We start from the raw sequence: 112319 nt of genomic DNA on the forward strand, positions 1-112319 counted from the left end.
GGGTGACCTGGCGGCGGCCGAGGCGTGGGTCCGCGATGTCTCCGACGCGGTGACGTACCTGAACGAGTACGGCCGGCTCACGCGGGCGCGGCTGATGATCCGCCGCGGCGAGGACGCCCAGGAGCTGCTCGATCGGCTGCAGGCGGATGCCGACGGCCGGCGCGCGGGCAGTCTGCTGGAGATCGGCGTCCTGCGGGCACTCGCCCACCAGGTCCGCGGCGACCGGGCGGCGGCTCTCGATGTACTGCGCCGGACACTGGCCGCGGCGCCGGAGCCCAGCCAGTACAGACGCCTGTTCCTCGACGAAGGTCTCACGCTTCCGCAGGCCGAAGAGGCTCCGGTCGAACCGCTGACCGAGCGGGAGCTCGACGTCCTGCGCCTCCTCGACACCGAGCTGACCGGTCCGGAGATCGCGCGCCGGCTCTACGTGTCCCTGAACACCCTGCGCACGCACACGAAACGCATCTTCACCAAGCTCGGCGCGACCAACCGCTCGGGCGCCGTACGCCGGGCGCGCGAACGCGGCCTGCTCTAGCCGTCACCAGGTGAATCACCACATCTGGTGACGCCGGCCCACCAGCTCGCGACCTACGGTCCGAACATCCGTAGAAACACCGCGAGCAGGGGGAGTTCGGACATGACCATCACCACCACCACGCTGACCCGGGCCGCCGGCGCCGCCGCGGCCGCCGCCGGGCTGATCTTCATCGGGGTCCAGATCGGGCACCCGCACCTGGACCTCACCTCGATCGTCACGACCGAACTCGCCGTCCGGAACACGCTGAAGCTCCTGATGGCGGCGCTGGCGCTGGCCGGGATCACCGGTCTGTACCTCAGCCAGATCCGCCGGAACGGGCTCCTCGGGCTGATCGGGTACGTCGTGCTCGCCTTCGGCTACCTGTCGATCCTCTGCACGACCTTCGTGTCGGGGTATGTCCTGCCGTCGATCGCGGACACGAGCCCGGGCTATGTGCGAGACGTCCTCGAGGCGGCCTCCGGCGGTCGTCCGGCCGGCGACATCGGCGCGCTGGGGACCGTCCTGCGCGTGCAGGGATTCGCCTATCTCGCCGGTGGCCTGCTGCTCGGGATCGCGCTGTTCCGCGCCCGGGTGCTCGCGCGCTGGGCGACTGTCCTGCTGGCTGTCGGCGGGCTGGTCTCGGCCGCGCTCGCGGTGATGCCGGACGCGTTCTACCGGCTGCTGGCCTTCCCGAACGGCATCGCGATGATCGCCCTCGGGTACTCGCTGTGGCGCACGACGACCGCGGCGCGGCAGCCGGTCGCGGTGACGCGATGAGCGGGTACGCCGGGACGCGGGCGCGATCGGACGTCTGGATCCCGCTCGCGCTGGTGCTGCTCACGGTCGTGCCGCTGGTCTCCGGGACGCTCCGCCTGGTGGAGATCGCCGGCGGGCCGGTCGTGATGCCGGACAACCCGCGCGTGGACGCCTCGCCCGCGCCCGTGGTCGTGCATGTCGCCGGCGCGGCGGTGTACGCGGTGATCGGCGCGTTCCAGTTCTCGCGCCGCGTACGCCGTACGCACATCGGCTGGCACCGGCGGGCCGGACGGGTGCTCGTCGTGGCCGGGCTGCTCGTCGCCGGCTCCGGGTTGTGGATGACGCTGTTCTACTCCGGCGCACCAGGCGGCACGCTGCTGTGGTCCGTGCGGTTGCTGGTGGCGAGCGCGATGGGGGCCTCGATCGTTCTGGGCTTCGCCGCGATCCGCCGGCGCGAGATCGCCGTCCACCGGGCCTGGATGATGCGGGCGTACGCGCTGGGGCTGGGCGCCGGGACGCAGGTGTTCACCCAAGGCGTCGGGCAGGCCCTGTTCGGGACCGGCGAGCTGAGCACCGCGATCTCCGTCAGCGCCGGCTGGGCGGTCAACGTCGCGATCGCCGAATGGCTCATCCGGAGGCGGCGTTGACCGTGTACGAACTGCGCGTCGCCGGCCGGCTCGACCCGCGCTGGTCCGGCTGGTTCGCCGACCTCACCCTCCTCCCCGGCCCCGACGGCACCACCACCCTCCGCGGCCCGATCGCCGACCAGTCCGAACTGCACGGCCTCCTCGCCCGCATCCGTGACCTCGGCCTACCCCTGATTTCTGTCGTACCTGTCGACTGAGCGGGCGGTACGGCGTGGCGGGGTGCCGGGCAGAGCAGCGGTTTGCAGAATGACCTGGATGAGGGTTTCTGATCGGGCTGCGGTCTCGCGGTGGTGGCACGGGCTGATCGCGGTCGTGATCCTCGCCTCGCTGACGCTGCAACTGGTGCTGATCTTCACCGGCGGCGCGGACGCGAACTCCGGTGAGAGCGGCACGGAGATCGGGCTGGGGACGCGGCTGTGGCGGTTGTTCAGCTTCTTCACCATCCAGAGCAACCTGATCGTGCTCGCGGTCGCGATCGGTCTGGTCCTGCGGCCCGCGCGGGACGGCTCGGTCTGGCGGGTGGTTCGTCTCGACTCGCTGCTCGGGATCGTCATCACCGGCCTGGTCTTCGACATCGTCCTGTCCCAGCAGGTGCACCTCACCGGCGGCGCGCTGGTCGCGACGATCGGCCTGCACTACATCTCCCCGTGGGCCACCCTCCTCGCCTGGCTCGTCCTCGGCCCGCGCCCCCGCCTGACCTGGCAGACGGTCGGGTACGCGTTCGTCTGGCCGATCGCCTGGCTCGTCTACATCTTCACGCAGGGCGCCTTCACCGACTGGTACCCGTACCCGTTCCTCGACGTCACCGACCTCGGCCTGCCCACCGCGCTCCGCAACGCCGGCTTCGTCCTCGTTCTCGGGCTGGCCCTGGCCGCCGGGTTCAAGACCCTCGACCGCAAACTCCCGACCCGGAACTAGCCGGTCTCACACGAGTTGGGTGCGCGGTTGTTGGGCGGGACCGATAGTCTCGGGCGCCATGAGCATGAGTGTCGCCATTGCGGTGATTACCTTCAGGCGACCTGCTCTGTTGCGGGGGTTGTTGACGAGTTTGCAGGCGCAGGAGCTGCCCGCGGACGGGGATTACGCGATCCGGATCGTCGTGGTGGACAACGACGCGGAGGGGTCGGCCGCGCAGGTGCTGGCCGAGTTCGCGGACGGTACGCCGTACCCGGTCGAGTCCGTGGTGGAACCGGAGCCGGGAATCCCCTTCGCCCGGGAGCGCTCCGTCGAGCTCTGCTGGAACGACGACGCGCTGATCTTCGTCGACGACGACGAGGTCGCCCCGCCCGGCTGGCTGCGGACGCTGCTGGAGGCCTGGGAGTCCACCGGCGCCGACGTCGTCACCGGCCCGGTGAAAGGCAACCTCCCGCCCGGCGCCCCGCCCTGGAACCACTACAGCGACGTCCACGACTCCACCGGCCGGCACACCACCGGCGAGGAGCTCCGCAAGGCGTACACGAACAACACACTGGTCAGTCGGCGCGTCTACCACGCGGTCACCCCGGGCTTCCACCCCGCGTTCCGCTACACCGGCTCCAGCGACCTGCACTTCTTCCTCCGCGTCCACCGCGCCGGGTTCCGGATCGTCTGGTGCGAGGAGGCCTGCATCAGCGAGGAGGTCCCGGTCGGCCGCACCACGCTGCGCTGGCTGGTCCGGCGTGCCTTCCGCTCCGGCAGCGGGGACACGATCAGCCGCCTGCTGATCCGCCCGGGCGCGATCAGCTACGTCCTGGTGCTGGCCTATGCTTCGGCCCGGGTGATCTCGGCGATCGGGTTCGCCCTCGCCGGGCTGCTGCTCGGCCGGAAGACGCACCTGCTGAAGGCAGTCCGCCGGTTCTTCTCGGGCGTCGGTAGTCTCGCCGGGATAGTAGGGATCAACCATGACGAGTACCGGGAACGGCACGGTTCGGCCGACGGTGGCGGAGCTGTGCGCGGCGATCTGGACGGTGGAGAACGAGCTGGATCTGCTCGGGTGGCGGATCCGGGGGACGCATCCCTGGCCGATCATCCGGATGCGCGTCTTCCATGAGCTGACCCGCCGCGCCGGGATCCACGGCGCGTCCCACCCGGTCCGGCGGACGGCGTCCGGCAAGGCCGCGCTGGTCGGGAGGCACGTCGCCGGGATCGTCACCCGGACGCCGTTCCCCGGCCGGTACGACGCGCTCGTCGTACCGCACCCGCGGAAACCGAACGGTGTCGAGATCTACACCGCTGAACTCCGGGCCGCGCTCGGCGACCGCGCGTTGATCCTGGACTCCGGGATCAACGGCACCCCGCTGCCGGGCAGCAAGAACCTGGACTTCTTCACCTCCGCCGCCGGCGCGATCCACCACCGGACCGCCGACGACCGCGGCATCGCGGACGCACTCGAGAAACTCACCGGTGTCCGGGTCCCGGTCGGCGGCCTGCTGGCCCGCGAGGTCCCGAAGCACGCCCGGCTGCGGGCGCTGTACCGCGCGCTGCTCAGGAAGCACCGGATCCGGACCGTCTATCTCGTCGTCGCGTACTTCCACCAGCACATCGTTGGCGCCGCCCGCGATCTCGGGATCCGCGTCGTCGAGCTGCAGCACGGCGCGATCAGCCCGTTCCACCTCGGGTACAGCTACCCGGGCCGGCCGGTCGTCGCGGACCAGCCGGACGAGCTGTGGTGCTTCGGGTCGTACTGGACCGACGTCGCGGACCTGCCCGCCGGGATGCGGACCGAGGTGATGGGCGCGCCGTTCCTGCCGCCGCCCGGCCCGAAGGACCCGTGCCGCGCGGTGTTCCTCTCGCAGGGCACGATCGGCGCCGAGCTGGTGAAGGTCGCCGACGCCGTCGCCAAGGAACACCCGGACCTGGAGGTCCTCTACCGCCCGCACCCGAGCGAGCGGGCCGAGGACTACGCGATCCCTCCCGGCGTGCGCCTCTCCACCGGAGGCAGCACCCTCGATTTGCTGACCTCCACGACGTACCAGGTCGGGGTGTCCACCACCGCCCTGTTCGAGGGCATGGCGCTCGGCTGCCGTACGGCGGTCGCGGACCTCCCGGGGCACGAGTACCTGGACCCGGCGATCGCCCAGGGACATGCGCTGCTCATGCGGGACCCGGCGGAGCTGGTCAAGGCCCCGATCTGTCCCGACCCCGCGGCGTACTACGCCCCGAGCGACCTCGCGCGGCTCCTGACCAGCTGACCAGGCTGACCGGTCACGGCTCGCGGCCGAGGAGCCCGAGCAGGCGGTCCTGCAGCGGGGCGTCCGGCGGCACCGGGACCTCGGCGCCGTACACCTCGATGCCCTCGCCGAACGCGCCCGGCGTCCGGTACTGCGCCATCAGCTCCGGCGGGATCGCGACCGCAGTCGCCCAGAGCCGCTCGATGTCGACCGGGTCCATCGTCTCGTCCTGCTCGGTGGCACGCGCCAGGTCCCAGCCGTGCAGGACGAGGTCGTCGGACACCACCTGGTCGATGTGCTGTTCGGTCGTCAGCCGCCCGCCGGGCGTGTCGGTCTCGGTCAGCGCGGCGACGGGGTCGTCGAGGACGTCCTCGATCGCGGCCCGTGCCTCCTGGAACGCGGTCAGCGGGTCGTCGGCCGGCTCGAGCTTCCGGGCGACCGGCGTCAGCATGATCGCGTGCATCGTGACGACGTGCTCGACCACGTCCCGCGCGGTCCATTTCGCGCACGGTGACTGGTTCCCCCACTGGTCCGGCTGCACCGCCGCGACCTTCCGCTCGAAGGCCTCCGCCCGCCGCCGGTACCGCTCCGCGATCTCACCCATCTCCGCATGGTCCCGCGCCCCCACACACCAGGGGAAGCCCCTCGGAGTGGATGTCGGTGGCGGGTTCTAGCGTCTGGGGTATGCGGACGGTGGAGCTGGGGCGGACGGGGTTGCGGGTCAGCGAGTTGGGGTTGGGGCTGGCCTCGATCGGGGGGATGTTCGCGCCGGTGCCGCAGGCGCAGGCGGTGGCGACGATCGACCGGGCCTGGGAGCTGGGCGTGCGGCTGTTCGACACCGCCCCGGTGTACGGGTACGGGCTGTCCGAGCAGCGCGCCGGGCTCGCGCTGCGCGGGCGGCCGCGGGGCGAGTTCGTGCTGTGCAGCAAGGTGGGGCGGCTGATCGAGCCGGGCGGCCCGGATCTGCAGCCGATCTGGGCGGAGCCGCCGGCCGGGATGGGCCCGCGGCTGGACTACTCCTACGGCGCGACGATCCGGTCGTTCGAGGCGAGCCTGGAGCGGATGGGGATCGACCGGATCGACGTCCTGCACGTCCACGACCCGGAGCTGGACTTCGCCGCCGCGTCGACCGAGACCTTCCGGGCGCTCGCCGAGCTGCGCGGCCGCGGCACGATCCGGGCGATCTCGCTCGGCGTGAACCATGCCGACGTCGCGGCCCGCTTCCTGCGCGACACCGACGGCGGCCCGGACGTCGTGCTGCTCGCCGGGCGGTACACGTTGCTCGACCAGTCCGGCGCCGACGAGCTGCTGCCGCTGTGCGAGAAGTTCGGCATCTCCGTGCTCGCCGCGGGAGTGTTCCACGGCGGCGTGCTCGCCGACACCGCGAACGGTATCCCCGACGGGTACGAACGCGTCCCGCGGGACGTGCTGCGGCGCATCGGCGTACTGCGTGAGCTCTGCGCCGCGTACGACGTACCGCTGCTGGCCGCCGCGGCGCAGTTCCCGCTGGCGCATCCCGCCGTACCGGCCGTGGTGGTGGGGGCGCGGAGCCCGCGGGAGATCGCCGAGGTGGCGGCGTGGCTCGAATACGAACTGCCTGAAGCGTTCTGGGGAGCACTAAGGTCAGCGCTATGAGGTACATGCTGCTGCACAAGACCAACGACAGCCTGGAGGCCGGCAACCCGCCGGATCCGGAGATTCTCGAGCGGGCCGACGCGGTCCTCGAGGAGATGCGTCAGGCCGGGGTGCTGGTGCTCGGCGAGGGCCTGATGCCGAGCTCGCGCGGCGCGCGGGTCACGTTCCCGATGCCGGGCCAGCCGCGGGTGATCGACGGGCCGTTCGCCGAGACCAAGGAGCTCGTCGCGGGCGTGTCGATCATCCGCGTCGACAGCAAGGAGGAAGCCGTCCAGTGGGCCCTCCGCTTCGCCGAGGCCGACCCGTACACCCCGATCGACATCCTGGAGATCGCCGGTTAGAGCTTCAGGTGTTGGCGAATTACGCGGCGCTGACGCCCTCCTCGGCGGCGACCAGCGAGTCGATCGCCGCGAAGAACCGCGCGATACCGGGCAGGTTCGCGCCCTTCTCGCGGGACGCGGCGAAGTCCTCCGGCGTGGCCCAGTCGACGATGTCCAGCCACTGGTTGTCGGGGAGCTGCACGAGGCGCGCACCCAGGAACCCGGCGCGGTCGGCCTCGAAGTCCTCCAGCATGTCGGCCCGTGCGGCGAGCAGCTCCTCGGTGCGCTCGGGCAGGACGCGGAAACGGGTCAGTTCGACGGTCGACATCGGACAGGTCCTCTCAGGTGATGTTGGTCGCCGCCCAGCCGGCGATGTCTTCGTGGCGGATGGCCGCGGCCATCAGGTCGGGAAACTTGTCCGGGGTGCAGGCGAACGCCGGGACGCCGAGCTCCGCCAGCGCGGCCGCGTTCTCGGCGTCGTACGACGGTGTGCCCGAGTCCGCGAGCGCGAGCAGGGCAACCACCTGTACGCCGGACTCCACCAAGGAACGCACCCGCCGCAGCATCTCTTCCCGGATCCCGCCCTCGTAGAGGTCCGAGATCAGCACGAGCACGGTCTCGGCCGGTTTCGTGACCAGCTCCTCGCAGTACGCGAGCGCGCGGTTGATGTCCGTCCCGCCGCCCAGCTGGGTCCCGAACAGGACGTCGACCGGGTCGTCCAGCTGGTCGGTCAGGTCCACCACCGCGGTGTCGAACACGACCAGCGAGGTCCGCAGCGTCCGGATCGACCCGAGCACCGCGCCGAACAACGACGCGTACACGACGGACTCCGCCATCGACCCCGACTGGTCGATCGCCAGCACGATGTCCCGCTGCACGCTGTGGTTGCGCCGCGCGTACCCGACCAGGCGGTCCGGCACGATCGTGCCGAGCGCCGGCGAGAAGTGCTTGAGGTTCGCCCGGATCGTCCGGTCCCAGTCGATGTCCGCGTGCCGCGGCCGCGCTGTCCGGCCGGCCCGGTCGAGCGCGCCGGTCACCGCGGCCCGCGTCCGCTCGGCGAGTCGCGCCTCGAGCTCGGCGACCACCCGGCCGACCACGTCCCGCGCGGTCTGCTTGGTCTCCTCCGGCATCACCTCGTTGAGCGCGAGCAACGTGGACACCAGGTGGACGTCGGGCTCGACCGCGCCCAGCAGCTCCGGCTCCATCAGCATCCGCGTGATGCCGAGCCGCTCGACCGCGTCCCGCTGCATGACCTGGACGACGGTGCTCGGGAAGTACTGCCGGATGTCGCCCAGCCATCGAGCGACCCGAGGCGCGGACGACCCCAGCCCGGCCGACCGTTGCGGCCCCGACTCGCCCTCGCCGGCGTCGTACAGCGCGGCCAGTGCCGCGTCGACCGACCGGTCCGCGCCCGCCAGCGTCGTACCGGTCTCTTCCTCCGCCTCGCCGCCGAGCACGAGTCGCCACCGGCGGAGCCGTTCGTCAGTCATGAGACCCCCAGCAGTCGGGCCACCACCGGCAGCGCGGTCGCGGCCAGCTCGGCGTCGAGGTCGTCGTCATCGGCAACGAATGCCGCCGCCGGGTCACTGAGGACGCGGGCCCGCGCGCCGATCGACCGACGCTCCGGCGCCGCGAACGTGCCGAACGTCCGTCGCAGCAGCGGCAGCACCTCGACGAACGCGTCGTCCGGGATCCCCGCCAGCCACCCGTCCACCATCGCGAGCAGCCGCTCGTCGTGGACCAGCAGCAACCCGCCGCCGGCCAGGAAACCCTCGACGTACCCGGCCGCGTCCGCCGTCGGCGTGCCGGGTGACAGCGAGCGGCCCAGGCGCAGCGCGACCTCGTGATCCGGTAACCGCGACGTGTCCAGCATCAACCGCGTCAGCCGGCCCCGGATCAGCGGCGGCACCGAGGCCCGATCACTCAAGCCCTGCAAGGTGTTCAGCCACTCCGCGCGGACGTCCTCGGCCAGCAGCATCGTCGCGTCCTGCACGCCGTCGATCAGCTCCTGTACGGCGGCCGCCGCCTCCGGGTCCAGCCCGTGCACGGTCCGGGCGAGACCGGCGCACACCCGCGACACCATGCGGCCCGCGACCGCGGCCAGCCCGGCGGTGTCGGTGCCGCGGACATCGCCGTACCGCGAGGCTCGGGCGAGCGCGGGCAGCGCCGCCATCAGATGCCCGACATCGGCATCGGCCGCCGCCCGGGTGTCGATGCCCCGCAGCAGCGGCGGCAGGGCCTCCGCGAGGTCGGCGAGCAGCGACTTCTCCAGCGCGGCGGTGACATCGGCCAGCGTCGGCGAGTCCGCGTCCTTCAGCATCACGGACGTCGCGGCGCCGAGCACCGTCGTCCCGTGCGCGCCGGCCGCGACCAGCTCGACCTCCAGGCCGGGATCCCACGCCAGTCGCCACATCTCCCGGAACGTGCCCTGCGCCCGCCGCTCGTCGGTGGCCGGCACGCCCCAGTGCACGCCGAGGATCCGCAGCCGGTGCAGGAGCCTGGACTTGTCCAGGTCGTTCGGCTTGCGCAGGTCGAGCTCGATCACGCGCTCGTTCGGATCCCGCTTCATCCGCAACCGGCGCGCCTGCGCCGCCAGGTCCGCCGCCACCGGTGCCTGCGGCGTCTCTCCCGGGACCGATCCGAGTAGCTCCCCGACTACGGCTTCGCGCGTCACCAGGTCCAGCAGTACGTCGTTCCCGCCGCAGAGCACCGCGCGCGTCGCCTCGGTGACCTCGCTCAGCCCGGCGAGCGGACGCTCCCGCATCGCCGCCAACGTGTCGGCGAGCCGGACCGCCTCGATCACGTGCGCGCTGGACACGGGCAGGTCCTCGTTGCGCAGGACTTCGGCCACCTTGGCGAGCCAGCGGGTGGTGATCTGGTCGGGCGCGGTGAACAGGTGGTGGTACCAGCCGGGCGAGGTGATGCCGGCGCCGTACCCGCTCGCCGCCGCCAGCCGGCCGTGCGTCCACGGCACCCAGGTGCAGGCGATCTTCCGCTTCGGCAGACCTTTCAGGATCCGCTGGTCATGTGTTGCCGGCGGCAACGGAAGCTCGAGCGCCGGGACGTGCCAGGCGCCGCAGACCACCGCGATCCGCTCGAAACCGTCCCGGATCGCCTTGCGCAGCACGGTCCGCATGTACGCCTCACGCTGCGCTTCCCGGCCGGCCGCTTGCTCACCGTGGCGGAGTTCGCGCATCGCGTCGGCGATCACCGTGAACGGTTCGGCGCCGCCGCGTCGCGACTCGATCACGTCGTCCCACCAGCGTTCCGGGTCGTCGTACCCACCCGCCTCGGCCAGCGTCGCCAACGGGTCCATCGACACCGACCGCCCGCCCGAGGAGCCGAACTGCTGGGCCGCGGGCAGGTCGCAGAACCGCACCGGGACCCCGGCCGCCAGCCCGTACCTGATCGCCTGCCACTCCGGGCTGAACACCGCGAACGGCCAGAACGCGGCCCGCGTCGAGTCGTCCACCGCGTAGGCCAGCAGCGCGACCGGCGGCTCCATCTCCTCCGACGCCGCCAGCTCGACGATCTTGTCGGCCTCCGGCGGTCCCTCGATCAGCACGATGTCGGGCCGCAGCCCGGCCAGCGCGGCCGCCACCGCCCGCGCCGACCCCGGACCGTGATGCCGGATCCCGAGCAGGTGAACGGTCATCCGGAAATCTCTCGGCAGGCCCGGTAGAAGGGCGCCCAGTCGTCGCGTTCGCGGACGACGGTCTCGAGGTACTCCGACCACACGACGCGGTCCGCGGACGGGTCCTTGACGACCGCGCCGAGGATGCCGCCGGCCACGTCGGTCGGACGCAGCACGCCGTCGCCGAAATGCGCCGCGAGGGCCAGGCCGCCGGTGACGACGCTGATCGCCTCGGCGGTGGAGAGCGTGCCGGACGGGGACTTCACCGCGGTCCGGCCGTCCTCGGTGCGGCCGGAGCGCAGCTCGCGGAAGATCGTCACCACCCGGCGGATCTCCTCCAGCGCGTCGTCCGGCTGCGGCAGCTCGAGCGCGGAGCCGAGCTGCGCGACCCGGCGGGAGACGATCTCCACCTCGTCGTCGGCGGAATCGGGCAGCGGCAGGACGACGGTGTTGAACCGCCGGCGGAGCGCGCTGGACAGTTCGTTGACGCCCTTGTCGCGATCGTTGGCGGTGGCAATGACGTTGAAACCCTTCCGGGCCTGCACCTCGGTGGCGAGCTCGGCGATCGGCAGCGCCTTCTCGGACAGGATCGTGATCAGCGCGTCCTGGACGTCGGACGGCATCCTGGTCAGCTCCTCGATCCGGGCGATCTTCGCCTCGGCCATCGCGCGCTGCACCGGACTCGGCACGAGCGCCGCCTCGCTGGGACCCTGGGCGATCAGCTGCGCATAGTTCCAGCCGTAGCGGATCGCTTCCTCCGCGGCGCCCGCGGTGCCCTGCACGAGCAGCGTCGAGTCACCGCTGATCGCGGCCGCCAGGTGCTCGCTGACCCACGTCTTCGCCGTTCCCGGTACGCCGAGCAGCAGCAGCGCACGATCCGTCGCGAGGGTGGCGACCGCGACCTCGACCAGCCGGCGCGGGCCGACGTACTTGGGTGAGATCTCGGTGTCACCGGCCTTCCCGCCGAGCAGGTACGTGACGACGGCGGCCGGTGACAGCTGCCACGCGGGCGGTCGCAGGCGATCGTCCGTCGCTCGCAACGCTTGCAGCTCGGCGGCGTACTCGACCTCCGCGTGCGGGCGCAGTACTTCGTTCATGTGAGCTCCTCGTACATCTCGCGGCGGAAGGTCAGGGTCTCGACCAGGCGGCGAAGCCAGGTGTCTTCCTCGCCGGTCGGTTCGCGGGTGATCGGATGGTCGAGTACGTCGGGCGGCACCGCGCGGGCGGTGATGCTGGCGAGCCGGGCCCAGGCGCGGTTGGTGCCGACCTTGGCGAGCTGGTCGAGGATCATCCGTCCGAGCGGGGCCGGCCACGGGACCGGCAGGCCGCCCACCAACTCGGCGACGTCGACGGACTTCCGCAGCACGTCGATCGCGTTCGCCCACTCGTGCGGTGGCAGCAGACGAAGCAGCTCGGCCGGACCGCGGCTGCCGAGGTCGGCGTTCGCCAGCAGCAGTTCCCGCGCCCACTCAGCGGCTCGCCCGGCCTTGTCGTCCGGCTCCGAACCGGCGCCGACGACGCCTTCGCGGATCGCCGCCTCCGCCCAGCCTGCCTGCAACACCCCGGGCGCACATGCCTCGACCGGTGTCTGCAGCCAGGCGATGTCCATCGCCACCAAGGGTGTGTTGGCAACGATCTGCTGGAACCACCAGGCCCGCTTGCCGACACCTTCCGGGTTCTGCGAGTCGAGACCGTCGCGTTCCATCGACTGCGTCAGCCTGCGCGGCAGGTCGACCGCGAGCACGCCCTGGGTCGGGGTCAGGTGTGAGTGCAGTCGCTCGGCCATCCGGACGCCGTACTGCGATCCCGGCAGCCGGGCGAGCAGTCGCGCGGCCACCCGGCGTACCTCGCGGGAGCGGTCGTCGAGCGCGGATTCCAGGAACTCCTCGTCCGGCAGCGCGAGGTTGTCGGCGAACAAGCCGAGAAAGTCGGCGCGGGTACCGGCGGACTCGGCCGGCCAGACCTCGACCAGCGCCGCACGGGCGGCGGCCGGATCCTGGCTGCGGGCGGCGCGCAGCCAGGTGCGCCGCTGGATCGCGTTCCCGTGCGTCCACAACTCCAGGTCGTTGCTCTCAGCAACCGCTGCGTGCAGGAACCGCCATTCGGGGTTGAGATCGGCGAGCCACCGCGCGCGACGCCCGGCCGCGGCGATGACGAGCGGACGGTACTCGGCGCGGTTGCGCGCGTAGTCGGCCAGCGCGGGCAGGTGTTCGGGCGGGACACCCCATCCGTTGGCGTCCGCGGCCCGCAGCCACTCGCCCAGCGCGGACGTCTGGAATCCGCCGAGCATCGCAGCGAGTCGCCGCACCGCCCCCGGTCGCGGCAACGGCCGGTCCTCGCCAGGCGCGGCCGGCAAAGGCTCGAGACCGCGCAGCGGTGTGCGGCCGGCGCGCTTGTACACGGTCGCGAGCGCGGCCGCGTCGAGCAGGTTGCCGTCGCCGAGCCGCTCCCGGATGTGGTCCGGCAGCTCCTCGAAGTGCACCGGCCGGCGGTCGGTGCCCAGCAACGCCGAACTGACCAGGCCGTCCCAGCCCTTCATGCCCTCACCACCTGCTCGTCGCTCGTCACAGGACCACCGGCCGGTCGTCACGCCAGCAGGTCATCGGCCGCAGACCGGCACGGTTCCATTCGCCGGCCACCGTGACCGGGTCGCCCGCGGACACGGCCAGCAGTTTCATCGGGTCCCAGCCCGGCAGCAGCTCCAGCCCGTCACCGTCGGCGTCGACGAGCGCCCACCCGTCGCCGTACGGCGCTGGGCGGACATCCCGCAGTACCAGCGGCCAGCGTTCGTTCCACGGGTCGGCGGCGAGCGACTCGACGTACGACGCCAACCCCTGGCGGACCGTGAGACCGGCGGGACGCGACGCCGGCCGGCGCGGATCGGTCTGGGTCAGGAGTGCGCGCATCGGCAAAGCTCCTGGATAGAACGAGAGCGCGCCCGGGACGTACTCGCCGGGGCGGGCCGGCAGCGGGTCCAGCGGACGCCCGGCGGCAGCGAAGGTCAGGATCAGCCCGATCCGTCCTGTCGTTGCCCCACGCAACCACACACGCCGGACCGTGAGCCGCTCGTCCGGCTCGATCACGCGACCGAGTATCAGCCAGTCGTCCTCGACCTTCTCGCCGTCGGCGAGCACGCGCGCGGTCTCGGTCGTCCAGCCGATGCGGCTCTGCACGGTGTCGGCGAGCGACGGCGGGAGCTCCGCGAGGCGACCGTGCGCGGCGACGACGAGGTGGATGAGGGACAGCTCCTCGAGCAGCTCACCGGGCCAGCCGTGACCGCGGCCGATGGCGCCCGCTGCCCGGCGTACCGCTCCTGCCACTCCCGGCGCCTGTGCGTCGACCATGCGGGCCGCGAGGCGGCTCAGCTCGGCATACGCCCGCTGGTCGAAGCCGCCGAGGCCCTGCCGGACCTGATCGTCCAGCCAGCCGGCCAGCTCCGCCAGCCCCGCCGACACGCGGTCGGCCCGCCGAGCCGCCCGCTCCTGCGCCGCGACCGGGTCGGCGACCTCTCCCGGCTTCCGCTCCGGCCGCTCCGCGCGCTGGTCGACCCAGGTCTTCACCCACTCCGGCTCGTCCGCGGCCGGCACCTCGCCTTTCGCCCACAGCAACAGCAGCCCGAGCGCGTGCTTGCAGGGGAACTTCCGCGACGGGCAAGAACACTTGTACGCCGGGCCGCCCAGGTCCACGCCCGTCTGGTAGGGCTGCTTCCCACTCCCCTGGCACAACCCCCAGACCGCACGATCCGTAGCCCCCGCACCCGACCACTTCTCGCCCCGAGCCAACCCCTGCCCGGCCTTCACCGACGCGGCATCAGGCGCGAGCCCCACCACCTGCTCCACGTCCCACAACCCCACACCCGCTCCTCACCCGACGCCGTACCCCGAAGCATGCCACCCCGCTCCGACAGCACCCGACCGTGGCCGGTCAGCCGAAGGGTTGGCGGTGGTGGGCGTCCTCGGGGTAGCCGTTGCCCGCGGCGGGCGCGTGGGTGGGCGGGAAGGTCTGGTGTGCGGCCTCGCGACCGGGTGGCGCGGCCGGCGGGTGCGGGGTGCTGGAGAGGTTGTCGCGGATGGTGCCGAGCAGGCGGTGCTCGACGGCTTCGAGCTCGGCGATCCGGGCGCGGATCTCCGCTTCCTCCGAGCGCGCCTCGGCCAGCAACTGGTCCGCCTCGGTCCGCGCGGTCGTCCGCAGCTGGTCAGCCTCCGTACGCGCGGTCGTCCGCAGCTGATCGGCCTCGGTACGCGCGGTTTCGCGGAGGTGGTCGGCGGTGCGCTGGCTGGCGCTGAGAACGCTGAGCTCGTACCGGCGGAGTTCGTCGACGAGTTCACCGGCCGGGCGCTGGGAGTCGAGAATCGCCGCCGCGGGCTGCGGGATGTCGGCGTCGGGGAGGCTGTCCTCGAGCGCCGCGATCTGCTGGTCCACCCGGGTGAACAGGTCCGCGACGTCGGTGCGCATCTGCCGGATCGTGTGCGCGGCAGCCTGCACGCGCTCACTGGCCTCCCGCTCGCGTTCACGCGCCGTCCGCTCCGCCGACGTGATCACGTCCAGCGCGACGACGGCGGCACGCTCGGCCGGATCGTCGGAGGTTTCCCGGTACGCCGTGGCGCCGGCCTCGGCGCCCTCGTCGTCGGTCCGCATCGCGACCGTCTGCCGCAGCGGGACCTCGCGGATGAACAGCACCGCGAGCAGGCTGACCGCAGCGGCGCCGGCGGCGATCACGAAGATCCGCCCGGTGGCATCGCCGTACGCGTGCCGCACGATCTCCTGGACCGGGCCCGGCAACGCGTTCACGTCCAGCAGGCTGCCCGAGCCACCGGAGGCCGCGGCCGGGCCGAGGTCGCGCAGGTGCTCGGTGATCAGGTCGGTCACCCGGGTGGCGAGGATCGCGCCGAGCACGGACACCCCGACGGCACCACCGAGGCTGCGGAAGAACGTCACCGACGCGCTCGCCGCCCCGACCTCGCTGACGTCCACCGTGTTCTGCACCGCGAGCACCAGGTTCTGCATGGTCATGCCCATCCCGATGCCCATGGCAAGCATCCCGAGCCCGACGTACCAGTACGGCGACGTGTGGTCGATCGTGCCGAGCAGCCCGAGACCCGCGGTCAGGAACAGCGCGCCGATCACCAGGTACCGCTTCCACTTCCCGAAGCGGGTGATCAGCTGCCCCGACCCGACCGACCCGAGGAACGACCCGAACATCATCGGGATCGTCAGCAGCCCTGCCTCGGTCGCGCTGTAGCCGCGGGCCACCTGGAAGTACTGCCCGAGGAACACCGCGCTGCCGAACATCCCCATCCCGACCGCCACGCTCGCGACGATCGCCAGCGCGGTCGTCCGCTCCCGGACCACGCGCATCGGCACCAGCGGCTCGGCGGCACGGGTCTCGACCACAACGGCCAGGATCGCGAGCACCGCCGTACCGCCCAGGTACGCGCCGGTCTGCCACGACCACCACGCGAAGTGCTCACCCGCGAACGAGACCCAGATCAGCGGCAGGCTGGCCGCGCCCGCGATCAGCACCGCGCCGAGGTAGTCCAGCTTGATCCTGCGCTTCAGCACCGGCAGGCGCAGGAACCGCTGCAGGACGATCAGTGACACGACGGCGAGCGGCACGCACACGTAGAAGCACCAGCGCCAGCCGAGCCACGAGGTGTCGACGATGACCCCGCCGACGAGCGGGCCGCTGACGGTCGCGAGCGCCATCACCGCGCCCATGTACCCGGAGTACCGGCCGCGGCTGCGCGGCGGGATCGCCGCCCCGACGATCGCCTGCGCGAGTGCCATCAGACCGCCCATCGCGATCCCCTGCAGCACCCGCGACCCGATCAGGAACGGCACGTTGTGCGCGGCGCCGGCCAGCATCGAGCCGATCACGAACAGGATGATCGCGAGCTGCACGAGCAGCTTCTTGCTCATCAGGTCGGACAGCTTGCCCCACACCGGCGTGGACACTGTCATCGCGAGCAGGCTGGCGGTGACCACCCAGGTGTACTGCGTCTGGGTGCCTTCGAGGTCGGCGATGATCGTCGGCAGCGCGTTGCTGACGATCGTCGAGCTGAGCACCGCGGTGAACAGCGCGGCGAGCAGCCCGGCGAGGATCTCGAGGATCTCGCGGTGCGAGAGTTCCGGGTCACCGGCCGCGACCGGCGGCGCTCCGGCGGCGTCGTCGGCAGTGTCATCGGTGTCGTCGGCGGCGTACCGCGAGCGGTACCGGGTCGGTGTGGCGGCAGGGGTGGCCGGCGGGGTCTGGGTGGCAGACATCAGCTTCCGTTTCGTACGGCGGGAACGCTACGACCGGGGGCAGCGACGTGCGCTGTCCCCGAGGCGGAAACGGCTGACTTGGGGTCCTCACCCAGCCCGGTATTTGGTTGCGACTACCAACTTTAATCCCGCACCGTCAGCGACCGTTCACCGGGAGCCACCAGATGTTCTGTGATTAATTATGAGACGGACCCTCCTCGGAACGCGATTTCCGACGTACGATCCGGTGCTTGTTGAGTAATCAACACCCGACCTCCGGCGGTGCTGTCAGGGCCCGCCGGAGGTCACCCGAAGGCAGCCACCAGCACATCGAGGCACTCGGGCGACCGGCCCGCCGCGGTCAGCAGGTTCCCCGGGGCCGTTCTGGGCGGATCCAGCAGCCCCATCCACAAAGCGCCGTCAGCCGCTTCACAAGCCGTCCCGTACACGACGGTCCACGCAGGCGAGCCGGTGGACATCTCCACGACCGCCGCCTCGAAGTCCTCGATGGGCCGCCCGATCAGCGGCTCGAACCCGGCCTCCCGGCAGGCCGTCACGAGGTGGTCCCGCAGCCACGGGTCGTCGGGCAACCGCAGCGGCAAGCCGGCCAGGTCGATCAGCTTGACGCCGCCGTCCGCGCGGTACGCCGTGGGCACCAGCACCGAGAGTGGATCGCGCCAGAGCTCGATCTCCTGCAGATCCGCCGCAGCTGTCTCCCCGCGGACGAAGGCCACATCCAGCTCCCCCGAACGCAGCGCGGTCAGGTGCTCGGCCGTCGACCCGGAGCTGAGCTGGATCTCGAGGTCCGGCGTGTGCGCGCGGAGGGCTGAGAGACCCCGCTCGAGGCGGTCACGCAGGCCGGGCGCTGTGCCGACGCGCAGTACGCCGGAGCGGCCGGACGCGAGTTCGGCGGCGACCTCGGACGCTCGGTCGGCGGCGGACAGCACGGACCGCGCCTCGCGCAACATCCGCTCGCCGTCGCCGGTGAGCCGGACGTGGCGGGACGAGCGGTCGAGGAGTTGCAGGCCCAGTTCGCGTTCGAGCCGCGCGACCTGCTGACTGACGGCCGGCTGGACGATGTTCAGGCGCTCGGCGGCGCGTCCGAAGTGCAGCTCCTCGGCGACGGTGACGAAGTACCGCAGCTGCCGCAGCTCCATCGGCCACCTCCGGCGATCACGATCCCTTATCGCTGCACAGCGTAACTGCGTCTGGGTCGGCGGCCGCCGCTCTCGTTGACTGGTGGACATGAGGATCGGACTGTGGATCGACGAAGAAGGCAAGGCCATCGACGAGATCGGCGCCGCCGCGAAGGCCGCCGAGGACGCCGGGATCGACCGGGTCTGGTTCAGCCAGCGACTCGGGTGGGACGCGCTGACGCTGATCGCGGGCGTCGCGCCGTACACCTCGAGGATCGGGTACGCCGTCGGCGTCGTACCGGTATACCCGCGGCATCCGCTCGCGCTGGCGGCCCAGGCGCTCAGCGTGCAGGCGCTGATCGGCAACCGCCTGACGCTCGGCGTCGGCTCGAGCCACCCACACATGGTGGAAGGCATGCTCGGGCTGTCGATGGACCGCCCGGCGGCGTACGTCCGCGAGTACGTCGAGGCGCTCGGGCCGCTGCTCGCCGGTGAACCCACCGACTACGAGGGCGAACGGCTGACCGCCCGCGGGCAGCTGGACATCGCCGGCGCCGAGGCCCCCGAGCTGATCCTGGCCGCGCTCGGCCCGCGGATGCTGAAGACCGCCGGCGAGCTGACCGCCGGTACGACGACCAGCTGGGCAGGCCCCGAGGTGATCGAGAGCTTCGTCCGCCCCACGATCGACCGTGCGGCCGCCGCGGTGGGGCGCCCGGCACCGCAGGTGGTCGCGGGTGTCTGCGTCGCGGTCACGGACGACCCGGGCGCGACGCGGCAATGGATCCGCGAGCGGTTCGGTGCCGCCGGTGACATGCCGGCGTACCGCGCTGTCCTGGACCGTGGCGGCAAGGCGGGCCCCGAGGACACCGCGGTTCTCGGCGACGAGGAGACCGTGGCCAAGGAGCTGAAGCGCTTCGAGGACGCGGGGACGACGGAGTTCCTCGTCTGCCCGGTCGGGACGGATGCCGAGGTGGAGCGGACGACCCGCTTCGCCCTCGACTACGCGGCGGTGCAGCAGTAGCCGCTGCCGTTCGCCGCGCACAGCGGCGGCACGGTCACGCCGGAGAAGTGCTCGATGCGGTGGACCAGCGGTGCCACCAGTTCGCCGTCGACGACGGTGAACCGTACGTCGGAGTGGCGCGCAAGAACTCCGGTGAGGGCCAGGTCGGCGACGGCTCGCGCGGTGTCGAACGGGAACTCGATCATCGGGCGAGGGCGGTCGAGGGCGATCTGGCGCCATTGCGGGGGCGAGGTCGGGTGCAGCAGCACCGTCGCCGACCTCTCGTTCAGCGTTCGCCACAAGGGCTCCCAGGACGGATCGCCCGGGTACTGCCCGCCGGCGTTGCTGAGCAGGACGACCCCGTCGGCCTGCAGGACGTCGTACGCGTAGTCGGCCTCGGCCACCGCGCCCTCGACGTCCGGCAGCGGCAGGCTGGCGTAGAACCCGAACCGTCCTGGATGGTCGCGCGCCAGCTCGGCCGCGGCCTCGTTCATCCGGCGGGCCAGGACCTGCGCGCGGAAGTCGTCGCCGAAGTGGACCCCGGGCGACGGGACCGACAGGACCGCCTTCTCGGTGCCGGACGCGTCCATCGTCGCCAGGTGCTGCCGGACCGACCACTCCGGCCAGCGGGACATCCCGTCCGGCCGGAGGTGGCCGGCCCGCTCCGCCGCCGCGACGTACTCCGGCGGCAGGAAGTGGGCGTGCCGATCGATCACGCGACCGGATGCAGCAGGTCGTCGAGGCCGACCCGGCGCAGGAACTCCGCGCGGATCCGGTCGGCCACCGCGTTCACCACGATCGCCCCGTCGTCGGACGGGTCGTAGCTGACCCGGAAGGGACGCCTGCCCCTCTCGGTGTCGACGACCCGGGCGATCAGCTTCGCGACCTCGGCGACGTCCGACCACTCCGGCTCGAGCTCGGCGAGGCGCTGACCGACCTGGTCCATCAGTCCGGCGTACTTCGTCTCGTACGCCGCGACCACGTCGGCGTCGGCCGGCGTACCGCTGTGCAGGAAGTGGTTGGTGCCGTGGGTGAACGCACCCGGTACGACGATCGTCGTCTCGATCCCGAACCGGGCCAGCTCCAGCGCGTAGCTCTGCGCCATCGCGTCCATCCCGGCCTTCGCCGCGAAGTACGGCGCGAGGTACGGCGGCGTGCCGCCCCGGGTGCTTGAGCTGCCGACCCACACGACCAGGCCGTCGCGTCGCTCGCGCAGCACCGGCAGTGCGGCGCGGTTCAGCCGCTGGCTGCCGACGACGTTGGTGTCGTAGAGGTCGAGCAGTTGCTCCGGCGTGAAGGCCTCGGCCGGCCCGGTGACCATATGGCCGGCGTTGTGGATCAGTACGTCGAGCCGCCCCTGCTCGCTGACGACGGTCCGGACGGCCTGTTGGGCCGACTCGTCCGAGCTGACGTCCAGCTCGACGGGCCGCAGATTGCCGCTGTACTGCTTGGCGTCCGCCGCGGCGGACGCGTTGCGGCCGGCGAGGTCCCGCATCCCGGCGTACACCGTGTGGCCCGCGTCGGCGAGGGCCCGGGCGGTCAGCGCCCCGAAACCGCTGGACGCGCCGCTGATCAGAACCGTCTTGCTCATGCTGCCGATCCTCCGTTGGCGTAGATGACCTGGCCGTTGATCCAGCGCGCCGGGCCGGCCAGGAAGGCGATGATCTCGGCGATGTCCTCGGGTTGCCCGAGCCGCTCGAGCGGCGACTCGGCGGTGATCCGGTCGATCAGTTCCTGCGGCTTGCCGTTCAGGAACAGCGGCGTCGCGGTCGGGCCGGGGGCGACCGCGTTGACGGTGACGTTCCGGCCGCGCAGCTCGCGGGCCAGGATCAGCGTGATCGCCTCGACGCCGCCCTTGCTCGCGGCGTACGCCGAGTACGCCGGGCGCGCGAGCAACGTCAGCGAGCTGCTGATGTTGACGATCGCGCCGCCGTCCCGGACCCGCCGGGCGGCCTGCTGGTCGACCACGAAAGTGCCGCGCAGGTTGGTGCGGACGACCTGGTCGAAGACGTCCAGGTCGAGCTCGGCCAGCGGCGCCAGCGGCATGATCCCGGCCGCGTTGACGACCACGTCGACGCCGCCGAACTCCGCCTCGGCCCGGTCGAAGAGTGCGCTCACCGCGGTCTCCTCGGCCACGTCGGCCTGGACCGCGATCGCCCGCCCGCCGGCCTGCTCGACCTCCTTGACGGTCTGCTCGGCACCGGCCCGGCTGCCGCCGTACCCGATCACCACGGCGAAGCCGTCGCGACCGAGCCGGATCGCGGCCTCGCGGCCGATCCCGCTCGACGCGCCGGTCACGATCGCCACTCGTTCAGTCATCGTTCCTGCTCCTGATCTCGATGTCGTGTGCTGCTGACATCTAGATCGTGCGCCGCCGGATGGATCAAATCCAACGAATCAAAACGATGCGAAGATCAATTCTGTTGATCCAGGTCGCGACCGAGTTCGGTGCCGGGCGGCTGGTTCAGGTGGCTGCCCACCAGGCCGAGCAGGGCGCGCAGCGCGGCGGTCGGTTTCCGCCGCTTCAACGTCGCCATGTAGAGCGACCACTGGAACGTCTCGTCCGCGATCGGCACGGCCCGCAGCGCTTCGACCCCGGCCACGGCGTACCCCGGAAGGATGCCGAGGCCGACCCCGTGCGACAGGAACTGCACGCCGTTCTCGATCCCGATCGCCTCGACGACCACGCGGCGCTCGATCCCGGCGGCCTCGAACTTCTGGTCGATCAGCGTCCGGGTCCCGAAACCGGGCGGGAAGTCCACGAACGCCTCGTCGGCCAGGTCGGCCACCCGCACCGAGCGCCGCCGGGCCAGCCGATGCCCGACCGGGACCGCGAGCACCTGCGGAACCCGGAGCAGCTCCCACGCGGTCAGCTCGCGCGGCACACTGCCGTCCGCGACGCCCAGGAAGCCGACGTCGATATCGCCGTTCCGGAGCCCGACGATCACGCCGGCGGATCCCTCCGGCTCGACCCGCAACTGCAGCTCGACGTTCGGATGCCTTCGGCGGAACTCACCCGCGGCCGCCGGCAGGTCGATCAGTCCGAGCCCCGGCAGCAGTCCGACCCGCACACGCCCGCGCATCCCGGCACCCAGCTCGTCGACGACGTCCCGGGCGCCCTGGACCGCGTCGAGCACGGCGAGCGCCTCGGGGAGCAACGCCGTACCGGCCTCGGTCAGCACCACGCGCTGCGCGTTGCGCTCGAACAGCGTGACCTTCAGATCCTTCTCCAGCGCGGAGATCGCGGCGCTGACCGCGCTCTGCACCACGTGCAGCCGGCGGGCGGCCAGCGTGAAGCTCCGCTCGTGCGCCACCGCCACGAAGTACTCCAGCTGCCGCAGTTCCACGAGCGCAGTGTGTCAAAAGATCCGCCCGGGCTCCGACGTACCCACGAGAGAGAGGATGGACGGATGGATCTCCAGGACCAGGTGCAACGGCGGATCGACGAGCTGGCCGGGACCGAGCTCGGCCTGCAGGTCGCGGCGTACCGGCAGGGCGAGCTGGTCGTCGACGCGGTCGCCGGCGACGGCGTGACGCCGGAGACCCTGTACTTCGCGGCATCCACCGGAAAGGGCGCGTCCGCAACCGTCGCCAACGTGCTGGTGGACCGCGGCGTCCTCGACTACGACCGGCCGATCGTCGGGATCTGGCCGGAGTTCGGCGCGCACGGGAAGGACAAGGCGACGCTGCGGCATGTGCTGACGCACTCGGTCGGCCTGCCCGCGCTACCGCGCGGAACGACCCGGAAAACGCTGTCTGACCAGGCGGACCGACTCGCGGCCGCCGCGCCCTGGTGGGAGCCGGGGACGAAGATGACCTATCACGCCGAGACGTTCGGCGTCCTGGTCGGCGAGATCGTCCGGCGGGCGACCGGCCGGACGATCTCCGCGGTCCTGCGGGACCTCCTGACCCCGCTCGGCATCGAGGAAAACGTGTTCTTCGCCCTGCCCGGCAACCAGCGGCACCGGCTCGCGCAGCTGGTGGAACCCGAAGGCGCGGAGGAGACGTTCGCGACGCTGGCCGGGATGTTCGAGAAGATCGTCCCGCGCGCGATGCAGCCGCGGGCCGCCGTGCTGAACCAGCCCGGGCAGCTCGCGATCGAGGACGCGTCCAGCGGGATCCTGACCGCCCGCGGGATCGCCAAGCTGTACGCCGCCCTGATCGGCGAGGTCGACGGAGAGCGACTGGTCCGGCCGGAATCGGTGCCCGTGATCACCGGACCGGCGCTGGTCGCGCAGGACGAACTGCTCGGCAATCCGGCGACCCTGGCGCTCGGCTACGCGGTCGGCCGGTTGGGGTCGAGCGCGGACGAGAGCCCGGCGACCATCGGCTGGCCGGGCATGGGTGGCAGCGTCGCCTGGGCGGACACCCGCTCAGGCGTCACGTTCGCGTTGACCCGGACGCTGTTCGACCCGAGCGGGTCGGCGTCCGCGGTAGAGATCGGTAACCTGGTTGCGAAAACTCTTTGCTGAAAACCCTTACGGGTAAGGGGTTTCAGCTTCAGGACTCGCGGACCTGATGCTGGTCGATCCAGACGAGATGGCCGTGGTGACTGACGAGAACCTCGTCGGTCCCGGCCGTCCCGGTCCGGCGGCCCAGCTCCTGGCCCGCGATCCAGCGTCCGCCGATGCGGATCTGTACGGCGATCGGCCGCGCCGGTGAGGGGGCTACGGGCATGGCACCTGCTTCGTGACAGGGGCGGATGATGGAGGAGAGTGTGAGGGGCTGGTTGCTCAGCCAAGCGCAAGCCTACAACCGCAAGATGACAGACCGTTAGCGGTAACTCGAATTCGTCAAGGAGCCCCGTTGGCCAGGCCCATCTTCGTCGTGCAGCTGCACGACGCGCGGCGCTTGCACTACGACGTACGGCTCGAGGTGGACGGCGTGCTCAAATCCTGGGCGGTGCCGCGGGGGCCGTCGCTGGACCCGATCGTGAAGCGGCTGGCGGTGTTCACGTCCGACCACGACCTCGAGTACGCCTCGTACGAGGGTGTGCATCGCGACGCGCAGTACGGCAGCGGCGCGGTGATCGTCTGGGACGCCGGCGTCTACACGAACCTGACCCGCGACGCCCGGCAGCAACTCGTCGACCCGGCCGAGGCGATCGAACGCGGACACTTGAAGGTGCAACTGCACGGCGTCAAGCTCAACGGGGCCTGGGCATTCACCCGCACCGGCGGCGACTGGCTGCTGGTGAAGGTGAAGGACGCCGACGCCGACCCGGATCTCGACCTGACCGTCACCGAGCCCCGATCGGTGCTCAGCGGCCTGACCATCGAGGAGATGGCGGCCTCCTGATCACCAGCCGTCGATGTGCAGGACGTCGTCGAGCGGCTGCCGGGCCGCGGGCTTGAAACCGGTCCCGATCGAGTACGCCGTCGGAATCAGCACCGTCTGCCGGATCTCCTCGGGCAGACCGAGCAGCTCCGACACCTCCTGCTCGTAGGTCAGGTGCAGCGTGGTCCACGCCGTACCGAGGCCGCGTGCCCGCGCGGCGAGCATGTAACTCCAGGCCGACGGCAGGATCGAGCCCCACAGCCCGGCCTGGTTCCCGGCCGGGAGCTTCCGCACCTCCAGGCAGGGAATGACGAGCACGGGCACCTGCCCCATCCGCTCGCCGAGGTAGGCCACGCTGTCACCGACCCGGCGCTGGACCGGCCCGCGCTCGGGGTCGTCGGCGTGCAGCTTCCCCGCCGCGCCCGGTCCGGCCAGATACTGCTCGACCGAACGCCGGTAGTACTCGCCGACCGCGGCGCGCTTCTCGGCGTCGGTGATCACCAGCCAGTGCCACGTCTGCCGGTTGCTGCCCGACGGTGCCTGCAACGCGATCTCGATGCACTCCCGGATCAGCTCCATCGGCACCGGCCGCTCGAGGTCGAGCCGCTTGCGGACGGTACGGGTCGTGGTGAGCAGCTCGTCGGGGTTCAGATCGAGTGTGTAGGTCACGCCGGACAGTGTGTCAGCAGACGTAGGTGCTGTTGGGGTGGACCTTCTCGCAGTACCGGACGTGCAGGTGGTTGTCATGGGCCGGCCACTGCTGCGTCAGGCCCTCGCTGATCAGGGTCGGGTCGTTGAACCAGATGTACTTCACGTGCCCCGGCGCCGCGGCGCGGACGGCCTGGATCAGCTGGCGGGTGGCGGCCCGGTCGTACGTCGTGGACTCCCAGGTGATCCGGCCCGCGGTGCACTGGCCGTTGTCGGTGCGGATCGGCCAGATGTCGATGTCCATGCCGTTGTCGTGGCTGGCGTGGCCGGGAATGTCCCCGCCGTGCTCGAAGCCCGCATCGCCGTACGGGACCTTGCCCTGGCCCGTGGACGCGAACGAGCGCGCCGCGGCTTCCAGTTGCGCTGTCGGCGCGGCGGCGGCCCAGTTCGCCGCCGTACCGTTGCCGTCCGGGTCCTGGTCGCACAGGTTCGCGCTGAAGTCCGGGTAGTCGTAGTGCCAGGCCAGGTTCCGCCAGGTGATCGGGCCGACGATGCCGTCCGCGCCGATGCCCGCGTGCGACTGGAACGCCACGACCGCGTCGCGGACCGCCGTACTGAAGACGCCGTCGACCGGGAGGCTGAGGCGGCGCTTGGCGTTCAGCTCGACCTGCAGCGCCTTCACCGCGGCGTTGTTGTCGCCGGAGCGGATCGTCGGCGTCAACGCTCCCCACGTCTGCGGTCCGACGATCCCGTCGACACCCAGACCCTTGGCGCTCTGGAACGCCTTCGCGGCGCTGACGGTGGTCGCGCCGAACACGCCGTCCGCGTCGACGGACTGCCCGGCGTACTGCAGCAGGAACTGGATCGCCTGGACGTCGGCGCCGCGGTTGCCGCTGCTCTGGGTCGGGAAGAAGGCGTTGGCGTAGGCCTGCGCGGACGCCGGCACCAGCGCGGTCAGCAGCAGAACGGTCAGGGCGAGCAGAGCACGTCGCATGAGTCCCTCCGGGGCGGATGAGGTAACTGACTAACGCTCATCCGCCACCATCGGGCAGTTTGTTGCGAACCGCAAGGGCTCACTCGAACGGAGTCGGGTCCCCGGAGCCCACCCGGACCACCTCGGGGACGTCGTCGGAGAAGTCGACGACGGTGGTCGGCTCGGTCCCCGCCTCACCCTCGATGACCGCGTCGATCTGGTTGTCGAGCTCTTCCTTGATCTCCCAGCCCTGCGTCATCGGCTCCTCGTGGCCGGGCAGCAGCAAGGTGCTGGAGACCAGCGGTTCGCCGAGCTCGGCGACCAGCGCCTGGGTGACCACGTGGTCCGGGATCCGCACGCCGACGGTCTTCTTCTTCGGGTGCAGCAGCCGGCGCGGCACCTCCTTGGTGGCCGGCAGGATGAACGTGTAGCTGCCCGGCGTGGCTGCCTTGATCGAGCGGAACACCGCGTTGCTGATGTGCACGAACTGACCGAGCTGCGCGAAGTTCTCGCAGACCAGGGTGAAGTGGTGCCGGTCGTCCAGGTGCCGGATCGTGCGGATCCGGTCGATCCCGTCCCGGTTGCCCAGCTGACAGCCGAGCGCGTAGCAGGAGTCGGTCGGGTACGCGATCAGCCCGTCCTCGCGCAGCAGGTCCACCACCTGCCCGATCGACCGCCGCTGAGGATTCTCCGGGTGGATGTCGAAATACCTGGCCATGACGGCCGAGCCTACTGCGCGGCCTACCGGGCGAGGCCGATCGGTACGGCGGTCACCACCAGGTTGTCCTCGTACCCGCCGCGGGAAGCGTCGTACGCGCCGGTGCAGGTGATCAGCACGAGCCGGTGGCCGACGGTCTGGTCGAAGGCCCCGCTCTTCGTCGCGAGCGCGTCCTTCCGCACGGACGCGATCGAGACGACCCGGTACGACGCCGTGTGGCCGGAGCCCCGCAGTACGACCACCTCACCGCGTCGTACCTCGAGCAGCCGGGCGAAGAACCCGAGCCCCTCGGACTTGCTGTCGACGTGCCCCGCCAGCACCACCGAGCCGAACGGATCGCCCGCCTGCGCGCCGCCGTCCCACCAGCCGACGTGCCGCGCGGTCGGCACCTGGAGCCGGCCGTCGACCGTTGTCGCCGGGAGAACGGCCGCGTCCGCGCCGCCGGGCAAGACGATCCGTTGCGGCACGAAGCGGATCCGCTGACTCGGGGCCGGCGTGCCGATCCGTCCCGGCGGCGCCGTCAGCGGCGTGGTCGGCTCGGCCACAGAGGGCGGACGGCCGATCGTGAGGCTGAACGTGGTCGTGGGGGCAGGCGTCGCGCTGCCCGCCCCGGCCGCACAACCGGCCAGGGCGAGGCAGCACAACGTCGTACACAGCAGCTCACGCTTCAGCGGCGGACCACCTTCCGGCCGGTGACGACAGCCACCCCGAGAGCGGCCAGGAACACCACGACCCACAGACCGGCCTGGCCGGCGGGGCTCTGCGCCTGGTCGAGCCCCGCCGCCTGTCCTCCGGTTCCGGTGTTCACCACACCCGGCTTGTCCGACCCGGCCGCCGGAACCTTGATGGTGCCGAGCGCGACGGTCATCGTCTTCTGCGCGGGCGCGCCGATCGCGAACACCCGGGTCAGGTACCCGGCCTGCACCGGCAGGTCGAGCGGACCGAGAACGACCGGCGACGTCGCGCCGGTCGGCACGATCTCGACCTTGTAGGTGGCGGCCGGAACGACGACGTCCAGGGACTCCCCGTTCGCGACGTTCTGGAACAGCACCTGGCCGTTCACGCGGATGTCGGCCGGACCGACGGCCGCGTCGTGCGCGACCCGCAGGCTGCCCTTGTCCTTGGGCACCCCGGTCAGCTTGTTCACGTACGTCGTGATCAGCGGCGCGCCCGTCGGCGACACCGGCTGGTGGATGACGACGTCCAGGCTGGCCCCGGACCCTGCCGTCACCTGGGCCTGGACCACCACCTTCCCGTTCTGCCGGGCGGTGACCATCCGCTTCCCGGCGGCCACCCCGAACGGCCCCACGAGCTTCCCGCCGGCCACCCCGGACGCGACCTGACGGCCGTCGACGCTGATGTCCAGGCTGCGCCCGGGCAAGCCCTGCACGAAGTACAGGTTGGCGCCCGCGGCCGCCTCGGCCGGCGTCGTGAGCAGCGCCGGCGCCGCCGCGACCAGGACCGCGAGCAGTAGCGGAAGCACCCGGCGAATTACCGGACCGTGAATTCTCGAAACGCTTGCGTTTACCGCCCGGGATTGCCCGGGCACACTCCGTCTCCGCATTCTTTTCTCCCCCTCGGAGTTCACACGGAAATACCTGAAACAAACGCCCGACCCCATGGAATTGGGGCGTATCGTATGCTGAAGTCCGATCAGGCCGCCAGGGGAAACGGTCAGGTCCGTTTTAGGGGGCGGTGACAACGTGTCAGGACGCGGGCGTCCCGGGTTCCTCCCGGCCAGGACATCGGGGGTGGAGGAACCCCGGCGGCGACCCCGCGCCGGCTGTCTGGCGGTCGCCGCGCTGTTGCTGGGGTACAGCGCGACGACCGCCTGTACGGGCAGTTCCGTCCAGCCGGCCGCGCCGAGCCCGGGCCTGGGCACCGCACCGCCGACCACGCCGGCTCCCCGGCCGACCACCCGCACGCCGGGCACCGGGCAGACCACGGCGGGTATCAAACTGATCGCCGCACCGCGCCCGGACGGATCGTTCGACGTCACCGAGGACGTGCTGCTGCCGCAAGCCACCGACATTCTTCCGCTGCAAGTGCCGGCGTCCGGTGAACACCTGCCGGGAATGATGGCCCGGACGACACCGCGAGTGACGAATCTGAAAGTGCTCGCCGGCAACCAGACGGTGCCGCTGGAAAACACCACAGTGACCGGGTCCGACTACATTCCGTTGACGACCGCCGCGAACCGCATCCGGCTGACGTACCGGCTGTCCGGCTCGACGGTGCGGTCCAGCCCGTCGGAGTCGACCCGGGCCGGGGCGGCGCTGCGGCCGCTGACCGCGAGCGCCGGGAGCACGATGCCGACCGACCTCACGGTCACCAGCGGACTGCTGAACGCGGTCTGCCCGCTGCTGCCCGAGACCCGGTGCGCGGTCGGCGATCCGCCCCAACTCGCGATCCGGTCCGGCATTCCGGCGGACAAGGCCCTCGTCGTGGTCCAGCTCGATCTGCCACGCTGACCGGTATGACTGAAGAGCGGATCGCGCTGGGTACCGCGCGGGGCCGGTGGGTGCTGGCCGCCACGGCACTGGGCTCGGGGATGGCCTTCCTGGACGGCACGGTCGTCAACGTCGCCCTGCCGGCGATGGGCGAGGACCTGAACGCCGACATGGCCGGTCTGCAGTGGATCGTGAACGGCTACATGCTGATGCTCGCGTCGCTGGTCCTGCTCAGCGGCTCGCTCGGCGACCGGTTCGGACGGCGGCGGACGTTCGTGATCGGGGTGATCTGGTTCGCGGTGGCCTCGCTGGTGTGCGCGGTCGCGCCCAACCTCGAGGTGATGATCGCGGGCCGCGTCCTGCAGGGCATCGGCGGCGCGCTGCTGACGCCGGGCAGCCTGGCCATCCTGCAGACCACCTTCCAGCACTCCGACCGCGGCAAGGCCGTCGGCGCCTGGTCGGGTCTCACCTCGGTCGCGGCGGCCGTCGGCCCGTTCGTCGGCGGCACGCTGGTCGACCGCGGCTCGTGGCAGCTGATCTTCCTGCTCAACGTTCCGCTCGCGCTGGCGACCGTTCTGGTGACACTGCGCCACGTGCCCGAGACCCGCGACGAGGAGGCCGCCGGCAAGCTCGACATCACCGGCGCGACCCTCGCGACGCTGGGTCTGGCCGGGCTCACGTACGGACTGATCAGCGCCGGCGACCACGGCTTCGGCGATCCGGTGGTGCTGACCAGCCTGGTGATCGGGGTCGTCGCGCTCGCGGCGTTCATCGAGGTGGAGCGGCGCGGCGCGCACCCGATGCTGCCGCTGAGTATCTTCGCCAACCGCCGCTTCACCGCCGCGAACCTGGTGACGGTCGTCGTGTACGGCGCGCTCGGGACGGCGACGTTCCTCGTCGTGGTCTACCTGCAGACCGCCCTGAACTACTCCGCGCTGTGGGCCGGCGCGTCCCTGCTCCCGATGACCGTCCTGATGCTGTTCCTGTCGGGTTACGCCGGCGGCCTCGCCGACCGGATCGGCCCGCGCCTCCCGATGACCGTCGGGCCGCTGCTGATGGCGGGCGGCTTCCTGCTGATGTTGCGGATCGACACCGACACGAGCTACTACACCGCCGTACTGCCGGCCGTCGTCCTGCTCGGGCTCGGCCTGGTCGCGACCGTGGCGCCGCTGACCGCGACCGTGCTGGCGTCGGTCGCGGACCACCATGCCGGGATCGCGTCCGGGGTGAACAACGCGGTCGCACGCACCGCGCAGCTGATGGCGGTCGCGGCGATCCCGATGGCGGCCGGCATCACCGGCGACACCTATCGCGATCCCGTTGCCTTCCACAACGGATTCGGCCGGGCGCTGTGGATCTCCGCCGGGCTGGCGGCGGCCGGTGGCGTGATCGCCTGGGTGACGCTGGGCGAGCGGGGCAAGCCGCGCGAGGCACGCCCCGTCGAGCACCACGTGCATTGCGCGCTCGAGGCCCCGCCGTACGCGCAGAGCCGGACGCCGAGCTGATTTGTCGACTTATCGCGCGAGATAGGCCTTGCGGCTGTCGGGGTCGAGCCGCTCGATGGCGTAGCGGAGCATCGTCCGCGGCATCTGGCTCGCGTACTGGTCCAGGAAGGCGCGGAGCTCGTCCTCCGACACCCGCTTGCCGGCCTCGCGCAACATCCAGCCGGAGGCCTTGTGCACAAGGTCTTCCCGATCGTCGAGCACCTCTGCGGCCAACTTGTAGGTGTCGGCGGTCTGTCCCACACCGATGAGGAACTGCGTGGCGACGAGCGCGATCCGCCGTTCCCAGAGCTTGTTGGAGCGGATCAGCGTGTAAAGGGGGTCTCGCGGCTTGTCCAGCAGGTACCCGCCGACGATCTGGGGAGCGCTGCAGTCCACCAGGTCCCAGTTGTTGATGTACGCCGTACTGCGCAGGTACAGCTCGTAGATCGCGGCGAGCTCCTGCGGGTTCGCCGTGCGTGGCTTGAGGCTGCGGGACGCCCGATCGGCCAGCAGGCACAGGATCGCGAGTCGGTGCTCGTGCACCGGGCCGGCCAGTGCCTGCTCCAATTCGGGCAGCGGCAGACCGGCCCGCAGGTACGGCTTGAGGATGCCGCGGATGGTCGACAGCTTGACGCCGATCATCCGGTCGCCGTGACCGTACCCGCCGGGCTGGAGCTGGAAGTAGCGCGCGAGGACCTCCGCCACCGCGGGGTCCGCGGCGGCGTCGACGTCGGCGATCAGACTCGTAGTGGTCAGGCTCGTGGTGGTCAGACCAGCATCCCTCCGGTCGCACGCAGGTTCTGGCCGGTCATCCAGCGGGCGTCCGGGCCGGCGAGGAACGCGACCACGTCCGCGACCTCGGCGGGTTCACCCATCCGGCCGAGGGCGGTGATGCCGACCAGCGCTTCCTGGATCGCGGGCGGGTTGTGGTCGTGGAACATGTCGGTGTCGGTCGCGCCGGGCGACACCGTGTTGACGGTGATCGCGCGCGGCCCGAACTCCCGGGCGGCGACCTTCACGAACTGCTCGAGCGCGGCCTTGCTCGCGGCGTACAGCGAGATCCCCGGCCCTGGCATGACGGTGTTCAGCGTCGACAGCGCGACGATCCGGCCGCCGTCGGGGAGCACCTGACCGGCCCGCTGGATCGCGAAGTACGGACCCTTGACGTTGGTCGCGAACAGCTCGTCGTAGTCCTCGGCCGTGACGTCGGCGATCGGCTTCACCATCGCCCGCGCCGCGTTGCAGACGAAGATGTCCAGCGTCCCGGTCGGCTCGGCGGCCGTGCCGAACAGCTCGTCGATCGCGGACAGGTCGGCCTGGTCCGCCTGCACGGCGATCGCCCGGCCGCCGGCCGCCTTCACCTCCGTCACGACATCGGCCGCGGCCGCGTCACTGCTCGCATACGTGAACGTCACCACGGCGCCGTCCGCGGCGAGCCGTCGTACGATCGCGGCGCCGATTCCCCGCGAACCTCCGGTGACCAGTGCAGCCTTGCCCTCGAGAACGCCCATACCGCCTTGTCTATCACCGGATCGGGTCCGGCGTTTGCTTGATCCCGAAGCGCTTACAGCGCGCAGGTCACGCTCCGGGGTCGATCGGGCGCAGACCCGTTGTGACGCCCGCGCGTTGGGGCATACGGTGTGAGGGCAGGGCAGTTCCATTTCCGCCAGGACCCGCGTTCGTGGCGCTACCCCGGGGGAGAACCCGCGTGACCAGCCACCCAGAGCCGCGGGACGGCGAGATGATCCGCACCACCTTCGACGCAGTCACCGACGAGCTGGAGCCCGGTGTCCTGCTGGTCCGGATGTCCGGTGAGATCGACATCGCGAGCACCGACTTCGCCGCCGAATCGATCCGCGCCGCGGTCGCACCGCCGGCCCGGCTGGTGCTGATCGACGTGTCCGCCGTGACGTTCTGCAGCTCGGCCGGCCTCGGCAACCTGGTCGAGGCCCGCAACCTGGCCGGCCGGCACAACATCCCCCTGGCGCTGGTCGGCGTCGGCCGCCCGGTCGACCGTCCGCTCACCGTCACCGGCCTCGGCGGCCAGTTCCGCATCTACGGCACGGTGGCCGAGGCCCTCGCCGATCTCTGACCGGCTCCGGCCGGGGGTGGAATCGATTCCAGGTCTGCCCTTAGGGTGCTGGGGTGATCGTGCACGCCATCGAAGACACCTGCGTGGTGTACCTGCTCGTCGATCCGTCGACGCGGACGGCCGTGGCGGTCGATGCCGGGAGCGGGCGCTGGCTCGACCGGCTGTCGTCGTACGGCGTGGACGCCGTGACCGACGTACTGGTCACACACCACCACCGCGACCAGGTCGAAGGTCTGCCGACGCTCGCCACCGCCGGCGCCCGGATCTGGGTTCCGGAGAACGAGGCCGAGCTGATCTCGGACGCCGACCAGCACTGGCAGCGACGGCAGCTGGTGAACAACTACGACCTGCACACCGACCGGTTCTCGTTGCTCTCGTCCGCCCCGGTGACGGGCGTGATGAAGGACTACAGCACCTCACAGATCGGCCACGTATCGGTGCGGACGCTGCCGACGCCCGGCCATACGCCGGGGAGCGTCAGCTACCTGATCGACGGCTACGCCTTCACCGGTGACCTCATCCACAGCCCGGGCAAGGTCTGGTCGGCCGCCGCGCTGCAGTGGTCGTACGTCGGCATGGAGGGTGCTGCGATGACCATTGCCTCTCTCCTGCAACTGCTGGACCACTCGCCACGAGCGCTGCTGCCCAGCCACGGCTCCCGGATGAACGACCCGGTCGCGGCCGTGCGGGAGACCTGCGCCGCCCTGCAGGACCTGATCACCGTGCGGCTCGGGACGCCGAGCGGTCTGCCCGACAAGCTCGAGAACCCGTACGTCGAGCTGAGCCCGCACCTGCTGATGAACCGGACCAGCGAGTCCCGCAGCTATGTGCTGCTGAGCGACTCGGGGACGGCGCTGCTGATCGACTACGGCTACGACCTGACGACCAGCATCCCGACCGGCGGACCGCGGCACGTCGTCCGGCCGTGGCTGCCGAGTCTGCGCGCGCTGCGACGCGACTACGGCATCGACCGCGTCGAGGTCGCTGTCCCGACGCATTACCACGACGACCACGTTGCCGCGTTCAACTTGATGCGAGAGGTGCACGGAACGGAGGTGTGGGCGTCCGGTCCGGTGGCACACGTGCTGGAGAACCCGACGCAGTACGACCTGCCATGCCTCTGGTACGAGCCGATTCCGTGCGCCCGGCACATCGAGAACGGCGGCGGGATCGGCTGGCGTGAGTACGAGCTGTCGATGTACGCACTGCCCGGTCACACGCTCTACGCGTCGGCCATCGGGTTCTCCGTGGACGGCCGGCGAGTGCTGGCGACAGGTGACCAGCAGACGGGTAGCTGGTCGCCGGACGGTCCGGCGGAGATCCCGAACTTCCAGTACGCGAACGCGTTCGCGGCCGAGGACTACGCAGCCTCGGCGGCGCTGTACAAGCGGCTGCAGCCGGAGCTGATGATCTCCGGTCACTGGGATCCGCGCCCGGTGGCCCCGTCGTACCTGGACGAGCTGGTACGGCTCGGCGAGGAGGTGACGCGAGTGCACCGGGCGCTGCTGCCGCCGGACGACCCGGTCTTCACGGGCACCGTCCGCATCTCGCCGTACCGAGTGCAGGCGGTCAACGGCCGGCCGTTCACCGTGCGGGTGAGTGTGCCTGCGGACCTTGTCGTACCTGCCGGCTGGGAGTGCAGGCGGGTCGGTCCTGGCGAGTTCGTGGTGATCCCCCGCGTCGCGGGTGCAGTACGGCGGGAGCGGATCGCGGCCGCGGTCACGCGGGACGGGATGTATCTGGGGCAATTGGCCGAGGCCCTCGTCGACGTCCGGCTTCAGTGAGAGGAATCTTGTGGACTACAGCGTGAACGCTCAGAAGGGGTACGCGACCGTCAGCCGGGACGGGCAGGTCCTGTTCGATCTACGGCTGTTCGCCTCGCTCGACACGGTCGGCGGCTTCGACGAGAGCTCGTCCTTCGAGGTCGACAGGTCGGAGGCCGGCGTGGTGCGGGTGACGGCGCGCAGCTCGGTCTGGGAGAGCAGGGTGACGACGACACGCTTCCTCGCGGACCGGATCGAGGTACAGACCACCGTGACCGGCAGCGGTCGGCTGACGGACGTCCACTTGCTGGGTGGTCGCCGTACGCCGCGCGGGTTCCTGCCGAGTGGATCGCGGCTGGAGCAGGTGTACTCACCCAACCCGGACCATCCCTCGCGGGTCATGCGGGATGCTGTCGAGCCGGCGACGATCAGCGTGTGCGGCGAGGGCGGTGAGCCCGGGATCGAGAGGTGGCTGTTCACTCCGGCGCCCTGGTGTTTCGCTGCGGCTGTCTCGCCGGGCTGGGTCGGGTTCAGTGTCGTTGCGCCCGTTGCCGAACAGAACTTCACCAGCTACCACTACCGACCGGTGACCGGTGGCTTCAGCCTCCAGCTGGACTACGAGGGGCACACCACGGTCGACGGCACCTTTACGACACCCCTGCTGGTAATTCACCTCGGTGGCGACTCTGCTGAAGACGTGCTGGTTCGGCACCGCCAGTTGCTCGACGCGGCCGGCGTCGTGCCGGCGCGGGCGGCCGAGCGACCTCAGTGGTGGTCCGGGACGATCTTCTGCGGCTGGGGTGCGCAGTGCGCTCTCGGCGTACGAACCGATCAGCCCCCGCAGCCGCTGGCTACCCAGGCGAACTACGATGTGTTTCTGGAGACCCTTGCGAGCCAGGGCATCGTGCCGGAGACAGTGGTCATCGACGACAAGTGGCAGGCGTCGTACGCGACCTGCCGTCCCGATCCGGAGCGCTGGAGCGACCTGGCCGGGTGGATCGCCAAGCGGCACGCGGCCGGCCAGCGGGTCCTGCTGTGGTGGAAGGCGTGGGACTACGAAGGTGCTCCGCTCGATGCGTGCATCACCGACGCCTCGGGTGAACCGGTCGGCCTGGACGCCGACTCCCCGGCCTGCGTCGAGCTGATCCGGGATGCGGTGACGTACATGCTCTCGGCCGACGGGCTGGACGCTGACGGCTTCAAGATCGACTTCACCGCACGGACTCCGTCCGGCTCGTCGCTACGCCACAGCGGTACTCGTTGGGGTGCGGCCCTGCTCCATGAGCAGCTGCGACTCGTCTACGACACCGCCAAGCAGGTCAAGCCGGACGCCCTGGTCGTTACCCACACGCCTGACCCGGCCTTCCTCGACGTCACCGACATGATCCGGCTCAACGACGTACTGCATGACCACACCGCCGGGCCGGGCTATGTCGCTCGTCACATGACCTACCGGGCAGGAGTGGTGCGTTCGGTGGTGCCGGAGCTAGGTGTGGACACGGACGGCTGGATGATGCCCAGCCATGCCGAATGGCGAGACTACCTGCGGATTCAGGACTCACTCGGGGTCCCTGCCCTGTACTACGTCGACGGCACCGACACGGATCGCTACGACTTCCGCACCGACGACTACGACGCGGTCAAGGACACGTGGAACCGGTACAGGGAGCGGCGGAGCATCTAGACTGCGGCCCATGAGTCCCCGGGGACAGGCGGCGCGGGCGGTGCCACAGCCGACACAACCGCCGGTACGTCGTCCCACCGTGCAGGACGTGGCACGGGAAGCCGGTGTCTCGCCGTCGACCGTGTCCCGGGCCCTGCACACGCGGGGCTACGCGTCGCCCGCCGTCCGGGCCCGGGTGCAGGCGGCGGCCGAGCGGATCGGGTACGTGACCGACCATAACGCCCGCAACCTGCGCAGCCGGACGTCGACGTCGATCGGCGTCCTCATCTCGGATCTGCGCAACCCGTTCTACGCCGACCTGGCCGCCGGGATCGAGCAGGAGTTGCGGTCGAGCGGGTACCAGATGGTGCTCGTCAACGACAACGGCGATCCGGCCGAGGAGTTGCACGCGGCGGAGACGCTGCTGGCGATGCGGGTGCCGGGTGTGATCGTGACGCCGGTGACCGCGAAGTGCCCGCAGGTACTGCAGGACAACGGCGTCCACGTGGTCTGTGCCGATCGCGAGCTGGGCCGCTCGAAGAGCGATGTCGTGCTGAGCGACAACGAGACCGGCGCGCGGGAGCTGACCGAGCACCTGATCGCGCTCGGCCACACCCGGATCGGACTTCTGATCGACGAGACGAAATGGTCGACCGGCGCCGGCCGCCTCGCCGGTTTCCGCGCCGCGCACGCAGACAGCCGCCTCACGGTGGACGAGAACCTGATCGCCTACACCAGCTTCGACGCGGACGCGGCCCGGCTGACAACGCGCAAGCTGCTGAACGAGCACGAGGTCACCGCGCTGATCTCCGCGAACAACGTGCTCGCCCAGGGCGCGCTCGCCGAGCTGAAGGACCGGCGGCTGAAGATCCCGCGGCAGATCAGCCTGGCCGCGTACGACGACGTGCCGTGGATGTCGCTGGTCCAGCCGGCGCTGACCACGGTCGACCAGAGCACGGTCGAAATGGGCCGTAGCTGCGCGCGTCTGCTGCTCGCGAGGATCCGTGGCGAGCTCACGCCGAAGCGCCGCGTGGTCAAGGTGCCGGCCCGCCTGGTCGTCCGCGGGTCCACCGGCCCGGCCCCGCGCTGAGTTGTCCACAAGCTCGTCGCTGACGTCTTGACGGCCACTCGGCCGCACCCGTACCGTTCCTGCAATCCGGAAATGTGGCATCGATACCACATCCGGCCGCTCGTCCCCTGTCGACGTTAGGAGCAACCCCATGAAGCACCTGCGCCTCCCCGTGGTGCTCGCGGCCGGCGCGCTGGCCCTCACCGCCTGCGCCGGCGTCGGCAAGAAGGACGCCGGCGGCGGCAGCGGCGACCAAGGGTCGGCCGCCGCGACTCCGACCGGATCCCTGAAGGTGATGGGTTTCAGCGGCGAGGACGAGGTGGCGCAGTCCCGGATCACCGCCTTCAAGACCGCCTTCCCGGGCGTCACGGTGCAGAACAACAAGGGCGACTTCGACGCCCAGCAGTTCCTCACCGCGGTGTCCAGCGGCAACCCGCCGGACGTCGTCTACATGGCCCGCAACCTGGTCGGCACCTACGCGGCGAAGGGCGCGATCCAGCCGCTCGACGACTGCGTCAAGAATTCTGGAATCGATACCACACAGTATCGGGAGGCCGCGCTGAGCGAGGTCAAGCTGAAGGACAAGACCTACGGCATCCCGGAGTTCTACACGGTGTCGACCAACCTGATCAGCGAGACCGCGCTGACGTCCGCGGGCGTCGCGGCCGCCGACATCCAGACCACCGACTGGGACAAGCTCGAGGCGACCGCGAAGAAGCTCTACAAGGCGAAGAACGGCCGCCCGGCCCGGATCGGCTACGACCCGAAGATGCCGGACTTCTTCCCGCTCTGGGCAATGGCGAACGGCGCCGAGCTGGTGAAGTCCGGCGGCGAGCCGAACCTCAACGACCCGAAGGCCGTCGAGGCGCTGCAGTTCACGATCAAGCTGATCAACGACCAGGGCGGCTGGTCGAACTTCAAGACCTTCCGCGACACCTTCGACCTGTTCGGCGCGAAGAACCAGTTCACCAAGGACCAGCTGGCCGCGTTCCCGATCGAGAACTGGTATGTCAACGTCCTGCTGGACTCCCGGGCGAACGGTCTGAAGCTGCAGTCGACGCCGTTCACCGACCGGCAGGGACAGCCGATCAGCACGATCGGCGGCTCGGCCTGGGTGATCCCGAAGGGTGCGAAGAATGCGAACGCCGCCTGCCAATGGGCGAAGACGATGACGTCCGCCGAGACCTGGCAGAAGGCGGCCGAGGCGCGGATGCAGACCGTGGCCAAGGACAAGAGCTTCTTCACCGGCCTGTTCACCGGGAACAAGAAGGCCGACGACGAGATCAAGGCGCAGTACCTGAAGCCCAGCGGCGACGCGGGGTTCGACGCGGCGATCAAGAACTACTACGACGTGCTCGACAAGGCGAAGTCGCTCAACCCGTCGCCGGCCGGTGCCGAGATCGACGCGGCCTGGAAGAGTGCGGTTGCCAAGGCACTGGCCGGTTCGGCCACCCCGCAGGCCGCCCTCGACCAGGCACAGACCGAGGCCAAGGCCGCCTTCGAGAAGGCCGGCCAGGGCTGACATGACGACGACCGTCGAGCGTCCGGCGACGCGTGAGCAGGCAACGCCCGCGCGTCGCCGGCGGCCGAAGCGGAGTCCACTGGCGAAACGCGAGGACCGGGCCGGCTGGCTGTTCATCTCGCCATGGGTGATCGGGTTCCTGATCTTCACCGCGGGCCCGATGATCGCCAGCCTGGTGCTCTCGTTCACCGACTACCAGATGATCCAGACACCGCACGCGGTCGGCCTGGACAACTACCGCGAACTGTTCGACGACCCGCGGGTGCTGAAGTCGCTCAGCAACACGTTCGTGTACGCCGCGATGTTCGTGCCACTCGGCACGGTCTTCGCGCTCGCGCTGGCGATGATGTTGCAGCGGGTCGGCAGGGCCGGCGGCTTCTTCCGGACCGCCTTCTACCTGCCGGAGATGACGCCCGCGGTCGCCGCGGCAGCGATGTTCCTCCTGCTGCTGAACGGTCAGCAGGGCCTGATCAACAAGGTCCTCGGCTGGTTCGGCATCAACGGACCGAACTGGACCGCCGATCCGAACTGGCTGAAGCCGTCGCTCGCGATCGTCAGCTTGTGGACGGTCGGCGGCACCGTGATCATCTACCTGGCGGCGCTGAACGGCGTGCCGAAACAACTGTACGAAGCGGCGGAGCTGGACGGCGCCGGGCCGGTGACGCGGTTCTTCCGGATCACGGTGCCGATGATCTCCGGGGCGTTGTTCTTCACGGTGATCACCCACACGATCGCGGCCATGCAGATGTTCGACCAGGCCTACACGATGTTCTACGGCCCGCAGCAGAAGGCGACCGCGTCCGACGAGTCGCTGGTCTACATGGTCTACCTGTTCCAGAACGCTTTCCAGTTCTTCAAGATGGGCTTCGCCTCGGCGATGGCGTGGCTGCTGTTCGTGATCATCATGGTGATCACGTTCGTCCAGGTCCGGATCGGCAACCGCTACGTGTACTACCACGGGGAGCGCTGATGACGATCCCTTGGAAGCGGGCCCCGTTCTTCGTCTTCCTGACGCTGGCGACGATCGCGTTCGTGTATCCGCTGGTGTGGCTGGTGTCCGCATCACTGAAGCCGCGGTCGCAGGTGTTCGACAACCGGTTGTTTCCGGAGGTCTTCCAGCCGTCGAACTATCTGCAGGTCTGGGACACCGCACCCGTGCTGCGCTGGCTGACGAACTCACTGACCGTCGGGTTCATGGCCGCGGCCGCCGTGACGCTGTCGAGTGCGGTGGTCGCGTTCGGTTTCGCGTACTTCCGGTTCCGCGGGCGGAACATCCTGTTCGGGATCCTGCTGTCGACGATGATGCTGCCCGGCGCGGTGACGATGATCCCGGTCTATCTGATCTGGAACAAGCTCGGCATGATCGACACCCAGATCCCACTCTGGGCGCAGAACCTGTTCGGCTCCGCGTTCTACGTCTTCCTGCTCCGGCAGTTCTTCCTCGGCATCCCGCGGGAGCTGTTCGAGGCAGCCCGGGTGGACGGATGCAGTTACTTCGGCATGTTCCGGCGGATCGCGTTCCCGCTGTGCAAGCCGGCGCTGGTGATCGTGTTCGTCTTCGAGTTCAAGGCGAGCTGGTCCGACCTGATGAAACCTCTGATCTACCTGCAGACCACGGAGTACTTCACGATGCCGCGCGGCCTGAAGCAGATCATCGACGCCTTCGCCCTCTCGGGTCACTACGAGTGGGAGATCGCGGTGGCCGCCAGCGTGATCGCCGTGGTGCCGATGATCATCTTGTTCGCCTTCGGTCAGCGCTACATCCTCGACGGCGTGGCCACGACCGCGCAGAAAGGCTGAGTGTGACCCAGCAGCAGCCCGTCCTCGCCCTCGACGTCGGCGGCACCAAACTCGCCGCCGGCGCCGTCGCCCGCGACGGCACCATGCGGTCCTTCTGCCAGATCGAGACCGCGGTCGGCGAAGGCCCCACCGCAGTCGTCAAACGCCTCCTCGACCTCGGCGACCAAGCCCTGACCGAGGCACACCTGTCGATCGACGAGGTTGGTGCGGTGGGTGTCGGGTGCGGGGGGCCGCTCGATCCGGCGACCGGGGTGATTCTGGGGCCGCCGGGTCTGCCGGGCTGGGACGCGGTGCCCCTCGGTCAGTTGGTGGCGGAGCGGTTCGGCGACCCGGCGTACGTCGAGAACGACGCCACCGCGGCAGCCCTCGGCGAGTATCGCTGGGGTGGCTGGGGCGTCGAGGACCTGGTCTACCTGACCGTCTCGACCGGCTTCGGCGGCGGCATCGTTGCTTCCGGCAATCTGTTTCGCGGCGCCGCCCGGCAGGGCGGCGAGCTCGGGCACGTGGTGGTCGACTGGCAGGGCAGGCAGTGCGGCTGCGGCGCCCGTGGCTGCGCCGAGGCCTACGTGTCCGGCACGTCGATCGCCCGCCGGGCCACCGAGGCCGTGGCCGGCTCCGGCTCGACGCTGACCGGCCTGCCCATCACCGCGAAAGCCGTCGCCGAGCATGCCCGAGCCGGTGACCGCATCGCGCGCGAGATCTGGGACGAGACCACCGCGATGCTTGGACGCATGGTCGCCGTGCTCATCAACGTGTGCGAACCGGAGCTCGTCGTCCTCGGCGGCGGCGTGACGCGCGCCGGCGCACAGCTGCTCGACCCGGTGCGGGAGGCCGCGCTACGACAGGCAATGCCACCGGCCGCGCGAGCCTGTGACGTCGTGCTGAGCCACCACGGTGACGCAGTCGGCGTGCTCGGCGCTGCCGCGATCGCGTACGAGCGGCTGGAGGACGCGTGACGACCAGGCTCCAAGGACTGCTCGACGGCCAGCTCGATCGGCACTCGGAAGTCGCCGCGGCGATGCGCGCCGAGCTCCCCCAGGTGCAAGCCATCGCCGACGAGCTGATCCGCCGCCTGGCGGCCGGCGGCGTGCTCTACACGTTCGGCAACGGCGGCTCGGCGGCTGACGCACAACATCTGGCCGGCGAGCTCATCGGCCGCTACCTCCGCGAACGAAGGCCGCTGCCCGCGGTAGCACTGATCGGCGACGCCGCCGTCGTCAGCTGCATCGCGAACGACTACTCGTACGACGACGTGTTCGCCCGGCAGGTCACCGCGCTGGTCCGACCGCACGACATCGTCGTCGGCTTCAGCACGTCCGGCACCTCGCCGACGGTGGTCAAGGGCCTCGCGGCCGCCCGGGCGAACGGCGCGTGCACGGTCGCGTTCACCTCGGCTCGCGGGCGGGTACTCGCCGACGCCGCCGACCTGGCGCTGGTCGTCCCGGCGCAGGAAACCGCCCGCATCCAGGAGATGCACGTCCTCGCCCTCCACCTGGTCAGCGAGCTCGTCGACCGCTGGGCCTGCGACTCCGAGGAGCAACCATGATCCGTCGCGGACCACTCCACATGATCGGCAACGCCCATATCGACGCGGTGTGGCTCTGGCAGTGGCAGGAGGGATACGAGGAGGTGCGAGCGACGTTCCGCTCGGCGCTGGACCGGATGGACGAGTATCCGGACTATGTCTTCACCGCGGACTCGGTCGCGTACTTCAGCTGGATCGCCGAACACGACCCCGGCCTCTTCGAGCGGATCCGCAAGCGGGTCGCGGAGGGGCGGTTCGAGGTCGTCGGCGGCTGGTGGGTCGAGCCGGACTGCAACCTGCCCGGCGGCGAGGCGTTCGTGCGGCACGCGCTGTACTCGCAACGCTGGCTCGCCGAGCACCTGGGCGTGATCGCGACCGTCGGGTGCAACGTGGACCCGTTCGGCCACAACGCCACCCTGCCGCAGCTGCTGAGCAAGTCGCGCCTCGACTCGTACGCGTTCCTCCGTCCGCAGAAGCACGAACGCGAGCTGCCCGGCCAGAAGTTCTGGTGGGAGTCGGCCGACGGGTCACGCGTGCTCGCGTACCGGATCCCGCACGAGTACTGCTCGCCCGGCGGTGAGATCTCCGGCCACGTCACGAAGGCGCTGCAACAATTGCCGGTGACGACCGAACCGCTGATGGTGTTCTACGGCGTCGGCAACCACGGCGGCGGACCGACGATCGAGAACATCGAGTCGATCAAACAGCTCGCCGAGCGGGACCTCTACCCGGAGATGTTCCCGTCGACGATGCGCCGGTTCTTCGACGAGGCGCGCACCTTCGACAGAATCCCGGTGCACCCGACCGAGCTGCAGCCGCACGCGATCGGCTGCTACGCCGCGCACTCCGGCGTGAAGCGGCAGAACCGTCTCGCCGAGCAGGCGTTGCTCGCGGCCGAGAAGTGGACCACGCTCGCGGGCGTGGTCGCCGGCATGCCGGACGCGACCGCGGAGCTCGGGCACGCCTGGAAGCAGGTGCTGTTCAACCAGTTCCACGACATCGCGGCCGGGACGGCGATCGAGCCGGCGTACGAGGATGCCCGCGACCAGGTGGGTGAGGCGAAGGCGATCGCGGCCCGCCTGGCGAACCGTTCGATCCAGTCGATCGCGCGCCAGATCGACATTCCGGCGGAGTCGTCGATGGTGCCGGTCGCCGTGTTCAACCCGCACGCGTGGCCGGTGAGCGCGACGGTGGAGCTCGAGCTCGGCTATCCGGCGCCGCTGCGCGGAGCGATCGAGCTGCGCGAGGGCCTCGACGGACGAGTGCTCGACGTCCAGGAGATCCGGTCGGCGGCGACCGCGAGCGGCCGCCGGCGGATCGCGTTCCGGGCGAACGTTCCGCCGCTCGGGTACCAGCTGTTCACGATGCGCCCGGGTGACGCGTCGTCGTACCACCTCGGTGGCGCCCGTGATGAGCGGCTGGTGCTCGACAACGGTCGTGTGCGCGCCGAGATCGACCCCGCGGCCGGCTGGCTGAAGACGCTCGCCACCGCAGACGGTCGCAATCTGCTGGCTGCGGGCGTCGCGCACGCCCAGGTGATCGACGACGACACCGACACGTGGAGCCACGGCGTCCGTTCCCTGTGGAAGACGGTCGACGCGTTCGCGGTGCGGCGGGTCCGCCGGCTCGCGGACGGGCCGGTGCGTCAGGTGATCCGGGTGGAGTCGGCCTACGGCGCATCGCGTCTGGTCGAGGAGTTCGTGCTCGACGCGGAGTCGGACGCCGTCGAGGTGCGCGTCACGGTGGACTGGCGGGAGCGCTTGAAGGCGCTGAAGTTGTGCTTCCCGTTCGCGATACCCGGCGCCGTGGCGACGCACGAGATCCCGTACGGGTATCTGGTCCGCGACCAGAATCGCGAAGAGGTGCCCTCGCACGCCTGGGTCGATGTCACCGGGGCGCACGGCGGCGTCGCGCTGCTGAACGACGGTAAGTACTCGTTCGCCGTCGACGGGACGACCGACGGCCGGTCCGTGCTGGCGATGACCGCGGTACGCTCCCCGGTCTACGCGTGGCACGATCCGCGGCAGCTTGACGAGGACGGCGTGTACGAGTATCTCGATCAGGGCATCCAGCGGTTCACCTACCGGCTGCTGCCGCACGACGGAGGCTGGCGTGAGGCCGGGGTGGTTCGCCGCGCGGCCGAGCTCAACCAACCGGTGACACCGCTGATCGAGTGCTTCCACGACGGTCCGCTGCCGTCGGCGCGGTCGTACCTGACGGTGGCCGGCTCCGACCACGTCGTCGTCTCGGTCCTCAAACGCGCCGAGGACGACGACGGCGCCACGATCCTCCGCGCCTACGAGACGGCGGGCCAAGCCTGCGAGGCCACGGTCGATGTCCTCGGCCGATCGTTCGCCGTCACGTTCAAGCCGCACGAGATCAAGACGCTGCGGCTCCCCGCGGACGCGGAGGCGGCACCGACGGAGGTCGACCTGATCGAGTGGGATCCCGCCGCACCGCCGCCGATCCCGGGCGGCTGACATGCGCGCGTCTGTTGGTGTGGAGGCCGCCGACGGCTCGGCGATCGTCGAGTCGCCGGATTGGAGCATCGACGTCGACGTCACCGAGGCCGGCCCGGGCGAGTCCGTCGTCCGGCTGCTCGTTCGGTATGCCGGTGATGCGCCGGCCGATGCCCGGGTTCGTGTCGAGGTGCCGGTGCCTGGCGACGGGCCACCGCACTGGTTGATTCCGGGCCTGTTCTACGGCGCCAACCGTGATGCGGCGTGCACGCGACTGTACCCGCGCTACGCGCCGGGTGAGCTCGACGCGGAGCAGCTGGTCGCGGACCGGTGGGCGTTCCGCGCCGACCGTGCGGCAACCCCGGCGATCTTTGCCTGGGGCAACAACGGCGGTGTGGCGTTGTCCGTCGATGCCCTGACGCCGCTCGGGCTCAGTGGACTCGGTCTCGGCGCCGGACCGGATCATCCAGCCGGCATCTGGATCTCGCTGCCGTATCGGGAGGAGCCGTTCAGCTACGTCGGTGAGCCGCGGGGCGTCGATGCACTCGCCGACTCACACCGCTGGATGCCGGGTGAGTCGCACCAGCTCCACGTCAGCCTGTGGAACCTGTCAGCCGACCGGCACAGCTACGCGCGGGTGCTCCGCGCATTGCGGGACCGCTCGGCGCATCCGCCGGTCATCCCGTGGGTCGACCTGGCCGAGGCAGCCGAGCTGACGGCGTACGGGCTCTGGCGGTGGCACTACCGTGAGGATCCTGCCGTGCTCATCGAGACCGCTCTGTTCGATCGTGAGCTCGCCGGCGATCTGGGCGACCGCGGTGACCGCCCCGCAATGCATGTCGCGTGGGTGAGCGGCGTTCCGTACGCGCACGCGCTGCTGCGGCACGGCCGGCGTACAAGCAACGCGGCGTACGTCGACGCCGGTGCGGCGGTCATCGACCACATCACCGCCAATCTCACACCGGCCGGCACCTTCTTCGGCACCTGGTACGCGGACAGCGGCTGGAAGCAGTCGTGGACGCCGGTGCCTGGCGGTCTGCACGCGCGGACGCTCGCGGAGGCGACGCTGTTCACCGTGCGGGCGCTGGCCGCGGAGCCTGTCGCGCATCCGGCCTGGCGGGCGGCGGCGCTCAGCAACCTCGAGTTCGCGCTCGCCGCACAAGACGCCGAGGGCAACTTCGGGAGCCTGTACCACCTCGATTCCGGCGAGGTGCTGTCGCGGCGGGGCGCCGCCGGCCTGACCTGGGTCGGCGCGATGGCCGAGGCCTACATACTGTTCGGCGACGACCGGTTCCGCGAGGCGGCCCGCCGCGGCGGCAGCTACTACGCGACCTTCGTCCGCAACGAGACGCTCTGCGGCGCACCGGAGGACGTGGACCTCGCTCCGACCTCCGAAGACGGGTACGCAGCTGTGCTCGCGTACGTCGGCCTGCACCGGATCGACCCGGCGGACGAGTGGCTCGACCTGGCGCGCCACGCGGCGGACTGGATGCTCACCTTCCGCTACAGCTACGACGTCCACTTCGCCCCGCAAACCATCCTGGCGCGCTACAACTTCCACACCCGCGGCGCAGACCAGGCAAGCCCGTCCAACCAGCACCTGCACAACTACGGCCTGATCTGCACAGCCGAACTGGCCGCCCTGTCATCCCTCACCGACGACCAGACCTATGCCACCGCGGCCGCCGACCACCTGAGATTCGCCCGCCAATTCATCGCCCGCCACGACGGCGACTTCAACGCCCGCCGAGGCATGCTCACCGAACGCTTCTACCAAACCACCTGCTTCGGCCCACCCGGAGCCCTCCTCACCCTCTCCCACTCCTGGAGCATCGGCATGCTCCTCCTCGCCTGCGAAGACGTCCTGACCAATCCGAAGCTGACAACGCTCGACTGGTGATCAGTCGACGCTCCTCCCCTGGGATCTCCAAGCCAGAATGTCCAGCAACCGCGCGTGACTCAGCACCCCAGGCGTCCCCGTTTCCGCATCCAGCAGCGCGAGGCCGGCTTGCTGGTTGAGGATGTCCTTGCGGACAGCACTGGTGAGCTGGGTCATGTACTCGACCGCGGTCAAGTCCTTGGCCACACGGACAGGACCGGCCGCCCCGGCGTAACACGCGCGGACCCACGTGTCGTTGAGCACGAGCGCGTGCGGCGCTTTCCGATGCAGTACCTTCGACAACACGGTTGTCCTGACGCCGTGCGGTCGCCGATCTGTGTCCAGGACTCCGTACAAGGCATGTGTCGTCTCTGCGATCTCGGAGTCGTCGAGCTCCGCCAGCGGCCGCTTCGGATCGATCGTTGCGAGCCCCGCCTGAAGCTCATCGCGGATCCGCCGGAGACCGTCCGACGTCCGTGTACTCGCGCACCCAACGCCGAGCGGTGTCGAGACCGATGGTCACCTTCCCGACCTCAACGCTGGCTCCGCGCATCAGAAGTCGCCTCGCAGCTTGGTGAGGGCGAGATACAAGAGTTGTCGCGCCGTCCCCAGAGTCTCGCGGTCGCGGACCTGGCAGCCGACGCCGTATCTCGGGTCCGCTGCCCGGGTCAGGCCTGCGAGATCGCCGCCCGGAAGGTCGTCGTCCGTCAGCCGGAACGAGACCTTGCCGTTCCAGTGCACGTAGGCGACCGCCGGTGTGGGCTCCTCGATCTGTGCGTCGTGAATCCGGAAGTAGGCACCGATCGGCTGGGCAGGATCGCGCGTACCCCCGGGCACGGCGACAGCCAGCTCGCGCTCGGCCGACTGGGCGATCTCGATGAGCAGGTCCGCCTTGGCCCCTGCTCGCTCGCGAATGATCTGCTCGAGCTCGACCCCATCGACGACCGATACCTCGTCTGCCTCCGAGTCCGCCGGCTCAGAGGTCGCTGGCTCAGCGGTTGTTGGTTCCGACGACGTACCGCCGAAGTCCATCCATCGACCGAGCTCGCGATCCCAGACGTCGACGCCCGCGTCCAGATAGCGCTGCCAGCCCATCCGTCGCTTGCCGCCGAGACTCGCGTGTTCCTCGATCGTGACGACACAAGCGACCCCATGGCTGTCGAGGAATTCCGTGAGCTCGCTGGTCGGCCAGTCACTCCGCGATCGCAGCTTGTCGATGATCCACTTGCGTGGCCACACGTGCTCGTGGTTGATCTTGGCCTCGTTCGCGGCAAGCACGCCGCGAGACACGTACCGGATGTTGTACTTCGGGTACGGCTTCCCGCCCGGCGCCTCGGTCCACTTCCACAGCGCGATCGACAGCAGCTCGCGATGATGCCGCGGGGCGACGTCTTGCAGCCGCAAGAGCTGACTGATCAGTTGCAGCGAGCTGGCTCGCAGCTCTTCGCCCTCGTTGCCTCTCGAGTACGGCGTGCTGAAATCGATGAGCCGATTCGTCGCGGGCATCGTGCTCTCCCCTCCGTGAGCGTTGCCCGGCGGCGGAGGTCAGCGGCTCACCTTCTGCCACGGGCGGGCGTGTTCGCGGACGATATCGGCAATCAGCGACAGTCGCGCGCGGCAGGTGCTTGCGAGGGTCTCGGCCGCGTTCTCCGTCTCCAGGGCTGGGGTCCACAGGGCTCGACCGGCGAGGGTGCCGGAGGCGCCGGCGCGGCAGGCGAGTTCTACGGCTCTCGGGAAGTCGTCGCGGGCTACGCCGTTCGACAGGACTACCCAGGGGACTTGCAGTGTGTCGGTTAGTTGCCGGCAGGTGTCGAGGACGGTTTCCGGGTTGCCGGTGCCGCGGCTCGGGACCTGAGCCTTGTAGAGGTCGGGGCGGACAGGGCCGAGAGCCGCTGCTGCTTCGAGGATCGCGGCGTTCAGGTCGAAGTCGTGCTCGTCCTCCGCGGGCTGCGCGACGGGCTCCAGGACCGAGAGCAGACCGGCGGCGGCGCAGCGGCCTACGAATTCGGCAGCCATCTCCAGGCGTCGCGTCTGTTGGTTGTCGCGTTTCCAGATGACCAGCAATTTCAGGGCGACGGCGCCGGCCGCACGGGCCTTGCCCGGGTCGACCGTTTCGTCGAGGTGGGTGTCGGTGACCGGGCCGCCGCGCTCCTGCGTCAGGGCATCGGCCGCCAGGATCCAGCCGGGCCCGCGCGGGACGTCGTACCCCTGGTCCACCAGGAAGCCGGACGCCAGTGGGCCCAGGTGTTCGGCGACGGCGGACTTGAAGGATCGGATCGCTTCGGCATTGTCGGGCCGGCCGTGGTCGGCGAGCATCGTGCGCAGGCTCTCGCGCTGGTCCATCGCCACCATCGCGAAGGTTCCGTCCGGGTATGCCAGTGCGTCGAGGCTCATGAGAGCAGCTTATGGAATCGATGCCAGAACGCGCCATCCCAGATCTCGCCAGCCTGTGGACGAACGTCGATCCGCCTTGCCCGCAAGGGGTCTGCCGGCACGCCGCTCACGACCTCGGCCGCCATCGACGCCGCACCCACCGCGGCGGTCGCCGAGTCCTCCAGTACGGCGAACGACCGCCCTCCGGACGTCAGCGCCTTGCGCGTCATCCACCCGCCCAGCCGCACCGGACCGCCGAACGCGACCGTGCTCCGCCAAGGAATCCCCAGCAGTCGTGTCTGCTCCTCCGTCATCCACCGCGCATGGAAACTCAACGCGTCCACAAGCGCCCGCATCTCTTCAGCCGGATCGTCCACCGGCCGAGTCACGTCGTACGTCGACTCCTCGGACGGCGCCGGCGCCTGGCGGCCTTGTGGATAAGGAGCGATGAAGGTCTCGCTCGGACCGTCGACCGGGCTGAGCACGTCGTTCAGCCAGGCGTACGACTGCCCGAGCGCCGCGAGACGCTGCTCCACCAGACCGCCGGCCGCGCCGTTCCCCGACACGGCACAGCCATGCACTCCGTCGACGTACCACCCCATGCTGATGCCCTGCTGCCGCAGTGTGTCGCTCAGCACCAGTCCCGGGCTCGGTGTGATGATCGCCTCCGCCGTACCGAGGGAGTCCGCCACCTGCCCCGGCTCTCGCACCCCGGCCGCCCACGCGCCGACCAGATGGTCGTGACCGCACAGAACGACCGGCACACCGGCCGGAGTGGTGCCGGCGACCGCCATCGGCTCGACCACAGCCGGCAACCCGTCCAGCCCGCCCCACTCGAGCAGCCCTGGGTCCCACTGACGGCTCTGCAGGTCCAGTACGCCAAGACGCTGCGCGTGTGTCAGGTGCATCGCATAGGAGCCGGTCAGCGCAGCCAGCACCAGGTCGGGCACACCGGCCCACAGGCGAGTCCGGGCGAACAGTGCAGGCTCAGTCTCGCGCAGCCACCGCCAGGTCACCACCGGGAGCTTGGCGCTGCGCCGGAGGCCCGTCCGCGCGTACAGGTCCGCCGCATCGAGCTGCCGCGCCTGCTCCACCCCCGGCTGATCACGCCACGTAATCAGCTGCGTCAGCGGCCGGTAGTCGCGGTCGAGCGGTACGCCGGTCTCCGCCATCGCGGTGATGCCGATAGCATCGACGTGCTGTCCCTCCGACAGCTCCGCGACCAACCGCCGCACGGCGTGCTGCAGGGCTTCCGCGTCGTCCGGCGTACGGACCGAACGCACCGAGCCGTCGGGAACTCGGCACACCTTCAGGTTCGTCGTACCGATATCGACACCAAGAGCTATCACCTGCACGACCCTAAGCCGGGGATGCGATAGCGTCCGGTGTCTCCGACGAAGGAAAGTCATGGGTGAGCTAGCCAAGATCGTGGTCGTCGTACCGACCTACAACGAGCGGGAGAACCTGCCCGTGCTGGCCGGGCTGCTGTCCGACCTGAACCTGCCCGGCCTGGAGCTTCTCGTCGTCGACGACAACTCCCCCGACGGCACGGGCGACGTCGCCGACGAGCTGGCGAAGGAGTCGCCGGAGAAGGTCGGCGTCCTGCACCGGACCGCGAAGGACGGCCTCGGCCGCGCGTACGTCGCCGGGATCACCCGCGCGCTCGACGAGGGCGCCGACATCGTCATCCAGATGGACGCGGACCTGTCGCACCCGGCCTCGGTCATCCCGACCATGGTCGAGATGCTGCGCACCACCGACGCCGGCGTGGTGATCGGCTCCCGGTACGTGCCGGGCGGCTCGGCCGCGGCCGAGTGGGGCTGGCACCGGCGCGCGCTGTCGGCGTGGGCGAACTTCTACGTGAACGCGATCCTGCGGCTGCACGTCAAGGACGCGACGGCCGGGTTCAAGGCCTGGAAGGCCGACACCCTGCGCTGGATCGACGTGGCCTCGATCGGGAGCAACGGGTACTCGTTCCAGGTCGAGATGAACTACCGCACGGTCAAGCGCGGCCTGAAGATCGCCGAGACCCCGATCCGCTTCGAGGAGCGCACCGAGGGCGTCTCCAAGATGAGCCTGAAGGTCCAGCTCGAATCCGCCCTGATGCCCTGGAAACTCCTCTTCGGCCGCTCCTAGCTCGACTAGATCGACCGGGCCAGCGAGACCAGCATGCGGTCGCCGTCCCGGAAGACCGCCTTCTGCGCGTCCTTCCGGGCCGCGACGCACAGCGTGACCGTCACGTTGTGGATCGACTCGACGCCGGTCATCGTCGTGCATCTGGCGACCATCGAGAACACCGTGCCGTCCGGCGCGGTGTAGCGGCCGGAGTAGGACGTCGTGGCCTGCGCGCCGATGTTCGAGTTCGCCGGGGTGACGGTCCGGACCGCGCCGATCTTGGCGGCCTTCAGCCGGTCGGCCTTGATCAGCGCCTGTGCGACCGCGACGACCGCGGTGCGCGGGGCGATGCCGGCCGGGTTGACCACGGCCATGGCGGCGCCGGCCTTGGTCGTGGCGCCGAGCGTGACGGAGTACGTCGTCGAGCGGCTCTTGCGCCAGCCGGCGGCGGGGGCGACGTACACGTCGTCGTACACCAGGATGCCCTTGTCGATGTCCTTCAGCGTGCGTCGCCGTTCCGGGGTCGTTGGCGCGACCGACGGCGTGCTCGGAGCTGTGGCGGACGGGCTGGCGGACGGGGGCTCGCTGGACGGGGCCTCGGTCGACGGGTTGACGGTGGGGGTGGAGACGCCATCGGTGTAGGTGGCGGTCGGTACCGGGGCGTCGGCTGAAGCGGTGTCGTCGCCGCGGGTCAGAAAGACGACGGTCACTCCGACGAGCGCGAGCACTGCTGCGGCCGCGGCTGCGGCGAGCCAGGGGCCTTTGCCGCGCTTGGGCGGCGGCGGCTGCTGGTTGGGGCCGTACGGGTCGTACTGCGGGCCGCCGTACTGCGGTTGCGTGCCGTACTGCGGTGGTGGCGCGGCGTACTGGGGTGGCTGGCCGTGCTGGGCTGGCTGTCCGTACTGAGGGGGCTGGCCGTACTGCGGTGGCGGGCCCTGCTGCGCCGATGGGCCGTACTGGGGCAGCGGGGCGGTGTGGTCCTGCGGGGCACCGTACGGGTCGACGGGGCGGCTGTCCGGGTTCCAGGCAGGCGAGTGCTGATCGCTCACGGGCGAGGGCCTCACTAGATCGTTCAAAAGATTAGGCGGACCGGTCCCCGAAACCGGCCGCCCGAGGCTACCCCACCGGACCGCGATCGGCCTACGGTCAGCCGTACCCGAGTTCGTGCAGCCGGGCGTCGTCGATGCCGAAGTGGTGCGCGATCTCGTGCACGACGGTGATGTTCACCTCGTCGACGACGTCGTCGAAGGTCTCGCAGATCGCCAGCGTCGGGTTCCGGTAGATGGTGATCCGGTCCGGCAGGACGCCGCCGTAGTAGTGCCCCCGCTCGGTCAGCGGGATGCCCTCGTAGATCCCGAGCAGGTCCGGATCACTGGCCGGCGGCTCGTCCTCGACGAAGACGGCCACGTTGTCGATCAGCGCCGCCAGCTCCTCCGGCACCTCGTCCAGCGCCTGTGCGACCAGCACCTCGAAGTCCGCCCGGCTCATCTCGATCACGCTGCCAGCGTAGTGAGTCAGAGCCAGCCCTGACGGGACGCCTGAACGCCGAGCTGGAACCTGGTCTGAGCCCCCAGCGCCTCCTGCAGCCGGCCGATCCGGCGGGCGATGGTGCGCTCGCTGACGCCGAACTCGCGGGCGATCGACTCGTCGGTGAGGCCCGCGCTCAGGTAGGTCAGCAGCCGCTTCGCCTCCAGGCTCGGGCCGGCCGTCACGTCGTTCAGCTCGGTCCCGCCGGTGATCGGTACGGCGATCCGCCAGAGCGCCTCGAAGATCCGCTCCAGACCGCCGAGCAGTGGTGAGTCGTGGACGACCAGCGCGACGAACTCGGGCCCCCGGCGTACCTCGGTCCGCGCACCGACCAGGGCCCACCGGTCGTCGACGATGGTGATGTTGAGCGGTACGTGCGGGAACACCCGCGCCTGCTCACCCGCGTCGATGCACTCCTGGACCAGGTGCAGCGCGCTGGCATCCTGCAGGACGTGCGCTCCGTAGATGACGTCGTACCGCACGCCACGTCGCAGCGCGTCGAACAGCCCCTCCACGATCCGTAGCTCGCGGGCCGCGATGTTGCCCATGGTCATCGCCCGCACCTGCTCCTGGGCGTCCGTCTGGACCGAGTTGAGCACGGACTGCGCCGCGTCGTACGTCGGCAGCACCTCGAGGTAGTCCTGCTTCCCAGCAGCCGTTTTCCAGAGCTCTGTGAGCAAGTCGGCGCTCTCACGAGCCAGAGCGGCCCGTGTGGTGTGCCGCTCCGCTACGGCGTCCATGGCCAGCCGTGGCGGCCGGACGACCAGTGTGCCGTCGGCTCGCTCCACCAGGCCCAGTGCGGTCAGCTCGGCGAGACAGGCCTCGATGTCGCCGTAACGGGCCGTGAGGGCGTCCGCTGTCGTCCCAGGGCTCTGCAGCAGGTCGAGGTACAGCGTCTCGGCCGGTGCTGAGACACCCAGCGCCTGGAGCGGCTCCATGGCCTCTGTGTATCAGCAGGCGACAGGTTCTCGCCATGCCGGATTCTGACAGCTCCAAGACCTCGTGACGGCCGCTGGCGGCTGCCAATACTGATGCCGCTTCTCCCTCGGTCCCCCAAGGAGTGTTCATGAGAAAGAGCTTGATCTGGTCGGCGGTCGCCGCCGTCGGCCTGTCACTCGGTCTGACGGCGGCACCGGCCTCGGCTACCGGTGCGATGCAGGACGTGTCGCCGGAAGTCCAGCAGGTCGTCGACAACCTGCCTGCCATGCGAGAGCGGGCAGAGGCCGTCCGGGCCGAGCTCGGGCTGCCCGACAGCCCGGTCCGGGACGCGCTGCTCGCGGCGATCGACCCGACGCAGTACGAGTGCTCCAGCGCGACGCCCCCGGTCGTGGCGGCGATCATGCCCGACGTCGCGGCGTGGACCTTCGAGCAGCGTCTCGCCGTACTGCATGTGCTGCTGTTCGACATGGCGATGCTGGACGCCGTGTACTTCCCGCAGAGCGGGACGTTCAGCTACGGCGCACGAGGTGAGTTCACTCACACTGTGAACAAGACGTTCGCGAAGCTGAAGGGGTTCTGGGACATCCCGTCCAGCGACGTGGAGCTGGTGCCGGCGCACGGGCGGGTCATGCTCGACGCGGAGCGGGACTACCGGGTGTTCACGGTCCTGTACGGCGCGGACCCGGCCGCCTCGCGCGTCTCGGCCGACCTGGTCGCCCGTGAGCTGAACAGCGCGGCCCTCGGATACGGCGACCTGCCCCTGTTCACCTTCAACGCGTACGCGGCGCCGGGCGGCGAGAACGTCCCCGGGTACGGCGCCTCGCACCGGCGGATCGTGTTCGGCGACGGCGTACTGGAGGGCTTCGCGAAGGTCGGACTGAGCGACGTGGCGCCGCAGGCGATCCTGGCGCACGAGTTCGGCCACCAGATCCAGTACTCGGACGGTCTGATGCGGACCGATCTGCCGGCGCCGGAGTCGTCACGGTGGGCCGAGCTGATGGCCGACGCATTCAGTGCGTACTTCCTCACACACGCCCGCGGCGAGGCGATGAACTGGAAGCGGGTCCAGGCCTTCGGCCAGATGTTCTACCAGCTGGGCGACTGCGGCTTCACCGCCGCCGGCCACCACGGCACCCCCAACCAGCGGATGCGGTCCGCCCTCTGGGCATCCGGCCTCGCGGACGCTGCCCGGCCGCAGGGCTTCGTCCTGCCCGCACTGGGTTTCTACAACCTCTTCTCCGCCCAGTACCCGCAGCTGATCGCCCCTGACGCGACCACCTGACGTCGCGCGATCAGCTGTCCGGGCCGGTCAGTCCCACCCGGCCCGGGGCGCCGTACGCCGAGCTGCTCTCCTGTGTACGGCGCCCCTTCAGGAACTCGTTTTGGAGCCTGACAACATGTCCTCTATGCTTACGGCTGTCCCTGGAGCTTCGGCTCCCGCGGGTCCGAGTCCCCATCGTCTAGTGGCCTAGGACGCTGCCCTTTCAAGGCGGTAACGCGGGTTCGAATCCCGTTGGGGATACGGCCGAAGGCCGGTGCAAAACCTAGCTCGAAGATGCTGTAGGATCATCGAGTCGCAAGGCCCAGTGGCGCAGTTGGTTAGCGTGCCGCCCTGTCACGGCGGAGGTCGCGGGTTCGAGTCCCGTCTGGGTCGCCAGGAGAAGGCGGCGGTGTCCACAACACCGCCGCCGAACTTTCTCCCGGTCAGGTAGCTCAGCTGGTAGAGCGTCCGCCTGAAAAGCGGAAGGTCGGCGGTTCGAGACCGCCCCTGACCACCCTTCTTGAGCGTGAATCGGGCCAATCTGGCCCGACCGCCAGTCCCCGCGAATCTCCCTGAACGACCGTCCGTAGTTGCACGGATGTTGCACGCGCCGATCCCGACTCACCGCTCATCAAAACCGTCCTAGGTCTGTCGTACGCTGGAGCTCAGTGACCGATGCGAAGGGGATACGCATGCATGTCACCGACAAGGACCTGACCGAAGCCGAATCCGAATCACTCGACCGAGCGATGTATGTGGTGGGGAACCTCCCCCGAGAGGCACTGCTGAAGGTTGTACGTCATCTGCTGCGCGCCGGGTTGGTGTACCACCGCACGAAGAACATCAGCATCCTTCAGTCGGCGATCGACAGCCTTGGTACGACGGTGCGCCGCAGCAGCGACGACATGTACCAGAAGCATCTGCACGGTGCCCGATCTCGACACGAGCGCGATCGCCGGCCAGTCACTGCCGAGGATGCGATCACCGCTCTACGGCGATAGCTACTATGGCGCGGCTGGACAATGACTCCCTCGACGTGATGATGGGCTGGCTCAACTCCGGCCAGGCAAAAGAGGGTGATCGAGAGATCCTGGTCGATTTGGTCGACCTCATTGAGCGCGACGAGTGGATGACTCGCTGGTTCTGCGAGCTGGACCCAAGTGAGGGCATCTGGCTGTGCCAGCCGCGGTCGGGTCTCCACATCCTTCTTGAGGAAGAGCCGGACCAAGACGGCGAGTGGGCTGTGAACGTGCTCAGCATCTATGACGACGACACCGATCACCAGCCGGGTGCCAACGATCTGCCGTTCTAGGCGAATCTGAGAGATTCAAAGTTGCTGAGCCACCGTCGACAGGGGTCTACCAAGTCCCTTCCCACATGATGGCCTGAGCCTGATGCGAGCCGGGGTTGCCGCACGCCGTCCATCGCCGTCCACGACGTTTGTTAGCAAACGCGTTAGCAAGATCCGAGTCACGGCAAAAGCGTCGGAGGCTCTGGTTTCGGGGCCGCTGGGGTCTCGGCCTTCTCCGCTGCGATGGCGCTCTGATCTCGGTTGCGGACCCTTGCGAGCTGAGCACCCATCTCGTATTCCAGCTTGACGAGCTGACGGACAAAGTCAGCCAGCGCCGTGGCCTCAGCATCGGTGACGTCGTCGTAGTCCTCCGGGTGCGCTCCCTCGTTACCGAGCTGATTCAACTCGTCAGCCCAGTCCCACAGCGACCGATGCAGGTCACCATCCGTCTTCATGTGCTTCAGAGCGTTCTTGAGATGACGCTCCTTCTGAGCACGCTCGCTGCCCTTGTCCTTGATGAAGCAATGCAGCGCGCTTCTGAACATCACGGCCGCAGCACGGTTAGCACCGACGCTGAGACATCGCATGCCCTCGTCGAAACACGATGCGACCTCAGCATTCACAGCAGGGTCCAGCAGGCCGGCTCCTGGCGGCGGATACCAGTGCACTCCCGCGCCATCGCGCATGATGACGACTAGACCCTCCATGCAGCCCTTGCACCTCAGCACGTGGCTCGACTCCAGCACCTGAGCGGTGCCCGCGACCAGATCGCCAGCCACCAGCAACTTATTGTCTTCGTGCTGGAAATTGGAGACGCGCCCGCAGCGAGGACACGGGCCCGTGAGGTCTTGTGGAGTTGGGAGCGTGTCCGGATTTCTATCAGGGCCTTGGCGCTGGCCACCCTGAACGATCGATGCAGCCATGCCACAGATTGTGCACTTGATGGCACCACCCGCACATCGGTTTAGCCTTCTGCGTCTTCCCGTCTGCCGTTCAGCCCACGCGTAGCGCGATCAGGAGACGCCAGAGGGGCCAAGATGGAGCGCCCTACCGGACGAACGATCTTGGCCCCTCTGGTGGCTCCTGATAGGTCCTGACTGGGCTGAGCGGCAGGCGGGAAGACGCACCCCGACCATCAACAACCTGCGCGGCCCTGCCGGACCCGTCATCCCGGAGTCGTGAGGCCCCCGCCGGAGGCATCTGGTCAATGCGCGCCCGCTGCGCCGCCCGGGTGGGGCGTGGTTCGGCCGGAGGGCGCATGGGCGCGACCCACCCGGGCGGCGCGCCCAGCGGGCGCGCCCTTGATTCTTAAGAGGTCAATCCGGCAGAGAGGCGCGACGACCAGGTGTCCTCCGTCGACTGATGCGCGACACTCGTCCGCCAGGTGATCTGGACGGCCAGACGCCCGGATCGAGGCCCGTCAAGATATTCCGGGCAACCGGGGAGCCGACGCGTGATTGACATATGTCGGCGGCCGTTAGCGCAAGCGCTTGGTTAGGTGCCCCGCAGCTCGCAATGGCAGCGCAGCTCACATCACCGGAGTCCGTCATCCTCCCGGCGTGGAGATCCCATGCGGATTCATGCCGGCGATATTCTGCGAATGGCCTGGCGACGCCTTGCCAAGGCAACCGGGACTTGCGATTTTTGATGGATGAGCACTCACGAAGAACCACAGTCGGGGAAGCCTGAACATGATGCCGCGATCATAGGGGTAGTTATCGCCGGCGTCCTTGCGTCCTTCACCATACCCGGCCCATTCGATTGGGGTTCCACGCTGATCGGCCTTATTTTGTTAGTGGTTCTCCTTGCTTATGGAACCCTGCCGAAAAGCTCCACCTGGCCAGATAGACGACGAGCATGCGGCCTCGCGGCAGCTGCCGCCTTCTGCGCGGTGCTGATACTCGGTCGACCGCTAGACATGGTCGTAGGGTCCGGCGACGAGGCACACCGCCTTCTTAGCCATTGGCCGCATCCGACGATCAAGCGAGATGACGATGCACCCAATCCCGATGCAGGCTGGGAACTTTGCCTCCTATGGCTTGTTCTGTTCGCAATATTGTTGGGCGCCTGGCGAATTTGGAAGTGGCGTAGGAGCATTCCCAAAACAGATCCGTCGCCCCCGGCACAGGAGGATGCCCAGGAGACGCCGTCGCCTTGACGGATGGATTAGGGATCGATGTGCGCCGCTCGCCCGCTTAACGCTTTCTGGTGAGTCGGAAGTACAAGCCGGTCCCGCGCTCCGGCTCAGTGGTCGACTGATGTTCGGCGGCTTCTTGGGGGGTGGAATCCCAGGTCAGCGTCGATGCTCGCACCGAGAATCAGGCAGAGAGCTGCTCGGTACTCCTCGCATGGCCACCGCACCACCCCGCGCTCTAGCTTGGCGATGTAGTGACCTGTGATCGGGTAACGCTTGGTGTTGACCGCATATAAGAGTTCGGCCACCCGTTGGGCAAGTTCAGCGCGACCCATCGGTCGTCCGGGCGCGATGCGTGACACCGTGCGCATACGTGCGGCGGTCAGAAGATGGTTCGGGTGTGACTGATTTTCAGGTGCCACAACTGAGATAGTAGCGCCACGTCGCTACTAGAGGCCCTAGGCCGCTAATCACGGCATTCTGCCGCGTTTCTCCGCGTGACGTCGGGCTGAGCGGCGCGGGAAGATCTGCGCATGACGCCGGACGAACTAGACAAGCTCATTGCTGGCAACGTCCGCGCCGCTCGGGCCCGTCACCGGATGCGGCAGGAAGACCTGGCGGACGAACTGGACTGGACTCGCTCGGTCGTTGGATCGCTGGAGAACGGGACGCGGCGGGTGACGCTGGCAGACGCCATAGCCCTCTGCGGCGCGCTCAAGATGAACCTGCGCGAGCTGCTGCAAGGCGCTCCCGAAGACGCCCTACGGACCCTCGGTCTCGACTGATCAGCGGTGCCGTACGGGCCCTAGATGGTCTGCTCATTGAGGACCGGCCAGAGTGCCCGCTCGAAGGGCTCGAAGCGGCTGTTCTTGGTCGGCAGGGTCTGCGGCTTCTCGGCGAGGACTTCAGACATTTTGCGGTCTCGCCAGTCAGTGGCCGGACGCTGGAACAGTGCCCCCGACGGGTAGTGCGCTAAGTCGAGCGTGCGGACATGTTTGAAGCCGCGGTTCTCGTAGTAGCGGTGGAGGCCGATGTTGTCGGTCCAAACGTCGATGCGGACCCAGCGGTTTCCGAGTTGGCCGGCGCGCTCGCATGCCCAGTCGATCACGTCGTCACCGAGACCGGCGTACCTGCGTCGAACAATGAGCCGGTGCAGGTACATGGCGGGTTCGGCCTGCTCCTCCGGCGTCCACAGCTGGGGGTCGGAGAACGAGTCAAGCGCAACCGTGGCGGCAGTGTCGCCGTTGTCCGTGCGGATCATCCATGTCTCACCGGCACGGATGCTCGACAGGATGCGCTCGGACTGCGCCTCGGGGTTCGGCCACGCAACGGCCCATTGATCAATGCCGCGCTTGGCGAGCCACTGGCTGGCCTCGGTCCGCATCGCCAAGATGACGGGCAAGTCCTCGATCGTGGCCTGCTCGACGATCACGACGCGCCTCCGTTCTCGGCGTACGCGGTCAGGTCGCCCAGCTCGTAGACGACTCGGTTACGGTCGCCGGCAAAGATCGTGAGCGTCAGGCGAAGCGGTCGCTTGTCGCTGTACGTCGTACGAACGTAGACCAGCACTGGCGTGCCCTGGCTGAGCCCGAGCTTCCGAGCCTCGTCAGGTCGCGGCATGCGGGTTGTCAGCTCGTCGACGTACCCAATTTCTGTGTGCCCCTTCGCAGCCAGGGCGCGGATGACACCACCAGGCACATCGTGGGGAGTGAGTAGCCCACACTCCTGCGAGATGTCCATCGGGTAGTAGCTGTCCTGCAGGCTGAACGGCTGCCCGTCGACGAAGCGGGAGATTGCGCGGGAAACGAGCGAGTCGCCCTCGTCGACGCGCAAGCGCGCCGCCAATTCGGGGGTCGCGGGCTTGATGCGCATCTCGAAGTCCCGGTACTCACCCTTGCGGCCCTGGTCCCGCATCTCGGCGTAGAAAGCGTCCGTCTGGTCGCTCGCGTGCCGGTCGCGGCTCTCTGCCCACGCCGCGTGATAGGTGAGCATGACCTGCTCGCGAACGACAGTGCCCTTGCCCTGCGTGCTGCTGATCATGCCCTCGTTCTGAAGCACGCCGAGCGCAAGCCGGACGGTGTTCCGCGACACGTCGTACTGCTCGCGCAGCTCGACCTCGGTCGGCAGGCGGTCGCCGGCCTTGATCGCGCCCGTGCGGATCTGGTCGCGAAGGTCGCTCGCGATGCGCTGATACAGGGGGTCCGACTGGGCCATACCGCCTCCTCTCGAAGTTGTCCCAACAAATGGTGCCATTCCTCTTGACCTGTCCATAATGCGTCCCTATGGTTGGTGATGTACCAAAGGTTGGTACAAGTCAGAGTGTAATGGAGGACTTGCTATGGGTATGCCGCGCCGAGTGATGGTTCAGTTCGGGCTCGCCTTCCCGTACGGCCTGTACGCCGTGGGTCCGGTCGAACCGGAACTCGACTTCGAGCGGTCGACCAAGGATCGCCCGGTGCAGGCTCGGGACAAGGAGTCCGAGACCCTGGTCTGGAAGGTCGAGGTCATGGACCCCGACCCCGACACCAAGAAGAACGACCGGACGTTCGTCGTGCGCCTCCTGGCCGACGTTCAGCCCGTACTTCCGGAGTCCCTGCCGGGGCTGCCGTTCACGCCGATCCACCTCGAAGGCCTGACGGCGGCACCCTGGGTGGACACCCGCTCGTGCACGGGCCCGGAGGACGGCAGGGGTCACCGATGCCGCGCTCGTCAGGGCTGGTCCTTCCGGGCGACGGCGGTCACGGCACCGAAGAACATGCCGGGTCAGTCCCGGCCTGCTGCGAGCGGCAAGGCGGCCTGATCGTGGCAGTCCGCGGGGAGCTGTCGATGACCGTCGACGCGCACGTTGAGCCGGATACGGCGCTGGGGCATGACCTGTTCACCAAAGGCGGCGGCGGTACCCCGTGGGTGGTGCTGAAGGTCGGGCGCATTGGGCTGTACGTCCATGACCTGTCGGTGCTGGACGCACTCGATGCCCTGACCGAGCGGGCTCGCTGCGACCTTGCCGGGGCACTGGGTGTACTCCCGAACGGCGAACCGTGCGCGTTCGTGGACGTGTTCGGTTCGATCGAGTGGAATGAGCACGACCACGACCGGTGCCTTGAGCAACTGCTTGACGAGCCGGTGCCATTCGTTCCGGTCGTGGTCGCGGGTACGGCGTGGGAGCGTCACGATGACCCAACTGTCGAAGACAACCCTCTCGACGACGACTTCGGAGACGAGTCGGACGACGAGGACGACTTCGACATGGTCGACCGTCCCGGCAGCCGGATTCTGCGCGCTGAGGGCTGGCTCTGATGCAGCGCCGAGACCTGGACGCGTGGGCGACTGCTCTCGGCGTGGGAGACGACGACGCGGCGTTCGTGCAGCTCGTCCGGGTGGAGCACGCGGTGCAAACAGAACGCGAGGACTACTCGGCCGTGTGCGACCGGCTGCGCGGGCTAGACGTTCGGGGTCTCGCGGCCCTCGTGGTCGACCGGCTCGATTTCGTGCAGGAGGGCCTGTTCTGGGTCAAGCGCGACTTTCTGTTGCACGAGCGGGGGTTGTGACGTGGCCGGCCGAACGAAGGAACTCGACCGTTGGGCTCGCGTCCTCGGCGCTGGCAATGACACCCAAGCCCTTGCCGAGATCCAGCCGCTGAGGCAACGGCTGGTCGATTCAGCGGCTCGCGTGCTGTGGATCGACCAGTCGTTGCGGCGGTGCCCTGACGGTGACCTTCGAGTCGCTACCCGGCAGGCCGTACAGGAGGCCGTCAACCTCTGGTCGGAGGTAGCCGTTGTGGCTCGGAAGTTCGAGCTCCATCTGAGAGGAGAGAAGTGATGGCTGGGCTGTTCGCAACGCGCAGAGACCTAGACGGCTGGGCCGATGCGCTTGGCGTGCGGAACGACGAAGACGCATCGGGCGAGCTGCACAAGCTCATGGGCCGGTTGCTGGACGCGCAGGACAGGGTTCGAACGGTGGCGCGGTCGTTGTCCAAGGCCCCCAAGGATGACGTACGGGGCTCGCTGGCGACGGCGCTTGGACGCCTGGATCTGACGGTCGTTGCTGTCGACCAGGCGCTGCGCGGGTTCGCCGTTCACGAGAGGGGCTGATCAGTCATGGCGATTGCTGGCAGGTGCCGGTTCCTGGACCAGTGGGCCCGCGCCTTGGACGTGACAAACGACCTCGACGCCATGGCGAAGCTGCGCGGCTTGATGAACGAGCTGGACGACGCCAGGAGCCAACTGCAGAAGACAACGCGGGTGCTGGCAAGTGTGCCGGACCCGGACGCGAACAGCGGAGCGATTGGCGCGATGACCGCCCTTGAACAGGCCTGGAGTCATCTGCTGGTCGTGGAGCGTCGGTTCGCCAAGCACGAGAGAGGAGGCAAGTAGAACCATGGGCAAGATCAGGACAGGCAGGAAAGCCGCGGGCGACTTCCCGTTCGGGCGCATGGTCGCATCGCAGCTCCGTCACCCCGGCGTGATGCTGCCGCTATTCGGGACTCCGGCACTGGCCGTCTACGGCGTAACACAAGGCTGGACTCGACCGCTGATCGGTGCCGGCGTCCTAGTCGCGGTCCTCACGGTGTGGGCGCTGGCGTGGCGGACGTCGTTCTATATCCACGTCGTCTACCGGGTGAAGGCCTGGTACCGCCGCTGGTTTCGGTACGCGCCGCGCTGGTGGTTCTGGATGGGCCGCCTGGGGCTGTCGGTGACCGACGAGATGACCGGATGGATTCTCCGTCCGCGCATCCTCAAGGTCCGGTCGACCGGCTGTATCGACTCGGTACTGCTCGACCTGCCGCTCGGTGTGCGAACCGATCAGGTTATGGAGGCAATCCCGGATCTGCGGCACGCCGCAAAGGCTCGGCGAGTTGCGGTACGGGAGCTGGAACCGGGTCAGGTGTGGGTGGATTTCTTCACTGCCGACTCGCTGCGCAAGACCATCGCCCCGATGCTGCACCCGGCGCGTCTGAACGTGAGGGACCTGGACGGCCTGGTGCTCGGGTACTGCGAGGACGGTACGCCGTGGCGGCTGAAGGTCGTGGATCGGCACATCTTCGTCTGCGGCGTCTCCGGTGCCGGAAAGTCCTCAGTGCTCTGGTCGCTCCTCTGGGCGCTCGCGCCGTACATCAAGGCCGGCCTGGTCGTCGTGCACGGCATCGACCCCAAGGGCGGGATGGAGCTGGAGTTCGGCCGCGAGCTGTTCGAGCGGTACGAGGCCGACGACTACGAGGCCATGGCCGAGATGCTGGAAGAGGACGCGGATTACCTCGACGACCGCACGAAGCTGCTGCGGGGCAAGGTCCGCAAGTTCACCGCGTCGCGGGAAACCCCGTTCGTGCTGATCGTCATTGACGAGCTGATGCAGCTCACCGTGTTGCTGCCGGGTACGAAGGGTCGTCAGCTGTCCGCCCGGATCGATGTAGCCCTCGGTCGACTGCTCGGCAAGGGCCGCGCTCCTGGCTTCTCAGTGTTCGCAACCTCGTTACTGGTCACCAAGGACGTGGTCACCTGGCGCGAGCTGTTCTCGACCAAGATCGCTATGCGCCTCGACAACGAGCTGCAGGTCGAAATGGCGCTCGGCGAGGGCGCGCGGGATCTCGGAGCCGAGTGCGACCGGATCCCCGAGTCGCTGCCTGGCGTCGCCTACGTCCTCCAGGAGGGCAAGCGGGAGCCTGGACGGGTCCGGGCTGCCTACATGAGTGACGACGCGATCCGGGACATGGCAACCCGGTTCACGCCACACGGCGCGATCGAGGCCAGTCGCCAGGACGTGACCCTGATCAACCCGAACACGGTTGACGGTGAAGTGGTCGAGAGCGGTGAAGCCGCATGAACGCCAAGGTTCAGGTCGCCGGCCAACTCGCACTGCCACTCACGCCGCAACTACCGCTTCCGATGCGGGTCACCGTCAACCAATGGATCGTCCGGGGTTGGCGTGACCGAGCTGCCTGCCTCGGCAGCACCGATCCCGCGTTCTGCAACGAGGAACCCACCGTCAAGGAACAGACCGACGCCGCGCAGACCGTCTGCGCGAGTTGCCCGGTCCGCCGATCCTGCCTCGCATCCGCGCTGCTCAACGACGAACAAGGCGTCTGGGGTGGCACCACCGACACGGACCGGGACGCCATCACAACCAAGCTCGCCGGACTCTCGGCGTACTGGGCACGGATCGCACCCTGGCCGCTGCCCGCCGCCTGTCGAGCCGAATGGACGCCCGGACCCAACGCGCTCGACCCCACCAAACCCCTGCCGCTCCCGCGCGACGCCGACACCGAGCGGTCCGCGGCCTGATGACCGTGCAGATGCGGTTGTCCGGGGACCCGGAAGAGATCGAGGTCATGGTTCAGGTGCTTGCCGTCGTGTTCCAACTCGACGGCTCCGGCCTGCTCCACACCAATCAAGGAGCCGCCGGCGTCCGCTGCTACCTCACAGCCCGAATCCCCAGCAAACACGAACGATCCGAGCGCGCGACGCCGGATCTGAACCAGTAGGGAGGTAGTCCAGATGACCAACACCGCAACGCACGGCAGGATCACGCTGGACCGCTTCCCGCTGGACGTTGTACAAGACCTCGCGATCACCAACGGCGTCTGCGTCCGGCCGATCCTGAACCGGGTTGTCGACACCGAGACCGGGACTGAGCGCATCGTCGGCGTCTCCTGCGGATCGACGCTGATCAGCAAGTGCCCTCCGTGTGCTGAGGCGAACCGGCGACTGCGGATGCAGCAGTGCCGCGAAGGCTGGCACCGAGACACCGAACTCGAACTCCCCGCCGACACTGACCAGCTCGAGGACGAGGACCAAGCCGAACCCGAGGACGCCGGCACCGACGAAGAACCCACGCGCCGCGTCCGGTCCACCCGTCGACGTCAGGACGCGCCGGACCTGCCACGGGTCCCGATGGACAAGCGCACGGTCGGTACGACGTTCCGCGCACCCAACGGCAAGACCTACCGCCCGTCGATGTTCATCACGCTCACGCTCGAATCGTACGGCGCGACGCACCGTCTCCCGTACCGGGTCAAGGGCAAGCTCGTGCCGTGCTCGTGCGGCGTCGACCACAGCCCGACCTCGCCCGTGCTGTCGACACCGGTCGACCCGTCGACCTACGACTACCGCCGCGCCGCGCTCGACGCGCTGCACTTCTCCAAGGGCGTTGACCGATTCGTTCAGAACCTGCGTCGCTGCGCCGGGTACAAGGCGCAGTACTTCGCCGTGGTCGAGCCACAGAAGCGCCTCGCCCCGCATCTGCATATGGCAGTCCGGGGCACCGTGCCACGTGAGCTCGTCCGGCAGGTCGCCGCCGCGACGTACCACCAGGTGTGGTGGCCAGATCATGAGACGCCCCTGTACAGCTCTCAGACCGGCGCTGACCTCCCTGTCTGGGACGACGGCGTTGAACGCTTCCTCGACCCCACCACAGGCGCGCTGCTGCCCACCTGGGACGACGCACTAGACGACCTCGCCGCCGACCCCGGATCGCGCCCCGCGCACGTCGTCAGGTTCGGTGAACAGGTCGACTACAAGGGCATCGTCGCGGACTCAGACGCCAAGGTCGGCAAGGCAATCGGCTACCTGACCAAGTACCTCGGCAAGGCGATCGGCGAGACCTATGGCGACGACCGCGCCGACCTGCACCCGGCCCAGCTCGACCACCTGAACCGGCTTCACGAGCACGTCAAGGTGCTGCCCTGCTCGCCGGCCTGCGCGAACTGGCTCCTGTACGGGGTCACCCCGAAGGACGCGACCGGCAGCCTCGTCCCCGGCGAGTGCGACAGCAAAGCTCACGACCGTGAACACCTCGGTCTTGGTGGACGTCGCGTCCTGGTCTCCCGCCAGTGGACCGGCAAGACCCTGACCGATCACCGCGCCGACCGGGCCGAAGTCATCCGGCAAACCCTGGCCGCCGCCGGCGTCGAGATGGACGACCAAACCGCGCTGTCCGTCGCCCAGACCACCAGCGACGACGAACAACCGCGGTTCATCTGGACACCCGTCCGCCCCGGCGACGAGGACGCACCCACTCAGAAGGAAGTCCTGGCCTACAGCGTCACCAAACGCATCCGCTGGCGCGAGCAGTACGAGGCAGCCAAACAACGCGCCCGCGACGGCACATCACCACCTGACAAACCCAATTCGGCAACCGACCAACTGGCCGCCAGCTCGGCGGCATAGACGGGGAGCAACGGAGTGAGGAAGCTACTTACGATCGCCCAAGCTGCCGCAGTGCTGGGCACCACCGAGCGATTTCCGCGCCGACTGATCGAGGAACGACGTATCCACTTCGTTCGCGTAGGTCGTCACGTGCGCATCCCTGAGGACGTGCTGACGGCATACATCGAAGAGCAGACAGTCGACCCGATCGAGCTGCGATGGAGCGGCGGCAGGGTGGTCGCCTGATGACCAAGGATGAGAAGAACAAGAAGCCGCGCCGTACGTTCGGCAGTGTCCGCAAGCTTCCGTCCGGCAAGTTCCAGGCGTCCTATATCGGACGGAACGGCATTCGGCAACCGGCTCCCGCACCGTTCAGGACAGAGCGCGATGCTGACCGCTGGCTCCTCAAGGTGGAGGCTGACCTCAGCAGCGGCGCTTGGCAAGATGAGGAGCTGGGGAAGGTCCCGTTTCGGGAGTACGCCGATGCCTATCTGACCGAGAACGAAGAGGTCGGCGAGCGCTGGGAGGAGACCTGTCGCCGGAACATGCGCCTACACATGGTGGATCTCCTGGACCTGCCGTTGCGGAGCATCACGCCACCCGTCGTACGCAAGTGGTACTCGAAGGCTCGTCGCGGTACCGGTGGCAAGACCTCGATCGCGCAGTCATATCGGTTCCTGCGAGCCGTGATGAATGCCGCGGTGCGGGACGAGGCGATCGTCAAGAACCCATGCCAGATCCCGGGTGCCGGCGCAGACAAAGCATCTGAGCGTCCTATCGCTACGCCGGATCAGGTAGGCCAGCTCATTGACGCGATCACTCCTCGGTATCGCGCTGCGGTCGCGGTGGCTGCCTGGTGCACGCTGCGACGTGGCGAGGTCTGCGCTCTGCGAACCGCCGATATCGACACGGAGAACAAAGAGGTTTGGGTTCGGAAGAACTGGGTCGAGCTGCTCGAATCGTCGCGGAAGTTTGAGAAGGACCCGAAGACTCAGGCGGGCAAGCGGGAAGTCTCTGTACCTCCCCATGTCTGGCCGTTATTGACCGCGCACGCCGAGGAGTTCGCCGGACCGGAGTTCTTCTTCATCGGTCGTGACGGTCAGCGGATGCGCGGCAACGCGATCTATCAGGCGTTCGTCCGTGCCCGGAAGAAGGTCGGGCTGACGCTGACCTTCCACGACCTTCGTCACACCGGCCAGAGCCTCGCGGCGGCATCGGGAGCAAGCACCGTCGACCTGATGAAGCGCGCCGGCCACTCCACAGCGGTGGCTGCACAGCGGTATATCCACGCCGTCGACGGGCGTGACCGTGAGGTCGCCAAGGCGCTGAGCGAGATCGCCGAGAAGGGATCGGCGGCCCGGCTCCCCCGTACGATCAAGATCGACTGATGTTGCATGTGGAGCGCACGAAAGGCGCGTACATGGCCTCTGACCTGCGGTTATGTACGCGCCTGAAAAGCGGAAGGTCGGCGGTTCGAGACCGCCCCTGACCACCACCACCCTCTCCGGGCACCGGGGAGGGATTTTTCTTTCCCATGCACGCTACCCGGCCGCTACCTTCGTCGCATCGCTCCTCACCGCGTCCACTCCGCGAGCTCCCACCCCCCTTCAGCTAACGCCGGCAATCTGCGAGCTGGCGCTCGCGGTCTGCTGGGCTCGCGCCAGCCTGCTGCGCGCTACCGCGTGCCCGTGACCGACGCACGTCGGCACTCCACAGCTCACCTGCGCACGCCAACTGCTGCCTCTCGCCGGCTCTGGCGTCGATGTGCGGCGGTTCGCCGAGCCGTAGGAGCAAGGTCACACACGAGTGTCACAGACCGTGAAGGCGTATCTCCCCCGACATGACCGCGTCCCGCAGTTGGTACCAGACCCGCCGCAGGGTTGTCCGGCTCGATCGCCGTACCGATCTCAGTGGTGAAACCCGCATCCGGCGTCCACACTTCTCCCGGCCGGCAGCCTCCACAATCGCCGCCCCGCCAGCCCTAGCAACTCTCGCTGAGCCACATCCCTCCGAGCACGAAGCAACCATCTCTTACCTACGGCTTGATGCGGCCGGTTTCGTAGGCCCAGATGGCTATTTCGACTCGGTTTCGGGCGTTGATCTTGCTCATTACTGCGGTCAGGTGGGTCTTCACGGTGCTGAGGCTGATGTGTAGTTCGGTTGCTATCTCGGCGTTGGTGCGACCAGCGGCTGTCGCGAGCAGGACCTGTTCCTCGCGGGCGGTCAGCGGCTCGACCGGTTGGACTGCCGAGCGGCCGGTCGGTGGCTCGGAGAACGCGGCCAGCAGGCGGGCGGTGATCCGCGGGGCGATCAGTGCGTCTCCGTTGGCGGCGGCGTGGATCGCCTGCACCAGAAGGTCCGGCCCGGCGTCCTTGAGCAGGAATCCACGCGCTCCGGCCTTCAGAGCGCCGTACACGTACTCGTCGAGATCGAAGGTGGTGATCACCACGATCGGCAGCGGGTCAGCGACGCCGGGTCCGGCCAGTTCGCGGGTCGCCGCGATCCCGTCCAGGCCGGGCATCCTGATGTCGAGCAGGCACACGTCGGGCCGCAGCCGGCGAGCGAACTCGACTGCTTCCGAACCGTCGGCCGCCTGAGCGACCACCTCGATACCAGGCTGGGCATCGAGGATCATCGCGAGGCCGGTCCGGACGAGATCCTGATCGTCGGCGACGAGTACCCGGATCGTCATCGGCCGCCCGCCGTTCGGGGCAGCACCACGTCGACGGACCAGCCCCGGTCCGGATCAGGACCCGCGGCGAGCGTGCCGCCGAGCAGCGTCGCGCGCTCGGCCATCCCCACCAGGCCATAACCTCCGGGGTTCCTCGAGGTCGCTTCCCCGTCGTCGCGGACGGTCAGCCGGACCGAGTCGTCGTACGACGTCAGCCGGACGTCGATGCGGGTTGCCTGCCGGGCATGCCGTACGGCGTTCGTGATCGACTCCTGCGCGATGCGATAGATCGCCGCGCCGACCGCCGGCCCGAGGTCGCCGAGGTCGCCCGACATCTCGACCTCGACCCGCGGCCGGTCCCCGACGCTCCGGGCGAGCCGCTCCAGGTCGCCCACTCCCGGCTGTGGGACGAGTGCCGCCGTACCGTCATCGCGCAGGACGCCGACCATCGCCCGCATCTCGGCCAGAGTCCGCGTCCCCTCCGCCTCGATGACGGCGAGCGCGTCGACCGCTGCTTCCGGGCGGGTGGCCGCGACGGCTCGGCCGGCCTGGGCTCGGATGACGATCGCCGACACATGATGAGCGACCGTGTCGTGCAACTCCCGGGCCAACAGTTCGCGCTCGCGGAGTCGCACCTGGCCCAACTCGCGGTTCCGGGCCGTCCACCGATAGCGGACCGCGAGCCCGAGTGTCGCGGGGAAGAGCAGGAACATGCTTCCGAACGCCGCTTCGGCGTATCCGGTGAAGTCGCTGGCGATTCCCAGCACCAGCGCCACCACGATGAACACCAGCCCGATGAGGATCTCGCGGCCGGATCCCCAGCGAGCCAGTGAGTACGGCAGCAGCACCACGCAGATCATCGAGTAGAGCCCGAAGGTCGCGTTCCCGGTGGCCAGGGTGACGAGGTTGATCACGATCAGGACGCCGAACACAGCGGCCACCACCGTCAACGGACGGGTACGACGCCACAGCAGAGCGCACGCGACGACGACGGCGATCACGATCGCGGCAGGTCTCCACACGACGTCCTCGCGGAACACGCCTTCGAGAACGACCGCCAGCAGCAGGCCGCCGACGAGCACCCAGTCGCGCCACACCCGCCTGGGTGGCTCGGGCGCTCGCGGCTCGGCCAGCAGCGAGCGGACGGCGTTTCTCAGCATGCCCACAGCGTAAGGACTCCAGGCGCCGAGCGGATCGGCTCAAAGTACGGGACGCGACCTGGCTGTTCGGCCGACGGAAGTCCGGCCCATCGCCCGAGGTGGCGGCCGCCTGTCCGGCCGCACGCTGAACCCAACTCTCGCCGAAGGGATCCATGATGAGGTCGCATCTGTACAGACTGGGCCGGTACGCCGCACGTCGCCCCTGGGTGGTGATCGGGGCGTGGCTGGTTGTCGCCGCGCTCGTGATCGCGGCATCCGGCGCCTTCGGCAAGAAACTCGAGGAGTCGTTCGGGGCGCCCGGCGTGGATTCGCAGGCCGCCACCGACCTGCTGTCGGCCGCGGGAGCGGATCAGGCCGGGCTCACGGCGCAGGTGGTCATGACTCCGCGCGACTCGACATCGACGCTCAACTCGCCTGACCTGCGGACCGCTCTGCTACGGATTCAGTCGGCGGCCGCGTCGTTGCCGCACGTGCTGAGGGCCGGCGATCCCGTCATTTCGCCGGACGGTCGCGTCGGGCTCATCCGGCTGCAGTACCCGGTACTCGAGAAGCTCGAGCCGAGCGACCTCGAGCAGCTCAAGACCCTGGCGGCGGTGGACTCGCCGCTGCGGATCGAGCTGGGCGGGGATCTCTTCTATGCGTTCGAGCAAGGCCAGGCCGGTCTCGGTGAGGCGGTCGGGTTGATCGCCGCGATGGTGATCCTGCTGCTCGCGTTCGGGTCGATCATCGCGATGGGTCTGCCGATCGGGATGGCGGTGTTCGGGCTCGCGCTCGCGATCAGTTCGCTGTCCTTGGTCACGTATCTCGTCGACCTGCCCAGTTGGGCGCCCGTGCTCGGCAGCATGATCGGGCTCGGCGTGGGTATCGACTACGCGCTGATCATCGTCACGCGGCACCGGGAGTACCTGGCCCGGGGGATGTCGGTCGCGGAGTCGGTCGGGAGTGCGGTCGCGACGGCCGGACAGGCTGTGCTCTTCGCCGGCGGCACGGTCGTGATCGCGATTCTCGGGCTGGTGGTGGCCGGCGTACCGTTCATCACCGCGGGCGGGATCGCGGTCTCGCTGATCGTGCTGACCATGGTGCTCGCTTCGATCACCTTGCTGCCCGCGTTCCTGGGTCTGGCCGGGCACTGGATCAACCGCCTTCGGGTACGGCGGGTGCAGTCGTCTCCTGGTTCGGGGTGGCAGCGGTGGGCGGGACACGTGTCCAAGCACGCCACCGCGTACGCCGTCAGCGCCACCGTGCTGCTGCTGGCGCTGGCCGCACCCGTGCTCGCACTCCGCGTCGGTACACCCGATGACGGCGCACTTCCCGTGCAACGCACCGAACGCCGGGCCTACGACCTGGTCGCCGCGGGATTCGGTGCCGGTAGCAACGGTCCGCTGGTGATCGCCGTCGACGTCTCGCGCGATCCGGGCGTCGTACAGCCGCTGTTCGACGCCGTCCGCGCCGATCAGGGCATCGCGTCGGTCGCACCACCTGCGGTGAACACCGCGGCCGGTGTCGCGACGCTGATCGCCGTACCGACGACCGGACCGCAGGACGATGCCACGATGACGACCGTCAAGCGGCTGCGCGCGGAGGTCTTTCCTTCGGTACTGCGGAACAGTCCGGCGAAGGCTCATGTCGGTGGTCAGACGGCGACCCTCGCGGATGTGGGGGCGCGGGTCAACGATCGGCTGCCGTGGTTCATCGGCGCCGTGATCCTCTTGTCCGTCGTGCTGCTGACCGTGGTCTTCCGGTCGGTCGTCGTACCGCTGAAGGCCGCGCTGATGAACCTGCTCAGCATCGGCGCTTCCTTCGGCGTCATCGTGATGATCTTCCAGTGGGGCTGGGCCGCGGACCTGATCGGGCTGGAGTCGACCATTCCGATCCTCCCGTTCATCCCGATGTTCATGTTCGCCGTGGTGTTCGGGCTCTCGATGGACTACGAAGTCTTCCTCCTCACCCGGATCCGCGAGGAGTACGTGCGTACCCATGACAACACCGCCTCGACCATCCACGGCATCACCACCACCGGCCGCGTGATCACGTCGGCAGCGCTGATCATGATCACGGTCTTCGTCAGCTTCTCCCTTACCGACGACCCGACGGCCAAGATGTTCGGCCTGGGCCTGGCCACCGCGGTCCTGGTCGACGCAACGGTCGTTCGGCTGATTCTCGTACCGGCCCTGATGAAGCTGCTGGGCGACGCGAACTGGTGGACGCCGGCATGGTCCAACCGGCGGTTGCCCCGGACGAATGCGCGTCCGAGCTCGGACATGTCCTGGCAGAGATGACACGATCGATCCATGGCCGCGGTGGAGGGGACATGAAGGCTGTCATCTACGAGAGATACGGGCGGCCCGACGAATTGCGGGTCGAGGACGTCACGATGCCATCGCCCGCCGCTGGACAGGTGCTGGTGAAGGTCGCGGCGACGTCGGTCAATCTCAGCGACTGGGAGTCCCTTCGTGGATCGCCGTTCTACGCGCGGCTCGGTGGATTGCGCGCGCCGAGACGCCCGACGCTCGGCTCGGACATCGCCGGCTGGGTCGAGGCCGTCGGCGCCGGCGTCACTCGGTTCCAGCCAGGTGACGAGGTCTACGGCGACAATCTCCAGCTCATGGGCGGCTTCGCCCAGTACGCCGTCGCCTCCGTTGCGTCACTCGCCCCCAAGCCCGGCGGGTTGACGTTTGCCGAGGCATCGACGATTCCGCAGGCCGGCGCGATCGCTGTGCAGGGCACGGTGGGCGCCGCGACCGGGCGTCGGGCGTTGATCAACGGTGGTGGTGGAGGGTCGGGCTCCTTCGCCATCCAGCTGGCCAAGCGCCTCGGTGCTCACGTGACCGGTGTCGACAACGGCGGCAAGCTCGAGTTCATGAAAGCGCTCGGTGCCGACGAGGTGATCGACTACCGCCGCGAGGACTTCACCCGCGATCACGAGCCGTACGACCTCATCTTGGATCTCGTCGCTCACCGGTCGGTGTTCGACTATCGGCGGGCGCTAGCTCCGGGCGGCCGGTACCGGTGCGTAGGAGGATCCGTCCGGGCACTGCTGCGTGTGCTCACGATCGGCGCCGCCGCCGGGCGACTCACCCGCCGCCGGCTCGGGGTGCTCGCCGTCAAGCAGGGCCCCCGTTACTTCGAGCCGCTGGCCGACCTGTGCGTCGCCGGTGACGTGAGCATCCACATCGACCGTACCTTCACGCTCGACGAGGTACCACGAGCCCTCGCATACGTCGGCGAGGGCCACGCCCTCGGCAAGGTCGTAGTCACCCCACCCTGAGCGCCCGCCGATCAGCTGCAGCGATGTCGCCTACAGCACATCGCTGGTCATCACAGAAGGCGGCGTTCGACCGCTGACACGTCGGCCGACGACCAGCCGACAGCGACGAGGTTGCGAGTGCTGCAGATCGCGGAGGCGCATCTCCCCAGCCCCATAGCTGCCAAGCCGGCGTGGATCGGCCAGATCCGGACTCGACCGCCGGACGTTACTGGATACTGCGTCAATGATCAGATTCCGGTTCGAGCTGTGCCCACTGGATGAGGTCTCGCCGTGGGGCAGTGACCAACCGAGGCTTCAATGGTTCGCGCTCACCGAGGGCTGGTTCTGGATCGAAGCGAGCGGGCAGGAGCTGCTGCGTCGCACCCGGCAGGTGGATCCGAATCCCTACGTCGATTACTACCTGGCCAGGCTCTGGGAAGACGTCATCGCCCTTACACCGGAGGTGCTAGAGCCAGTGCCCGATGATCTGCAGCCGTTCGTCGCCTCCCACCCCGCGCAGTGGACGTGTGACCCGCTCGAGTTCGTGGCCGAACCGGATGAGGAACGCACCGGCACCGAGGACGCAGATGTGCCCGACCATCCAGCCGTCACCGCCGCGATCTGGCAGGGCGAGCATTGCCTGGACCTCGGTTACCTGCGCAATCCTCCCCAGCTCCGGTTCTGGCGTACCACCGGCGGTGATCGCGACGAGATCACCATCGATTGGCGGCACGAGGACGACGGCGAGATCGGCTTCACCGCCGACCCAGCAGTCCGGCTCAGCGTCCCGACCGCGGCGTACGTCGAGGCCGTGCACACCCTTGACCGCGAACTGATGGACGCCATGGGGCAGCGAGTTGAGGAGTTGGAGCGCCGCGGCGGGCTACCTGGCGTGGACCTTGACCTCGTCGATCTGCGGCGGGAACACGAGGACCGGCGGCATTGGCTTGCGGAGAACCTCGAGCGCTCTCCGAAGACCGATCGGAACGCTGTCCGCCAAGGTGCCCGCCTGCTGCTTGGCGACGCTCAACGGGCCAGCGCCCCAACGGCCTAGGGAGCTCGTTCGCCGGCAAGGCGCCGCATGAAGCCGTTCCAGGGGCCTACCTGAGGTGTGGGTAGAAGGTGAGTCTGGTGCCTGTGGTGGCGTTGATGATGGGGCGGGTGCCTAGGGGGTGGGTCAGAGTGAGGGTGGCTGGTGTGCTCAGGCCGATGGCTCGGCAGGCTACTTGCTTGGTGGTGTGGGATCCGCCGATGAGGACCATGTCGTCGTACTCGATGGCGTGGGCCCGGAGGTTGGCGTCGCAGGCGCCGTGGTGGAGGTTGAAGGTGATGGTGTTGCCTTCGACCCGGGTGAGTCTGCCGACGACAGGGACGTCGCGGTTCGGCTCGGCGAGGCCGGCTGGAGGGGTGGGTTCGGCGAGGGGCTTGAGGACGTCCTGAGAGATTGCCACGGCGACGATCGGTCTCGACAAGCCTCGGACGGTGAACGACCACGCGGGGACGGTCGTGCGGCCTCTGCTCGTTTCGACTTCGGCTGTTTTCAAGGAGCCGGCGGTGATGGTGAGCTTGCACTTCGATGCCGGTACGGCGAGGTGGCCGCAGTTGTCGTACGGCGTCCCGATCGCTTCGGTCAGTGCGCGCCGCGGATCGAGAACGGTCGCCGAGACATTCGACCCGTCGCCGAACTCGATGCGGGTGCTGCCGGCTGATCCGAGTTTCACGCCTGGCCCGATGGTGACGTACCCGGCGCCCCACGCGGCCTCCTGCTCGCTGGTGTCGAACATGAGGCCCGGTGTGCGGGACGTGTAGAGGAAGATCCCTTCGGGAGACGGCGGGATCCCAGCGGCGCGGACGGCGTCCGCGACCACCCGCGCACGGGCGAGGAACGCCGGAGTCGGAGGACCTTGCGGTACCTGCGACGGATCCAAGTGAGACGGATCCACTGAGCGAACCGCTGTCGGTGTTGAAGGACTCGGCGCGGAACTCGCCGCCGCCTCGTTCCCGCACGCCGGCAGTACGAGAAGTGCGAGTACGAGCGGACAGAGCCTGATGGGGATCATAATTGGTAGACGCACCCACGACCCCGAACCGTTGGGGTCAGGTCGGCTGTGCCTGTCGGCGGGTTCGATCGCCCAGAGGAACTGCGTGAAGCCCAGAGCGATCCCGCCGACAACTCCCCAACACCCCAGCCAACGCGGAACGCCATCGCGCGCGCCACCGTGCGCAGGTTCGCCGCGAGGTAGGCGTACCGGCCGGCGCCGAGCACCCGCAGGGCGGTTCGCCAGTGACCCGATTCCAATGCCTCGATCGCCTCGAGATCGCCGGTCGCGATCGTCGGTACGGCTGCTGAGTTGCGCATCGGGCACCTGCTCAGGTCGTGCCGAACACCCCGTCCGGCTCCTCGGTGGCTCCTGTTCTCCGCGCGTCGCGTGGTTTCAGTTGGCTTCAGGTCGACTTCAGTATTACGGTAGATCCACGGTGTAACTGCGGTCAATCGCCAGTTTGTCAGGAGCAATGGCGATCGGAGCCGTACCAGAGCCCCCAAGTCGTACGGCGACAGCACGGTCAGGTGACCCCCGGCGGTGCGCGATACAGCGGGGCTCGGTGGAGTCAGGTAGAGCGGGGTCCAGCACCAGTCGATCCCCGCAGTCGGTCGACCATTTTTCGGGAGTGACAGTGGCCCCTTCTGCAGAGGCCGTACGACTCGCCAGACGACTCCGGGATCTCCGGGAGACCGCGGGGCTGACCCAGAAGGACGTGTCCCAGGCGCTCAGCGCCGACGTCCGGGTCGCCGTGGCGACGATCAGCTCGTGGGAGTCGCAGTCCAACCCGAAACTTCCGCCGGAGGACCGGCTGCGGTCGTACGCGCTGTTCTTCGCGATGTCGCCGACCCTCGAGCGGCTGCCGCGCGAGCAGGACCTGAGCCCGGCCGAGCGCGAGCGCTTCACCACGCTGCACCGCGAGCTGATGACGCTGCGGGACAACATCCGCCACCTGCAGACGGGGCCGTCGTCGTCCAGCAGCTCGTACACGTTCGACTTCGAGTCCGGCCGGATCACGCTGATCTGCCCGGAGGTTCCGGAGCTCGGCCGTTCGCCGCTCGCGGACGAGGACAACCCGAACCACACCCGGCTGTACAAGTACGCCGACCTCGACGCGCTGATCGAGATGTGGGGGCACGTGCGCGCCTCCAACCCGGAGCTGCGGGTCCGCCACCGGCTCCCGTCCGAGGTGAGCGCCGACCACATGTCCGGCCATCTGATCCTGATCGGCGGTATCGCCTGGAACCGGGTCACCAGCCGGCTGCTGCGGGTCCTCGACAACCTGCCGATCCGGCAGATGTCGGTCCCGGACCTGGCCGACGGCGAGATCTTCCGGTCGCGCGACGGTCGCGAGTACCGGCCGCAGTGGGAGGAGCGCAAGGGCGCCGCGGAGGACGACGCACCGAGCAAGGCCGAGCTCGAGGCGGAACAGGCCCAGGACGCGTGGAAGGGCGACACCCCCAGGGAGCTGGTCGAGGACGTCGCGCTGTTCGCGCGGCTGCCCAACCCGTTCAACCACAGCCGGACCATCACGATCTGCAACGGCGTCTACAGCCGCGGCGTCCTGGGCGCGGTCCGGATGCTGACCGACGACGCCGTCCGGGAACGCAACGAGGTCTACCTGGCCAACAGGTTCCCCGGCGGCGTGTACGGCTTGCTGATGCGCGTGCCGGTCATCAACGGCGAGGCCGTCACGCCGGACCTGGAGATCGAGGACAACCGCCTCTTCGAGTGGTCCCCGGAGGACGAGGACGCATGAGCCGCCGGACCAGACAAATCAAGGCGTCGCACGCGGGCCTGCTGTTCGACGGATCCGCTCCGGTCTCTGCCTCCGCGAACACGCGTCTGGACGCGATCGTCGTCCCGGCCGCGCGGCCGGCGTCGGAGCTGCAGAGCGTCATCACGCTGTCCGCCGAGCTGAACGTGCCGCTGGTCATCCTGTGCAGCCACAGCGCACAGGTCGGGCAGGTCGTCCAGCGGGTCAAGGACACCTTCGGCGCCCAGGCGCTCGTCATCGACGTCCCCCGGGGCTTCCGGCCGCCGTGCCCGGCCCCGATGACCTCCGCCGACAAGTTCCAGAAGGCCTCGGCAGGTCGCGCCAGCGATCTCAGCGCGAAGCGCAACATCGGCCTGCTGCTCGGCCGGCTGCTCGGCTGGAACAAGATCCTGTTCGTCGACGACGACATCCGGCAGCTCAAGGCGCGCGACGTCCGGCGACTCACCGGGTACCTGGACCGGCACCCGGTCGCCTCGATGGCCAGCAGGGACTTCCCGGACAACTCGGTGGTGTGCCACGCACGCCGCCTGGTCGGGTCCCAGGACGTGTTCGTCAGCGGCGCGGTGCTCGGCGTCGACCTGCAACGCCCGGAGCTGTCGTTCTTCGCCGACATCTACAACGAGGACTGGTTCTTCTTCGCCCGGCACGCGGCCCGGCGGGCGATCCCGAAGATCGGCGAGGTCCGGCAGCTGGAGTACGACCCGTTCGCGGATCCGCAGCGCGCGGCCCGCGAGGAGTTCGGCGACCTGCTGGCCGAGGGGCTGTACGCGGCGTTCGAGGGCCAGTCGGGCTCGGCCTTCGAGGAACAGCTGCGGATCGCGATGGAGCCGTCGTACTGGGACTACTTCAAGGGCATCCGGCTGAAGACGATCACCGAGACGCTCGCCGGCGTGCGGGCGGCGAAGTCGTCGTTCGACGACACCGAGTACCGCCGCATCGAGGCGTCGCTGGAAACCGCGGAGACGTGGGCCCTGAAGATCTCCTCGAAGCTGTGCGTGGAGTTCATCGAAAGCTGGCAGGAGGACGAGGAGCTGTGGCAGAAGATGCTCAGCAACCTGCCGGCGCGGCTGAGCAAGCAGGACGCGCTGCGCCACCTCCGGCTGTCGAACTGGGTGTCCTGCGGCTACGGCTTAGCGACGGAATCCGAGACGAATCTCGCACCGGCCGGAATGGTCCTCAAGTAACTGACGCTCACCGGTGGGGCTGAACCCGAGGCGGTCGTACACCTGACGTGCGATCGCGTTCGTGTCCAGCACCCACACCCGCCACTCGGTGACGTCGGGCTCGACCGCCGCGAGTTCGGCGAGGACGGCCCGCAGTACGCCGGTGCGGCGGTACCGCGGGTCGACCCAGACCGACTCGATGTGGCGTTCGTCCGGCGGGCGATCCGCGACCCGCACCGAGCTGGCCTGGCCGATGATCCGCGCCTCGTCGCGGGCGACCACCCAGTGCATCCGGGAGAAGCGCTCACGCCAGCCGTCCTCACCGACGGTCACCTCGGCCTCGTAGTCGGCGATGTACGCCGACGGTGAATCCTTCAGGGCCCGGAGGCGCACCTCCCGGGCGATCGGCCAGTCGTCGGCACCGAGCATGGCGAGTTCCAAGGTCCCGGACCCCTTCGGGAGATGGCAACAAGGCATCCATACCAGTGTCGCCGTTTCCCAGGATCACCAAACCGCCGAGCGGACAATGTCACATCGGGTGACCGGTTTCCCGGCAGATCACCTGGTCGATGAACGCGTCGACGGACGCGTCCGGGTTGTCCGGGAGGTGTGGGGTGACGGCAACGGTGACCTGCCGGCGGGTGTCCTCGGTGGCGAACGAGTAGGCCTGGTACGCGAGGGCGTCACCGTCGTTGCCGTAGACCCGTACCTTGCAGGCCGTGTCGTGCCACGACAGGCCCAGGCCGTACCGGCCGTCCGGGGTGCCCGGCGTCTTCATCGCGTCGAGCAGCCGGGCCGGGAGCAGGTGCCCGCCGAGCAGGGCCGCGAAGAACCGGTTCAGGTCGCGGGTCGTGGAGATCATGTCGCCGGCCGCGCCGAACAGCGTCGGGTTGAGCTCGGTGAAGTCGACCATCGCGCCGTCCTTGGGCAGGTACCCGTGCGGGTGCGGTCCCTTGATGGAGGGCGACGTACCGGGCAGCGTCGTACCGTGCAGCCCGAGCGGGCGGATCAGGCGCCGCTCGACCTCCTCGGCGTACGTCCGGCCGGTGGCTTTCTCGATGATCTCGCCGATCAGCAGGTAGTTCGTGTTCGAGTAGTCGTACTGCGAGCCCGGCTCGTCGAACACCGGCGGATGCGCGAGCGCCCGCTGGATCTGCTCGGTCGCGGTCCAGGTCCGGTACTGCAGCGCGTAGAAGTCGGGACTCGGCGGCATCGGCAGCGTGTCCTTGAAGTCGTACAAACCGCTGGTGTGGTTGAGCAACTGGCGCACCGTGATGTTCGCGCCGTTCGGGACGACACCCGGCAACCAGCGCTCCACCGAGTCGTCGAGCCGGATCCGCTGCTCGGCGACGAGTTGCAGGACGACGGTGGCGACGAACGTCTTCGTGACGCTGCCGATCCGGAACCGCCCCGCGACCGGTACCTTCCGCGAACTCCCCAGTTCCGCGACCCCGCTGCTGCCCCGCCAAACGTTGCCGCCGTCCCGTACTTCGGCGAGCGCGCCGATCGCGACGACGCCGTCGAGTCCTTTCTGCAACTCCTGCGGCGAATTGACCGAAGGACCCACGGCCATCGCCGCAGCTGTCACCAATGCCACCAGCATCCCGATCTCCTCATGTGTTTGCGGTCCCCCAAGCCTTCAGCTCAGGGGCCGCAGACACATCAGGGATCACCCGGTGAGGCGACTACAGAACTCACCTAGTTGTCCAGCAGTCGTTCCGGCGCCCAGGAGAGACAGGCCCCCGGAGGTCGCGGACGTTGCCGGTAGCAACTTATGCGGCGGCGGTGGCTTCGGTGAGCTGCTCGGACGTGGGCTGGAGCTGCGGGGTGGCGAAGGTCAGCAGGACGTTCGCGACGGCGAAGGCGGCGGCTGCGAGCAGGCCGCGCTCGTAGCCGGACTGGAGCGCCTGGAGCTGAGTCGCGCCGTGGGTCAGCTCGTTGGTGGTGTGCGTGATCGACAGCGTCGTGACGATCGCCAGCCCGAGCGCGCCGCCCACCTGGTACATCGCGTTGACGACACCCGACGCCGCGCCGGCCTCGGCGGGACGGACCTCGGAGACCGCGCTGATCTGCCCCGGCACGCCGACACCGATGATGCCGAACCCGAAGATGATCAGACCGGGCAGAAGCTCCGAACTGTAGCTACCGGTCGCGTCCGCCTGCGACAGCAGCAGCAGTCCCGTGACGCTGAGCACCGCACCGGCCAGCTGGACCGTCCGCGTACCGAACCGCTGCACCAGCTGCGACGCGAGAATCGCACCGACGATCGCCGCGCCGCCCATCGGCAGGAAGTGGATGCCCGCGTCGAGCGCACTGTCCCCACGCACCTGCTGCAGATAGATAGCGGTCAGGAAGAACATCGACAGGAACCCGGCGCCGTTCAGCGCCAGCGACGCACCGGACACGCTCAGCGCCCGCGACCGGAACAGCCGCAACGGGACGAGCGGAGCCGCCGACCGGGACTCGACGAACACGAACGCCGCCAGCATCACAACACCGGCCGTCAGTACGCCGACAACCTCGAACGAACCCCACCCCGACGGCTCCGAGCGCACCACACCGTAGACAACAGCCATCAGCCCGGCAGTGCCGAGCACAGCGCCCAGAGTGTCGAAGGTCCGGCGGCCTGTCGCGTGCCGCACGTCCTGCACGAAGACCGGGATCAGCGCGACCAGCGCGAGCACGATCGGCACGTTGACGAAGAACACCCACTGCCAGCTCAGCGAATCGACCAGCACGCCGCCGGCGACCACCCCGAGCGTCCCGCCCAGGCCGGCGAGGCCGCCCCAGACACCCATCGCGATGTTGCGCTCGCGTCCGTGCGCGAAGGTCATGGTCAGGATCGCCAGCGCGGACGGCGACAGCAGCGCGCCGCCGAGACCCTGCACCGCCCGGGCGCCGATCAGGAACTCGGGTGAGTTCGACAGCCCGGCGACCAGCGACGTGACGCCGAACAGCAGCAGGCCGGCAGTGAACACGCGGCGCGGCCCGAGCAGGTCGGCCATCCGCCCGCCGAGCAGCAGGAAGCCGCCGAAGAGCAACGTGTAGGCGTTGATCACCCACTGCAAGGAGTCGGCGGAGAAATTCAGGTCCGCCTGGATGTGGGGCAGCGCGACATTCACGATCGTCACGTCGAGCACCACGATGAACTGCGCGAGAGCCAGCACCGCCAGGGTGGCCCAAGGACTGCGTCGCATCGCCGTACCTCATTCGGAAGTCTCAGGTCTACACCGTATGTATACGGCGTAAGCTTACGGAGTAGACACTAGGTCTACGGTGTAAACTTGTCAACGTGATCACCAAAGAGCGCCTCGACCCGGACAAGATCGTCGACACCGCGCTGGCCTTCGCGGACGCCGAAGGGCTGGCCGCGATCTCGTTCCGGAAGCTGGCCGCGCAGCACGACGTCACCCCGATGGCGCTCTACCGGCACTTCAAGGACAAGGACGACCTGCATGCGGCGCTGGCCGATCGGCTGATCGCGAACGTCGTCCTGCCGGAGCCGACCGACGAGCCGTGGGACCGGCAGCTGCACGCGCTGCTGACCGCGTTCGTCAACGCCTTGCGGGCGCATCCGCGGCTGGCGGACCTGACGCTGCCACGGATCCTGGTCGCCGAGCCCGGCCTCGCGATGGCCGAGCGGGCACTGGAGCTGCTGGTCAAGGGCGGTTTCTCCGTCGACGACGCGGCCGAGGTCGGCCGGCAGTCGTTCTGCTCGCTGATCGCCCTCGTCACCACCGACCCGATCGTCCGCGAGGTGAACGACCCGGAGGCCCGCGAGGCGTCGATCCGCCGGAAGCGGGCCGGGCTCGGCGCCCTGTCCCCCGAGCGGTATCCGCTGATCACCGCGGCCGCCGACTCGCTGATCTGCTCGTCGTCCCAGGAGCGGTACTACGAGGTCGGTATCGATCTGGTCGTCGCCGGGATCCGCGGCGTCGTCGCCTAGGGCGTGTGCGCCCCGCGCGGGAGTGTTCAGGGGACTACGCTCCGAAGCGGAGCGATACCACTCTCTATGGAGGTACACCGATGGCGGGGAAGTTCGAGCTGTACAAGGACAAGTCCGGTGAGTTCCGGTTCCGCCTGAAGGCGGGCAACGGCGAGGTCATCGCCACCAGCAGCGAGAGCTACGGCTCCAAGGCCGCCGCGCTGAACGGGATCGACTCGATCAAGCGGAACGCTGCCGAGGCGAACGTCGACGACCAGACCGACTGAAACCCCAACAGAACAAGGGGGTTCTCCACAGGACCGTGGAGAACCCCCTTTGTGCTCGAACGGTCAGAGACCGTCCGCGAACTCGACGCCGCGGACCTCGACGCCGAGGCCCTCGATCCCGGCGTCCGGGATCATCGCGGCCAGCTCGCAAGCGCGCTCACGCGACGCCACGTCGACCAGGTAGTAGCCGCCGAGGAACTCCTTCGACTCCACGAACGGCCCGTCGGTGACGGCCGGCAGCCCGTTGCGGACCCTGACGACCGCGGACCGCTCCGGCTGCTGCAGCGCGACCGTGCTGTGGAACTCACCGGACGCCTTGATCGTGTCCATGAACTTCTGGTGCCCGCTGCCGATGGCCTGCTGCTCCTCCTCGCTCAGCGCGGCGAGCACGTCGGGGTTGATGTTCAGGACCAGTAGGTACTTCACGATGTCTCCTTCGGACCCGGCCCCCGGTACGGGCGCCTCTCACAGATCAGTACGGAGCGGGTCGGCGCACTTTGACATCGCCCCGGATAACGTCTGATCGTGCTGAGTCTCACAGATGTCCGGGCCGCCGCCGGCCGCCTCGCCGGGGTCGCGCACCGTACGCCGGTCCTCACCTCGCGCACGCTCGACGAACGGGTCGGGGCGCAGGTGTTCCTGAAGGCGGAGAACTTCCAGCGGATCGGCGCGTTCAAGTTCCGCGGCGCGTACAACGCGATCAGCAAGCTCACCCCGGAGCAGCTCGCGACGGGCGTCGCGGCGTACTCGTCGGGCAATCACGCGCAGGCCGTCGCGCTGGCGGCCCGCCTCGCCGGGACGTCGGCGGTGATCCTGATGCCCGAGGACGCCCCGCCGACCAAGCTGGCCGCGACCCGCGGGTACGGCGCCGAGGTGGTGACGTACGACCGGTACACGCAGGACCGGAGCGCGCTGGCCCACGAGCTGGCCGCGGAGCGCGGGCGGCCGCTGATCCCGCCGTACGACCACCCCGACGTGATGGCCGGGCAGGGCACGGTGGCGCTCGAGCTGATCGAGGAGGTCGGGCATCTCGGCGCCCTGCTCGTCCCGGTCGGCGGCGGCGGACTGATGGCCGGGTGCGCGACCGCGGCGACGCTGCTGTCCCCCGGGATCCGGATGATCGGCGTCGAGCCGGCCGCGGGTGACGACCACGCCCGGTCGCTCGCGGCGGGCGAGCGGGTCGAGATCGCCGTACCGCGGACTATCGCGGACGGACAGGCGATCTCGACGCCCGGCGAGCTCACGTTCGCGGTGAACCAGCGGCTGGTCGAGGCGTTCGAGCTGGTCAGCGACGAGGAGATCGTGGCCGCGATGGCGTTCGCGTTCGAGCGGCTGAAGATCGTGCTGGAGCCCAGCGGGGCGAGCGCGCTGGCCGCCCTGCTGGCCGGGCGGATCCACGGGCTGCCGGAGCGCGTCGGAGTGGTGCTGTCCGGCGGGAACGTGGGGTTGGAGCGCTTCCACGAGCTGCTCGGAAGTAGCTGAATACGCAAGGACTTTAGGGTGCCCTGACCACCCTCTGTGCCCGTTGTCACAGAAAGCCACCATCAAATGTGACGCAGGCCACACTGAAGCCCTCATTTGCCGCCTGCGCCCCGCTCAGACGCGCTCAGGACACCTGGTGTTCACCCCGGCTTGCTGAGCCGTCAGGGGCCCTCTCAGGGCCTTTCCGGAGCGACTTTGTGGATCTGAGGGTTTGCGTCGTGATCGTTCTGTTATACAGTCGTCGGCGGTTCGGTAAACAACACGAACCGCACACGAGTCAACGCCGAGCTCCGCCAGGCTCGTGTGCTCCCCTCGAACAACCATGGCGGAGGTGGGGGACCCAGGAGGTTGGGTCTCGACCGTGAGTGGTCGGAACCCTGGGGTGAAGTCCGCGGGAGCGGACCGGGCTATGAATCCCAGCCCGAACCCGACAGCTAACCTCGCAGGCGTCGGGAGACCACCATGCCCGTCACTGCCCGACGGACGTCGCTTCTGCGCGCCGTCAGCCAGACCGCCGAGTCCAGTACCGACCGGCCCACCGGCCGGACCCTGGCGAAGCACCGCAAGACCACCCGCCCGGGTGCGCCCCGGGCCGCAGCGGCCGTTCTTTCCGTCGGCCTCGCTGTCGGCGGCGGTGCCGCACTGTCCGTGACGACCACCTCGGCCGCCTCGGCGTCGACCAGCTCCACCACCGCGACCACCACCCCGCGTGGTTACTGGAGCATCGCGAGCAAGCCGCTGCTCCGCTTCCGGGACCGCGGCCCGACCGTCAAGTACGTCCAGAAGGCCCTGCACCTCGGTCCCGACGGCTACTTCGGCACCAGCACCGTCCGGGTGCTGAAGAAGTTCCAGACCTCCTGGGGTCTCAAGGCCACCGGCTACACCGACAAGAAGACCTGGGGCCGGCTGACCTGGGCCGCCAAGCACAAGGTGCTCTACGGTCCCTACGGCAAGTCCACCGGCTCCGTCGGCACGTTCCGGGCCAAGGTGCTCCGGGAGGCGGCCAAGCTCAAGGGCACGCCGTACCGCTACGGCGGCACGACTCCTCGCGGCTTCGACTGCTCCGGGTACACCGGCTACGTGTACAAGAAGGCCGGCAAGAAGCTGCCGCGCACGTCGCGCCAGCAGTACAGCGCGACCAAGCACATCAGCCGCAAAGCCGCCAAGCCGGGTGACCTGATCTTCTTCCGCAACGGCGGTGGCGGTGTGTACCACGTCGGCATCTACGCCGGCGGGAACATGCTGTGGCACTCGTCGAAGCCGGGCACCCCGGTGAAGAAGTCGAAGATCTGGGCCAGCAACGTGGCCTTCGGCCGCGCCTGAGCCCTGACCGTCGGCGCCCTTCCCCCCAACTGGGCGCCGCCGGTCGTCAGCGTCCTATCCCCCCAGGCGCGCTGACTCCGAAACCGGCCCGATCCGTCGCCCCCACCCCTCCGACGGATCGGGCCGGTTTCCTGTCTGTCGGGCGCTACCGGCTTATGCCAGGGCCGCGTTCACAGCCGCCAGCAGCTCCTTCGGCTGCCGCGCCGGAACCGCCAGCAGCTCAGGAGAGTCCGTACGACGGACCACGATCCACTGCACACCGCGCCCCAGTCGTCCCCACGCGCCCCCGACGATCCGCACACCGGTCTCACCGACGACATCGCTCGCCGTCTGGGTGTTGAGCCTGTCCAGCTGGGCTTTGCTCAGCACGGCTTCTGCCGGGTGGGCGCCGAACGACCGATCCAGGTCTCGCAGTACGAGCGTGTGCTTGCCGATCACCAACTCCTGCCGGGTGACGCTGACGTTGCCGTACCGGGTCTGGGCGAAGAAGTAGATCGCCACCGGGAGCAGCACCACGCCTGCCACCAGAAGAGCCGGCTGGGCGAGCAGGCTGCCGACGCCGATCAGTGCGAGCGCCGCGACGGCAAGAACGCCGTACACCCACGGGTTGCCGAGGCTCTTGCGGTACAACGTCTCGTCCACGGCGCCAACCTTAAGGGCGCGCAGGTGTACTCGGTCAGCTAGTCGTCGAGCAGGCCGGCTTCGTAGGCCAGGATGGCGACCTGGACGCGGTTGGTTGCGTCGAGCTTCACCAGGGAGCGGGAGACGTGGGCCTTGACGGTGGCCTCGCTCATGAACAGCTTGCGGCCGATGTCGGCGTTCTGCAGGCCGCGGCCGACCTCGACCAGCACCTCGCGCTCCCGCTCCGTCAGCTTGCTGATCCGCTCCTGCGCGGCCCGCTTCCGGTCGGCGCGCGGATCGCCGGCGAAGTGGCCGATCAGCCGCCGGGTCACCGCCGGCGACAGCATCGCGTCACCTGCGGCCACCACCTTGATCGCCTGCACCAGCTCGCGCGGCGGCGTGTCCTTGAGCAGGAACCCGCTGGCGCCTGCCTGCAACGCGCGGAACACGTAGTCGTCCAGGTCGAACGTCGTCAGGACGACGATCTTCGGCGGGTCGGGCAGCGCCTGCACCTCCCGGGTCGCCGCCAGGCCGTCCAGCCGCGGCATCCGGATGTCCATCAGTACGACGTCCGGCCGATGCTGCTTCACCATCGCCGCGGCGTCCGCGCCGTCCTCGGCCTCGGCGACCACCTCGAGCTCCTCGTCGGACTCGAGGATCATCTTCAGCCCGGCCCGCACCAGCGCCTCGTCGTCCACGATCAGCAGCCGCGTCATCGCTCCCCTTCATCTCCCTGCGACACCGCGTCGCCTCGTACCCCTGCGTCTCCCTGCAGCCCAACGTCTCCGTCTCGGCCGTCGGGCCAGGGCAGCCAGGCTTCCACGCGCCAGCCGCCTTCCGGCGTCGGGCCGATCCAGAGCCGTCCGCCGACCAGCTGCACCCGCTCCCGCAGGCCGACCAGCCCCGCACCGGCACCAGGCAGCAGTGAACCAGCAGCCACCGGCCGCACGTTCGCCACCCTGACCGTCACGCCCTCACCACGCGCGCCATGGACCTGTACGTCGGTCGCGGCGCCACGCGCGTGCTTGTGCACATTGGTCAGCGACTCCTGCACCACCCGGTAGACGGTCCGCCCGACCGACACCGGTACGTCGTCCGGCAGCGTCACGTCGTACCCCACCGTGACCCCTGCGTCCCGCGAGGCCTTGATCAGCCGCTCGAGGTCCGACGCCTTCGGGACGGGCGCCAGGTCGGCCCCGGCCACACTGACGTCGGTCCGCAGCACCCCGAGCACCTCGCGCAGGTCCTCCATCGCCTGCCGCGCCGTCTCGCGGATCAGCCGGGCGGATCCCTCGACCTTGTCCGGCCCGACCGCCGGGTTCACCTCGAGGCCGCCGGCGTGCAGCGCGATCAGCGAGACCTTGTGGGCGAGCACGTCGTGCATCTCCTGGGCGATCCGGGACCGCTCGCCGAGCCGCGCCTGGTCGCTGCGCAGCTCGCGCTCCGCCTCGGCCCGCTCGGCACGGTCCCGCAGCGACGCCATCAGGTCGCGGCGCGCACCGACGTACGCCCCGATGGCGACCCAGGTGCCGACCAGGAACGGCCCGGTGAAGACGGACACCCAGATCTGGTTCTCGTTGCCCCAGCTGTTCAGGACGTACGCCGCGTAGCCGGCCAGGCCGAGGATCGCCAGCGCGAGGTCGCGGCGGCGGATCGCCAGCGTCAGCAGCGCGAGCCCCATCGGCACGAAGATCCCGCCGGTCAGCATCGCCAGCACGGTGACCGCGGTGACGGTGACCGGGAACCGCCGGCGCCAGAAAAGGACGACCGAGGCAACGATCCCGGCGCCCAGCACGTACCAGTCCTTGACCGACCACCCGTTGCCGCCGGACGCGGCCTGCAGGACGATCGTGAGCAGGCTGAAGGCGACGTACAGCAGGTCGCGCAGGCGCGGGGCATGCCTGGCCCACCAGGCGTACCACCTCCGCAACCGTCGCATTCCGTCACTGTAGTTCGACGGCCGACGCGATCACGTCCCTCTTCCGGGTGGGTTCCGGAGCCGATCGGACGACTTTCGTAGGGGGTCACGGCAGCCGCTCGTCCGATGTGCGACCGGGGTCGCGGACGGTTGACTCGTTGCCATGATCACCGTCGAGAACCTGACCAAGCGCTACGGCAGCACCACGGCTGTCCAGGACGTGTCCTTCACCGTTCAGCCGGGCAGCATCACCGGCTTCCTCGGCCCGAACGGCGCCGGCAAGTCCACCACGCTGCGGATGCTCACCGGGCTGACGCCGCCCACCTCCGGCACCGCCACGATCACCGGCAAGCGGTACGCCGACCTGCCGAACCCGGGCCGGGTCGTCGGGGTCATGCTCGACGCTGCCGCGCAGCACCCCGGCCGGACCGGCCGCGAGACGCTGCTGCTGAACGCGAGCCTGCTCGGCGTGCCGAAGACGCGCACCGACGAGATGCTCGAGGCCGTCGGGCTCAGCCACGCCGCGAAGCGCCGCGTCGGTCAGTACTCGCTCGGTATGCGGCAGCGGCTCGGCATCGCGAGCGCGCTGCTCGGGGATCCCGCCGTCCTGATTCTCGACGAGCCCGCGAACGGGATGGACCCGGAGGGCATCCGCTGGATGCGCGGGCTGCTGCAGGACTTCGCCGCGCGGGGCGGCACGGTGGTCCTGTCCAGCCACCTCCTGGGTGAGGTGCAGGCGACCGTCGACCGGCTGGTCGTCATCGGCGGCGGACGGATCGTCGCAAACGGCTCGCTGGAGGAGCTGCTGGCCGGGTCCGGCACGCTCGTCCGCGGCCTCGACCCGATCGGCCTGAACGAGGCCCTGACCGCCGCCGGGCTGCAGCTCGAGCCGTTGTCCGACGGTTCGCTGCGCGTCGACGCCACCGCCGAGCAGGTCGGGCGGGCCGCCGCCACGGCCGGCCAGATCCTTCTCGAACTCCGCCAGAGCGACGGCGCCGGCCTGGAGGACCTGTTCTTCCAGCTGACCGCCCAGCCTGTCGCCGCCTGATCACACCTACTTCTTCTGGAGACCTTTGATGACCACCGTGACCGACGTCGCACCCTCGGCACCCGCCAAGCACCGGGCCGAGGTGGCGACCAGCCTGCCGCCCGCGCGCGGCCAGTCCTTCCTGAAGCTCGTCGCGCTCGAGCTCCGCAAGTCCGTCGACACCCGCAGCGGCCGGGTCCTGATCGCCGCGATCCTGCTGCTGGCGGTCGCCGCGATCACCTGGCAGCTCACCCACCTGCCGCAGGGGACGGTCGGGTTCGAGGGCTTCCTCGGCGCCGCGTCCGCCGGCCCGATGCTGATCCTGCCGGTCATCGGCGTGATGGCGATGACGTCGGAGTGGACGCAGCGGACCGCGCTGACCACGTTCACGCTGTCGCCGCGCCGGGTGCGCGTCCAGCTGGCCAAGTTCGTCTCGGCGATCGTGCTCAGCGCGGTCGTGACCACGGGCGTCGTCCTGCTGGCCTTCGCCGGGACCGCGCTCGCCGGGGCGACCTCCGGCCGCGGTACGACGTACGCCGGGCTGGGCGGGCAGCTCGCCGGCGGCTACCTGACCGTTGCGCTGAACGTGGTGATGGGCGCGGCCTTCGGCGCCGTGATCGCACAGACCGCGGTCGCGATCCTGGTCTACTTCATCGCCCCGACCGCCTGGTCGCTGGCCGGGCCGGCGCTGTTCAAGGACAACGCGAACTGGCTGGACGTGTTCGGCGCGCTCGGCCGGATCGCGGAGCGCGACCTGCACGGGATGGTGCCGGAGACGCTCACCGCGGTAGGGGTCTGGATCGTCCTGCCGACCATCGTCGGACTGTGGGCTAGCTCACGTCGCGAGGTCAAGTAGCAGGTGCCGACACGGCGGGGCGGGCCGGTTCGAGGGGGCCGGCCGGCCCCGCCTACGGTGTGATCGGACCTCTGCCAGGGGGCGGTGCGTGTGTCGATCCCTGGCTCCGGGTATCCTTGAACCACGATTACTGACGACTGATCCGTGGGCGCCACGCAGCGTACCCGGTTGACTTGTGCGAGGGGGTCGACGCTATGGGGCGCGGCCGTGCAAAGGCCAAGCAGACGAAGGTCGCACGCGACCTGAAGTACCGCACCTGGGACACCGACTTGGACCAGCTCAAGCGAGAGCTGTCCGGTGAGCAGGGTGGCAACAGTTCTGCGAACGGCGACAACGACGGCGACGACTACGACGCCGACGACTACCACCCCCGTCGGTAAGCAACATCAGCCCGGCTGAGCTGCTCGGTGGCCCCTCGGGGTGACTGGGCAGTTCACCGTGCGTCCGACGTGATTCACCACACCGGTACCACTTGTGGGGGTTCGGCGTTCCCTGCTGCCGGTGGCCCTGAGACAGGACGGCGGGCCGAGACCTCGTGTGAGAGGGTCTCGGCCCACCGTCTCAGGCTTACTTGTGTCGGGCCTGCGTGCTCGGGCCCTGGTCGCTCGGGGCCTACTTGCCCGAGGCTATTTGCTCGGGCGCTGCTCGCTCGGGCCTACTTGGCGTAGGAGCCTTCGAGGGCGACCGTGCCACCGGGCGTCGCGGTGACCTCGCCGCACACCCAGGCGGGGATGTCGCGGGCGGCCAGCGCCTGGATCGCGGCGTCGGCGGCGGCCGGTTCGAGGACGGCGACCATGCCGGCCCCCATGTTCAGCGTCTTCTCGAGCTCGGGCAGCGCGACGTCGCCGAGCAGCCCGACGAGCCCGAAGATCGGCGCCGGCGTCCACGTCGACCGGTCGATCCGCACGGACAGCCCGTCCGGGATGACCCGCGCCAGGTTCGCCGCGAAGCCGCCGCCGGTGACGTGCGACATCGCGTGCATCGGCTTGTCGTCGCCACCGTTCAGCTCCTGGATCAGCTCCAGGCAGTGCTTGGCGTACACCCGGGTCGGCGTCAGCAGCACCTCGCCCAGCGTCGTACCCAGCTCCGGCACGACCCGGTCGAGTGTCCACTTCGCGCGCTCGAAGAACACGTGCCGCACCAGGCTGTACCCGTTCGAGTGCAGTCCCGACGACGCCATCGCCACGACGACATCCCCCGCGCGCACCCGCTCCGCGCCGAGCACCTCGTCCGCCTCGACCACACCGGTCGCCGCGCCCGCCACGTCGTACTCGTCCGGCTCCAGCAGGCCCGGGTGTTCCGCCGTCTCGCCGCCGACGAGCGCCGTACCGGCCTCGACACACGCCTCCGCGATGCCCTTCACGATCTGCGCGATCGTCTCCGGCACCACCTTGCCGGTGCAGATGTAGTCGGTCATGAACAGCGGCTCCGCGCCGCACACGACCAGGTCGTCGACGACCATCCCGACCAGGTCGAACCCGATCGTGTCGTGCTTGCCGAGCTTCTGCGCGATCGCGACCTTCGTCCCGATCCCGTCCGTCGACGTCGCCAGCAGCGGCCGCCGGTAGGACGTCAGGGCGGTCGCGTCGAACAGCCCGGCGAACCCGCCGAGCCCGCCGACCACCTCGGGGCGGGTCGCCTTCGCCACCCACTCCTTCATCAGCTCGACGGCCCGGTCACCGGCCTCGATGTCGACCCCGGCAGCGGCGTAACTCGCGCCTTGACTCACTGTGTTCTCCCTGTTGGGTACTACGGTCGGCTGAGCGCGTCCGCGGCGCCGCCGCCACCGGACACCGTGGCCAGGCCGTCGACGTCGGTGGCCACCGGCAGCTCGAGCAGGTGCTTGCCCAGGTGCTCCGGGTCCGGCAGGTCGACCGGGTACACACCGTCGAAGCAGGCCCGGCAGAGCCGCTCCTTCGGGACCGTGGTCGCCTCGACCAGACCGTCCAGGCTGATGTACCCGAGCGAGTCGGCGCCGAGCGAGCGGCAGATCTCCTCGGTGTTCAGCCCGTTCGCGATCAGCTCGGCGCGGCTGGCGAAGTCGATGCCGTAGAAGCACGGCCACTTCACCGGCGGCGCGGTGATCCGCACGTGGATCTCCTTGGCGCCCGCCTCGCGCAGCATCCGGATGACCGCGCGCTGGGTGTTGCCGCGGACGATCGTGTCGTCCACCACGACCAGGCGCTTGCCCTCGATCACCTCGCGCAGCGGGTTCAGCTTCAGGCGGATGCCGAGCTGGCGGATCGTCTGGCTCGGCTGGATGAACGTGCGGCCGACGTACGCGTTCTTGACCAGGCCGGAACCGTACGGGATGCCGGACTCCTCGGCGTACCCGATCGCGCCCGGCGTACCGGATTCGGGCGTCGCGATCACCAGGTCGGCCTCGGCCGGGTGCTCCTTGGCCAGCTTGCGGCCGATCTCGACACGGGTCGAGTAGATCCGCTGGCCGGAGATCTGGGTGTCCGGGCGGGCCAGGTACACGAACTCGAACAGGCAGCCCTTCGGGTTCGGCTCGGCGAACTTCGTCGAGCGCAGCCCTTCGGCGTCGATCGCGACGATCTCGCCCGGCTCGACCTCACGGATGAAGCTCGCGCCGACGATGTCGAGCGCGGCGGTCTCGCTGGCGATCACCCAGCCGCGCTCCAGCCGGCCCAGCACCAGCGGGCGGATGCCCTGCGGGTCGCGGGCGCCGTACAGGGTGTTCTCGTCCATGAAGATCAGGCTGAACGCGCCCTTGACCTTCGGGAGGATCTTGGCCGCCGCCTGCTCGATCGTCAGATCGGGGTAGCCGGCCAGCATCGAGGTCAGGATGTCGGTGTCACTCGACGCGCCGTGCTTCGCGTTCGCCTTGGCGTGGTCGACGTCGGCGTCCAGACCGAGATCCAGGTCACCTTCGCCGTTCAGGCTGGCGGCGAGGTCGCTGGTGTTGGTCAGGTTCCCGTTGTGACCGAGCGCGATCGAGCCGGTCGCCGTACTGCGGAACGTCGGCTGGGCGTTGGCCCACACGCTCGACCCGGTCGTCGAGTACCGGCAGTGCCCGATCGCGATATGGCCGCGCAGGGACGCCAGCGTGGCCTCGTCGAAGGCCTGGCTGACCAGCCCCATGTCCTTGTAGACGAGGATCTGACTCCCGTTACTGACCGCGATCCCGGCCGACTCCTGCCCCCGGTGCTGCAAGGCATAGAGCCCGAAGTAGGTGAGTTTGGCAACCTCTTCCCCCGGCGCCCAGACCCCGAAGACGCCACAAGCGTCCTGCGGACCCAGATCCTGCGGGTCGAGTTCATCAGTAAGCCGACCATCGCCACGAGCCACACCAGCAGTCTACGGGACGCCCAGAGGACCCAAGACCAGCGTCTACCAGCAGGTCATCTCGATGGTGCAGCTCGGCTGGGCACCAGCAGCCACGGCAGGCACAGTTGATGCCACCCCAAGGAGCAGCGCCGAAGCGACTACAATCAGCAACTTCTTGATCACGAGTTGTCCTTTCGACAGAATCCGGAACCAGAACGGAGTGCTCTTTGTCGACGCGCTCTGTATATGGTCGGTTCCGACAAGTTCTGGAGGAGTAGAAACGTGCTGGAGCCGCTGGGGCTGGACGAAGCCACGTTTGCGGTCTATCACGCCCTTCTCAGCCACCCAGACAGTACGCCCGACCAGATTGCCGCGCTACTAAATCGTTCTGTCGCGGAAGTTCACGAACTGATGGACAAGCTGCGGACGCTGGAACTGCTGGTCCCGACGTGGACACAGCCCGACGGCGAGCACGCGGTCCACCCTCGCGTCGGTCTCACCGGGCTGGCCGAACGCCGCCGCACGGAACTGAACAAGATGCTCGGCGAGCTCAGGGAGGCCGAGGCCTCGGCCGACGTCGTGGCAGAGCAGTACAACGAACTCCTGACCGCACGCAGCAGCGGCGACGTCGAGGTGCTCAAGGGGCGCGCGAACGCCTCCCGCCGCATCGAGGAACTGGCGTTGAAGAGCCGGGAGACGTTCTGGGGATTCGTGCCCGCGCATATCGACGACACCATCAAACCGGCCGAGCGTTCCCCAGACTTCGACCACCTCGAGCGCGGGCTCAGGATGCGGACGATCTATCTCCAGAGCATGACGCAATCGAAGTACGCATTGGACTACGCCGCCAAGATGCACCGACTCGGCGGCGAAGTGCGGGCGACGCCGACCCTTCCGATGCGGCTGCTGATCTTCGACCGTGAGATCGCGGTCATGCCCATGGACCCTGAGAACCCGACCGCCGGGGCGCTCATCCAACGCAGTCCGGGCGTTGTCTCGTTGGCGCTCGCCCTGTTCGACTCGTACTGGGCGCGGGCGACCGAGCTCTTCGCCCCTGAAGACCGCGATGACGACGCTCCTCTGACCCCGCACGAGGCAGAGGTCCTCCGCCTCCTCGCCGGCGGCGCCAAGGACGAGCAGGTAGCCCGTCTCCTGGGCATCTCCCTCCGCACCGCCCGCCGAATCACCGCCAACCTCTCCGAACGCCTCGACGCCGCCAGCCGCTTCGAACTCGGCGTGGCCGCGGCCAAGCGCGGCTGGGTCTGACGGATCGTTCGTTGTTCGAGCCGCTGGGTCTGACCGACGATGAGGTCGGGGTCTACCGCGCCCTTCTCCGGCGGCCTGAGTTGGTTCGGCCGTCCGAGCTCGCAGAACTCGCCACGGAAGTGAACATGTCCGAGGAACAGGCCAGCGTACGACTTGGCCGACTCCGGGAGATGGGGCTACTCGTTCCACGATGGAACATCGCGGGCGAAGAGTACCCCCTGCACCCGGCGACTGGATTCGAATTGCTGGCGGATCGCAGGCAGCGCGAGATCGACAAGCTGGCCGAAGAGCTCAATTCCAGCAAAGCGGCGGGATCACGCTTCGTTTCCGACTACTCCGAATTCCTGATCCAGCGGCAGGCAGGCGAGGTGGAGATTCTCCACGGAGAGCGTGCCTACCAGCGGATGCAGGTCTTTCAGCCCACGAAGTCGATGTGGGCAATGTTTCCACCGTATGCCCCCCAGGAGATGCCGCGCGATCCCGAAGATTCCCCGGACACCGTGCACTTGAAGCGTGGGATTGACGCGCGCTACCTCGTCGTCGAGTCCCAGGTGAAGACTCGCGGCGCCCGCGAATACCTTGACTATGTCGCCGGTTACGGCGCAAAGTCTCGCGTGGTCCCGTCGGTTCCATTGAAGATGATCATTTTCGACGGCGAGGCCGTTGTCATAGGCATCGATCCCGACAACACCTCGGTCGGCGCGATGATTCATCACAGCAAGTCGATCCTGCGGATCGTGATCGATCTGTACGAACGCTATTGGCGGGACGCACGGCCGCTGGTGGAGCCGGCGTTGCCAGGACCGGCCGTGCTCAGCGCCCAGGAGACCGAGTTTCTTCGGCTGCTTGTCGAGGGTGCGACGGACGAGCAAGCTGCGCGGAAGCTAGGCATTTCGATGCGGACCGTGCGGCGGATTGCGGCGAAGTTGAGTGAGCAGGTGGGGGCTTCGGGGCGGTTTGAACTGGGGGTTCGGGCGGCGCAACGCGGGTGGGTGGACTAACCCCAGTCCCAGCCGCGGGTAAAGGGTTTTGTGATACGGGACAAAGTGTTTGCTCCTTGTTCGGGGCGGGTGAGAGGAATGGGTGCGCCGCCCGGCCCCTCGGTACCGAAGTCAAACAGAGGGAACCTGTCCTCGACAACGAACGACATTGGCCGGGGGAGGCCGTTGACCGGGTGCGGCCACCTGCACGGCAGTACCCGAACTGATCGCACCGGACCCGGCGTGCGACGGACCACCATGACCACTGCCCCGCTACAACAGCCGACGCGAGCCATCGCCGTACGACCTATCGCCGGGGCTCGGCGTACGCACCGACGAGCGCCAGTGCCGCTAGCTTATGTACGACAACAGTTCCAACAGGGCCGCAGAATCGTGCGACCACGCCCGCGACAGTCGCATCACTAACCGATCGACGCGCGGCGCCGACACATGAGCCCACGCCGCGCGTCCCCAATGCCGACACCGCCACCGCTGTACGGCTACAGACCCGCGTCCCACCGTGGTACCGCCAGCCGATTGACGTGCATCCCCAGGACACGAGCCCGGTCCGACGCACAGTCCACGCCGCATGCCCCACCGCCGGCACAGCCCCCGCCGAGGGACCGGGCCTCGCCGGCAACGCCGCTTCTGCTGTACGGCTGCAAAGCCGCATCCCATCGTCCTGCCGCTAGCCGATTGACGCGTCCGCGGGCTGTGGTCCGCCGCCATCAGCGCCGTACGACCGCTGCCGAAGGCGTGTAGCTCAGACCGTCTTGAGCGCCGCCAGCAGCTTCGTCAGGGAGTCTCGGGCGTCGCCGAACAACAATGTGGTTTTGGGGTCGTAGAGGAGTTCGTTCTCGATGCCGGCGAAGCCGGGGCGCATGGAGCGTTTGAGGAAGATGACTCGTTGGGCCTCGTCGGCGTTGAGGATCGGCATGCCGTAGATGGGCGCCGAGGGGGTGGTGCGAGCGGCGGGGTTGACCACGTCGTTGGCGCCTACTACCAGGACTACGTCGGTGGTCTTGAAGTCGCCGTTGATGTCGTCCATCTCGCGGAGCTGGTCGTACGGGACCTGGGCCTCGGCGAGCAGGACGTTCATGTGGCCGGGCATCCGGCCGGCCACCGGGTGGATGGCGTAGTCGACCTTGACGCCGCGGCTCTGCAGTTCCTCGACGAGGTCACGCAGGGTGTGCTGCGCCTGCGCGACGGCGAGGCCGTACCCGGGCACGATGATGACCTTGTTCGCGTACCCGAGCAGGATCGCGACGTCCTCGGGCCCGCCCGAGATGACCGGCCGCTCCGACGCCGTACCGCCGCCGAGAGTCGACCCGCCGCGAACCGCGCCGAAGAGGATGTTGAAGACGGAGCGCCCCATCGCGTCCGCCATCAGCTTGGTCAGCAACGTACCGGCCGCGCCGACCAGCGTGCCCGCGATCAGCAGCAGCGTGTTCCCCAGCACGTAGCCGCCGGCGGCCACGGTCAGACCGGTGAAGGCGTTCAGCAGCGAGATGACGATCGGTACGTCGGCCCCGCCCACCGGGAGCACCAGCATGACCCCGATCGCGAGGCCGAGCAGGCACAGCAGGACGCCGACCCACACGCGCGGGTCCGACACCAGCCACACCGCGAGCGCGACACCGCCCAGCAGCGACGCGACGAAGAGCACCGGCAGACCTGGGAAGGTCACCGGACGGGTCGTCATCAGCTCCTGCAGCTTGGCGAATGTCACCACCGAGCCGGAGAAGCTGACCGCGCCGACCAGGATCGTGAACGCCGTGGCGATCGCCGCGACGGTCGCGTCGGCCGGGACCTCGCCGAGCTCGAGCAGCGCGACCAGCGCGGCCGCGCCGCCGCCGACACCGTTGAACAGGGCAACGAGCTGCGGCATCTGGGTCATCTGCACGCGCCGCGAGCCGACCACGCCGCCGACGGTGCCGATCACCAGCGCGATCAGGATCGGCGCCAGGTGGTCCGGCTTGTAGGCGGCGAACGTGATGATCACCGCGAGCGCCGCGCCCGCGGCGCCGATCAGGTTGCCGGAGCGCGCGCTGCGCGGCGACGACAGCGCCTTCAGCGCGACGATGAAGCAGACCGCGGAGACCAGATAGCCGATCTGGGCCCAGGTGGGGATCACTTGTGCAGCTCCTTCTTGCGAGCCCCCGGACCTTTGAACATCTGCAGCATCCGGTCGGTGACCACGAACCCGCCGACCATGTTCACGGTCGCGAGGACGACGGCCAGCAGCCCGACGGCGACCACGATCGCCGAGTCGGCGGTGCCGGTGACGATGATGGCGCCGACCAGGATGACGCCGTGGATGGCGTTCGCCCCGGACATCAGCGGGGTGTGCAGTGTCGAGGAGACCTTGCTGATCACCTCGACGCCGACGAACGCCGCGAGCACGAAGATCGTGAGTAGTGCGATGGACCCGGTCACTATGCCTGTCCCTTCAAGAGCTCGCGGGTGGGCTCGTGCAACACCGTGCCGTCGTGGGTGACGCAGCAGCCGCGGACGATCTCGTCGTCGAAGTCGGGGTCGAACGCGGCGTTGCGCGTCATCAGCCGGATCAGGTTGGCGATGTTCTGACCGTAGAGCCGTGACGCCGGTCCGGCCATCTGTGACGGGACGTTCGCCCCGCCCCAGACCAGCGCGTCGCCGATCGTCAGCTCGGTCCCGGCGACCGATCCCTCGACGTTGCCGCCCTGCTCGGACGCCAGGTCGACGACCACCGAGCCCGGCTTCATCTGCTCGACCATCGACCGGGTGACAAGCATGGGCGCGGTCCGGCCCGGTACGGCGGCGGTGGTGATCAGGGCGTCAGCGGCCGCGACGTACGGCGCGAGCAGGTCGCGCTGGAGCTGTGCACGCTCCGGTGTCATCTCACGCGCGTACCCGCCGGGGCCGTCGAGGGTGCCGAGCTCGAGCTCGATCGGTACGGCGCCCATCGACGCGATCTCCTCCGCGGCGGCGGTGCGCACGTCGTACGCCTTGACGACCGCGCCGAGGCGTTTCGCGGTGGCGATCGCCTGCAGGCCGGCCACGCCGGCGCCGAGGACGAGGACCTGGGCCGGCGGGACGGTGCCGGCCGCGGTCATGTTCAGCGGGAAGAACCGCGGCAGCCGTTCGGCAGCGACGATCGCGGCCCGGTACCCGGCGACGAGCGCCTGCGAGGACAGCGCGTCCATCGACTGGGCCCGGGAGATCCGCGGGATCAGCTCCATCGCGAACGCCGTCAGCTTGGCCCGGGTTGCGGTCCGGACCACGTCGGGCGGGTTCGTCGGCAGGAACGACATCAGCGCCGTACCGGCGTGCAACCGCTGCAGGCGCTCGCGTTCCAGCGGCTGCACCGACGCCACGACGGTGGCCGCGTGGTCGGCGCCCCAGGCCACGTCAGCGCCGGCCTCGCGGTACTGGTCGTCGGAGAACAGCGCCCGCTCACCGGCGGCCGGCTCGACCGCGACCTCGTAACCGAGCTCGATCAGTTTCGCGACTTGTTCCGGCACCAGGGCGACCCGGCGCTCGGCCGGTCTGGTCTCCCGTACGACTGCGATCTTCACTCGCCGAAACCTATGCCAAACACTGGGTCGCCGGAAAGCCCGGTCACGCCTGGTGTGCGAGGTTCTGCAACAACAGAGCCTCCGCCAGGCAGACCTTGCGGAACTCGGCGAGGTGCAGACCTTCGTCGATGCCGTGGGCCCTGGTGTCCGGGTCCTCGACGCCGGTGACCAGGATCGTGGCCTCCGGGAATGCCTGCTGGAACTCGGCGATGAACGGGATCGAGCCGCCCATCCCCATGTCGATCGGCTCGACGCCCCAGGCCTCCTGGAACGCCGACCGGGCCGCCTCGTAGCCGGCGCCGCGGGCGTTCACGCTGCACGGCTGCCCGTTCTGCCCCTCGGTCACGGTGACCTGCGCGCCCCACGGCGCGTGGTTCTCCAAGTGGTCACGCAGGGCCGCGCTGGCCTTGACGGCGTCGTCACCGGGGGCGACCCGCAGGCTGACCTTGGCCCGGGCGACCGGGACCAGCGTGTTGCTCGCCTCCGCCACCGACGGGGCGTCGATGCCGACGACCGCGACCGCCGGGCGCGTCCACAGCCGGTCGACCAGCGAGCCCGAGCCGGTCAGCCGGACCGAGTCGAGGACCGAGGACTCGGCGCGCAGCCGGTCCTCCGGGTACACGACGTCGGCCGCGCGGGACGCGTGCAGACCGTCGACCGCGACGTCGCCCTTGTCGTCGTGCAGGGTCGCCAGCAGCCGGCACAGCGCGGACAGCGCGTCCGGGATCGGCCCGCCGAACAGGCCCGAGTGCACCGCGTGGTCGAGCGTCCGGACCTCGACGTACGCCTCGACGAGGCCGCGCAGCGACACGGTCAGCGCCGGGTGCCCGACCTCCCAGTTGCCGGAGTCGGCGATCACGATGGCGTCGGCGGCGAGCTCCTCGGAGTACTCGTCGAGCAGCTGCAGCAGGGTCGGCGAGCCGATCTCCTCCTCCCCCTCGACGAACACCGTCACGCCGACCGGGAGGTCGTTGCCGAAGGCCCGTACGGCGGCCAGGTGCGCGGCGATCCCCGCCTTGTCGTCGGCGGCGCCCCGCCCGTACAGCCGGTCGCCGCGCTCGGTCGGCTCGAACGGGTCGGAGGTCCACTGCTCGACCGGCCCGGTCGGCTGGACGTCGTGGTGCGCGTACAGCAGCACGGTCGGCTTCCCGGCCGGGGCCGGCTTCTTCGCGATCACGGCCGGCGCGCCGTCGCCGACCCGGACGATCTTCGCCGTGAAGCCCTCCGCCTCGAACAGCGCCGCGGTCGCCTCCGCGGAGCGCTGGACGTCGGCCGCGCGGGCCGGTTCGTAGCTGACCGACGGGATCCGGATGAGGTCCTCGAGGTCGGCACGGACGCTGGGCAGAACGCGGTCGATCGCCGCGGACAGATCGGTCATGCGACAACCGTACGGCGTCCGTTCGCGGAACCGACGCCCAGTCAGCCCTCGCGCGTTACTCATTGGCGATTTACTCTGAGATTCTCGTAGGTTTCCGCCCACAACCGAAGAGGATCACCATGGTCAAGCGCCCCCTTGCCATCGTCATCACGGTCCTGGCCGCAGCACTCACGGCTGCCACGCCGGCGCACGCAGCGATCAGCTGCGACACCTCCACGAGTGGAGGATCGACCTTCTACGACGGACCGTCCGCCTCGTACAAGTACGACGCCCGGTTCAGTAACAGCGCGAGCATTCCCAACCTCGGCACGCACACCCCGCAGGGTGCCGGCACTTGGTACAACTGGGACGGCTCCGGCAAGAACCTGATCCTGATCGCGGCGTACCGCGAGGGAGCCGACTCACAGATCTACGGGATCGACCCGTCCACCGGCTCGACGGTCGGCGTGGTCGCGATCGCCGAGTCCCACGTCGGCGGGATCACCGTGAGCAAGGGCTGGGCGTTCGTGTCCGGCCAAGGCAGCAGCATCCGCAAGTACCGGCTGACCGAGCTGCGGGACGCGTTGAAGGCGGCGGGTACGCCGTACCTCGCGCAGGTCGGGACGGCGCGTGACGTGGCCGGGTCGTCGTTCATGGGGAGCTACGGGGACTCGCTGTTCTCCGGGACGTTCAACGAGACCGGACGCGGAACCATGTACGAGTACAAGATCGCCGACGACGGCACGCTGACCACGGTCGCCGGCGCCTGGGAGATCCCGACGAAGACGCAGGGCCTGACGGTCACCGCCAACCACTTCATCTACAGCACGTCGTACGGCCGCGGGAACCGCAGCAACATCTACGTGGTGAAGCGCGGCCAGAAGGACCTGGACGCGGCGGCCCTCAGCTGCTTCCGCGCACCGAGCATGACCGAGGGCATCACGGAGTACAACGGCACCGCGTACCTGGTCTACGAGTCCGGCTCACACCTGTACGCGTCGGACCCCGCCACGCTGAACGTCATCCCCCGGATGCACAAGGCAACCATCTCGTCGCTGACATCACTGGTCCCCTAGGAGTACTTCGCGGAGTCCAGCACTTCCTGCCGCTGCTTCGGGTCGCTCTCACGAACCTGCACCCGAAGCAGCGTCGACGGATTGATCTGGCGGTACTGGTCCACGACCTGCGCCGAGCCGCAGGTGTAGACGAAGGTGACCGTGTTCTGGTCGCCGATCACGCCGTTCTTCGGCGCGGACGAGCTGCATCCAGCCGGAGCCGCACCGGCCGTCGGCAGCTCCTGGGCGGCGATCTCGCCCAGGTACACGCCCTCGACGTCCGAGTTGGTCTGCCAGCCAGAGGTGCTGGTGCTCACGAGCAGGGCCTTGTCGTTGTCCACGGCCTTCTGCGACCAGCTCCGTGGAACGGCCACCGACAGATGGCCGGCCTCCACCTTGACCGGGCGGGTGAGGACGTACTGGTAGCCGCCGTAGCCGCCAGCCGCTGCTAGGAGGACTGCGGCGAGTGCTGTGAGGACACCGGCTCGGCGGCTGCGCCTGGGCTTTACGGCGACCGTGGACTGGTTCGCGTTGGCCAGTGCGGTGGCTTGGTCGACCGGGGCGGTGGTGGCGGCCGGGGTCGGCATGGCTGCGGCTGGGACGAGGCCTGCCGGTACCTTGCCCGTGGTGTGAGCCTCGCGGAGCGCGTTGAGGAAGCTGTCGAGGTCCGGCCAGCGCTTGTCGCGGTCCGGCTCCAGGGCGCGCCGTACGACGACGTCGATCGCGTCCGGCACGTCCTCGCGCAGGGTGGTCATCGAGGGTGGCGGTGCGTCGATCTGCATGACCGCGCCGAGACTGACGACACCGTGCGGCGCCTGACCGGTGAAGGCGGCGTACGCGACCGCGCCCAGCGAGTACAGGTCGGCGCGGTGGTCCAGCCGTTCGCCCATGACCTGCTCGGGGGCGACGTACGCCGGGGTGCCGCCGGGCATCGTGATCCGGGAGACCTCGGCGAGCGACTTGCCCAGCCCGAGGTCGGACAGCATCGCGCGGTCGCCGTTCGGGTCGGTGCGGAACAAGACGTTGGCCGGCTTCACGTCGCGGTGCAGGACGCCGCGGGCGTGCAGGTGCTTCAGGCCGCGGCCGACCTGGTTGATGATCCGGACCGCCTCGCCGTACTCGAGCGGGCCGGCCTTGATCCGGTCCGCGAGGGTGCCGCCGTCGGCGTAGGTGAGGACCATGAACGGGCGGCCGTCGTCGGCCTCGCCGATGTCGTGCACGCCGACGACGTACAGCGAGTCGACCTTGCGCAGGAACCGGCCCTCGGCCAGGAACCGGCGGCGGACGTCCTCGTCCTCGACCCAGTTCTCGGACAGGATCTTGACCGCGACCTCGGCGTCGAGCTGCTCGTCGCGCGCCAGCCAGACGGTCGCGAAACCTCCGGCACCCACCCGGCGGACCAGGGAGTACCGGCCGATCCGGGGTGGCTGGTCCATGGCGTAATTATGCTTGATCCTTCCTGCGACCCGTTCGCCGCACCGAACAAACCGGCCGTCTACGACGTCAGAAGGACAATTCATGGGGGACGACGGAGGGGGCCCGGCGATGCGGAACACCAACAGGCGGCTGGTGATCCTGGTCAGCGCGGTCGCGGTCGCGGCGGTCGCGATCGGCGGCGCCCTGGCGTACCGCACGGGGCCGGCCGAGGCCGAAGGCAGGGCGGCGCCGCTCACCGGCACACCCACGCCGACGCCGGCCCCCACCCCGACTCCAGCCGTGAGCCGCACCCCGATCGTCAGCCGGACGCCGTCCGCCACACCGCCGCCGAGCATCAGAACGCCACCCAGTCCGACGGCGACGGTCACCGGTCCGACCAAGGTCACGCTGACCGTCAGCAAGCTGCCCGAGGGCCGCGAACCGCAGGTGCCGTACCTCGTCGACCGCGAGATCCGCGGCGGCTCCGGCGACGTGGTCAAGCTCCCCGGCACCGGCGGCGTGATCGCGGTCGGCCGCCTGGGTGAGGGCGCGCTGGCGATCGTCCAGGACGGGAACGACGGCACCGAACTGCTGAAGACGCAGTACGACAAGGTGGTCCGCCGCACTCCGGGTGTGTCGTCGCTGGTGACCACGCGCGACCAGTCGGCGGCGGCGTACGCCGCGGCCCGGATCAGCTCGATGGGCCAGGCGGTCAAGGGCGGGACCGTGTACGCCGAGACCACCAGCTCACTCAAGTCCCTGAAGCTGCCGGACAGTTGGAACCTGCAGGTGCTCGCCTTTGCCGACGGCAAGGTCTACTACCGGGCCGCGAGCACCGAGGACGGGGCGTGGACGCTGTACAGCTGGACGCCCGGGGCGTCGTCGGGCGTCAAGCTCAAGAGCGTGGTCTCGCCGACGGCGGTGTCCGCCAACGGCCGGGTCTCCGCGTCGATGGGCACGCTGAACGACAGCGGCAGCTGTTCCAGCGTCGTCGAGATCGGCACCGGGCGGCAGCTGTTCCGGACCTGCGAGAACATGGTGTCCGGGTTCACCCCGGACGGCAGCACGGCGATCGGCGGATCGGCGTACGGCGACGGCTACTGTGACACCGTCCAGGTCGCGCTCGACGTCGGCACCGGCAAGCTGCTCCGCGAGTGGAAGGGCTGTTTCCACCAGTCGGTGGCCGAGGACGACCAGCACGTGCTGATCGTCGCCGTGGCCTCCGGAGGGGGCGGCGACCCGGGGACGAAGAGCGCGATCATCCGCTGCACGATCAGCACCGGCGCGTGCGAGCTCGCCACCTCGATCAGCACCGACAAGGCGCTGCGGATCGGCACCTGATCCAACCAACCGGAGCCGTCCGGCGTCGAACAGGTGGACAGACCGACAACGGACAGGAGCGTGTCGATGCGGCACACGAACAGGCGACTCGTGATCATCGTCGCCGCGATCGCCGTCGCCGCGGTGGCGACCGGCGGGGCACTCGCGTACCGCCAGGGACCGACCACGGCCGCCACCGCCGACGCTGCCCCGCTGTCCAGTTCACCGACGACGCCCACGACCACGGAGCCGACGACAACCAGCGCCACGCCGAAACCCTCGACCCCGTCGACGAGCACGCCCGCCGGGCCGGTGAAGACGAAGATCGACCTGCAGAAGCTCACCCCCGGCCGCGCGCCGCAGGTCACCTATCTGGCCGGGCGGACGATCCGCGGCGGCGCCGGGGCCGACATCAAGGTCCCGGGAAGCACGCAGATCCAGGAGGTCGCGCGGCTGCGCTCGTCGGCGCTCGCCGTGGTCACCAAGGGCTACGGCACCGAGATGCTGACGATCGGCTCCGACGGCAAGGTCACGCGGCGGACCCCGGATGTCACCCAGATCGCCACCACCGAGGACAGCACCGCCGCGGCGTACGTCGCCACGCAACTGAAGGACACCGGTGAGGACCTGCCCGGGGCGACTGTCTACGCGGAGAGCGACAGCATCCACAAGGTCACCGTGCCGGACATCTGGAACACCACGCTGCTCGGTTACCTCAACGGCAAGGTCTACTTCGACGCGTCGGCCACCCAGGACGGCATGAGCAGTCTGTACGAGTGGACGCCCGGTGAGCCGACGGCGACGATCGTCAAGCCGGTCCCGAAAGCGATGGCCGTGTCCAGCGTCGGTACGGCGGGCTCACTGACCACCATCTCCGACCAGAACAGCTGCAGCAGCCTCCTCACGGTGCCGGCGGGCAAGCGGCTGTGGCGCACCTGCGACTACCAGATCGTCGGCTTCACGCCGGACGGCGCGACCGCGATCGCCGGCCCGATCTACCAGGACGGCTACGGCAACGGCATCGCAGCTGTGCTGGACGCCAAGAAGGGCACGCTGCTGCACGAGTGGTCCGGTGTGTTCCGGCAGTGGGTCCCGGAGGACGACCAGCACCTGCTGCTGCTCGCCGACACCGGCGAGAGCACCGCCGCGTCGATCGTCCGCTGCACGATCTCGACCGGAGCGTGTGAACTGGCCACACCGCTGGCCAAGGGTGAGCTGCTGATCGGCGCCTGATCTGCCCTGGGCAGATCTCCCTTCACCACAAGGGTTTTCGGGGCAGACTGCAGCTATGACAACTGTTGCTGTCCTGGCTGACGTCCATGGCGTGCTCCCGGCGCTGGAGGCGGTTCTGGCCGAGCCGGACGTGCAGACGGCGGACAGGATCGTGCTGGCCGGGGACATCGCCAGTGGGCCGCAGCCTGTCGAGACGTTGGACGTGTTGACCGCCCTGGGCGACCGCGTGGTGTGGGTGCGCGGCAACGCGGACCGGGAGCTGGTGGAGATGGCTCGCGGGCAGTTCGACCAGCAGCCGCCGGACGCGGTGAGCCCGTGGGCTGCTGAACAGCTCCGGGCGGATCAGGTCGAGCTGCTGGCCGGCCTACCGACGACCGTGACCGTCGGGGACGTGCTGTTCTGCCACGCCACGCCGCGAGACGACGAGGAGATGGTCCTGGTGGACAGTCCGATCTCTCGGTGGGCAGAGGTGTTCAGCGGGCTGCCGGACGAGGTCAGGACGGTGGTCTGCGGGCACACGCACATGCCCTTCGCCCGGCAGGTTGACCGGCGGCTGGTGGTGAACGCGGGAAGCGTCGGGATGCCGTACGGCGCCCCTGGGCCGAGCTGGGCGCTCCTCACCGCGGACGGAGTACAGCTGCGTCGTGCACCGCTCGACGCGGCCGAGGCCGCGGACCGGATCGTCAGCGAGTCGACGTACCCGGGACGGGCGGAGTGGGTCGCGGAGTACCTGCTGCACACCTACTCCGACACGGAGGCGCTCGAGGCGTTCAGGCCGCGCGCGGAGGCCTGAGCGGTTACCGTCATGGAGTGTTCACGCGCCGGCGGAAGCATTTCGGGACGCTGGCCGACAAGGCGACGTACGCGACCCTGCATACCGCCTCGTTGGCCAGTCCACACCTGCGCGAAGGCCTGACACCCGCCGCGGCCGGTAAGGCCAGCCGCCACCTGAGGGACCTGCTGGGTACGGCGGCCATCGCGATCTGCGACTCCTCCGGCGTCCTGGCCTGGGACGGCGTCGGCGGGCCGTACGAGAGCAACCACCGCCGCGACGCCAAGGACCTCGCCGCGGTCACGCTCCGCTCCGGCCGGACGGCCGTACTCGGTGCGCACGACGTGGCCTGCGGCGACCCGCAATGCCCGATCCGTACGGCGGTCGTGGCGCCCATCGTCACCGAGGAGCGCGTGGTCGCCGTCCTGGTCGCATACAGCAACAACACCTCCGCAGCGCTCGTCAGAGCGACCGAGGAGGTCGCCAGGTGGGTCTCCGGTCAGGTGGAGCTCGCGGAGCTCAACAAGGAGCGCACCCGCGCCATGGAGGCGGAGCTGCGCGCGCTACGCGCCCAGATCAGCCCGCACTTCATCTACAACGCTCTCGCGGCCATCGCCTCGTTCGTACGCACAGACCCGGAGCGGGCGCGTGAGCTGGTGCTGGAGTTCGCAGATTTCTCCCGGTATGCCCTGCGGCGTGGTGGCGAATTCACCACGCTGGCGGACGAGCTGCGCAACGTGGAGCGCTATCTGGTGCTGGAGCAGGCCCGCTTCGGCGACCGCCTCAAGGTGTCGCTGCAGATCGCTCCCGAGGTGCTGCCGGTCGTCATCCCGTTCCTGGTCGTCCAGCCGCTGGTGGAGAACGCCGTACGGCACGGCCTGGAGGGGACGACGGGGGTCGGCCACATCACGATCCGCGCGCGGGACCAGATCAACGAGGCGGAGATCAGCGTCGAGGACGACGGCTCCGGCAGCGACCCGGAGGTGATCCGGGCCGCCCTGTCCGGCGAGTCCGGGAGTGACTCGGTCGGTCTCGGCAACGTCGACGCCCGGCTGCGGCAGGTGTACGGCGACGCCTACGGGCTGGTCGTGGAGACCGCCGTCGACGCGGGCACGAAGGTGACGTTCCGGATCCCCAAGTACTCCTCAGGAGTGCATGCCTCGCCATAGAGAGCCTTGTTTCGTTGACGGTTCCGGCCGGTCGGACTAGCGTCGGCAACGTCCCGAGGACATCGACCGGGGCAGGCGACGACCGGATCGCCTTCTGTCTCTCCCATGGCGATCACGGCCCGTGGTAGCGGACGTTTCCACCGCTGCGCGGTGGAGGATCCTGGAGAGGAGCATCGCTCGTGCCAGGAAACAGGGCAGTCATTTACAAGGGACCAGGCGACGTGGCAGTCGAGACCATCGACTACCCGACCCTGGAACTCAAGGACGGGCCGGGTGTCAATCCGGCGAACGTCGGCCGGCAGATTCCGCACGGCGCGATCCTGAAGGTGGTGGCGACCAACATCTGCGGCAGCGACCAGCACATGGTGCGCGGCCGGACCACCGCACCGCCCGGACTCGCGCTCGGCCACGAGATCACCGGTGAGGTGGTGGAGGTCGGCCGGGACGTCGAGTTCATCAAGACCGGCGACCTGGTGTCGGTGCCGTTCAACATCGCCTGCGGGCGGTGCGTCAACTGCAAGGAGGGCAAGACCGGAGTCTGCCTGAATGTGAACCCGGACCGGCCGGGCTCGGCCTACGGCTACGTCGACATGGGCGGCTGGGTCGGCGGTCAGGCGGAGTACGCGCTGGTGCCGTACGCCGACTGGAACCTGCTGCGGTTCCCCGACAAGGACCAGGCGATGGAGAAGATCCGCGACCTCGCGATGCTGGCGGACATCTTCCCGACCGGGTACCACGGCGCCGTCACCGCCGGTGTCGGCACCGGATCCACGGTGTACGTCGCGGGTGCCGGCCCCGTCGGACTGGCCGCGGCCACGGCCGCGCTCCTGCTCGGCGCCGCGGTCGTCATGGTGGCGGACCTGCAGAAGGACCGGCTCGACCAGGCCCGTTCCTTCGGATGCGAGGCGATCGATGTGTCGCAGGGCGATCCGAAGGACCAGATCGAGCAGATCGTCGGCGAACCCGAGGTGGACTGTGCGATCGACGCGGTCGGGTTCGAGGCGCACGGCCACGGCAGCGACGCCCGGGCCGAGCGGCCGGCGACGGTGCTGAACACCGTCATGGACGTCACCCGGGCCGGTGGCGCGGTCGGAATCCCGGGGCTCTACGTGACCGGTGACCCCGGGGCCAGTGACGAAGCAGCGAAGACCGGTTCGCTGTCGATCCGCCTCGGCCTCGGCTGGGCGAAGTCGCTGTCGTTCACCACCGGGCAGTGCCCGGTGATGCGGTACAACCGCCAGTTGATGCAGGCGATCCTGCACGACCGGACGCAGATCGCGAAGAACGTGAACGCCACCGTGATCTCGCTCGACGACGCACCCCAGGGGTACGCCGAGTTCGACAAGGGCGCGGCCCGCAAGTACGTGCTCGATCCGCACGGAATGATCAACTGACCCGGCAGCGCGGCGGGAGCGGGCACCGGCCGGCTCCCGCCGCGCCGAGGCTGCGGACCATGACAGAGCGTCTTCCATGACCAGTGACAGCCGGCTGGATCTCGAGTTCGCCTACACGAGCCACGACGACTCCTGCAAGGACCTGTACTCGCCGTACTACTACTGCCGGCGGCCGCGCGGGCACGACGGCGTGCACGCCGCGGGCTACGGCTCGCACCGGCTGCGCTGGGAGCACCGTCCCGATCACCCACCGCACCTGCTGACGTAGAGGCTGCTCGTCTTCTAGTGTTCGCATATGGCCGACACTCCCCTGCGCGCGCTGGTCGCCGACGACGAGGAGCCTGCCCTGGCCGAGCTGGTCTATCTGCTGCAGCAGGACCCCCGGATCGGCCCGATCCGGACGGCCTCGAACGGCCCCGAGGCGCTGAAGATCCTGCAGGCCGCCGACCTGGACGTGGTGTTCTGTGACATCAAGATGCCCGGCCTGGACGGTATCGACCTGGCCCGGGTGCTCTCGAAGTTCGCCAGCCGGCCGCAGATCGTGTTCGTGACGGCGTACGACGAGCACGCGGTCGCGGCGTTCGACCTGGAGGCCACCGACTACGTGATGAAGCCGGTCCGGCAGGAGCGCCTGGCCGAGGCCGTCCGCCGGGTCGTCACCCAGGGCGCGCCGGCCGGCCTGCAGTCACCGGACGAGTCGGAGGACGAGGTGATCGCCGTGGAGCTCGCCGGCGTCACCCGGTTCGTGCAGCGCTCCACGGTCCGGTACGTCGAGGCGCAGGGCGACTACGCCCGCCTGCACACCGGCCAGAACTCACACCTGGTCCGGATACCGCTCAGCACGCTCGAGGAACGGTGGCGGGACGCCGGCTTCACCCGCATCCACCGCAGCACCCTGGTCGCTCTGCAGCATGTGGACGAGATGCGGGTGGACGGCGGCCGCTGCTCGGTCCGGGTCGGTGACGACTGGCTCCCGGTCAGCCGCCGGCACACCCGCGAGCTGCGCGACCTCCTCGTCCGTTCGACCTCACTGAAGTGACATGAGTACGCCGGAAGGACCGCGCAGGGTCCGCGTCACCAGCCCCCGGACCAGCGCGGCCCGGCGTCCGATCATGCCCACCGGTACGCGGGAGATCGACGAGCAGACCCGTCTCGGCCAGGTCTACATGCAGTCGCTGATCCAGTCCCAGCTCCGGCTCACGCTGGCCGTCATCGGTGGCGTCCTGCTCGTGCTGGGCAGCATCCCGCTGCTGTTCTGGCTGGTCCCACCTGCCCGCACGGTGTCCGTCTTCGGCCTGCCGCTGCCGTGGGTGATCCTCGGCATCCTGGTGTACCCGGTGGTGTACGTCGCCGCGCGCATCTACGTCCGGAACGCCGAACGGATCGAGGCCGAGTTCACCGAGTTCGTGGGGCGGCAGTAACGATGTCGCCGGCGATCAGCCTCACCGCGATCGGACTGGTGGTCGTGGCGACGATCGGGATCGGCCTGTTCGGTCTGCGGATCTCCCGAACCACCAGCGACTTCTACGTCGCCAGCCGCGCGGTCAGCCCGCGCTGGAACGCGTCGGCGATCAGCGGCGAGTACCTGTCCGCCGCATCGTTCCTCGGTGTCGCCGGGCTGGTGCTCGTGAACGGCGCCGACATGCTGTGGTTCTCGGTCGGCTACACGGTCGGCTATCTGATGCTGCTCGTCCTCGTGGCCGCTCCGCTGCGCCGATCCGGTGCGTACACGTTGCCGGACTTCGCCGAGACCCGTTTCGAGTCGGCCGCCGTACGCCGGATCTGCGCCGGGCTCGTGGTGGGGATCGGGACGCTGTACCTGCTCCCGCAGCTGCACGGCGCCGGTCTGGCGGTCCAGACGGTCACGGGCGCCCCGCCGCAGGTGGGGGCGGCGATCGTCGCGGTGATCGTGGTGATCAACGTGGCCGCGGGCGGCATGCGGTCGATCACGTTCGTCCAGGCCTTCCAGTACTGGCTCAAGCTCACCGCACTCGCGACGCCGATCTTCGTCATCCTGCTGATGTGGCGCCAGCCGGTCGGCGTCCTCGACTCGTTGCACGGCGCCGCCTCCGCCTGGGCCGAGCCGCTGTCCCGCGCGGGCGGCCGCGACCATCCGCTCTACGCGACCTACTCGTTGCTCCTGGCCCTTTGTTTCGGGACGATGGGCCTCCCGCATGTGCTGGTCCGCTTCTACACGAACCCCGACGGTCGCGCGGCCCGTCGTACGACGGTCGTCGTGCTGGCGCTGCTCGGGCTGTTCTACCTCTTCCCGCCGATGTACGCCGTGCTCGGGCGGATGTTCGCGCCGGACCTCGTCGCGACGGGCGGCGACACCGTCGTCCTCGAGCTGCCCGGCCGAGTTTTCCCTGGTACCACAGGGGATCTGCTCGGTGCGCTGGTCGCGGCGGGCGCGTTCGCGGCGTTCCTGTCGACGTCGTCGGGGCTGACCGTCGCGATCGCCGGAGTGATCGACCAGGACCTGTTGCGCAGCCGGCTGCACCGGTGGACCGGCGGCGACTACGTCGCGGTCAACAGCTTCCGGATCGCGGCACTGATCTCGATGATCGTGCCCTACCTGGCGTTCACGGTGACCGGGTCGCTGAGCCTCGCCGACACCGTCGGACTGGCGTTCGCAGTCGCCGCGTCGACGTTCTGTCCCCTGCTGGTGCTGGGGATCTGGTGGCGGCGGATGTCGACGACGGGCGCCGCAGCCGGGCTGGTCGTCGGCGGGATCGCCGCGAGCGCGGCGGCGTTGGTGAACGTGGCCGGCGCGCCGCAGGGCGGCTGGCCGCGGGCGCTCGTCGGCCAGCCGGCCGCGTGGACGATGCCGCTCGCGTTCGTCACGGTCATCGTGGTCTCCAAACTCACCCCCGACAGCATCCCGGCCGGCGCCGCCCGCTCGATGGTCCGGCTGCACACACCGGAGGCCGTCGACGTCGACCGCGGACTCCCGCCCCGGTGAGACCGTTCGTCGTGTGATTCCTACCGCTCACCGCAGTTGAGCGATCCACCGAGCGACTGGTGTGCTCCGCTGAGCGCTCGACGCGCGTTGGTGCTGTCGGCGGGTCGTGACGCGGGCCACAGTACGGGGCACAGCCGGCTCCATACCGCCCGGCGTGATCCCCCGTTTTGGAGGTCCGCGATGAGTGAGATGCGCGATCGCGAGCTGACGACGTACCGGGATGTCCAGTTGTCACCGGACTTCTCCGAGTTGCGTCGCCGGTTCCGGCGCTTCGTGTTCCCGATGACCGCGTTGTTCCTGGTCTGGTACTTCGTCTACGTCCTGCTCGCCGACTACGCCCACGGCTTCATGTCCCACAAGGTCGCCGGCAACATCACCGTCGCCCTGCTGTTCGGCCTCGGGCAGTTCGTGTCGACGTTCGCGATCACGATGATCTACGTCCGCTGGGCCGACCGGCGGATCGACCCGGACGCCGAGAAGTTGCGCCACCAGATCGAGGGAGAACCGCAGTGACCGCCCCGCTGATGTTGCCGCTGGCAACCGACATCGGTAACCCGACCGTCAACTTCGTGATCTTCGGGCTGTTCGTCGTCGCCACCCTGGCGATCGTGTTCCGGGCGTCGCGGAACAACAAGACGGCGGCCGACTTCTACGCCGGCGGCCGGTCGTTCACCGGCCCGCAGAACGGCATCGCGATCTCCGGCGACTACCTGTCCGCCGCGTCGTTCCTCGGCATCGCCGGCGCGATCGCGCTGAACGGGTACGACGGCTTCCTGTACTCCATCGGCTTCCTGGTGGCGTGGCTGGTCGCGCTGCTGCTGGTCGCCGAACTGCTCCGCAACACCGGCCGGTTCACGATGGCCGATGTGCTGTCGTTCCGGCTCAAGCAGCGGCCGGTCCGGATGGCG

The 112319-nt window shown here is 69.2% G+C and carries 114 protein-coding genes, 3 tRNA genes, 1 pseudogene and 1 riboswitch (2 of these 119 cut by a window edge); of the genes and pseudogenes, 70 read left to right on the plus strand and 48 right to left on the minus strand.

The features are described 5' to 3' along the window. From ABZW60_RS07070 to ABZW60_RS07100, 7 genes are all read left to right on the plus strand, one after another. Positions 1-535, plus strand: the 3' end of a protein-coding gene (locus ABZW60_RS07070; protein ID WP_355474830.1) for a LuxR C-terminal-related transcriptional regulator. 2012 nt of this gene lie to the left of the window's left edge; 535 of the gene's 2547 nt are visible here — the last part of the coding sequence; its start codon lies off the left edge, out of view; the stop codon is at positions 533-535. 102 nt (positions 536-637) lie between these two features. Continuing rightward, positions 638-1294: a hypothetical protein gene (locus ABZW60_RS07075; protein WP_355474831.1), complete on the plus strand. Its 657-nt coding sequence runs from the start codon at positions 638-640 to the stop codon at positions 1292-1294. Continuing rightward, complete coding sequence (locus ABZW60_RS07080; RefSeq protein WP_355474832.1) at positions 1246-1920, plus strand: DUF2306 domain-containing protein; 675 nt, start codon at positions 1246-1248, stop codon at positions 1918-1920. Before ABZW60_RS07075 ends, ABZW60_RS07080 begins: the two co-directional genes overlap by 49 nt. After that, entirely contained in the window at positions 1896-2117 is a 222-nt protein-coding gene (locus tag ABZW60_RS07085; RefSeq protein WP_355474833.1) for a hypothetical protein, read from the plus strand. The genes ABZW60_RS07080 and ABZW60_RS07085 overlap by 25 nt, the downstream gene beginning before the upstream one ends. Positions 2118-2175: 58 nt before the next feature. After that, positions 2176-2838: a Pr6Pr family membrane protein gene (locus tag ABZW60_RS07090; RefSeq protein WP_355474834.1), complete on the plus strand. Its 663-nt coding sequence runs from the start codon at positions 2176-2178 to the stop codon at positions 2836-2838. Between the two features lie 64 nt (positions 2839-2902). Then, positions 2903-3949 carry a glycosyltransferase gene (locus tag ABZW60_RS07095; RefSeq protein ID WP_355474835.1) on the plus strand — a complete coding sequence of 349 codons (1047 nt, stop codon included), beginning with the start codon at positions 2903-2905 and terminating at the stop codon, positions 3947-3949. Then, positions 3933-5090: a hypothetical protein gene (locus ABZW60_RS07100; protein ID WP_355475845.1), complete on the plus strand. Its 1158-nt coding sequence runs from the start codon at positions 3933-3935 to the stop codon at positions 5088-5090. Before ABZW60_RS07095 ends, ABZW60_RS07100 begins: the two co-directional genes overlap by 17 nt. A gap of 13 nt (positions 5091-5103) precedes the next feature. Here ABZW60_RS07100 and ABZW60_RS07105 read toward each other — a convergent pair whose 3' ends face one another. Next, entirely contained in the window at positions 5104-5673 is a 570-nt protein-coding gene (locus tag ABZW60_RS07105; RefSeq protein ID WP_355474836.1) for a TIGR03086 family metal-binding protein, read from the minus strand. An 80-nt stretch (positions 5674-5753) separates the two neighbouring features. Between ABZW60_RS07105 and ABZW60_RS07110 the strand changes: the two genes are divergently transcribed. Beyond that, positions 5754-6704, plus strand: a complete 951-nt coding sequence (locus ABZW60_RS07110; RefSeq protein ID WP_355474837.1) for an aldo/keto reductase — start codon at positions 5754-5756, stop codon at positions 6702-6704. After that, entirely contained in the window at positions 6701-7045 is a 345-nt protein-coding gene (locus ABZW60_RS07115) for a YciI family protein (RefSeq protein ID WP_355474838.1), read from the plus strand. The genes ABZW60_RS07110 and ABZW60_RS07115 overlap by 4 nt, the downstream gene beginning before the upstream one ends. Positions 7046-7064: 19 nt before the next feature. On the opposite strand, the gene ABZW60_RS07120 is transcribed toward ABZW60_RS07115, so the two are convergent. The 8 genes from ABZW60_RS07120 to ABZW60_RS07155 form a co-directional block, all read right to left on the minus strand. Next, positions 7065-7352, minus strand: a complete 288-nt coding sequence (locus ABZW60_RS07120; RefSeq protein WP_355474839.1) for an antibiotic biosynthesis monooxygenase — start codon at positions 7350-7352, stop codon at positions 7065-7067. A 13-nt stretch (positions 7353-7365) separates the two neighbouring features. Then, complete coding sequence (locus ABZW60_RS07125; RefSeq protein ID WP_355474840.1) at positions 7366-8514, minus strand: VWA domain-containing protein; 1149 nt, start codon at positions 8512-8514, stop codon at positions 7366-7368. Next, positions 8511-10679 (minus strand): DUF5682 family protein, encoded by a 2169-nt coding sequence (locus ABZW60_RS07130; RefSeq protein WP_355474841.1) that lies wholly within the window; start codon positions 10677-10679, stop codon positions 8511-8513. The genes ABZW60_RS07125 and ABZW60_RS07130 overlap by 4 nt, the downstream gene beginning before the upstream one ends. Continuing rightward, a complete protein-coding gene (locus tag ABZW60_RS07135; RefSeq protein ID WP_355474842.1) occupies positions 10676-11755 on the minus strand; it encodes an AAA family ATPase in 1080 nt (359 codons plus the stop codon). The genes ABZW60_RS07130 and ABZW60_RS07135 overlap by 4 nt, the downstream gene beginning before the upstream one ends. Then, complete coding sequence (locus ABZW60_RS07140) at positions 11752-13197, minus strand: DUF5691 domain-containing protein (protein ID WP_355474843.1); 1446 nt, start codon at positions 13195-13197, stop codon at positions 11752-11754. The genes ABZW60_RS07135 and ABZW60_RS07140 overlap by 4 nt, the downstream gene beginning before the upstream one ends. 25 nt (positions 13198-13222) lie before the next feature. Next, positions 13223-14512 carry an SWIM zinc finger family protein gene (locus tag ABZW60_RS07145; protein ID WP_355474844.1) on the minus strand — a complete coding sequence of 430 codons (1290 nt, stop codon included), beginning with the start codon at positions 14510-14512 and terminating at the stop codon, positions 13223-13225. A gap of 70 nt (positions 14513-14582) precedes the next feature. Then, entirely contained in the window at positions 14583-16922 is a 2340-nt protein-coding gene (locus ABZW60_RS07150; RefSeq protein ID WP_355474845.1) for an MFS transporter, read from the minus strand. Positions 16923-17206: 284 nt separating this feature from the next. Next, positions 17207-18058: a LysR family transcriptional regulator gene (locus tag ABZW60_RS07155; RefSeq protein ID WP_355474846.1), complete on the minus strand. Its 852-nt coding sequence runs from the start codon at positions 18056-18058 to the stop codon at positions 17207-17209. 88 nt (positions 18059-18146) lie between these two features. On the opposite strand from ABZW60_RS07155, the gene ABZW60_RS07160 reads away from it, so the two are divergent. After that, complete coding sequence (locus ABZW60_RS07160) at positions 18147-19058, plus strand: TIGR03564 family F420-dependent LLM class oxidoreductase (RefSeq protein WP_355474847.1); 912 nt, start codon at positions 18147-18149, stop codon at positions 19056-19058. Here the strand turns inward: ABZW60_RS07160 and ABZW60_RS07165 are convergent. From ABZW60_RS07165 to ABZW60_RS07180, 4 genes are all read right to left on the minus strand, one after another. Then, entirely contained in the window at positions 19037-19753 is a 717-nt protein-coding gene (locus ABZW60_RS07165; RefSeq protein ID WP_355474848.1) for an amidohydrolase family protein, read from the minus strand. The two genes, ABZW60_RS07160 and ABZW60_RS07165, sit on opposite strands and share 22 nt — an antisense overlap. Then, the gene (locus ABZW60_RS07170) at positions 19750-20628 is read right to left on the minus strand and encodes an SDR family oxidoreductase (protein WP_355474849.1); all 879 of its coding nucleotides are present in this window, start codon (positions 20626-20628) and stop codon (positions 19750-19752) included. The genes ABZW60_RS07165 and ABZW60_RS07170 overlap by 4 nt, the downstream gene beginning before the upstream one ends. Further along, complete coding sequence (locus tag ABZW60_RS07175) at positions 20625-21356, minus strand: SDR family oxidoreductase (protein ID WP_355474850.1); 732 nt, start codon at positions 21354-21356, stop codon at positions 20625-20627. The genes ABZW60_RS07170 and ABZW60_RS07175 overlap by 4 nt, the downstream gene beginning before the upstream one ends. Before the next feature lie 95 nt (positions 21357-21451). Then, complete coding sequence (locus tag ABZW60_RS07180) at positions 21452-22384, minus strand: LysR family transcriptional regulator (RefSeq protein WP_355474851.1); 933 nt, start codon at positions 22382-22384, stop codon at positions 21452-21454. A 63-nt stretch (positions 22385-22447) separates the two neighbouring features. Here ABZW60_RS07180 and ABZW60_RS07185 point away from each other — a divergent pair, with 63 nt between their 5' ends. Then, positions 22448-23509: a serine hydrolase domain-containing protein gene (locus tag ABZW60_RS07185; RefSeq protein ID WP_355474852.1), complete on the plus strand. Its 1062-nt coding sequence runs from the start codon at positions 22448-22450 to the stop codon at positions 23507-23509. A gap of 28 nt (positions 23510-23537) precedes the next feature. Here the strand turns inward: ABZW60_RS07185 and ABZW60_RS07190 are convergent, their stop codons facing one another. Next, a complete protein-coding gene (locus ABZW60_RS07190; protein WP_355474853.1) occupies positions 23538-23714 on the minus strand; it encodes a hypothetical protein in 177 nt (58 codons plus the stop codon). 129 nt (positions 23715-23843) lie between these two features. Here ABZW60_RS07190 and ABZW60_RS07195 point away from each other — a divergent pair, with 129 nt between their 5' ends. Continuing rightward, positions 23844-24335, plus strand: a complete 492-nt coding sequence (locus ABZW60_RS07195) for a DNA polymerase ligase N-terminal domain-containing protein (RefSeq protein WP_355474854.1) — start codon at positions 23844-23846, stop codon at positions 24333-24335. Here the strand turns inward: ABZW60_RS07195 and ABZW60_RS07200 are convergent, their stop codons facing one another. The 5 genes from ABZW60_RS07200 to ABZW60_RS07220 all read right to left on the minus strand — a co-directional run bounded on the left by ABZW60_RS07200 (position 24336) and on the right by ABZW60_RS07220 (position 28136). Next, a complete protein-coding gene (locus ABZW60_RS07200; RefSeq protein ID WP_355474855.1) occupies positions 24336-24983 on the minus strand; it encodes a nitroreductase family protein in 648 nt (215 codons plus the stop codon). A 13-nt stretch (positions 24984-24996) separates the two neighbouring features. Then, positions 24997-25956, minus strand: coding sequence for a penicillin-insensitive murein endopeptidase (locus tag ABZW60_RS07205; protein ID WP_355474856.1), 960 nt, complete (start codon positions 25954-25956; stop codon positions 24997-24999). 79 nt (positions 25957-26035) lie between these two features. Continuing rightward, complete coding sequence (locus ABZW60_RS07210; protein ID WP_355474857.1) at positions 26036-26653, minus strand: L-threonylcarbamoyladenylate synthase; 618 nt, start codon at positions 26651-26653, stop codon at positions 26036-26038. A 23-nt stretch (positions 26654-26676) separates the two neighbouring features. Further along, entirely contained in the window at positions 26677-27198 is a 522-nt protein-coding gene (locus tag ABZW60_RS07215) for a class F sortase (RefSeq protein ID WP_355474858.1), read from the minus strand. Between the two features lie 122 nt (positions 27199-27320). Then, on the minus strand, positions 27321-28136 hold the full coding sequence (locus ABZW60_RS07220) for a DUF4397 domain-containing protein (protein ID WP_355474859.1): 816 nt from the start codon (positions 28134-28136) through the stop codon (positions 27321-27323). A 268-nt stretch (positions 28137-28404) separates the two neighbouring features. On the opposite strand from ABZW60_RS07220, the gene ABZW60_RS07225 reads away from it, so the two are divergent. Beyond that, complete coding sequence (locus ABZW60_RS07225) at positions 28405-29124, plus strand: hypothetical protein (protein ID WP_355474860.1); 720 nt, start codon at positions 28405-28407, stop codon at positions 29122-29124. Positions 29125-29129: 5 nt separating this feature from the next. Continuing rightward, a complete protein-coding gene (locus ABZW60_RS07230; protein ID WP_355474861.1) occupies positions 29130-30608 on the plus strand; it encodes an MFS transporter in 1479 nt (492 codons plus the stop codon). A 9-nt stretch (positions 30609-30617) separates the two neighbouring features. Here the strand turns inward: ABZW60_RS07230 and ABZW60_RS07235 are convergent, their stop codons facing one another. Together ABZW60_RS07235 and ABZW60_RS07240 are read right to left on the minus strand one after the other, a co-directional pair. Continuing rightward, positions 30618-31358: a DNA alkylation repair protein gene (locus tag ABZW60_RS07235; protein ID WP_355475847.1), complete on the minus strand. Its 741-nt coding sequence runs from the start codon at positions 31356-31358 to the stop codon at positions 30618-30620. Then, the gene (locus tag ABZW60_RS07240) at positions 31355-32098 is read right to left on the minus strand and encodes an SDR family oxidoreductase (protein ID WP_355474862.1); all 744 of its coding nucleotides are present in this window, start codon (positions 32096-32098) and stop codon (positions 31355-31357) included. Before ABZW60_RS07240 ends, ABZW60_RS07235 begins: the two co-directional genes overlap by 4 nt. A gap of 197 nt (positions 32099-32295) precedes the next feature. Between ABZW60_RS07240 and ABZW60_RS07245 the strand changes: the two genes are divergently transcribed. From ABZW60_RS07245 to ABZW60_RS07295, 11 genes are all read left to right on the plus strand, one after another. Beyond that, positions 32296-32679, plus strand: a complete 384-nt coding sequence (locus tag ABZW60_RS07245; protein WP_355474863.1) for an STAS domain-containing protein — start codon at positions 32296-32298, stop codon at positions 32677-32679. 53 nt (positions 32680-32732) lie between these two features. Further along, a complete protein-coding gene (locus tag ABZW60_RS07250; protein WP_355474864.1) occupies positions 32733-34463 on the plus strand; it encodes an MBL fold metallo-hydrolase in 1731 nt (576 codons plus the stop codon). 22 nt (positions 34464-34485) lie between these two features. Beyond that, positions 34486-36126: a hypothetical protein gene (locus ABZW60_RS07255; RefSeq protein WP_355474865.1), complete on the plus strand. Its 1641-nt coding sequence runs from the start codon at positions 34486-34488 to the stop codon at positions 36124-36126. A 10-nt stretch (positions 36127-36136) separates the two neighbouring features. Continuing rightward, entirely contained in the window at positions 36137-37195 is a 1059-nt protein-coding gene (locus tag ABZW60_RS07260; protein ID WP_355474866.1) for a LacI family DNA-binding transcriptional regulator, read from the plus strand. A gap of 130 nt (positions 37196-37325) precedes the next feature. Further along, positions 37326-38696, plus strand: a complete 1371-nt coding sequence (locus ABZW60_RS07265; protein ID WP_355474867.1) for an extracellular solute-binding protein — start codon at positions 37326-37328, stop codon at positions 38694-38696. A 1-nt stretch (position 38697) separates the two neighbouring features. Further along, the gene (locus tag ABZW60_RS07270) at positions 38698-39666 is read left to right on the plus strand and encodes a sugar ABC transporter permease (protein ID WP_355474868.1); all 969 of its coding nucleotides are present in this window, start codon (positions 38698-38700) and stop codon (positions 39664-39666) included. Beyond that, the gene (locus ABZW60_RS07275; RefSeq protein ID WP_355474869.1) at positions 39666-40496 is read left to right on the plus strand and encodes a carbohydrate ABC transporter permease; all 831 of its coding nucleotides are present in this window, start codon (positions 39666-39668) and stop codon (positions 40494-40496) included. Before ABZW60_RS07270 ends, ABZW60_RS07275 begins: the two co-directional genes overlap by 1 nt. A 2-nt stretch (positions 40497-40498) precedes the next feature. Next, positions 40499-41452 carry an ROK family protein gene (locus ABZW60_RS07280; RefSeq protein ID WP_355474870.1) on the plus strand — a complete coding sequence of 318 codons (954 nt, stop codon included), beginning with the start codon at positions 40499-40501 and terminating at the stop codon, positions 41450-41452. Beyond that, on the plus strand, positions 41449-42042 hold the full coding sequence (locus ABZW60_RS07285; RefSeq protein WP_355474871.1) for an SIS domain-containing protein: 594 nt from the start codon (positions 41449-41451) through the stop codon (positions 42040-42042). The genes ABZW60_RS07280 and ABZW60_RS07285 overlap by 4 nt, the downstream gene beginning before the upstream one ends. Next, positions 42039-44501, plus strand: coding sequence for a glycoside hydrolase family 38 C-terminal domain-containing protein (locus ABZW60_RS07290; RefSeq protein WP_355474872.1), 2463 nt, complete (start codon positions 42039-42041; stop codon positions 44499-44501). The genes ABZW60_RS07285 and ABZW60_RS07290 overlap by 4 nt, the downstream gene beginning before the upstream one ends. A gap of 1 nt (position 44502) precedes the next feature. Beyond that, the gene (locus tag ABZW60_RS07295; RefSeq protein ID WP_355474873.1) at positions 44503-46380 is read left to right on the plus strand and encodes a hypothetical protein; all 1878 of its coding nucleotides are present in this window, start codon (positions 44503-44505) and stop codon (positions 46378-46380) included. Here ABZW60_RS07295 and ABZW60_RS07300 read toward each other — a convergent pair. From ABZW60_RS07300 to ABZW60_RS07315, 4 genes and pseudogenes are all read right to left on the minus strand, one after another. Then, positions 46381-46848: pseudogene (locus tag ABZW60_RS07300) on the minus strand (DUF6308 family protein); the annotation flags it as partial. Between the two features lie 63 nt (positions 46849-46911). Continuing rightward, positions 46912-47865 (minus strand): hypothetical protein, encoded by a 954-nt coding sequence (locus ABZW60_RS07305; RefSeq protein WP_355474874.1) that lies wholly within the window; start codon positions 47863-47865, stop codon positions 46912-46914. 39 nt (positions 47866-47904) lie between these two features. Next, positions 47905-48753, minus strand: coding sequence for a hypothetical protein (locus tag ABZW60_RS07310; protein WP_355474875.1), 849 nt, complete (start codon positions 48751-48753; stop codon positions 47905-47907). Then, on the minus strand, positions 48750-50081 hold the full coding sequence (locus ABZW60_RS07315; protein WP_355474876.1) for an FGGY family carbohydrate kinase: 1332 nt from the start codon (positions 50079-50081) through the stop codon (positions 48750-48752). The genes ABZW60_RS07310 and ABZW60_RS07315 overlap by 4 nt, the downstream gene beginning before the upstream one ends. A 58-nt stretch (positions 50082-50139) precedes the next feature. On the opposite strand from ABZW60_RS07315, the gene ABZW60_RS07320 reads away from it, so the two are divergent. After that, entirely contained in the window at positions 50140-50868 is a 729-nt protein-coding gene (locus tag ABZW60_RS07320; protein WP_355474877.1) for a polyprenol monophosphomannose synthase, read from the plus strand. A 5-nt stretch (positions 50869-50873) separates the two neighbouring features. On the opposite strand, the gene ABZW60_RS07325 is transcribed toward ABZW60_RS07320, so the two are convergent. The 3 genes from ABZW60_RS07325 to ABZW60_RS07335 form a co-directional block, all read right to left on the minus strand. Further along, entirely contained in the window at positions 50874-51896 is a 1023-nt protein-coding gene (locus ABZW60_RS07325) for a hypothetical protein (protein ID WP_355474878.1), read from the minus strand. A gap of 97 nt (positions 51897-51993) precedes the next feature. Beyond that, the gene (locus tag ABZW60_RS07330; protein WP_355474879.1) at positions 51994-52344 is read right to left on the minus strand and encodes a metallopeptidase family protein; all 351 of its coding nucleotides are present in this window, start codon (positions 52342-52344) and stop codon (positions 51994-51996) included. Between the two features lie 17 nt (positions 52345-52361). After that, positions 52362-53312, minus strand: coding sequence for a hypothetical protein (locus tag ABZW60_RS07335; protein ID WP_355474880.1), 951 nt, complete (start codon positions 53310-53312; stop codon positions 52362-52364). Between the two features lie 128 nt (positions 53313-53440). Here ABZW60_RS07335 and ABZW60_RS07340 point away from each other — a divergent pair, with 128 nt between their 5' ends. From ABZW60_RS07340 to ABZW60_RS07365, 6 genes are all read left to right on the plus strand, one after another. After that, positions 53441-54595, plus strand: coding sequence for a hypothetical protein (locus ABZW60_RS07340; protein ID WP_355474881.1), 1155 nt, complete (start codon positions 53441-53443; stop codon positions 54593-54595). A gap of 167 nt (positions 54596-54762) precedes the next feature. Continuing rightward, positions 54763-54835 (plus strand) — tRNA-Glu (locus ABZW60_RS07345). Between the two features lie 58 nt (positions 54836-54893). Beyond that, positions 54894-54970, plus strand: a tRNA-Asp gene (locus tag ABZW60_RS07350). 45 nt (positions 54971-55015) lie between these two features. Beyond that, positions 55016-55088, plus strand: a tRNA-Phe gene (locus ABZW60_RS07355). A 154-nt stretch (positions 55089-55242) separates the two neighbouring features. Further along, the gene (locus ABZW60_RS07360; protein WP_355474882.1) at positions 55243-55575 is read left to right on the plus strand and encodes a hypothetical protein; all 333 of its coding nucleotides are present in this window, start codon (positions 55243-55245) and stop codon (positions 55573-55575) included. A 5-nt stretch (positions 55576-55580) separates the two neighbouring features. After that, positions 55581-55886, plus strand: a complete 306-nt coding sequence (locus tag ABZW60_RS07365; protein ID WP_355474883.1) for a hypothetical protein — start codon at positions 55581-55583, stop codon at positions 55884-55886. Between the two features lie 158 nt (positions 55887-56044). On the opposite strand, the gene ABZW60_RS07370 is transcribed toward ABZW60_RS07365, so the two are convergent. After that, positions 56045-56788 (minus strand): DUF4145 domain-containing protein, encoded by a 744-nt coding sequence (locus ABZW60_RS07370; protein WP_355474884.1) that lies wholly within the window; start codon positions 56786-56788, stop codon positions 56045-56047. Between the two features lie 1744 nt (positions 56789-58532). On the opposite strand from ABZW60_RS07370, the gene ABZW60_RS07375 reads away from it, so the two are divergent. Beyond that, positions 58533-58784 carry a helix-turn-helix transcriptional regulator gene (locus tag ABZW60_RS07375; RefSeq protein ID WP_355474885.1) on the plus strand — a complete coding sequence of 84 codons (252 nt, stop codon included), beginning with the start codon at positions 58533-58535 and terminating at the stop codon, positions 58782-58784. A 20-nt stretch (positions 58785-58804) separates the two neighbouring features. Here ABZW60_RS07375 and ABZW60_RS07380 read toward each other — a convergent pair whose 3' ends face one another. Further along, a complete protein-coding gene (locus tag ABZW60_RS07380; protein ID WP_355474886.1) occupies positions 58805-59431 on the minus strand; it encodes a GNAT family N-acetyltransferase in 627 nt (208 codons plus the stop codon). Then, entirely contained in the window at positions 59428-60213 is a 786-nt protein-coding gene (locus tag ABZW60_RS07385) for a GntR family transcriptional regulator (RefSeq protein WP_355474887.1), read from the minus strand. The genes ABZW60_RS07380 and ABZW60_RS07385 overlap by 4 nt, the downstream gene beginning before the upstream one ends. A gap of 124 nt (positions 60214-60337) precedes the next feature. On the opposite strand from ABZW60_RS07385, the gene ABZW60_RS07390 reads away from it, so the two are divergent. The 11 genes from ABZW60_RS07390 (at position 60338) to ABZW60_RS07440 (ending at position 67528) form a co-directional block, all read left to right on the plus strand. After that, positions 60338-60799, plus strand: coding sequence for a plasmid replication, integration and excision activator (locus tag ABZW60_RS07390; protein ID WP_355474888.1), 462 nt, complete (start codon positions 60338-60340; stop codon positions 60797-60799). A gap of 26 nt (positions 60800-60825) precedes the next feature. Further along, on the plus strand, positions 60826-61296 hold the full coding sequence (locus ABZW60_RS07395) for a hypothetical protein (RefSeq protein ID WP_355474889.1): 471 nt from the start codon (positions 60826-60828) through the stop codon (positions 61294-61296). Then, positions 61296-61547 carry a hypothetical protein gene (locus ABZW60_RS07400; RefSeq protein ID WP_355474890.1) on the plus strand — a complete coding sequence of 84 codons (252 nt, stop codon included), beginning with the start codon at positions 61296-61298 and terminating at the stop codon, positions 61545-61547. The genes ABZW60_RS07395 and ABZW60_RS07400 overlap by 1 nt, the downstream gene beginning before the upstream one ends. A gap of 270 nt (positions 61548-61817) precedes the next feature. After that, entirely contained in the window at positions 61818-62090 is a 273-nt protein-coding gene (locus ABZW60_RS07405; RefSeq protein ID WP_132326247.1) for a hypothetical protein, read from the plus strand. 6 nt (positions 62091-62096) lie between these two features. Continuing rightward, on the plus strand, positions 62097-62372 hold the full coding sequence (locus tag ABZW60_RS07410; protein ID WP_355474891.1) for a hypothetical protein: 276 nt from the start codon (positions 62097-62099) through the stop codon (positions 62370-62372). 4 nt (positions 62373-62376) lie between these two features. Beyond that, positions 62377-63819 carry an FtsK/SpoIIIE domain-containing protein gene (locus tag ABZW60_RS07415; RefSeq protein ID WP_355474892.1) on the plus strand — a complete coding sequence of 481 codons (1443 nt, stop codon included), beginning with the start codon at positions 62377-62379 and terminating at the stop codon, positions 63817-63819. Continuing rightward, complete coding sequence (locus tag ABZW60_RS07420) at positions 63816-64277, plus strand: WhiB family transcriptional regulator (protein ID WP_355474893.1); 462 nt, start codon at positions 63816-63818, stop codon at positions 64275-64277. Before ABZW60_RS07415 ends, ABZW60_RS07420 begins: the two co-directional genes overlap by 4 nt. Then, positions 64277-64477 carry a hypothetical protein gene (locus ABZW60_RS07425; protein ID WP_355474894.1) on the plus strand — a complete coding sequence of 67 codons (201 nt, stop codon included), beginning with the start codon at positions 64277-64279 and terminating at the stop codon, positions 64475-64477. The genes ABZW60_RS07420 and ABZW60_RS07425 overlap by 1 nt, the downstream gene beginning before the upstream one ends. Before the next feature lie 13 nt (positions 64478-64490). Then, on the plus strand, positions 64491-66161 hold the full coding sequence (locus ABZW60_RS07430) for a replication initiator (protein ID WP_355474895.1): 1671 nt from the start codon (positions 64491-64493) through the stop codon (positions 66159-66161). Between the two features lie 15 nt (positions 66162-66176). Next, positions 66177-66386 carry an excisionase family DNA-binding protein gene (locus ABZW60_RS07435; protein ID WP_131466493.1) on the plus strand — a complete coding sequence of 70 codons (210 nt, stop codon included), beginning with the start codon at positions 66177-66179 and terminating at the stop codon, positions 66384-66386. After that, on the plus strand, positions 66386-67528 hold the full coding sequence (locus tag ABZW60_RS07440) for a tyrosine-type recombinase/integrase (RefSeq protein ID WP_355474896.1): 1143 nt from the start codon (positions 66386-66388) through the stop codon (positions 67526-67528). The genes ABZW60_RS07435 and ABZW60_RS07440 overlap by 1 nt, the downstream gene beginning before the upstream one ends. A gap of 647 nt (positions 67529-68175) precedes the next feature. Here ABZW60_RS07440 and ABZW60_RS07445 read toward each other — a convergent pair. Continuing rightward, entirely contained in the window at positions 68176-68832 is a 657-nt protein-coding gene (locus tag ABZW60_RS07445) for a response regulator transcription factor (RefSeq protein WP_355474897.1), read from the minus strand. After that, a complete protein-coding gene (locus ABZW60_RS07450; RefSeq protein WP_355474898.1) occupies positions 68829-69971 on the minus strand; it encodes a sensor histidine kinase in 1143 nt (380 codons plus the stop codon). Before ABZW60_RS07450 ends, ABZW60_RS07445 begins: the two co-directional genes overlap by 4 nt. Before the next feature lie 155 nt (positions 69972-70126). Between ABZW60_RS07450 and ABZW60_RS07455 the strand changes: the two genes are divergently transcribed. The 3 genes from ABZW60_RS07455 to ABZW60_RS07465 all read left to right on the plus strand — a co-directional run bounded on the left by ABZW60_RS07455 (position 70127) and on the right by ABZW60_RS07465 (position 74272). After that, the gene (locus tag ABZW60_RS07455; RefSeq protein ID WP_355474899.1) at positions 70127-72250 is read left to right on the plus strand and encodes an MMPL family transporter; all 2124 of its coding nucleotides are present in this window, start codon (positions 70127-70129) and stop codon (positions 72248-72250) included. A gap of 32 nt (positions 72251-72282) precedes the next feature. Further along, the gene (locus tag ABZW60_RS07460) at positions 72283-73239 is read left to right on the plus strand and encodes an NAD(P)-dependent alcohol dehydrogenase (RefSeq protein WP_355474900.1); all 957 of its coding nucleotides are present in this window, start codon (positions 72283-72285) and stop codon (positions 73237-73239) included. Between the two features lie 223 nt (positions 73240-73462). After that, entirely contained in the window at positions 73463-74272 is an 810-nt protein-coding gene (locus tag ABZW60_RS07465; protein ID WP_355474901.1) for a DUF5984 family protein, read from the plus strand. A 46-nt stretch (positions 74273-74318) separates the two neighbouring features. On the opposite strand, the gene ABZW60_RS07470 is transcribed toward ABZW60_RS07465, so the two are convergent. Then, complete coding sequence (locus ABZW60_RS07470) at positions 74319-75086, minus strand: hypothetical protein (RefSeq protein ID WP_355474902.1); 768 nt, start codon at positions 75084-75086, stop codon at positions 74319-74321. Between the two features lie 808 nt (positions 75087-75894). On the opposite strand from ABZW60_RS07470, the gene ABZW60_RS07475 reads away from it, so the two are divergent. Together ABZW60_RS07475 and ABZW60_RS07480 are read left to right on the plus strand one after the other, a co-directional pair. After that, on the plus strand, positions 75895-77019 hold the full coding sequence (locus tag ABZW60_RS07475; protein ID WP_355474903.1) for a helix-turn-helix domain-containing protein: 1125 nt from the start codon (positions 75895-75897) through the stop codon (positions 77017-77019). Then, positions 77016-78221 carry a hypothetical protein gene (locus tag ABZW60_RS07480; protein WP_355474904.1) on the plus strand — a complete coding sequence of 402 codons (1206 nt, stop codon included), beginning with the start codon at positions 77016-77018 and terminating at the stop codon, positions 78219-78221. The genes ABZW60_RS07475 and ABZW60_RS07480 overlap by 4 nt, the downstream gene beginning before the upstream one ends. Here the strand turns inward: ABZW60_RS07480 and ABZW60_RS07485 are convergent. The 3 genes from ABZW60_RS07485 to ABZW60_RS07495 all read right to left on the minus strand — a co-directional run bounded on the left by ABZW60_RS07485 (position 78168) and on the right by ABZW60_RS07495 (position 81397). Next, positions 78168-78641 carry a GNAT family N-acetyltransferase gene (locus tag ABZW60_RS07485; RefSeq protein WP_355474905.1) on the minus strand — a complete coding sequence of 158 codons (474 nt, stop codon included), beginning with the start codon at positions 78639-78641 and terminating at the stop codon, positions 78168-78170. The two genes, ABZW60_RS07480 and ABZW60_RS07485, sit on opposite strands and share 54 nt — an antisense overlap. An 88-nt stretch (positions 78642-78729) precedes the next feature. Continuing rightward, on the minus strand, positions 78730-79803 hold the full coding sequence (locus ABZW60_RS07490; RefSeq protein WP_355474906.1) for a serine hydrolase domain-containing protein: 1074 nt from the start codon (positions 79801-79803) through the stop codon (positions 78730-78732). Between the two features lie 169 nt (positions 79804-79972). Further along, entirely contained in the window at positions 79973-81397 is a 1425-nt protein-coding gene (locus ABZW60_RS07495; RefSeq protein WP_355474907.1) for an MFS transporter, read from the minus strand. A gap of 95 nt (positions 81398-81492) precedes the next feature. Between ABZW60_RS07495 and ABZW60_RS07500 the strand changes: the two genes are divergently transcribed. Next, the gene (locus tag ABZW60_RS07500) at positions 81493-82146 is read left to right on the plus strand and encodes a TetR/AcrR family transcriptional regulator (RefSeq protein ID WP_355474908.1); all 654 of its coding nucleotides are present in this window, start codon (positions 81493-81495) and stop codon (positions 82144-82146) included. Positions 82147-82226: 80 nt separating this feature from the next. Continuing rightward, entirely contained in the window at positions 82227-82412 is a 186-nt protein-coding gene (locus ABZW60_RS07505) for a YegP family protein (protein ID WP_355474909.1), read from the plus strand. A gap of 63 nt (positions 82413-82475) precedes the next feature. Here ABZW60_RS07505 and ABZW60_RS07510 read toward each other — a convergent pair whose 3' ends face one another. Beyond that, on the minus strand, positions 82476-82838 hold the full coding sequence (locus ABZW60_RS07510) for a YciI family protein (protein ID WP_355474910.1): 363 nt from the start codon (positions 82836-82838) through the stop codon (positions 82476-82478). A 99-nt stretch (positions 82839-82937) separates the two neighbouring features. On the opposite strand from ABZW60_RS07510, the gene ABZW60_RS07515 reads away from it, so the two are divergent. Then, entirely contained in the window at positions 82938-83894 is a 957-nt protein-coding gene (locus tag ABZW60_RS07515) for a pyridoxal-phosphate dependent enzyme (RefSeq protein ID WP_355474911.1), read from the plus strand. 271 nt (positions 83895-84165) lie between these two features. Further along, a riboswitch (cyclic di-AMP (ydaO/yuaA leader) is annotated at positions 84166-84357 on the plus strand. Beyond that, entirely contained in the window at positions 84357-85217 is an 861-nt protein-coding gene (locus ABZW60_RS07520) for an NlpC/P60 family protein (RefSeq protein ID WP_355474912.1), read from the plus strand. Its footprint overlaps the riboswitch before it by 1 nt. 153 nt (positions 85218-85370) lie before the next feature. Here the strand turns inward: ABZW60_RS07520 and ABZW60_RS07525 are convergent, their stop codons facing one another. The 3 genes from ABZW60_RS07525 to ABZW60_RS07535 are packed head-to-tail and all read right to left on the minus strand — an operon-like array spanning position 85371 to position 87777. Then, on the minus strand, positions 85371-85859 hold the full coding sequence (locus ABZW60_RS07525; RefSeq protein ID WP_355474913.1) for a hypothetical protein: 489 nt from the start codon (positions 85857-85859) through the stop codon (positions 85371-85373). 38 nt (positions 85860-85897) lie between these two features. Continuing rightward, complete coding sequence (locus ABZW60_RS07530) at positions 85898-86554, minus strand: response regulator transcription factor (RefSeq protein ID WP_355474914.1); 657 nt, start codon at positions 86552-86554, stop codon at positions 85898-85900. Then, positions 86551-87777, minus strand: coding sequence for a histidine kinase (locus ABZW60_RS07535; RefSeq protein ID WP_355474915.1), 1227 nt, complete (start codon positions 87775-87777; stop codon positions 86551-86553). Before ABZW60_RS07535 ends, ABZW60_RS07530 begins: the two co-directional genes overlap by 4 nt. A gap of 142 nt (positions 87778-87919) precedes the next feature. Here ABZW60_RS07535 and ABZW60_RS07540 point away from each other — a divergent pair, with 142 nt between their 5' ends. The 3 genes from ABZW60_RS07540 to ABZW60_RS07550 all read left to right on the plus strand — a co-directional run bounded on the left by ABZW60_RS07540 (position 87920) and on the right by ABZW60_RS07550 (position 90019). Further along, complete coding sequence (locus ABZW60_RS07540) at positions 87920-88804, plus strand: ABC transporter ATP-binding protein (protein WP_355474916.1); 885 nt, start codon at positions 87920-87922, stop codon at positions 88802-88804. A gap of 28 nt (positions 88805-88832) precedes the next feature. Beyond that, positions 88833-89639, plus strand: coding sequence for an ABC transporter permease (locus ABZW60_RS07545; RefSeq protein WP_355474917.1), 807 nt, complete (start codon positions 88833-88835; stop codon positions 89637-89639). 194 nt (positions 89640-89833) lie between these two features. Continuing rightward, a complete protein-coding gene (locus ABZW60_RS07550) occupies positions 89834-90019 on the plus strand; it encodes a DUF3073 domain-containing protein (protein WP_355474918.1) in 186 nt (61 codons plus the stop codon). 275 nt (positions 90020-90294) lie between these two features. Here the strand turns inward: ABZW60_RS07550 and purM are convergent, their stop codons facing one another. Both purM and purF read right to left on the minus strand, forming a co-directional pair. Next, positions 90295-91368, minus strand: a complete 1074-nt coding sequence (gene purM / locus ABZW60_RS07555; RefSeq protein WP_355474919.1) for a phosphoribosylformylglycinamidine cyclo-ligase — start codon at positions 91366-91368, stop codon at positions 90295-90297. 20 nt (positions 91369-91388) lie between these two features. Next, positions 91389-92951, minus strand: a complete 1563-nt coding sequence (gene purF, locus ABZW60_RS07560; protein ID WP_355474920.1) for an amidophosphoribosyltransferase — start codon at positions 92949-92951, stop codon at positions 91389-91391. A 261-nt stretch (positions 92952-93212) separates the two neighbouring features. Here purF and ABZW60_RS07565 point away from each other — a divergent pair, with 261 nt between their 5' ends. After that, complete coding sequence (locus ABZW60_RS07565) at positions 93213-94196, plus strand: LuxR C-terminal-related transcriptional regulator (RefSeq protein WP_355474921.1); 984 nt, start codon at positions 93213-93215, stop codon at positions 94194-94196. Positions 94197-94207: 11 nt separating this feature from the next. Beyond that, positions 94208-95197, plus strand: a complete 990-nt coding sequence (locus ABZW60_RS07570) for a LuxR C-terminal-related transcriptional regulator (RefSeq protein WP_355474922.1) — start codon at positions 94208-94210, stop codon at positions 95195-95197. A gap of 742 nt (positions 95198-95939) precedes the next feature. Here ABZW60_RS07570 and ABZW60_RS07575 read toward each other — a convergent pair. Genes ABZW60_RS07575 through ABZW60_RS07590 form a run of 4 tightly spaced genes read right to left on the minus strand, consistent with a single transcriptional unit; the run spans position 95940 to position 100111 of the window. Then, positions 95940-97310 carry an NAD(P)(+) transhydrogenase (Re/Si-specific) subunit beta gene (locus tag ABZW60_RS07575; RefSeq protein WP_355474923.1) on the minus strand — a complete coding sequence of 457 codons (1371 nt, stop codon included), beginning with the start codon at positions 97308-97310 and terminating at the stop codon, positions 95940-95942. Next, a complete protein-coding gene (locus ABZW60_RS07580) occupies positions 97307-97612 on the minus strand; it encodes an NAD(P) transhydrogenase subunit alpha (protein ID WP_355474924.1) in 306 nt (101 codons plus the stop codon). Before ABZW60_RS07580 ends, ABZW60_RS07575 begins: the two co-directional genes overlap by 4 nt. Continuing rightward, complete coding sequence (locus ABZW60_RS07585) at positions 97612-98733, minus strand: NAD(P) transhydrogenase subunit alpha (protein ID WP_355474925.1); 1122 nt, start codon at positions 98731-98733, stop codon at positions 97612-97614. Before ABZW60_RS07585 ends, ABZW60_RS07580 begins: the two co-directional genes overlap by 1 nt. Before the next feature lie 43 nt (positions 98734-98776). After that, complete coding sequence (locus tag ABZW60_RS07590; protein WP_355474926.1) at positions 98777-100111, minus strand: dipeptidase; 1335 nt, start codon at positions 100109-100111, stop codon at positions 98777-98779. Positions 100112-100230: 119 nt separating this feature from the next. Between ABZW60_RS07590 and ABZW60_RS07595 the strand changes: the two genes are divergently transcribed. Further along, positions 100231-101166: a hypothetical protein gene (locus ABZW60_RS07595; RefSeq protein WP_355474927.1), complete on the plus strand. Its 936-nt coding sequence runs from the start codon at positions 100231-100233 to the stop codon at positions 101164-101166. On the opposite strand, the gene ABZW60_RS07600 is transcribed toward ABZW60_RS07595, so the two are convergent. After that, on the minus strand, positions 101163-102581 hold the full coding sequence (locus ABZW60_RS07600) for a serine/threonine-protein kinase (RefSeq protein WP_355474928.1): 1419 nt from the start codon (positions 102579-102581) through the stop codon (positions 101163-101165). The two genes, ABZW60_RS07595 and ABZW60_RS07600, sit on opposite strands and share 4 nt — an antisense overlap. Before the next feature lie 82 nt (positions 102582-102663). Here ABZW60_RS07600 and ABZW60_RS07605 point away from each other — a divergent pair, with 82 nt between their 5' ends. The 11 genes from ABZW60_RS07605 to ABZW60_RS07655 all read left to right on the plus strand — a co-directional run. Then, on the plus strand, positions 102664-103902 hold the full coding sequence (locus tag ABZW60_RS07605; RefSeq protein WP_355474929.1) for a hypothetical protein: 1239 nt from the start codon (positions 102664-102666) through the stop codon (positions 103900-103902). Between the two features lie 66 nt (positions 103903-103968). Beyond that, the gene (locus ABZW60_RS07610; protein ID WP_355474930.1) at positions 103969-105114 is read left to right on the plus strand and encodes a hypothetical protein; all 1146 of its coding nucleotides are present in this window, start codon (positions 103969-103971) and stop codon (positions 105112-105114) included. A 55-nt stretch (positions 105115-105169) separates the two neighbouring features. Beyond that, positions 105170-105907 (plus strand): metallophosphoesterase family protein, encoded by a 738-nt coding sequence (locus tag ABZW60_RS07615; RefSeq protein ID WP_355474931.1) that lies wholly within the window; start codon positions 105170-105172, stop codon positions 105905-105907. A 17-nt stretch (positions 105908-105924) separates the two neighbouring features. After that, a complete protein-coding gene (locus ABZW60_RS07620; RefSeq protein WP_355474932.1) occupies positions 105925-107055 on the plus strand; it encodes a histidine kinase in 1131 nt (376 codons plus the stop codon). A 179-nt stretch (positions 107056-107234) separates the two neighbouring features. Then, positions 107235-108449, plus strand: a complete 1215-nt coding sequence (fdhA, locus tag ABZW60_RS07625) for a formaldehyde dehydrogenase, glutathione-independent (protein ID WP_355474933.1) — start codon at positions 107235-107237, stop codon at positions 108447-108449. Between the two features lie 76 nt (positions 108450-108525). Further along, entirely contained in the window at positions 108526-108717 is a 192-nt protein-coding gene (locus ABZW60_RS07630; RefSeq protein WP_355474934.1) for a hypothetical protein, read from the plus strand. 27 nt (positions 108718-108744) lie between these two features. Continuing rightward, a complete protein-coding gene (locus ABZW60_RS07635; RefSeq protein ID WP_355474935.1) occupies positions 108745-109488 on the plus strand; it encodes a LytTR family DNA-binding domain-containing protein in 744 nt (247 codons plus the stop codon). 1 nt (position 109489) lies between these two features. Further along, positions 109490-109870 (plus strand): hypothetical protein, encoded by a 381-nt coding sequence (locus ABZW60_RS07640; RefSeq protein ID WP_355474936.1) that lies wholly within the window; start codon positions 109490-109492, stop codon positions 109868-109870. A gap of 2 nt (positions 109871-109872) precedes the next feature. Then, positions 109873-111411, plus strand: a complete 1539-nt coding sequence (locus ABZW60_RS07645) for a cation acetate symporter (RefSeq protein WP_355474937.1) — start codon at positions 109873-109875, stop codon at positions 111409-111411. 180 nt (positions 111412-111591) lie between these two features. Continuing rightward, positions 111592-111924 carry a DUF485 domain-containing protein gene (locus ABZW60_RS07650; protein WP_355474938.1) on the plus strand — a complete coding sequence of 111 codons (333 nt, stop codon included), beginning with the start codon at positions 111592-111594 and terminating at the stop codon, positions 111922-111924. A gap of 11 nt (positions 111925-111935) precedes the next feature. Continuing rightward, on the plus strand, positions 111936-112319 hold the beginning of the coding sequence (locus tag ABZW60_RS07655; RefSeq protein ID WP_355475849.1) for a cation acetate symporter. 1248 nt of this gene lie beyond the right edge of the window; only the first 384 of its 1632 coding nucleotides appear in the window; the start codon lies at positions 111936-111938; the stop codon falls past the right edge of the window.

Origin of the sequence: Kribbella sp. NPDC003557 (assembly GCF_040610805.1) — a bacterium.
In the GTDB taxonomy this organism is placed as follows: domain Bacteria; phylum Actinomycetota; class Actinomycetes; order Propionibacteriales; family Kribbellaceae; genus Kribbella.

Coding starts and splice junctions, on each gene's coding strand:
- ABZW60_RS07375 (WP_355474885.1), top strand. CDS start 58,533: ATGACGCCGGACGAACTAGACAAGCTCATTGCTGGCAACGTCCGCGCC.
- ABZW60_RS07630 (WP_355474934.1), top strand. CDS start 108,526: ATGACCAGTGACAGCCGGCTGGATCTCGAGTTCGCCTACACGAGCCAC.
- ABZW60_RS07275 (WP_355474869.1), top strand. CDS start 39,666: ATGACGATCCCTTGGAAGCGGGCCCCGTTCTTCGTCTTCCTGACGCTG.
- ABZW60_RS07460 (WP_355474900.1), top strand. CDS start 72,283: ATGAAGGCTGTCATCTACGAGAGATACGGGCGGCCCGACGAATTGCGG.
- ABZW60_RS07105 (WP_355474836.1), bottom strand. CDS start 5,673: ATGGGTGAGATCGCGGAGCGGTACCGGCGGCGGGCGGAGGCCTTCGAG.
- ABZW60_RS07320 (WP_355474877.1), top strand. CDS start 50,140: ATGGGTGAGCTAGCCAAGATCGTGGTCGTCGTACCGACCTACAACGAG.
- ABZW60_RS07635 (WP_355474935.1), top strand. CDS start 108,745: ATGGCCGACACTCCCCTGCGCGCGCTGGTCGCCGACGACGAGGAGCCT.
- ABZW60_RS07550 (WP_355474918.1), top strand. CDS start 89,834: ATGGGGCGCGGCCGTGCAAAGGCCAAGCAGACGAAGGTCGCACGCGAC.
- ABZW60_RS07185 (WP_355474852.1), top strand. CDS start 22,448: ATGGATCTCCAGGACCAGGTGCAACGGCGGATCGACGAGCTGGCCGGG.
- ABZW60_RS07640 (WP_355474936.1), top strand. CDS start 109,490: ATGAGTACGCCGGAAGGACCGCGCAGGGTCCGCGTCACCAGCCCCCGG.
- ABZW60_RS07400 (WP_355474890.1), top strand. CDS start 61,296: ATGCAGCGCCGAGACCTGGACGCGTGGGCGACTGCTCTCGGCGTGGGA.
- ABZW60_RS07305 (WP_355474874.1), bottom strand. CDS start 47,865: ATGCCCGCGACGAATCGGCTCATCGATTTCAGCACGCCGTACTCGAGA.
- ABZW60_RS07205 (WP_355474856.1), bottom strand. CDS start 25,956: ATGCGACGTGCTCTGCTCGCCCTGACCGTTCTGCTGCTGACCGCGCTG.
- ABZW60_RS07440 (WP_355474896.1), top strand. CDS start 66,386: ATGACCAAGGATGAGAAGAACAAGAAGCCGCGCCGTACGTTCGGCAGT.
- ABZW60_RS07365 (WP_355474883.1), top strand. CDS start 55,581: ATGGCGCGGCTGGACAATGACTCCCTCGACGTGATGATGGGCTGGCTC.
- ABZW60_RS07240 (WP_355474862.1), bottom strand. CDS start 32,098: ATGGGCGTTCTCGAGGGCAAGGCTGCACTGGTCACCGGAGGTTCGCGG.
- ABZW60_RS07085 (WP_355474833.1), top strand. CDS start 1,896: ATGGCTCATCCGGAGGCGGCGTTGACCGTGTACGAACTGCGCGTCGCC.
- ABZW60_RS07335 (WP_355474880.1), bottom strand. CDS start 53,312: ATGGAGCCGCTCCAGGCGCTGGGTGTCTCAGCACCGGCCGAGACGCTG.
- ABZW60_RS07135 (WP_355474842.1), bottom strand. CDS start 11,755: ATGAACGAAGTACTGCGCCCGCACGCGGAGGTCGAGTACGCCGCCGAG.
- ABZW60_RS07455 (WP_355474899.1), top strand. CDS start 70,127: ATGAGGTCGCATCTGTACAGACTGGGCCGGTACGCCGCACGTCGCCCC.
- ABZW60_RS07155 (WP_355474846.1), bottom strand. CDS start 18,058: ATGGAGCTGCGGCAGCTGCGGTACTTCGTCACCGTCGCCGAGGAGCTG.
- ABZW60_RS07270 (WP_355474868.1), top strand. CDS start 38,698: ATGACGACGACCGTCGAGCGTCCGGCGACGCGTGAGCAGGCAACGCCC.
- ABZW60_RS07545 (WP_355474917.1), top strand. CDS start 88,833: ATGACCACCGTGACCGACGTCGCACCCTCGGCACCCGCCAAGCACCGG.
- ABZW60_RS07410 (WP_355474891.1), top strand. CDS start 62,097: ATGGCGATTGCTGGCAGGTGCCGGTTCCTGGACCAGTGGGCCCGCGCC.
- ABZW60_RS07450 (WP_355474898.1), bottom strand. CDS start 69,971: ATGCTGAGAAACGCCGTCCGCTCGCTGCTGGCCGAGCCGCGAGCGCCC.
- ABZW60_RS07615 (WP_355474931.1), top strand. CDS start 105,170: ATGACAACTGTTGCTGTCCTGGCTGACGTCCATGGCGTGCTCCCGGCG.
- ABZW60_RS07385 (WP_355474887.1), bottom strand. CDS start 60,213: ATGGCCCAGTCGGACCCCCTGTATCAGCGCATCGCGAGCGACCTTCGC.
- ABZW60_RS07430 (WP_355474895.1), top strand. CDS start 64,491: ATGACCAACACCGCAACGCACGGCAGGATCACGCTGGACCGCTTCCCG.
- ABZW60_RS07265 (WP_355474867.1), top strand. CDS start 37,326: ATGAAGCACCTGCGCCTCCCCGTGGTGCTCGCGGCCGGCGCGCTGGCC.
- ABZW60_RS07150 (WP_355474845.1), bottom strand. CDS start 16,922: ATGTCTGCCACCCAGACCCCGCCGGCCACCCCTGCCGCCACACCGACC.
- ABZW60_RS07390 (WP_355474888.1), top strand. CDS start 60,338: ATGGGTATGCCGCGCCGAGTGATGGTTCAGTTCGGGCTCGCCTTCCCG.
- ABZW60_RS07210 (WP_355474857.1), bottom strand. CDS start 26,653: ATGGCCAGGTATTTCGACATCCACCCGGAGAATCCTCAGCGGCGGTCG.
- ABZW60_RS07095 (WP_355474835.1), top strand. CDS start 2,903: ATGAGTGTCGCCATTGCGGTGATTACCTTCAGGCGACCTGCTCTGTTG.
- ABZW60_RS07110 (WP_355474837.1), top strand. CDS start 5,754: ATGCGGACGGTGGAGCTGGGGCGGACGGGGTTGCGGGTCAGCGAGTTG.
- ABZW60_RS07090 (WP_355474834.1), top strand. CDS start 2,176: ATGAGGGTTTCTGATCGGGCTGCGGTCTCGCGGTGGTGGCACGGGCTG.
- ABZW60_RS07175 (WP_355474850.1), bottom strand. CDS start 21,356: ATGACTGAACGAGTGGCGATCGTGACCGGCGCGTCGAGCGGGATCGGC.
- ABZW60_RS07530 (WP_355474914.1), bottom strand. CDS start 86,554: ATGACGCGGCTGCTGATCGTGGACGACGAGGCGCTGGTGCGGGCCGGG.
- ABZW60_RS07650 (WP_355474938.1), top strand. CDS start 111,592: ATGAGTGAGATGCGCGATCGCGAGCTGACGACGTACCGGGATGTCCAG.
- ABZW60_RS07170 (WP_355474849.1), bottom strand. CDS start 20,628: ATGAGCAAGACGGTTCTGATCAGCGGCGCGTCCAGCGGTTTCGGGGCG.
- ABZW60_RS07645 (WP_355474937.1), top strand. CDS start 109,873: ATGTCGCCGGCGATCAGCCTCACCGCGATCGGACTGGTGGTCGTGGCG.
- ABZW60_RS07425 (WP_355474894.1), top strand. CDS start 64,277: ATGACCGTGCAGATGCGGTTGTCCGGGGACCCGGAAGAGATCGAGGTC.
- ABZW60_RS07190 (WP_355474853.1), bottom strand. CDS start 23,714: ATGCCCGTAGCCCCCTCACCGGCGCGGCCGATCGCCGTACAGATCCGC.
- ABZW60_RS07610 (WP_355474930.1), top strand. CDS start 103,969: ATGCGGCACACGAACAGGCGACTCGTGATCATCGTCGCCGCGATCGCC.
- ABZW60_RS07595 (WP_355474927.1), top strand. CDS start 100,231: ATGGTCAAGCGCCCCCTTGCCATCGTCATCACGGTCCTGGCCGCAGCA.
- ABZW60_RS07075 (WP_355474831.1), top strand. CDS start 638: ATGACCATCACCACCACCACGCTGACCCGGGCCGCCGGCGCCGCCGCG.
- ABZW60_RS07420 (WP_355474893.1), top strand. CDS start 63,816: ATGAACGCCAAGGTTCAGGTCGCCGGCCAACTCGCACTGCCACTCACG.
- ABZW60_RS07535 (WP_355474915.1), bottom strand. CDS start 87,777: ATGCGACGGTTGCGGAGGTGGTACGCCTGGTGGGCCAGGCATGCCCCG.
- ABZW60_RS07140 (WP_355474843.1), bottom strand. CDS start 13,197: ATGAAGGGCTGGGACGGCCTGGTCAGTTCGGCGTTGCTGGGCACCGAC.
- ABZW60_RS07340 (WP_355474881.1), top strand. CDS start 53,441: ATGAGAAAGAGCTTGATCTGGTCGGCGGTCGCCGCCGTCGGCCTGTCA.
- ABZW60_RS07230 (WP_355474861.1), top strand. CDS start 29,130: ATGACTGAAGAGCGGATCGCGCTGGGTACCGCGCGGGGCCGGTGGGTG.
- ABZW60_RS07600 (WP_355474928.1), bottom strand. CDS start 102,581: ATGGACCAGCCACCCCGGATCGGCCGGTACTCCCTGGTCCGCCGGGTG.
- ABZW60_RS07465 (WP_355474901.1), top strand. CDS start 73,463: ATGATCAGATTCCGGTTCGAGCTGTGCCCACTGGATGAGGTCTCGCCG.
- ABZW60_RS07480 (WP_355474904.1), top strand. CDS start 77,016: ATGAGCCGCCGGACCAGACAAATCAAGGCGTCGCACGCGGGCCTGCTG.
- ABZW60_RS07505 (WP_355474909.1), top strand. CDS start 82,227: ATGGCGGGGAAGTTCGAGCTGTACAAGGACAAGTCCGGTGAGTTCCGG.
- ABZW60_RS07295 (WP_355474873.1), top strand. CDS start 44,503: ATGCGCGCGTCTGTTGGTGTGGAGGCCGCCGACGGCTCGGCGATCGTC.
- ABZW60_RS07370 (WP_355474884.1), bottom strand. CDS start 56,788: ATGGCTGCATCGATCGTTCAGGGTGGCCAGCGCCAAGGCCCTGATAGA.
- ABZW60_RS07405 (WP_132326247.1), top strand. CDS start 61,818: ATGGCTGGGCTGTTCGCAACGCGCAGAGACCTAGACGGCTGGGCCGAT.
- ABZW60_RS07415 (WP_355474892.1), top strand. CDS start 62,377: ATGGGCAAGATCAGGACAGGCAGGAAAGCCGCGGGCGACTTCCCGTTC.
- ABZW60_RS07120 (WP_355474839.1), bottom strand. CDS start 7,352: ATGTCGACCGTCGAACTGACCCGTTTCCGCGTCCTGCCCGAGCGCACC.
- ABZW60_RS07520 (WP_355474912.1), top strand. CDS start 84,357: ATGCCCGTCACTGCCCGACGGACGTCGCTTCTGCGCGCCGTCAGCCAG.
- ABZW60_RS07605 (WP_355474929.1), top strand. CDS start 102,664: ATGGGGGACGACGGAGGGGGCCCGGCGATGCGGAACACCAACAGGCGG.
- ABZW60_RS07590 (WP_355474926.1), bottom strand. CDS start 100,111: ATGACCGATCTGTCCGCGGCGATCGACCGCGTTCTGCCCAGCGTCCGT.
- ABZW60_RS07495 (WP_355474907.1), bottom strand. CDS start 81,397: ATGCGACGCAGTCCTTGGGCCACCCTGGCGGTGCTGGCTCTCGCGCAG.
- ABZW60_RS07100 (WP_355475845.1), top strand. CDS start 3,933: ATGCGCGTCTTCCATGAGCTGACCCGCCGCGCCGGGATCCACGGCGCG.
- ABZW60_RS07395 (WP_355474889.1), top strand. CDS start 60,826: ATGACCGTCGACGCGCACGTTGAGCCGGATACGGCGCTGGGGCATGAC.
- ABZW60_RS07445 (WP_355474897.1), bottom strand. CDS start 68,832: ATGACGATCCGGGTACTCGTCGCCGACGATCAGGATCTCGTCCGGACC.
- ABZW60_RS07115 (WP_355474838.1), top strand. CDS start 6,701: ATGAGGTACATGCTGCTGCACAAGACCAACGACAGCCTGGAGGCCGGC.
- ABZW60_RS07160 (WP_355474847.1), top strand. CDS start 18,147: ATGAGGATCGGACTGTGGATCGACGAAGAAGGCAAGGCCATCGACGAG.
- ABZW60_RS07290 (WP_355474872.1), top strand. CDS start 42,039: ATGATCCGTCGCGGACCACTCCACATGATCGGCAACGCCCATATCGAC.
- ABZW60_RS07260 (WP_355474866.1), top strand. CDS start 36,137: ATGAGTCCCCGGGGACAGGCGGCGCGGGCGGTGCCACAGCCGACACAA.
- ABZW60_RS07130 (WP_355474841.1), bottom strand. CDS start 10,679: ATGACCGTTCACCTGCTCGGGATCCGGCATCACGGTCCGGGGTCGGCG.
- ABZW60_RS07540 (WP_355474916.1), top strand. CDS start 87,920: ATGATCACCGTCGAGAACCTGACCAAGCGCTACGGCAGCACCACGGCT.
- ABZW60_RS07125 (WP_355474840.1), bottom strand. CDS start 8,514: ATGACTGACGAACGGCTCCGCCGGTGGCGACTCGTGCTCGGCGGCGAG.
- ABZW60_RS07310 (WP_355474875.1), bottom strand. CDS start 48,753: ATGAGCCTCGACGCACTGGCATACCCGGACGGAACCTTCGCGATGGTG.
- ABZW60_RS07490 (WP_355474906.1), bottom strand. CDS start 79,803: ATGCTGGTGGCATTGGTGACAGCTGCGGCGATGGCCGTGGGTCCTTCG.